75 protein-coding genes and 2 riboswitches are annotated in these 83,162 nt (G+C 64.6%); of the genes, 26 read left to right on the top strand and 49 right to left on the bottom strand.

The window, feature by feature from the left end; translation table 11 throughout:
* Positions 1–106: 106 nt before the first annotated feature.
* The 11 genes from V9L21_RS22540 to V9L21_RS22490 all read right to left on the bottom strand — a co-directional run bounded on the left by V9L21_RS22540 (position 107) and on the right by V9L21_RS22490 (position 12,277).
* A complete protein-coding gene (locus V9L21_RS22540) occupies positions 107–847 on the bottom strand; it encodes an SDR family oxidoreductase (protein ID WP_337315102.1) in 741 nt (246 codons plus the stop codon).
* A gap of 13 nt (positions 848–860) precedes the next feature.
* Positions 861–1,691, bottom strand: coding sequence for an acyl-CoA thioesterase (locus V9L21_RS22535; RefSeq protein ID WP_337315101.1), 831 nt, complete (start codon positions 1,689–1,691; stop codon positions 861–863).
* A 32-nt stretch (positions 1,692–1,723) separates the two neighbouring features.
* Positions 1,724–2,620 carry an alpha/beta hydrolase family protein gene (locus V9L21_RS22530; protein ID WP_337315100.1) on the bottom strand — a complete coding sequence of 299 codons (897 nt, stop codon included), beginning with the start codon at positions 2,618–2,620 and terminating at the stop codon, positions 1,724–1,726.
* 165 nt (positions 2,621–2,785) lie between these two features.
* Positions 2,786–3,982 (bottom strand): acetyl-CoA C-acyltransferase, encoded by a 1,197-nt coding sequence (locus V9L21_RS22525; protein ID WP_337315099.1) that lies wholly within the window; start codon positions 3,980–3,982, stop codon positions 2,786–2,788.
* Positions 3,983–4,014: 32 nt separating this feature from the next.
* Complete coding sequence (locus V9L21_RS22520; RefSeq protein WP_337315098.1) at positions 4,015–4,470, bottom strand: endonuclease domain-containing protein; 456 nt, start codon at positions 4,468–4,470, stop codon at positions 4,015–4,017.
* Between the two features lie 15 nt (positions 4,471–4,485).
* Positions 4,486–6,909: a 3-hydroxyacyl-CoA dehydrogenase/enoyl-CoA hydratase family protein gene (locus tag V9L21_RS22515; protein ID WP_337315097.1), complete on the bottom strand. Its 2,424-nt coding sequence runs from the start codon at positions 6,907–6,909 to the stop codon at positions 4,486–4,488.
* 36 nt (positions 6,910–6,945) lie between these two features.
* Entirely contained in the window at positions 6,946–7,380 is a 435-nt protein-coding gene (locus V9L21_RS22510) for a DUF2147 domain-containing protein (protein ID WP_337315096.1), read from the bottom strand.
* 41 nt (positions 7,381–7,421) lie between these two features.
* Positions 7,422–9,218: an acyl-CoA dehydrogenase C-terminal domain-containing protein gene (locus V9L21_RS22505; protein WP_337315095.1), complete on the bottom strand. Its 1,797-nt coding sequence runs from the start codon at positions 9,216–9,218 to the stop codon at positions 7,422–7,424.
* 67 nt (positions 9,219–9,285) lie between these two features.
* Positions 9,286–9,984, bottom strand: coding sequence for a TetR/AcrR family transcriptional regulator (locus tag V9L21_RS22500; RefSeq protein WP_337297947.1), 699 nt, complete (start codon positions 9,982–9,984; stop codon positions 9,286–9,288).
* A gap of 154 nt (positions 9,985–10,138) precedes the next feature.
* A complete protein-coding gene (locus V9L21_RS22495; protein ID WP_337315094.1) occupies positions 10,139–11,305 on the bottom strand; it encodes a type I restriction endonuclease in 1,167 nt (388 codons plus the stop codon).
* Between the two features lie 213 nt (positions 11,306–11,518).
* Positions 11,519–12,277: an SDR family oxidoreductase gene (locus V9L21_RS22490; RefSeq protein ID WP_337315093.1), complete on the bottom strand. Its 759-nt coding sequence runs from the start codon at positions 12,275–12,277 to the stop codon at positions 11,519–11,521.
* A gap of 146 nt (positions 12,278–12,423) precedes the next feature.
* Here V9L21_RS22490 and V9L21_RS22485 point away from each other — a divergent pair, with 146 nt between their 5' ends.
* Complete coding sequence (locus tag V9L21_RS22485) at positions 12,424–13,308, top strand: LysR family transcriptional regulator (protein WP_337315092.1); 885 nt, start codon at positions 12,424–12,426, stop codon at positions 13,306–13,308.
* A gap of 22 nt (positions 13,309–13,330) precedes the next feature.
* Here the strand turns inward: V9L21_RS22485 and V9L21_RS22480 are convergent, their stop codons facing one another.
* The 17 genes from V9L21_RS22480 to V9L21_RS22400 form a co-directional block, all read right to left on the bottom strand.
* Positions 13,331–14,194 carry an isocitrate lyase/PEP mutase family protein gene (locus V9L21_RS22480; protein WP_337315091.1) on the bottom strand — a complete coding sequence of 288 codons (864 nt, stop codon included), beginning with the start codon at positions 14,192–14,194 and terminating at the stop codon, positions 13,331–13,333.
* Positions 14,191–15,606, bottom strand: coding sequence for an FAD-dependent oxidoreductase (locus tag V9L21_RS22475; RefSeq protein WP_337315090.1), 1,416 nt, complete (start codon positions 15,604–15,606; stop codon positions 14,191–14,193). Before V9L21_RS22475 ends, V9L21_RS22480 begins: the two co-directional genes overlap by 4 nt.
* Complete coding sequence (locus tag V9L21_RS22470; RefSeq protein ID WP_337315089.1) at positions 15,603–16,217, bottom strand: cysteine hydrolase family protein; 615 nt, start codon at positions 16,215–16,217, stop codon at positions 15,603–15,605. Before V9L21_RS22470 ends, V9L21_RS22475 begins: the two co-directional genes overlap by 4 nt.
* Positions 16,214–18,268 (bottom strand): hydantoinase/oxoprolinase family protein, encoded by a 2,055-nt coding sequence (locus tag V9L21_RS22465; protein ID WP_337315088.1) that lies wholly within the window; start codon positions 18,266–18,268, stop codon positions 16,214–16,216. Before V9L21_RS22465 ends, V9L21_RS22470 begins: the two co-directional genes overlap by 4 nt.
* Positions 18,265–19,992, bottom strand: a complete 1,728-nt coding sequence (locus V9L21_RS22460; RefSeq protein WP_337315087.1) for a hydantoinase B/oxoprolinase family protein — start codon at positions 19,990–19,992, stop codon at positions 18,265–18,267. Before V9L21_RS22460 ends, V9L21_RS22465 begins: the two co-directional genes overlap by 4 nt.
* Complete coding sequence (locus tag V9L21_RS22455; RefSeq protein WP_337315086.1) at positions 19,985–20,503, bottom strand: LeuD/DmdB family oxidoreductase small subunit; 519 nt, start codon at positions 20,501–20,503, stop codon at positions 19,985–19,987. Before V9L21_RS22455 ends, V9L21_RS22460 begins: the two co-directional genes overlap by 8 nt.
* Positions 20,500–21,786: a 3-isopropylmalate dehydratase large subunit gene (locus V9L21_RS22450; RefSeq protein ID WP_337315085.1), complete on the bottom strand. Its 1,287-nt coding sequence runs from the start codon at positions 21,784–21,786 to the stop codon at positions 20,500–20,502. Before V9L21_RS22450 ends, V9L21_RS22455 begins: the two co-directional genes overlap by 4 nt.
* Positions 21,783–22,739 (bottom strand): tripartite tricarboxylate transporter substrate binding protein, encoded by a 957-nt coding sequence (locus V9L21_RS22445; protein WP_337315084.1) that lies wholly within the window; start codon positions 22,737–22,739, stop codon positions 21,783–21,785. The genes V9L21_RS22450 and V9L21_RS22445 overlap by 4 nt, the downstream gene beginning before the upstream one ends.
* Before the next feature lie 40 nt (positions 22,740–22,779).
* Complete coding sequence (locus V9L21_RS22440; RefSeq protein WP_337315083.1) at positions 22,780–23,490, bottom strand: ABC transporter ATP-binding protein; 711 nt, start codon at positions 23,488–23,490, stop codon at positions 22,780–22,782.
* 61 nt (positions 23,491–23,551) lie between these two features.
* On the bottom strand, positions 23,552–24,313 hold the full coding sequence (locus tag V9L21_RS22435) for an ABC transporter ATP-binding protein (RefSeq protein ID WP_337315082.1): 762 nt from the start codon (positions 24,311–24,313) through the stop codon (positions 23,552–23,554).
* Entirely contained in the window at positions 24,306–25,286 is a 981-nt protein-coding gene (locus tag V9L21_RS22430; RefSeq protein WP_337315081.1) for a branched-chain amino acid ABC transporter permease, read from the bottom strand. Before V9L21_RS22430 ends, V9L21_RS22435 begins: the two co-directional genes overlap by 8 nt.
* Positions 25,283–26,155: a branched-chain amino acid ABC transporter permease gene (locus tag V9L21_RS22425; RefSeq protein WP_337315080.1), complete on the bottom strand. Its 873-nt coding sequence runs from the start codon at positions 26,153–26,155 to the stop codon at positions 25,283–25,285. Before V9L21_RS22425 ends, V9L21_RS22430 begins: the two co-directional genes overlap by 4 nt.
* A gap of 13 nt (positions 26,156–26,168) precedes the next feature.
* A complete protein-coding gene (locus tag V9L21_RS22420) occupies positions 26,169–27,374 on the bottom strand; it encodes an ABC transporter substrate-binding protein (RefSeq protein ID WP_337315079.1) in 1,206 nt (401 codons plus the stop codon).
* Between the two features lie 20 nt (positions 27,375–27,394).
* Positions 27,395–28,177 carry a GntR family transcriptional regulator gene (locus V9L21_RS22415; protein ID WP_337315078.1) on the bottom strand — a complete coding sequence of 261 codons (783 nt, stop codon included), beginning with the start codon at positions 28,175–28,177 and terminating at the stop codon, positions 27,395–27,397.
* A gap of 133 nt (positions 28,178–28,310) precedes the next feature.
* Positions 28,311–29,159 (bottom strand): fumarylacetoacetate hydrolase family protein, encoded by an 849-nt coding sequence (locus V9L21_RS22410; protein WP_337315077.1) that lies wholly within the window; start codon positions 29,157–29,159, stop codon positions 28,311–28,313.
* 31 nt (positions 29,160–29,190) lie between these two features.
* Positions 29,191–29,937 carry an SDR family NAD(P)-dependent oxidoreductase gene (locus V9L21_RS22405; RefSeq protein WP_337315076.1) on the bottom strand — a complete coding sequence of 249 codons (747 nt, stop codon included), beginning with the start codon at positions 29,935–29,937 and terminating at the stop codon, positions 29,191–29,193.
* Positions 29,934–30,668: an SDR family oxidoreductase gene (locus V9L21_RS22400; protein ID WP_337315075.1), complete on the bottom strand. Its 735-nt coding sequence runs from the start codon at positions 30,666–30,668 to the stop codon at positions 29,934–29,936. The genes V9L21_RS22405 and V9L21_RS22400 overlap by 4 nt, the downstream gene beginning before the upstream one ends.
* Positions 30,669–30,800: 132 nt before the next feature.
* Between V9L21_RS22400 and V9L21_RS22395 the strand changes: the two genes are divergently transcribed.
* From V9L21_RS22395 to V9L21_RS22370, 6 genes are all read left to right on the top strand, one after another.
* Positions 30,801–31,508 carry a FadR/GntR family transcriptional regulator gene (locus V9L21_RS22395; RefSeq protein WP_337315074.1) on the top strand — a complete coding sequence of 236 codons (708 nt, stop codon included), beginning with the start codon at positions 30,801–30,803 and terminating at the stop codon, positions 31,506–31,508.
* A gap of 47 nt (positions 31,509–31,555) precedes the next feature.
* The gene (locus tag V9L21_RS22390) at positions 31,556–32,554 is read left to right on the top strand and encodes a sialic acid TRAP transporter substrate-binding protein SiaP (RefSeq protein WP_157611938.1); all 999 of its coding nucleotides are present in this window, start codon (positions 31,556–31,558) and stop codon (positions 32,552–32,554) included.
* A 136-nt stretch (positions 32,555–32,690) separates the two neighbouring features.
* Positions 32,691–33,251 (top strand): TRAP transporter small permease, encoded by a 561-nt coding sequence (locus tag V9L21_RS22385; RefSeq protein WP_337315073.1) that lies wholly within the window; start codon positions 32,691–32,693, stop codon positions 33,249–33,251.
* A 19-nt stretch (positions 33,252–33,270) separates the two neighbouring features.
* Positions 33,271–34,665 (top strand): TRAP transporter large permease, encoded by a 1,395-nt coding sequence (locus tag V9L21_RS22380; protein ID WP_337315072.1) that lies wholly within the window; start codon positions 33,271–33,273, stop codon positions 34,663–34,665.
* 24 nt (positions 34,666–34,689) lie between these two features.
* The gene (locus tag V9L21_RS22375; RefSeq protein ID WP_337315071.1) at positions 34,690–36,216 is read left to right on the top strand and encodes a UxaA family hydrolase; all 1,527 of its coding nucleotides are present in this window, start codon (positions 34,690–34,692) and stop codon (positions 36,214–36,216) included.
* Between the two features lie 144 nt (positions 36,217–36,360).
* Positions 36,361–37,419, top strand: coding sequence for a malate/lactate/ureidoglycolate dehydrogenase (locus tag V9L21_RS22370; RefSeq protein WP_337315070.1), 1,059 nt, complete (start codon positions 36,361–36,363; stop codon positions 37,417–37,419).
* A 20-nt stretch (positions 37,420–37,439) separates the two neighbouring features.
* On the opposite strand, the gene V9L21_RS22365 is transcribed toward V9L21_RS22370, so the two are convergent.
* The 5 genes from V9L21_RS22365 to slmA all read right to left on the bottom strand — a co-directional run bounded on the left by V9L21_RS22365 (position 37,440) and on the right by slmA (position 42,177).
* Positions 37,440–38,327: a DMT family transporter gene (locus V9L21_RS22365; protein WP_337315069.1), complete on the bottom strand. Its 888-nt coding sequence runs from the start codon at positions 38,325–38,327 to the stop codon at positions 37,440–37,442.
* On the bottom strand, positions 38,320–39,123 hold the full coding sequence (locus V9L21_RS22360; protein ID WP_337315068.1) for a DUF2182 domain-containing protein: 804 nt from the start codon (positions 39,121–39,123) through the stop codon (positions 38,320–38,322). The genes V9L21_RS22365 and V9L21_RS22360 overlap by 8 nt, the downstream gene beginning before the upstream one ends.
* On the bottom strand, positions 39,120–39,722 hold the full coding sequence (locus tag V9L21_RS22355) for a DUF1326 domain-containing protein (RefSeq protein WP_337315067.1): 603 nt from the start codon (positions 39,720–39,722) through the stop codon (positions 39,120–39,122). The genes V9L21_RS22360 and V9L21_RS22355 overlap by 4 nt, the downstream gene beginning before the upstream one ends.
* A 158-nt stretch (positions 39,723–39,880) precedes the next feature.
* Entirely contained in the window at positions 39,881–41,395 is a 1,515-nt protein-coding gene (locus V9L21_RS22350; RefSeq protein ID WP_337315066.1) for a catalase, read from the bottom strand.
* A gap of 128 nt (positions 41,396–41,523) precedes the next feature.
* Positions 41,524–42,177, bottom strand: coding sequence for a nucleoid occlusion factor SlmA (slmA, locus tag V9L21_RS22345; protein ID WP_258503916.1), 654 nt, complete (start codon positions 42,175–42,177; stop codon positions 41,524–41,526).
* A 120-nt stretch (positions 42,178–42,297) separates the two neighbouring features.
* Here slmA and galE (V9L21_RS22340) point away from each other — a divergent pair, with 120 nt between their 5' ends.
* Positions 42,298–43,317 (top strand): UDP-glucose 4-epimerase GalE, encoded by a 1,020-nt coding sequence (gene galE / locus V9L21_RS22340; RefSeq protein WP_337315065.1) that lies wholly within the window; start codon positions 42,298–42,300, stop codon positions 43,315–43,317.
* A 25-nt stretch (positions 43,318–43,342) separates the two neighbouring features.
* Here the strand turns inward: galE (V9L21_RS22340) and argB are convergent, their stop codons facing one another.
* Positions 43,343–44,236 (bottom strand): acetylglutamate kinase, encoded by an 894-nt coding sequence (argB, locus tag V9L21_RS22335; RefSeq protein WP_093021615.1) that lies wholly within the window; start codon positions 44,234–44,236, stop codon positions 43,343–43,345.
* Positions 44,237–44,312: 76 nt separating this feature from the next.
* Positions 44,313–45,410, bottom strand: a complete 1,098-nt coding sequence (locus tag V9L21_RS22330) for a glycosyltransferase family 4 protein (RefSeq protein ID WP_126747620.1) — start codon at positions 45,408–45,410, stop codon at positions 44,313–44,315.
* Positions 45,411–45,455: 45 nt separating this feature from the next.
* On the opposite strand from V9L21_RS22330, the gene V9L21_RS22325 reads away from it, so the two are divergent.
* Complete coding sequence (locus tag V9L21_RS22325) at positions 45,456–46,211, top strand: glycosyltransferase family 2 protein (RefSeq protein ID WP_337315064.1); 756 nt, start codon at positions 45,456–45,458, stop codon at positions 46,209–46,211.
* Between the two features lie 20 nt (positions 46,212–46,231).
* Here the strand turns inward: V9L21_RS22325 and V9L21_RS22320 are convergent, their stop codons facing one another.
* Together V9L21_RS22320 and V9L21_RS22315 are read right to left on the bottom strand one after the other, a co-directional pair.
* Complete coding sequence (locus V9L21_RS22320) at positions 46,232–47,212, bottom strand: glycosyltransferase family 2 protein (protein WP_337315063.1); 981 nt, start codon at positions 47,210–47,212, stop codon at positions 46,232–46,234.
* A 2-nt stretch (positions 47,213–47,214) separates the two neighbouring features.
* Positions 47,215–49,077: a glycosyltransferase family 2 protein gene (locus tag V9L21_RS22315; RefSeq protein ID WP_337315062.1), complete on the bottom strand. Its 1,863-nt coding sequence runs from the start codon at positions 49,075–49,077 to the stop codon at positions 47,215–47,217.
* Positions 49,078–49,292: 215 nt separating this feature from the next.
* Here V9L21_RS22315 and V9L21_RS22310 point away from each other — a divergent pair, with 215 nt between their 5' ends.
* The 3 genes from V9L21_RS22310 to V9L21_RS22300 are packed head-to-tail and all read left to right on the top strand — an operon-like array spanning position 49,293 to position 52,216.
* Positions 49,293–50,711: a mannose-1-phosphate guanylyltransferase/mannose-6-phosphate isomerase gene (locus tag V9L21_RS22310; RefSeq protein ID WP_337315061.1), complete on the top strand. Its 1,419-nt coding sequence runs from the start codon at positions 49,293–49,295 to the stop codon at positions 50,709–50,711.
* A complete protein-coding gene (locus V9L21_RS22305) occupies positions 50,708–51,511 on the top strand; it encodes an ABC transporter permease (RefSeq protein ID WP_337315060.1) in 804 nt (267 codons plus the stop codon). The genes V9L21_RS22310 and V9L21_RS22305 overlap by 4 nt, the downstream gene beginning before the upstream one ends.
* A gap of 3 nt (positions 51,512–51,514) precedes the next feature.
* Complete coding sequence (locus V9L21_RS22300) at positions 51,515–52,216, top strand: ABC transporter ATP-binding protein (protein WP_337315059.1); 702 nt, start codon at positions 51,515–51,517, stop codon at positions 52,214–52,216.
* On the opposite strand, the gene V9L21_RS22295 is transcribed toward V9L21_RS22300, so the two are convergent.
* Complete coding sequence (locus V9L21_RS22295) at positions 52,217–54,253, bottom strand: glycosyltransferase family 4 protein (RefSeq protein WP_337315058.1); 2,037 nt, start codon at positions 54,251–54,253, stop codon at positions 52,217–52,219.
* 846 nt (positions 54,254–55,099) lie between these two features.
* Here V9L21_RS22295 and V9L21_RS22290 point away from each other — a divergent pair.
* From V9L21_RS22290 to V9L21_RS22280, 3 genes are all read left to right on the top strand, one after another.
* A complete protein-coding gene (locus V9L21_RS22290; protein ID WP_337315057.1) occupies positions 55,100–58,306 on the top strand; it encodes a glycosyltransferase in 3,207 nt (1,068 codons plus the stop codon).
* Positions 58,307–58,400: 94 nt separating this feature from the next.
* Positions 58,401–59,438 (top strand): GDP-mannose 4,6-dehydratase, encoded by a 1,038-nt coding sequence (gene gmd / locus V9L21_RS22285; protein WP_337315056.1) that lies wholly within the window; start codon positions 58,401–58,403, stop codon positions 59,436–59,438.
* Complete coding sequence (locus tag V9L21_RS22280; protein WP_337315055.1) at positions 59,435–60,316, top strand: GDP-mannose 4,6-dehydratase; 882 nt, start codon at positions 59,435–59,437, stop codon at positions 60,314–60,316. Before gmd ends, V9L21_RS22280 begins: the two co-directional genes overlap by 4 nt.
* Positions 60,317–60,388: 72 nt before the next feature.
* Here V9L21_RS22280 and V9L21_RS22275 read toward each other — a convergent pair whose 3' ends face one another.
* The 8 genes from V9L21_RS22275 to rfbB all read right to left on the bottom strand — a co-directional run bounded on the left by V9L21_RS22275 (position 60,389) and on the right by rfbB (position 69,598).
* Positions 60,389–61,504, bottom strand: a complete 1,116-nt coding sequence (locus V9L21_RS22275) for a glycosyltransferase family 4 protein (protein ID WP_337315054.1) — start codon at positions 61,502–61,504, stop codon at positions 60,389–60,391.
* The gene (locus tag V9L21_RS22270) at positions 61,482–63,722 is read right to left on the bottom strand and encodes a glycosyltransferase (protein WP_337315053.1); all 2,241 of its coding nucleotides are present in this window, start codon (positions 63,720–63,722) and stop codon (positions 61,482–61,484) included. Before V9L21_RS22270 ends, V9L21_RS22275 begins: the two co-directional genes overlap by 23 nt.
* The gene (locus V9L21_RS22265; protein ID WP_337315052.1) at positions 63,712–64,740 is read right to left on the bottom strand and encodes a class I SAM-dependent methyltransferase; all 1,029 of its coding nucleotides are present in this window, start codon (positions 64,738–64,740) and stop codon (positions 63,712–63,714) included. Before V9L21_RS22265 ends, V9L21_RS22270 begins: the two co-directional genes overlap by 11 nt.
* A gap of 11 nt (positions 64,741–64,751) precedes the next feature.
* Positions 64,752–65,771 (bottom strand): UDP-glucose 4-epimerase GalE, encoded by a 1,020-nt coding sequence (gene galE, locus V9L21_RS22260; protein WP_337315051.1) that lies wholly within the window; start codon positions 65,769–65,771, stop codon positions 64,752–64,754.
* A gap of 391 nt (positions 65,772–66,162) precedes the next feature.
* The gene (rfbC, locus tag V9L21_RS22255; protein ID WP_337315050.1) at positions 66,163–66,711 is read right to left on the bottom strand and encodes a dTDP-4-dehydrorhamnose 3,5-epimerase; all 549 of its coding nucleotides are present in this window, start codon (positions 66,709–66,711) and stop codon (positions 66,163–66,165) included.
* Positions 66,708–67,601 carry a glucose-1-phosphate thymidylyltransferase RfbA gene (gene rfbA, locus V9L21_RS22250; RefSeq protein ID WP_337315049.1) on the bottom strand — a complete coding sequence of 298 codons (894 nt, stop codon included), beginning with the start codon at positions 67,599–67,601 and terminating at the stop codon, positions 66,708–66,710. Before rfbA ends, rfbC begins: the two co-directional genes overlap by 4 nt.
* Positions 67,602–67,628: 27 nt before the next feature.
* Positions 67,629–68,519, bottom strand: coding sequence for a dTDP-4-dehydrorhamnose reductase (gene rfbD, locus V9L21_RS22245; RefSeq protein WP_337315048.1), 891 nt, complete (start codon positions 68,517–68,519; stop codon positions 67,629–67,631).
* Complete coding sequence (gene rfbB, locus V9L21_RS22240) at positions 68,516–69,598, bottom strand: dTDP-glucose 4,6-dehydratase (protein ID WP_337315047.1); 1,083 nt, start codon at positions 69,596–69,598, stop codon at positions 68,516–68,518. The genes rfbD and rfbB overlap by 4 nt, the downstream gene beginning before the upstream one ends.
* Before the next feature lie 116 nt (positions 69,599–69,714).
* Positions 69,715–69,805: riboswitch (glycine riboswitch) on the top strand.
* A 32-nt stretch (positions 69,806–69,837) separates the two neighbouring features.
* Positions 69,838–69,943: riboswitch (glycine riboswitch) on the top strand.
* A gap of 91 nt (positions 69,944–70,034) precedes the next feature.
* Here rfbB and V9L21_RS22235 point away from each other — a divergent pair.
* Positions 70,035–71,336, top strand: coding sequence for a D-amino acid dehydrogenase (locus V9L21_RS22235; protein WP_337315046.1), 1,302 nt, complete (start codon positions 70,035–70,037; stop codon positions 71,334–71,336).
* A 17-nt stretch (positions 71,337–71,353) separates the two neighbouring features.
* On the opposite strand, the gene V9L21_RS22230 is transcribed toward V9L21_RS22235, so the two are convergent.
* The 3 genes from V9L21_RS22230 to V9L21_RS22220 form a co-directional block, all read right to left on the bottom strand.
* Entirely contained in the window at positions 71,354–72,634 is a 1,281-nt protein-coding gene (locus tag V9L21_RS22230) for an FIST signal transduction protein (protein ID WP_337315045.1), read from the bottom strand.
* Positions 72,635–72,677: 43 nt separating this feature from the next.
* On the bottom strand, positions 72,678–73,361 hold the full coding sequence (locus tag V9L21_RS22225; protein ID WP_337315044.1) for a PhaM family polyhydroxyalkanoate granule multifunctional regulatory protein: 684 nt from the start codon (positions 73,359–73,361) through the stop codon (positions 72,678–72,680).
* 97 nt (positions 73,362–73,458) lie between these two features.
* The gene (locus tag V9L21_RS22220) at positions 73,459–74,874 is read right to left on the bottom strand and encodes an aminotransferase-like domain-containing protein (protein ID WP_126747656.1); all 1,416 of its coding nucleotides are present in this window, start codon (positions 74,872–74,874) and stop codon (positions 73,459–73,461) included.
* Between the two features lie 103 nt (positions 74,875–74,977).
* On the opposite strand from V9L21_RS22220, the gene V9L21_RS22215 reads away from it, so the two are divergent.
* The 10 genes from V9L21_RS22215 to V9L21_RS22170 are packed head-to-tail and all read left to right on the top strand — an operon-like array spanning position 74,978 to position 83,039.
* Positions 74,978–75,577: a LysE family translocator gene (locus V9L21_RS22215; protein ID WP_337315043.1), complete on the top strand. Its 600-nt coding sequence runs from the start codon at positions 74,978–74,980 to the stop codon at positions 75,575–75,577.
* Positions 75,574–76,530: a DMT family transporter gene (locus V9L21_RS22210; RefSeq protein WP_337315042.1), complete on the top strand. Its 957-nt coding sequence runs from the start codon at positions 75,574–75,576 to the stop codon at positions 76,528–76,530. The genes V9L21_RS22215 and V9L21_RS22210 overlap by 4 nt, the downstream gene beginning before the upstream one ends.
* A 38-nt stretch (positions 76,531–76,568) precedes the next feature.
* Entirely contained in the window at positions 76,569–77,771 is a 1,203-nt protein-coding gene (locus V9L21_RS22205) for an aminotransferase-like domain-containing protein (protein ID WP_337315041.1), read from the top strand.
* A 33-nt stretch (positions 77,772–77,804) separates the two neighbouring features.
* Positions 77,805–78,431, top strand: a complete 627-nt coding sequence (locus V9L21_RS22200; protein WP_337315040.1) for a DJ-1/PfpI family protein — start codon at positions 77,805–77,807, stop codon at positions 78,429–78,431.
* 25 nt (positions 78,432–78,456) lie between these two features.
* Positions 78,457–79,131 carry a LysE family translocator gene (locus V9L21_RS22195; protein WP_337315039.1) on the top strand — a complete coding sequence of 225 codons (675 nt, stop codon included), beginning with the start codon at positions 78,457–78,459 and terminating at the stop codon, positions 79,129–79,131.
* A gap of 5 nt (positions 79,132–79,136) precedes the next feature.
* A complete protein-coding gene (locus V9L21_RS22190; protein ID WP_337315038.1) occupies positions 79,137–79,778 on the top strand; it encodes a glutathione S-transferase family protein in 642 nt (213 codons plus the stop codon).
* A 4-nt stretch (positions 79,779–79,782) separates the two neighbouring features.
* The gene (locus V9L21_RS22185; RefSeq protein WP_337315037.1) at positions 79,783–80,706 is read left to right on the top strand and encodes a PhzF family phenazine biosynthesis protein; all 924 of its coding nucleotides are present in this window, start codon (positions 79,783–79,785) and stop codon (positions 80,704–80,706) included.
* Between the two features lie 11 nt (positions 80,707–80,717).
* A complete protein-coding gene (locus tag V9L21_RS22180) occupies positions 80,718–81,410 on the top strand; it encodes a VOC family protein (protein ID WP_337315036.1) in 693 nt (230 codons plus the stop codon).
* A 5-nt stretch (positions 81,411–81,415) separates the two neighbouring features.
* A complete protein-coding gene (locus tag V9L21_RS22175) occupies positions 81,416–82,048 on the top strand; it encodes a LysE family translocator (protein ID WP_337315035.1) in 633 nt (210 codons plus the stop codon).
* 10 nt (positions 82,049–82,058) lie between these two features.
* Entirely contained in the window at positions 82,059–83,039 is a 981-nt protein-coding gene (locus tag V9L21_RS22170) for a threonine dehydratase (RefSeq protein WP_337315034.1), read from the top strand.
* Positions 83,040–83,162: the final 123 nt, after the last annotated feature.

The following is an 83,162-nucleotide window of genomic DNA, read 5'->3' as shown; positions in this document are numbered from 1 at the left end:
AATAAAGGAGGAGGCCGCAGGCCGGGGGACATTCGCGGAGAAAGGTACCCCGTCGGCGGGTGCGCGCCCTGAACAACGCTCAGTGCGCACAATCGAAGAAGTCATCTCAGAACTTCTCCGACCACGGCCGCAGATCAAGCTCATGCGTCCACGCATCGCGCGGCTGCGAATGCAGCATCCAATAACTGTCCGCAATGTGCTCAGGGTTCAGGATGCCGTCGCTTTCCTTCAGCGCATAACGCTCTGGAAAATTGGTGCGGATGAACTCGGTGTCGATGGCGCCGTCGACCACCACATGCGCTACGTGAATGCCCTGAGAACCTAGCTCGCGGGCCATCGACTGGGCCAGCGCGCGCAAAGCCATCTTCGCGCCCGAGAAGGCGCCGAAGTTCGCGGCACCACGTAGCGACGCTGTGGCGCCTGTGAAGATGATCGTGCCGCGATGCCCGCCTTTCGGGAGTTCGCGCGCCACCATGCGCTTTGCAACCTCGCGCCCGTTGAGAAAGCCCGAGAAGCAGGCCATCTCCCATACCTTGAAATACTTGCGCGCGGTTTCTGTCAGGATGCTCTCGGGCACATTGGCGCCGATGTTGAACACCATCACCTCGATGGGGCCGATGGTCGACTCGATCTGCTCGACGAGTGCGACCACTTCTTCTTCCTTGCGCGCATCGCAGCTAAACGCATGGGCGCGGCCGCCTTCGGCTTCGATCTGCGCGACGAGCGGCTGCAGCTTGTCGAGGCTGCGGCGCGTTACGCAGGCGGCATAACCCTCGCGGGCGAAGCGGCGGGCAATGGCACCGCCGGTGGCGTCGCCGGCGCCGACGATGAGTGCGGTCTTTTGCATGGGCGTTCTCTCGCTATTCCTTGTAGTAGACGATCTGGTTCGACGTGGCGAGCAGCAAGCCCTTCTCGCTCCACAAGTGCGCCGCCTGGTCGAAGAAGCCGTTGAAGAACTGCTGCCCCACCGCGCGGCCCAGCAAGTAGCCCGAGCCGACCTCGGCCAGTTGATCCGGCCCGGCATGGAAGTAGGTGGTGATCGACACCGTGCCCGCCGGCACATGCTTGGCGCGGCGCAGCCACACGCGCGGATAGAACATGTCGCTCATCGCGGCGAGCGAGCAGAAGTCGAGCGGCCGCTCCTCGGCATCGCGCAGCCAGAGCCGGCTTTCGCTGTGCTGAAGGCTGCCGTCCCACTTCGCGGGAATGCCACCGCTGATTGGACGCATCTCGTAGCGGTCCAGCCATGCCACGCCGGCGGGGCCGATGCTGAAGCGCTTGACCGCCTCGGGCGGCGGCACCTCGGGCATCGGCGTGTCGCTTTCGCCCCAGGTTTCGCGCCGTGCGGCCGTGACCACCGTGGCCGTGGTCGTCATGTTCGGCGAGCCGCCCGCACCCGGCTGGGTGATCTGCACCGTCCAGTGTTGCGTCGACCGGTTGGTGCGCACCGGTGTGGCCTGCACGTCGAATGGGCCGGCTTCGAGCGCCGCCGCAAAGTTGACGGTCAGCGCGAGCGGCGTGCCCAGCAGGTCCGGGTGCCGCAGCACCGACTGCAGCGCAATGGCGGCCGTGGCGCCGCCGAAGGGCCCGACCATGTTCCAGTAGTCGGGGCTGGTGGCGCCGGTGAAATGCCCGGCGCGGATGTCGCTGTGCTCAAGCGCGAGGGCTTTGTCGAAGGGATGCGTGCTCATGGTGATTTGCAGTGTGCCTCCGATGCGTGGCGTTATGCAGTCGTGTGCGGGACGCCGGGTTGCTGCACCGCGGTAAGTGCGGCCAGGCGGTGCAGCTTGTCGATGGTGCTCGGCCAGAGGCTGCTCTTGAACTGTTCGCGGAAGAAGCCGAAGTGGCCGATGCGCCGCGCCTGCACGTCGGCGGGTGCAATGCGCTCGACGGCACGCGGCGCGCCCGCATAGAAACTCACCAGGCTTTCGGTGCCGGCCAGCGTCATGAGTTCATCGTCGGTCATCGACAGTGCAAGCACCGGAAAGCGCACGCGCCCGTAGCTCTGCAAGGCGCTCTCGCCTTCGGCGCCCACGCTGTAGCGCGGATGAAGGCACCAGCGGCGCCATTGCAGGATGACCCCACGCGGCAGGTCGCCCACCTTCTTGAGCTTGCGGCCCGGAAAGTAGCCGCACAGCCGCGTGACCAGCGGCACCAGCACAAACCAGAAATAGAGAATGCTGCGCTTGAGCTTCGGCGCGTTCTCACGCCAGTAGCCGCTGCCAGCAGCAATGCTGACAAGGCCGTCCACCTGCTCCGGCCGCTGCAAGAAGCCCGGCAGCTGCGCGCCGAGGCTGTGGCCGAGAAGATAGAGCGGCTGCTCCGGCATTACAGCCTTTGCGGCGTCGATCACGGCCTCGTAGTCACGCGCCCAGTCGAACAAATCAGCCTCGAAGCCGCGCAGCGAGGCGCCGTTGCGCGAATCGCCCGAGCCGCGGTAGTCGAAGGTCCACACCTGCAGGCCCTGCTGCGCAAGCCATTGTGCGAAGGGTTCATAGAAAGACTGCCGCACACCCATGGCACCGCCGATGACGATGCTGGCACGCGGTTCGCCGGCCGGCTCGTAGCGGCGCACGGCCACCTGCACGCCTTCGCTGACCTGTATCTGCTGCGCCTGCATGAAGTTGTCTCCTTCGTTTTCTTGAACCAAGACCGCAATCTTTCCGGCGTAGCGAGCGGGATGAGATGCAAGGCGCGGGCGGCGGGAAACCGGAGCGACCTTCAGGGTCGTGAGGATTTCCCGACGGGCCCCGCAACGCCGCAGATCGCCCGCGCAGTAGCCGCCCTACACGCGTTCGAAGATGCCGGCTGCGCCCTGCCCCATCCCCACGCACATCGTGACCATGCCGTACTTCAGGTTTTCGCGCCGCAGTGCGTGCACCACGGTAGCCGCGCGAATCGCGCCGGTCGCGCCGAGCGGATGGCCCAGTGCGATTGCGCCGCCCATCGGGTTGACCTTGCTCGGATCGAGCCCCAGCGTGTTGATGACTGCGAGCGATTGCGCCGCGAAGGCTTCGTTGAGTTCGAACCAGTCGATGTCCTCGTGCTTGAGGCCTGCGTAGCGCAGCGCCGCCGGAATCGCCTCGATCGGGCCGATGCCCATGATGTGCGGCGGCACGCCCTTGCTCGCAAAGCTCACAAAGCGGGCAAGCGGTGTGAGGCCGTATTGCTTCACGGCCTTCTCGCTCGCCAGGATGAGCGCGCCAGCGCCGTCCGATGTTTGCGAGCTGTTGCCCGCGGTGACGGTGCCGCGCGCGGCAAACACGGTGCGCAGCTTGGCCAGGCCTTCAAGGCTGGTGTCCGGGCGGGCGCCTTCGTCGAGGTTCACCGTGCGGGTCTTCGCAATCGATTCGCCGGTCTCCAGGTTCGGCGCGCGGTCGGTCACTTCGATGGGCGTGATCTCGTCGGCAAACTTGCCGGCCTTCTGTGCGGCCAGTGCCTTCTGGTGCGAGGCGAGCGCGAACTCGTCCTGCGCGTCGCGGCTCACCTTCCATTGCTGAGCAACCTTCTCGGCCGTGAGGCCCATCCCGTAGGCAATGCCCACGTCGCCTTCACGCTCGAAGATGGAGGGCGAAAGCGACGGCGAGTTGCCCATCATCGGCACCATGCTCATGCTCTCGACACCGGCGGCGATCATCACGTCGGCTTCGCCCACGCGGATGCGGTCCGCGGCCATCTGCACTGCAGAGAGGCCCGAAGCGCAGAAACGGTTCACTGTGATGCCGCCGATGCTGGTGGGAAGGCCCGCCAGCACGGCGCCGATGCGCGCGACATTCAAGCCCTGCTGCGATTCGGGAATCGCGCAGCCGCAGATGATGTCTTCGATGGCCTTGGGGTCGAGGCCGGGTACGGCGGCGAGTGCAGCCTTCAGCGTGGTCGCGAGCAGGTCGTCGGGCCGGTAGTTGCGGAAGTAGCCGCGATGCGACTTGCCGATGGGAGTGCGGGTGGCGGAGACGATGTAGGCGTCTTGGATTTGTTTCATGGCTTCTCTTCAGTCCTTGTGTCTTGTCTTGCTCATTCGCCCGATGCGACGATGGTCGACTGTTGTCTTGCTCCCTCTCCCGCTCGCGGGAGAGGGCTGGGGTGAGGGCTGTCTTCTTGCAGCGCCTGCAGAATCCGCTCTCGAACGGCATCCGTCTGCGTCAGCACTTCGTTGTTCCAGAACCGGAGAACGCGATAGCCCTGGGCTTCCATGAAGCGGGAGCGGTTCTCGTCATAGCTGGCAGCTTCCACATGCTGCCCGCCGTCCAGTTCAACGATCAACTTCGCTTCGAGGCATGCAAAGTCTGCGAAGTACGGGCCGATGGGACGTTGGCGACGGAACTTGTAATTACTGAGGCGGCGATCTCGCAGGTGGTACCAGAGCAGGGACTCGGCGTCCGTCGGGGTTCCTCGAAGGCTGCGTGCCCTCACCCTAGCCCTCTCCCGCTCGCGGGAGAGGGGACCAGACATGCCTGCGTCCTCTTTCATGGTCTGTGGGTCAGATCAGTTCCGCACCGGCTTCCCCGTGCTCAGCATCCCCATGATCCGCTCCTGCGTCTTCGGATGCACGATCAGCGAGCAGAACGCCTTGCGCTCCAGCGCCATCAGGTATTCCTCCGTCACGAGCGAGCCCGCGTCCACGTCGCCGCCGGTCACCACATTCGCGATCAGGCTGGCAATGTGGAAGTCGTGCGCGCTGATGAAGCCGCCGTCGCGCATGTTCACGAGCTGGCCCTTGATCGTCGCGGCGCCGCTGCGGCCTGCCACGCGGAAGGTGCGGCGCAGTGGCGGGCGGTAGCCGGCGTCGGCCATGGCCTTCGCCTGCTGCAGCGCCACGTAAAGCAGCTCGTCCTTGTTCGGCACGATCACGTCGCTGTCGAGCAGGTAACCGAGCTTCTTCGAATCCAAAGCGCCAGTGCCTACCTTGGCCATGGCCGCGGCGGTGAAACCTTCGGTGAGGAACGGCAGGAGGTCAGACCCCGTGGAGGCCGCTGCGTTCTCGGCCGCGCGGCGCGCAATGTAGGTCAGGCCGCCCGCACCGGGAATCAGGCCCACGCCCACTTCGACCAGGCCGATGTAGCTTTCCATCGCCGCCACGCGTTTCGACGAATACACGGCCAGCTCGCAGCCGCCACCCAGCGCCATGCCGCGCACGGCCGACACCACCGGCACGTTGGCGTAGCGGATCTTGAGCATCACGTTCTGCAGCTCCTCCTCCGCGCCTTCGACCGCGCCGATGCCTGCGACCACAAAGGCCGGCAGCATTGCCTGCAGGTCGGCGCCGACAGAGAACATCTCGTCGGGCGACCAGATGACCAGGCCCTTGTATTCGGCCTCGGCCAGGTCGACAGCGGCGCCCAGCGCTTCGGCCACGTCGGGGCTGATGGCGTGCATCTTCGAATGGATGCTGGCGATGAGCACTTCCCCGTCGAGCGTCCACACGCGCACGTCGCCTTCGTCGCTGATCGTGGTGCCTGCGGTGTTGGCGTCGGCCGCGTTGGCGCCGAGCACGCTCTCGGGGAACAGCTGGCGGTCATGCACCGGCAGCTTGCGCTGCGGCACGAACTTGTTCTGCGATGCGCTCCACGAGCCTTCGGGCGTATGCACGCCGCCGGCCTCGGCCACGGGGCCTTCGAACACCCACTTGGGCAGCGGTGCCGTGCTCAGCGCCTTGCCGGTATCGATGTCTTCCTGCACCCATTTGGCAACCTGCGCCCAGCCGGCTTCCTGCCAGAGCTCGAACGGGCCCTGCTTCATGCCGAAGCCCCAGCGCATCGCAAAGTCGATGTCGCGCGCGCTCTCGGCAATGCTGGCCAGGTGCACGGCGGCATAGTGAAAACTGTCGCGCAGAATAGCCCAGAGGAACTGGCCCTGCGGTCCTTCGCTCTCGCGCAGCAGCTTGAGGCGCTCGCCCGCGGGCTTCTTGAGCATGCGGCCGTACACCTCGTCGGCCTTGGCGCCGGCGGGCAGGTACTCGCCGCTCTGGAGGTCGAAGCGCAGGATGTCGCGGCCAACCTTCTTGAAGAAGCCGGCCTTGGTCTTCTGGCCGAGGTTGCCCAGTTCGAGCAGCTTCGCGAGCACCGGCGGCGTCGAGAAGTTGGCGTAGAACGGATCGGTTTCGGCGTTCAGGTTGTCCTGCAGCGTCTTGACGACATGGGCCATCGTGTCGAGGCCCACCACGTCGGCGGTGCGGAAGGTGCCCGAGCTTGCACGGCCCAGCTTCTTGCCGGTGAGGTCGTCCACCACGTCGGGCGTGAGACCGAACTTCTCGACTTCCTTCAGCGTCGCCAGCATGCCGGCGATGCCGACGCGGTTGGCGATGAAGTTGGGCGTGTCGTGCGCCCGCACCACGCCCTTGCCGAGCGTGCTGGTGACGAAGGCCTCGAGGTCGTCGAGCACCTGCGGTTGGGTGGTGGGCGTGTTGATCAGCTCCACCAGGAACATGTAGCGCGGCGGGTTGAAGAAGTGAATGCCGCAGAAGCGCGGCTTCAGGGCTTCGGGCAGCGCCTCGCTGAGCTTCGTGATCGAAAGGCCAGAGGTGTTCGAGGCCAGGATCGAGTGCTCGGCCACGTGCGGCGCGATCTTCTTGTAGAGATCGAGCTTCCAGTCCATGCGCTCGGCAATGGCCTCGATGATGAGGTCGCACTCGCCGAGCTTGGCCAGGTCGTCTTCATAGTTGGCTTGCTCGATGAGCACCGCATCGGCCACGTCGCCGAGCGGCGCGGGCTTGAGCTTCTTGAGGTTGTCGATGGCGCGCGTGACGATGCCGTTCTTCGCTGCACCTTGAGCGACAGCTCCGGTCGCGTCCTTGGCCGCCAGGTCGAACAGCACCACGGGCACGCGCACGTTGACGAGGTGCGCGGCAATCTGCGCACCCATCACGCCGGCGCCGAGCACGGCGACCTTCTTCACTTGAAATCGGGACATGTTGATTGGTATTTCTTGAATTGAAAACGCAGCGGTCTACTGGACACGGTTCCAGGTCTGGGTGCGCCAGAACGGGCCCAGATAGCCGCGCACTTCGAGCTTCTTGCCGCCATCGATGGGCGTGAAGCTCGCGCGGTATTCCTTGCCGTTCTCGGGGTCGAGGATCTTTCCGCCTTCCCAGACGTCCTTGCCTTCAGCCTTCTTGCCGCCGCGGATGATCTCGAGGCCCGCAATGGGCTTGCCCTTGCGGTCGTCGGTGCATTCGTCGCAAATCGCGTCGGGCTTGGTGTCTTTTCTGAGCGACTTCTCAATGCGGCCGATGAGCGCGCCATTGGCTTCGCCGATGCGAATCTCGGCCTTGGCCTCGCCGGTCTTATCGTCGACGTTGCGCCACAAGCCCACCGGAGTGCTCTGCGCCATGGCTGTGGCAGAAATGGCAGCAAGGACGATGGCTGCAAGCGTCGTTTTCATGAGCGGCTCCGATTGAACGATGTCAACGTACAGGGGCGGCCTCAGGCCAGCGCCGCTTCCGTGTCCATCAGCACCTTGCTGCCGGCGCGCGCCGTGCGCATCAGCGTTGCCGTCTCTGGGAACAGCTTGGCAAAGTAGAAGCGTGCCGTCTGCAGCTTGGCCACGTAGAACGGATCGGTGTTGCCGGCGGCAATCTGGCGCAGTGCCACCTGGGCCATGCGTGCGAACAAGTAGCCGAACACGAAGTGGCCGGCCACGCGCAGGTAGTCCACCGCGGCGGCGCCCACTTCATCGGGGTTCTGGAAACCCTTGAAGCCGATCTCAGTCGTGAACTTGGTGAGCTGGTCGCCGAGGCCCGCAATCGGGTTGATGAACTCGGCCATCTTCTCGTTCACGCCTTCTTCTTCGACCAGCTTGGCAACGAGCTTGCCGAACTTCTTGAGCGACGCGCCGTTGTTGCCCAGCACCTTGCGGCCCAGCAGGTCGAGCGACTGGATGGTGTTGGTGCCTTCATAGATCATGTTGATGCGGTTGTCCCGCACGAACTGCTCCATGCCCCATTCCTTGATGAAGCCGTGGCCGCCGAACACCTGCATGCAGGCGTTGGTCGCAATGTGGCCGTTGTCGGTAATGAAGGCCTTGACGATGGGCGTGAGCAGCGCAACCAGTTCGTCCGAGTCCTTGCGCACCTTCTCGTCAGGGTGGTTGTGCGCCTTGTCGAGCAGCAGCGTGCAGAAGATCTGCAGCGCGCGGCCGCCTTCGGCGTAGGCCTTGGCCGTGAGCAGCATCTTGCGCACGTCGGGGTGCACGATGATCGGGTCGGCTTCCTTGTCCTTGGCCTTCACGCCCGAGAGCGAGCGCATCTGCGTGCGGTCTTTCGCATAGGCCAATGCGTTCTGGTAGGCCACTTCGGTGAGGCCCAGCGACTGGTTGCCCACGCCCAGGCGGGCGGCGTTCATCATCACGAACATGGCCTGCAGGCCCTTGTTCGGCTCACCCACCAGCGAACCGGTGGCGCCTTCGATCACGATCTGCGCGGTGGCGTTGCCGTGGATGCCCATCTTGTGCTCGAGGCCGGCGCAAAAGATCGGGTTGCGCTCGCCGAGCGAACCGTCGGCCTTGACCTTGTACTTGGGCACCACGAACAGGCTGATGCCCTTGCTGCCCTTGGGCGCATCGGGCAGGCGGGCCAACACCAGGTGAATGATGTTGTCCGTCATGTCGTGCTCGCCGGCCGAGATGAAGATCTTGCTGCCGGTGATGCGGTAGCTGCCGTCAGGCTGCGGCTCGGCCTTGGTGCGCAATAGGCCCAGGTCGGTGCCGCAGTGCGGCTCGGTCAGGCACATGGTGCCAGTCCACTCGCCGCTCGTGAGCTTGGGCAGGTAGGTCTTCTTCTGCTCTTCGGTGCCGTGGGCCACCAGCGCCTCGTAGGCGCCGTGCGAAAGGCCGGGGTACATGGTCCAGGCCTGGTTCGCGCTGTTGAGCATTTCGAACAGGCACTGGTTCACCACGAACGGCAGGCCCTGGCCGCCGAAGGCCGGGTCGCACGACAGCGCAGGCCAGCCGCCTTCGACGTACTTGGCGTAGGCGTCCTTGAAGCCCTTGGGGGTCTTGACTTCGTGCGTGGTCTTGTCGAGCGTGCAGCCCTCTTCGTCGCCGCTGATGTTGAGCGGAAAGGTCACCTCGGCGGCGAACTTGCCGGCCTCTTCGATCACCGCGTTGATGGTGTCGGCATCGGTCTCGGCATGGGCCGGAAGCGCCTTGAGTTCATCGGCGACATTGAGCACTTCGTGCAAAACGAACTGCATGTCGCGTACGGGCGGGTTGTAGGTAGGCATCCGGGACTCTCCTGGTCGAAACTTGGATAAAAAGAAAAAGGGGAAAACGAGAAAAAGAACGAGCCGCTCAGCGCACGGGCTTGAGCCGGCGGCTGGCGGGTTTTGCCGCTGCGGGTTCCGCAGCAGGCGGCGGTGCATCGGGCGTGGCACTGCGCGCGAGGATGTTGTCGAAGCCGACGTTCGCGCGGCCGATGGAGCCCGGCACCTGCAGAAAACGTGCTTCGTAGTGCAGCGCGAGGATCAGGCCGTGGATTTCGAAGGCAACCTGCCGTTCGTCGGCATCGGCGCGCAGATGGCCCTCGCTCTTCGATTGCACGATGGCGCGCAAAACGGCCGCCTGCCAGATGCTGACCGACTCCACGAGCGCATCGCGCACCGGGCCGGGACGGTCGTCGAATTCGGAAGCGCCGCTGATGTAGATGCAGCCCGAGTCGATTTCGGCCGAGGTGCGCTTCATCCAGTTGGCGAACATGGCGCGCAGGCGCGGCAGGCCGCGCGGTGCCTCGAGTGCCGGAAAGAACACCTCTTGCTCGAAGCGTGCGTGATACTCGCGCACCACCGAGATCTGCAGTTCCTCGCGCGAGCCGAAGTGGGCGAACACGCCCGATTTGCTCATCTTGGTGATTTCGGCCACAGCGCCGATCGACAGGCCCTCGAGCCCGATCTGCGCAGCCAGCGCCAGCGCCGCGTCAACGATGACGGCCTTGGTCTGCTGGCCCTTCTGGGCCGCGCGGACCGGCTTGGCGGGAACGGCATTGACAGACATCGTGGAAGCTCCGAATAAAACGAACGGTCGTTCTATTTTGCAGGGGCTTTCTGCTTTTGGCCGTCAATGTCCTTCAGGTTTTGAAGGTTAATCGGTGTGGGCGGGACAGCCGGTCGCCGGTCGCCGGTCGCTGCCTAAGTGGACCTTAGGCCAGTTAAATCGGCACTGGCTCTGCAGGTTCTTTGCTAGAGCTCGGCTTGATGTAAGCGTTGATGCAATCTTTCAGGCGGTCGCCAAAGTCGAAAAGCTCATCAACGCTGGAAATGGAAATACGCTCCTCTTCCTTGTTCGCGTCAAACAGTCCGACCACCAGTTTGCTCTCGTTGTTGAATCTAAGTCGGCAAATCGGCTTGCGGTTGTTGTCGTCGAAGAGGATGGCGCAGTAGCTGGCCGCGTCACGGATGAAAACCCGGTTCGGCTTTACCAGCGGGCGAAGGATTGCCCGGACAATCTGAAACGCCTCCAACTCAACCTCTGATGGAACAAATGGCTCGTCAACTGCCCGCGCGCCCTCTTCCACTACTGAGATCGCGGGCGCCAACGTGGGCTCAGGCGTCATTGCCCCTTTCAGACGTTCGTTGATCTTGTCGCCGACGAGTTGCTGAAAAGCGCGTTTCGTCACTAAGGTGAACTGGTCCTTAACCGCGTTCTTGAAGTGCTTGCCAGCCAGGAACTCAGCCGATACGAGCCGCACGAATTCCTCAGGAGGGTTAATCATCCACTCGCTCAGCGTGTTCTGAATCGCCCGCGTGTACTTAAGGTGGTTTGCAGTGGTGAGGATGCTCTCAAGATCGAAGATTGTTTTCGCGAATTTCTTCAACTCTTCGACGTCCTGATCACGGAAATCGAGGATGTTGAATTCGAAGAAGGGCTTCTCGTCCATCTTGTTCGGCTTCTCAAGGTCAGTGAAGAAACGATATACAACACCGTTGGTGAGAACTCCAAATCGAGCTTCGGTCACATGGAAGTAGCGGAAGAGTTGACTGGCATGGTTGATATTCAAGTCACCGCCACTCTTCTTGCATTCAAAGAGCATGATGGGTTTGCCGTCCTTCAAGATCGCATAGTCGACCTTCTCGCCTTTCTTGGTTCCGACATCTGCGATCAGTTCCGGCGTGACCTCCAAAGGGTCGAAGACGTTATAGCCGAGCAGTTGGATGAAGGGCATAACCATCGCGTTCTTGGTCGCCTCTTCTGTTTGGAGTAAGTCCTTGGCGACGGCCACTCGAGAAGCGAGCGATCTGACTTGATCAATGAAATCCACTTCCTGCTCCTTGATTTGTTGAGCCTTGTGCGTATGTGCGGCGCAAGGCTTAGGCATTCTCAGCAGAACTAGGTGGTGTTGCAAGGTTTTGTTACATGCAAGCGCGAACCATTGTGAAAGTTTGGGAGCGGTATCGGATCGCGGCTGGGGTGGCAACCTCTCTCACTTGGCCGTCTGCCGCACCCATCGAAATACTGCGGAAGTAAATCTGTAGAGGGTCAGAAAGATGGCGGAGATGAGAACGCCACGAGCGTTCACATCTCCACCCGATCAGAACTCCTGCGCAACCGGCCGCAGCACCACCTCGTTGATGTCCACGTCCGCGGGCTGTTCCACCGCATAGACCACGGCGCGGGCCACGGAGTCGGCCGGGATCTGGTTGGCTTCGTAGAAGGCCTGCACGCCGGCGGCGCTTTCGGCGTCGGTGCTGCCGAACTTAAGCTCCGAATCCACCGCACCCGGCGACACGATGGTCACGCGCACGCCGCTGTTGCCCATTTCCACGCGCAGCCCTTCGGAGATGGCGCGCACGGCGTGCTTGGTTGCGCTGTACACAGTGCCGATGGGCGTGAACACCTTCAGCCCCGCAATGGACGCGACATTGACGATGTGGCCGCTGCCCTGGGCCTGCATGCGCGGAAGCACTGCGGCAATGCCGTAGAGCACGCCCTTGATATTGACGTCGATGGTGCGGTCCCATTCGTCGACCTTGAGCTTGTCGATGGGCGACAGCGGCATCACGCCCGCGTTGTTGACCAGCACGTCGATGCGGCCGAAGGCTTCGACGGTTGCTGCCGCGAGCTTTTCCAGGTCGGCGCGCCGGGCCACGTCGGTGGCGACGGCAATGGCTTCACCGCCGGCTTCGCGGATTTCGGCGACCACCTTGTCGAGCCGATCGGTGCGGCGCGCTGCGAGCACCACCTTGGCGCCGCGCGCGGCCAGGTGGCGGGCAGTCGATTCGCCGAGCCCGCTGCTCGCGCCGGTGACGATGGCAACCTTGCCGCGGATGTTGTCTTGAACGGATGTCATGGAGGTTCCTTTCGGGGGGTGTTGAAGAAAAACAAGAAGTGCATGCAGTGTCGAAAATCCACGCGTTCCCGTAAATGAAACTCTCGCGACTTCAGAATTCCTGAAAATGGAATACTCCGCCTTTTGAGGTTTTTGAAAGCACCACCATGGCCAACCGCCTCGAAGCCCTGCGCGTGTTCTGCACCGCCGCGGACGCCGCCAATTTCCGCGAGGCCGCCGTGCGCCTGTCGGTCTCGCCCCAGGTGGTGACGCGCGCGGTGCGCGAGCTTGAAGAAGAACTGGGCGAGCCGCTGTTCCACCGCAGCACGCGCGGCGTGCAGCTCACCGATTTCGGCCGGCAGCTTGCCGAGCGCGCCCGCGTGGCGGTGGGCGGCGTCGACGAGCTGTTTCACCAGATCGACCGGCGAACGCTGTCCCGCCACGCGGGCACGGTGCGGGTCACGGCACCGCACATGTATGCGCGGCTCATTCCGCAGGCGCTCGCGCCGCTGCTGGCTGCGCACCCGGGGCTGGTGCTCGACCTGCGCCTTTCCGAGCAGCATGCCGATGTGGTGGACGAGCAGATCGACATCGGCATCCGCGTGGGGCCGATGCGCGATGCGCGCTTTGTTGCGCGCACCGTCGGAAAAATGCCGCTGCATGTGGTGGCCGCACCGGCACTCATCGAAAGGGTCGGCACGCCGCAGAACCTGGATGCGCTTTCGGCACTGCCGCTCACCGCACTGATAGACCTGAGCTCAGGCCGTCCCTGGCCGTGGGCGTTCAGCAAGCGGCGGATCGTCACGGTGACGTCACCGGCCTTCGTGACCGACGACATCGATGCCGAATGCGCCGCCGTGCTGGCGGGCGTGGGCTTCGGCCAGCTCATTGCGCCGCTGGCGGAACCATGGCTGCAAACGGGTGCGCTGGTGGCCGTGCTGGAGGCCGATGCACCGGAGCCATGGCCGATCAACGTCTACCGGCCGCAGCGCGCTCCGGTGCCGGCACGCGTGCGGCTGGTGTACGACGAGTTGATTCGGGTGCTGCGCTGAGGGCGCAGCGCCCCGCGGCAGGTCAATCGTATTTTTGGCCGATGCGCATCAGCTCCGGCGTGCCGATCACGTCGTTGAGCGCGTCGAAGTCCAGCATCTGCGGTCGCCACGGCTGTGTGGTGCGGTGCCGGTGCAGGCTCGCGTAGTAGCCCTGCAGGGTGTGTGCCACCGCGCGTGCCGTGCCGCCCGGAAAGATCGCGATGCGAAAGCCATGGGCCTGCAGCGCGTCCGCATCCTGGATCGGCGTCTTGCCGCCTTCGACCATGTTGGCCAGGAGCGGCACGCGGCCGCCGAAGCGCTGGCAGGCCGCGTCCATCTGCTCGGGCGAGCGCAGCGCCTCGATGAAGAGCGCATCCACGCCGCAGGCGAGGTATGCCTCGGCGCGGTCGAGCGCCGCTTCGAGCCCTTCGACTGCGACCGCATCGGTGCGCGCGAGGATCAGCGTGTTGCTCGATGCGCGCGCGTCCAGCGCGGCCTTGAGCTTGCCGACCATCTCGCGCTCGGGCACCACGGCCTTGCCGTCGAGGTGGCCGCAGCGCTTGGGAAAAGTCTGGTCCTCGATCTGCACCATCGCCGCGCCCGCGCGCTCGAAGCCGCGCACGGTGCGCTGCGTGTTCAGCGCATTGCCGAAGCCGGTGTCGGCGTCGACGATCACCGGCAGGCTCACGCGCTCGGTGATGCGCGCAAGCGTGTCGGCCACCTCGGTGAAAGTGGTTAGGCCCACGTCGGAGCGGCCCAGCCGTGTGTAGGCAATGGAGGCGCCCGAGAGGTACAGCGCCTCGAAGCCGGCCTGCTCGGCCACCAATGCGCTCAGCGCGTCGTACACGCCGGGTGCGAGCACGATGTCGTTGCGCGCGAGCCGGGTCTTGAAGGAGGGGTTCGTCATGGGGACGCTTTCGTCGAATGGATCAATGCGGCGGCGGTGCGCGCCGCGATGTAGCCTCCGGCCACGGCGCTCAGCAGGCCGTTGCCGGAGAGATAGCCCCACACCGCGTCGCCCGAGACGCCGCCCGCCGCGCCACCAGCGGCGAGCAAGTTGGCGAACGGCGTGCCGCCCTGCCGCAGCACGCGCATGTCGGGCGCAGTGTCGAGGCCGCCTTGGGTGTGGAACAACGCGCCCGTGACCTTCACTGCGAAGTACGGCGCTTCAAGTGCGCGTGCAAACACGCGGCCGTCGGCGGGTGGCTTGTTGCCGCGCATGGCATCGAGCGTGGCCTGCAGAACGGTTTGCTCGCAGCCGATGCAGTCGGCCAGCGCAGCCGCCGATTCGCAGCGGCGCAGCGCACCCGCAGCTTCCGCATCGCAGAAGTCGGGAAAGCCGCGCGCCAGCGCGAGCAGCGGCGCATCGAACACATTCCACGCAATGCCGCCCGGCTGCGCGAGCACGTGCACCGCGGCCTCCGAGTAGCCCTGCGTCTCGTCATGGAAGCGTCGGCCCTCGCAGTTGACCTGCACGCCGCCTTCCATCATCACGGCCCACGACATCAGCGCCCCTTGCGGCGTGACCCACGAGCCATGGCCCTGGTAGCTGCCCAGGTCGCGCAGCCGCGCGCCGAGCGACTCGCCCCAGAGGATCGCGCTGCCGTCGTTGCCGGTGTGGCCTCCGAAGGTGGCCTCGGCCATCTCGGGCAGCAGCGCGCGCACCATCTGCGCATTGCCGCCGAAGCCGTTGCAGGCGAGCAGCAGCGCGTCGCAGGCCAGCGTTTCGCGGCTGCCGTCGGGCCGGGCGTAATCGACGCCGACCACACGGTCTTCGGCATCGAGCACCAGCGTATCGACCAGCGCCTGCGTCAACACAGGAATGCCTGCTGCCTCCGCGGCAGACTGCAGTGCGGCCATCAATGCGGCACCGGTCTTTTGTGGAAGCGCGTGCATGCGATGCAGGCTGTGCCCCGGATAGAGAAAGCCGTCGAGCAGCATCCACCGCAGCCCGTGCCGCTCCTGCAGCGCATCGAGCGCCGGCCCGATGGACTCTGCATAAGCCGCGACCAGCGCAGGCGCCGCGCGCCCGTGGGCCTTGGCCTGGATGTCGGCGGCGAAGCGCTCGGCGCTGTCGCCCTGCACGCCATGCGAGCGCTGCGTGCGGGTGCCCGGCGCGGGAATGAAGCCCGAGGACAGCGCGGTCGATCCGCTCGGCAGCGCGTCGCGCTCCAGCACCACGCATTCCACGCCCGCATCGGCCAGCATCAGCGCGGCCGTGAGCCCGCAGGCGCCGCCGCCGACGATGGCGACCGGCACATGCGCATCGGTCTCGACCCGTTCCGCGCGGCGGATGAGGCGCGAGGGGCTTGCGGTCATGCGAGCGATGCAGTGAAGGCCGCGCAGTCCGTCACTTCGGCCACGTTGCGCATGTCGGCCAGCGAGGTCTGGTGGCGCTCTTCGCCGAAGGCCGCGCAGCCGTCGGCTAGCACCAGCGTGCGGTAGTCGCGCATGTGCGCGTCGCGCACCGTGCTGGCGACGCCGCCATTGGTGACGATGCCGCAGACCGCGACGATGTCGATACCCGCACGGCGCAGCACCCAGTCGAGCTGCGTGTTGAAGAACGCCGAGTACGCGACCTTGCTGACCGTCACGTCGACGAGCCCGGCCAGCGCATCGACGTTCGCCTGGCCCCAGCTGCCGGGCGCGAAGTCGCCCTTCTTCAGGTATGGCCGCAGCGCCTTCAGGTGCGGCGAGACCATCGGCTCGCCGTTCGCGTCGGGCCACAGCGTGAACTGGCTCGCGACCACGAGGCCGCCCGCAGCCTTGAGCGCGCGCGCCACCTCTGCCACGCGCGCCGGCAGCAGCAGCGCAGGCGGGTTGGTGTCGCCGCCGCGCGCATACGCGCCGTTCACGTCGAGAAAATCGTTCTGCAGGTCGATGATGACCAGCGCCGTCTTCACCGCAATGGGTTTCACCGCTTCGCTCATGACAGCCTCACCAGCAGATTGCCGTGCGCATCGACCTCGGCGTGGAAGCCGGGCTCGAGCCACACGGTGGTGTCGGCCTGCTCCAGGATGGCAGGGCCTTCGATGCGGGCGGCCACCGGCAGTTCGAGCCGCGCATAGCGCACGGCCTCGTGCCACTTGCCGTGGTGGAACACGCGCTGCGTGCCCAGCGGCGCGGTGCTGCCCTCCCCTTCGGGTGCGAGCACCTTCAGGTCGAACTTGGGCCGCACGCCGATGCGCGCATAGCGCAGGTTCATCACGCGCACAGGGATGCCTTCGAGCACGCGACCGAACGCGGCGGTGTAGCTTGCCTCGAACGCGGCGCGGATCGACGCGGCCGTGAGCGGCACCTTGCCTGCATCGGCGAGCACCACCGGCAGCGTGTGCGTCTGGCCCGCGTAGAGCATGTCGAGCGCAATGACTTCGCGCACTTCATCGAAGCGCACGCCGGAGGAGTCGAGGCGCTGCTGGCAACTGGCCGCCAGTTCGTGGATGCGGCGCTGCACGTCGCCCACATCGAGTTCGGTCAACGGCTTGTTGAGCGTCTGCACCGCGTCGTGGCGCATGTCGGCTATTACGCAGCCGAGCGCCGAGGTCACGCCGGGGTAGCGCGGCACGATGCCCGTTGCCACGCCCACCTCGCGCATCATGGCGCACACATGCAGTGCGCCGCCGCCGCCGAAGGGCATGTAGGCAAAACGGCGCGGGTCGTGGCCGCGTTCGATGGAGACGAGGCGAATGGCGCCCGCCATGCGCGCATTGGCCACCGTGAGAATCGCCTCGGCCGCGGCATGCACGTCCAGGCCCAGCGGGCGCGCGACGTGTTCCTCGATGGCCTGGCGCGACTTCTCCGCATCCAGCGCCGCGAGCAAACCGCCGCCCAGCGGCCGGTCCGCCGCGATGCGCCCCAGCAGCACGTTCGCGTCCGTCACCGTCGGGCGCATGTTGCCGCGCCCGTAGCACGCCGGCCCCGGCACGCTGCCGGCCGACTCGGGGCCCACCTGCAGCATGCCGCTCGCATCCACCGAGGCGATGGAGCCGCCGCCCGCGCCGATGGTCTCGATCTGGATCATCGGCGAGCGGATCACCATGCCGAACTCGATGGCAGTCTGCGCGGCCAGTGCGGCCTCGCCGTTTGCGACCAGCGACACGTCGAACGAGGTGCCGCCCATGTCGCCGGTGATCGCGTTCGGAAAGCCCGCCGCGCGCGCGATGGCCGCGCAGGCGATCACGCCGGCCGCGGGGCCGGAGAGCGCCGTGCGCACCGGAAGGTCGCTCGCGGTCTGGCGCGACATCACGCCGCCGTTGCTCTGCACCACCAGCAGTTCGCCCGCGAAGCCCTGGCCGCGCAGGTCGGACTCGAGCCGGCCGAGGTAGCTTCCCACCACGGGCTGCAGTGCGGCGTTGAGCGTGGCGGTCGAGCAGCGCTCGAACTCGCGGATCTCTGGCAGCACTTCGCTCGCAGAAGTGACGTGCGGATTGGGCCAGAACTCGCGCACCGCAGCGACGGCGAGGCGCTCGTTCTCGGGGTTCGCGTAGGTGTTGATGAAGAATACGCACACGGCCTCGCAGCCGGCTTCGAGCAGCGAACGCGCTTCGGCGCGCACCTGTTCGAGGTCGACCGCGGTGTGAAGCGTGCCATCGGCCAGCACGCGCTCGTCCACCTCGCGGCGCAGGTCGCGCGGCACCACGGGCGTGAAGCTGCCGCGCAGGCCCCAGGTCTCGGGGCGGTCGCGGCGGCGCATCTCCAGCACGTCGCGAAAACCCCGCGTGGTGATGATGCCGGTGCGCGCCACCTTGCGTTCGAGCAGCGCATTGGTGCCGACCGTGGTGCCGTGCACGATGGTGGCGATGGCCGCGGCCGAATCGGCCACCCGCGCCACGCCGTTCATGAAGCCGCGCGCTTCCTCGCCGCGCGTGGACGGCACCTTGACGATGCGCGCCGTGCCGTTGGCCTCGTCGAGCACGAAGAGGTCGGTGAAAGTGCCGCCGACATCGACGCCGACGACAAGGGATTTACCAGTGGAAGTCATTCGAACGCTTTCTTGTCGCTGCTGCCGGCATTGGTTCCGGCGTGAATGCCGGTGGTCACATAGCCCATCGCGCTGTCGGCTTGGCGCTGCGGTGCGGTCCGCTCGGCCGCATGGCCCCAGCCGCCGCCGCCGGGCGTTTCGAGCCGCACGCGCTCGCCGCGCGCAAGCTGGATGCCGCGCATCTTCGAGATCATCGGCGGCGTGTGCCACCTGCCTTCGTTCTCGTAGCTGAACCTGTTGACCGCGCCTTCGCCGCCGCCCGCAATGCCCTTGGGCGGCGAGGTGCCGCGCTCACCGAAGACGAACACTTCGGCGTCCTTCTCCAGCAGTTCGATCTCGTAGACGGCGCCCAGGCCGCCGCGGTGCCGGCCGTCGCCGCCCGAATCGGCGCGCAGCGACCACTCGGTGAAGCGCACCGGATAGGCGGCTTCGAGAATTTCGAGCGGCGGAATCGTCGCGGTCGAGATCGGTGCATTGCCGTGCGAGAGCCCGTCGCCGCCCGAGTGCCCGCCATGGCCGCCGCCGAAGAAGCTGAACATCACCCAGCGCTGGCCTTCGCGGCCCTTGTCGCTGCGGTGGCCCGCAATCGACAGCGCGTTGATCGTGCCGTAGGCCTGCGCCACGGCGCGCGTGGGGTCGGCCTGCGCGGCGGCGCTGAAGATCACGTCGATCATCCGCAGGATGGTTTCGGTGTAGCCGCCGACGGGGCGCGGGCGCTCGCAGCTGATCACCAGCTTGTCGGGAATGTTGAAGTCGACCGCGTCGAGCACGCCGGCATTGGCGGGCACGTCGGGGAACAGGTGCTTCAGCGCGACGTAGCAGGCCGCCACCGCGGTGGCGCGCGAAATGTTCACCGGCCCCGCGCATTGCGGCGAGGTGCGCGAAAAGTCGAGCAGCAGCCGGTCGCCAGCCACCGTCATGTCCAGCGCGATGGTGAGCGGCTCATTCGTGATGCCGTCGTTGTCCAGCACGTCCTCGAAGCTGTAGCGCCCGTCGGGCAGCGACGCGATGTGCGAGCGCATGAGGCGCAGCGCGCGGCCGCGCAGCTCACCCAGCGCGTTCAGCACCAGGTCGTCACCGTATTCGTCGAGCAGGCCGTTCAGCCGCTTCTCGCCGAGCTCCAACGCCGCGAGCTGGCCGTTCAGGTCGCCCCAGAGGCTGTCGGGCAGGCGCGTGTTGGCCTGCAAGATGGCGAGCACATCCGCATCGAGCACACCGCCGCGCACGATGCGCACCGGCGGAATCTGCACCGCCTCCTGCCAGCACTCGGTGGCGGCCGGGTTGTAGTTGCCGGGCACCGCGCCGCCCACGTCGTGCCAGTGCGCAGCCGAAGCCATGTGGCAGTAGAGCTTGCCGTTGCGAAAGAAGGGCTTGACCAGCTTGAAGTCATTGGCGTGCGTGCCGCCGTCGTACGCGTCGTTGCTGATCCAGATGTCGCCGTCTCGCATGCCGCCGCGGGGTTCGGCCGCCTTCACGGTGGCGCGCACTGCGAAAGCCATGGCCCCCACGAACACCGGCAGGCCCGACTTGCCCTGCACCAGCGTGTCGCCGCTCGCCGCGTCGTACAGGCCGTGGCAGGCGTCGTGCGCCTCGGCAATGATGGGGTTGAACGCGCTGCGGTAGAGCGTGGCGTCCATTTCGTCGGCCACCTGTTCGAGGCGGCCGCGCAGCACGGCGAGCGTGACCGGGTCCAGGGTGCCCGTGGAGGAAGAAGGTTCAGACATTGCTTGCTTTCTGGATGGGCGTGGCGCCGGCGCGCTGGCGCAGTTGATTCATCAGTCCGCCGGCGCGAACCATGTCCATGAGAAATCCGGGCACGGGCTCGCATGCCAGCCGCGTACCTTGGGACGAAACGACGGCAGGAGCGGCGATGTCGAGCGCGATGCGTTCCCCGTCGCCCAGCGATTCGGCTTCGGCGCAAGTCAGCAGCAGCAGGCCGACGTTGAATGCATTGCGAAAGTAGAGCCCGCTGTAAGACGGCGCTATCACCGCCGCAACGCCGAGTTGCACGAGCACGGCCGCAGCCTGCTCGCGCGAGGAGCCGATGCCGAAGTTGGGGCCGGCCACGATCACGTCCCCCGGTTGCACTTCGCTCGCGAACTCGGGGCGAATGGCTTCGAGGCAGTGCTTCGCGATGATGTCGATGCCGTGCTTCATCGCATGGCCGGGTGCGAGCGCGTCGGTATCGATGTCGGCGCCCAGGCGCCAGACACGGTGCAATGTTTCGGTGGTCATACGAGCACCTCGCGCGGATCGGTCACGCAGCCGCGCAATGCAGCCGCCGCCACCGTGTAGGGCGAGCCCAGATAGACCTGCGCGCTCGGCGAGCCCATGCGGCCCTTGAAGTTGCGCGCCGTGGTGGAGATGACGGTGACGTCGTCGCCCATCGGGTCGCCGTAGCCGGAGCATGCACCGCACGCGGTCGGGAACAGCTCGGCGCCCGCGTCCATCAGCACCTGCAGCACGCCCTCGTCGCGCGCCGCCTCCTGGTCGCGAATACTCGCGGGCGCCACGATCAGGCGGATGCCGCTCGCCACCTTGTGGCCGCGCAGCACTTGCGCTGCAGCGCGCAGGTCGTCGAGCTTGGCGCCGGTGCAGGCGCCTATGTAGGCCACATCGACCGGCGTGCCCGCGTAATGGCTCACGCCGTGCGCGTTGGCCGGGCTGTGCGGCGCGGCGACATACGGTTCGAGCGTAGAGCCATCGAAGCGATGGTCGGTGAGCGCGGCGCCTTCGTCGGTGAACCAGGGCACCATGTCGACAGGTGGCGCGCCGGCCCCGGCCAGGAACTCGGCGGTGGTCGCGTCGGGCGCGATCAGCCCGGCCTGCGCGCCCAGCTCGGCGCTCATGTTCGAGAGCGTCATGCGCTCCTGCATCGACAGCGCCGCGACCGCGGGCCCCGCGAACTCGACCGCCTGGTAGCGCCCGCCGTTCATGCCGAAGCGGCCGATCATGTGCAGCATCATGTCCTTGGCGGTCACGCCCGCCGGGAGCGCGCCGTCCCACCACATGCGGATGGTTTCGGGCACGCGCAGCCAGATCTCGCCGGTCACCATCACGCCCAGCATCTCGGTGCTTCCGATGCCGAACATGTAGGCGCCGAACGCACCGCCCGTGGGCGAGTGCGAATCACCGCCCACGCACAGCATGCCGGGACGGATGTGGCCGTGCTGCGGCACCACCACGTGGCAGATGCCCTGGCTGTCGTACACGTGCGGCAGCTGCTGGTCGCGCGCCCAGTCGCGCGCGATGCGCACAATGCGGCGCGAGTCGTCGTCTCTCTCGGGCACATAGTGGTCCATGACCAGCACCACGCGCGAGCGGTCCCAGATCTGCGCGCCCAGTTCCTCGAGCATGGGTTTGAGGCGCCGCGGGCCCGAGGAGTCGTGGAACATCGCCAGGTCGACGCCGCAGGTCACGATCTCGCCCACGGACACCCGCTCGCGTCCGCTTGCGCGTGCGATGAGCTTCTGCGCCAGCGTCTGGGCCGGCGCGCGGGTTGGAGCCGTCGATGTCATTCCGGCTTGGCTCCCGAGAACTTGACGACCTGCGCCCAGCGCGTGATCTCGCTCTGCACGAAGGCGGAGAACTGTTCGGTCGAGTTGCCGACGGGAATGGCGCCTTCGGTCTCCAGGCGCTGGCGCATGTCGGCTTGCTGCAGCGCGTGGCGTGCGGCATCGCCGATCTGCTTCACACGATCCGCGGGCATGTGGGCCGGGCCGAAGAGCCCGAACCACGCGCTCGACTCGTAGCCCGGCAGCGCCTCGGCAATCGCCGGCACGTTGGGAAAAGCGGGCAGCCGCTTGGCCGTGGTCACGCCCAGCGCCTTGAGCTTGCCGGCCTGGATGTGCGCCTTCACGTTGCCCACGGCCGCGAACATCAGCTGCACCTGGCCCGCGAGCACGTCCTGTACGGCGGGCGAAGTGCCCTTGTAGGGAATGTTGACGATGTCCACGCCCGACTGCATCTTGAAGGCTTCCCCCGCCATGTGCAGCGAGGAGCCCACTGCGCCGATCGCGAAGTTCAGCTGCCCCGGCTTGGACTTGGCGAGCGCGATGAGTTCGCGCACGTCCTTGGCGGGCATCGAGGGATGCGCGACGAGGATCGAGGGCGAGGTCGCCACGCAGGTGAGCGCGGTGAAATCCTTCACCGGATCGAAGGGCAGCGTCGGGTAGAGCGTGGCGTTGATCGCGTGGCTGGTGAAGCTCATCAAGAGCGTGTTGCCGTCGGGCGCCGCCTTGGCCACCGCATCGGCGGCGATGTTGCCGCCCGCGCCGGGCCGGTTCTCGACGATGAGCGTGCGGCCGAGCGCCGGGCCCATGCTCACGGCAAGCGAGCGCGCAAGCGTGTCGGTCGAGCCGCCCGCGGGCGCGCCCACGAGAATGCGCACCGGCGCATTGCCGATCTGCGCAAAGGCGCCGCCGGCCCATGCCGCGGCCAGCGACGAGAGGAGGATGTCGCGTCTTTTCATGTGTTGTGTCTCCGAGGAATCGGGATGTTTTTCTGAGGGCTTAGAGCCCCAGGTAGGCGCGCCGCAGTTCGTCGCTGCCGAGCAATTCGCGGGGCAAGCCCGAGAAGCGCACGCTGCCGTTCTCCAGCACGTAGGCGCGGTCGGCGATCTCCAGCGACTGGCCCACGTTCTGCTCGACCAGCATCACCGCGAGGCCGCCGTCGCGCAGCTCGCGGATCAGAGAGAACATTTCTTCGACCAGCAAGGGCGACAGGCCGAGCGAGGGTTCGTCCAGGATCAGCAGAATCGGCTCGGCCATGAGGCCGCGAGCGATGGCCAGCATCTGCTGCTCGCCGCCGCTCATCGTGCCGGCGTGCTGCGCCATGCGCTCGCGCAGCCGCGGGAAGATGTGGAACATCTTCTCGACATTGGCCGCGCGCCGCTCGCGGGCGCGGGTGAAGGAGCCGAGCTCCAGGTTCTCCAGCACGCTCAGGTTGGGAAACACCTTGCGGCCTTCGGGCACCTGGATGAGGCCGGCCTTGACCACGTCGCGGTAGTGCGCCCCGCTCAGGTCCTTGCCGTCGAAGCGCACCGTGCCGGCCCAGGCGGGGCACAGGCCGCAGACCATCTTGTTGAGCGTGGACTTGCCCGCGCCGTTGCTGCCGAGCAGGGCGACCATCTCGCCCGCGTTTACCTCCAGGTCGACGCCGCGCAGCACCTCGACGCGGCCGTAGCCGCCGCGCAGGCCTTGAATCTCGAGCAGCGCGCTCATTCGAATACCTCCGTGCTTCGCACTGCGGTGCGAGCTTGCTTGGGAGCGGCCCGGCGCGCGCTCATGCCTCAACTCCCGATGCGGCCTTGCGCAACCGCGCCGCGGTGCCATGGCCCAGATAGGCTTCGACGACCTTGTCGTCGGAGGTCACTTGCGCCGGGCTGCCCTCGGCGATCAACTGGCCCTGCGCGAGCACCCACACGTGTTCGGCCAGGTGCATCACGGCCTGCATGACGTGCTCGATCATCAGCACCGTGACGCCGCTGTCGGCGATGCCGCGCACCACCGGCATCATCTCGGCGATCTCCTGCGGGTTGAGGCCGGCGAGCACTTCGTCAAGCAGAAGGAGGCGCGGCCTGGTGGCAAGCGCGCGCGCCAGTTCGAGCCGCTTGCGGCCGGCCACGGTGAGGTCGGATGCGGGCTTGTCCAACTGCGGCGCAAGGCCCACGCGCAGCGCGACGGCCTCGGCGTTCTGCAGCGCCTCGGCACGGCCGCGCACATGCAGGTGCGCACCCACGGCGATGTTCTCGCGCACCGTCTGCGCCGCAAAGGGCTTGACGATCTGGAAGGTGCGGGTCATGCCCAGCGCGGCATTGCGGTGCGGCTCGCGGCCGGTGATGTCCTCGCCCGCGAAGCGCACGGTGCCGGTGTCGGGCTTCAGGAAGCCCGACATCAGCGCGAACAGCGTGGTCTTGCCCGCGCCGTTCGGTCCGATCAGCGCGCTCAGGCTGCCTTCGCGCACCGAAAGGCTCACGTTCTGCACGGCCTTGAGGCCGCCGAAGGAGCGCGACAGGCCGTCGATGGCCAGCAGGGCGTCAGTCATGGCGGCCTCCCTTCGAATTCCACAGCTGCCGCACCGACAGCCCGATGCCAGCGATGCCGCGCGGCACGAAGATGACGATAAGCATCAGCACCGTGCCGTAGATCACCATGTTGATGCCCGGCAGTTCGCCGAAGAGATTGCGCGTGAGGTCCGACAGCACATGCAGCACGACCGCACCGAGCACCGGGCCCCACATCGTGCCCATGCCGCCGACGATGGCCGCGACCAGCGCCTCGATCGACACGGCCGGCCCGTAGGCGATGCCCGCGTCGATGTACTGGAACACCTGCACGTAGAAGGCGCCCGCCGCGCCCATGAACGCCGCGGATACTCCGATGGCCCCGAGCTTGACGCGGAACGGATCGACGCCGACGGCGCGCGCCGCGTCCTCGTTGTCGCGCACCGCCTGCAGGTAGGCACCGAAGCGCCCGTTGCGCAGCCACCAGGTAACCAGCAGCGCCGCGACGACCATTGCAAGCACCACCCACAGGTAACCCGCACGCGAGGAGAACTGCAGGTTGGCCACCGATTCGCGCAGCGGCACCATGAGCCCGACGCCGCCGCCCGTGAAATCGACCGACAGCGCGAGGATGCGGAACACCTCTGCGAACGCCAGCGTGACCAGCGCGAAGTACGAGCCCTTGAGGCCGTAGCGGAAGGTGAGCGCGCCCATGAAGAGCCCGACGAGTGCCGCGCCGACGATGGCGAGCGCCAGCGCGACCCAGGCGTTGATGCCGCCCTGCAATTGCGCGATTGCCTGGATGTACGCCCCGGTGCCGAAGAACAGCGCATGCCCGAACGAGAACTGCCCGCCGAAACCGCCGAGGATGTTCCAGGCCTGCGCGATGAGCGTGGCGTAGAGCGCCATCATCACGAAGTTGAGCGTGACGCCCGACTTGGTGACAAACGGCACGCAAGCGACCAGCACCGCGAAAAGCGCAATGCCCGCGAGTTGTTTGTGCGCGCTGCTCATGCCTTGGCTCCAAACATGCCCTGCGGCCGGAACAGCACCACGCCGATGAAGATCGCGAAGATGCCGATCTGCCCGAGCGATTCACCGAGGTAGAGGCCACCGAGCGACTCGACAATGCCGACAAGGAAGCCGCCGATCAACGCCCCCACGAAGCTGCCCATGCCACCGAGCACGACGATGGTGAACGCCACCAGCACGAATCCGCCGCCCACCTGCGGGTTGACGTAGTACGCCGGCAGCAGAAAGCAAGCGGCAGCGCCCAGGCAGGCGAGGCCGATGCCGAAGCTCATCGCGTAGACATGGTCCACGTCGATGCCCATGAGCTTGGCGCCCTCCTTCTCCTTGGCAACCGCCCGGATGGCACGGCCGAGATCGGTACGGCCCATGATCCAGAACAGAATGCCCGAGACCACGAGCGCACCCGCGAAGGCCACGAGCTTGGGCACCGCGATCATCGCGGGGCCGATGGCGACGGTGCTGAGCGAATAGGCGGTGTCGATGTTGCGCGTGTCCGATTTGAAGAACAGCAGCGCAAGGTTCTCCATGACGATGGCGATGCCCAGCGTCGCGAGCAGGATGTTCTCGTCCTTGCCGTGGCCCGCGCGGTTGATGACCACGCGCTGCAGCGCATAGCCGAGCACGAACATGCCCGCTACGACGATCGGCAGCGCGAGGTACGGATCGATTCCCAGCCGCTCCTTGAGGAAGTACACCGCGTACAACGCCAGCATCAGGCTGGCGCCGTGCGCGAAGTTGATGATGTGCAGGACGCCGTAGATCAGCGTGAGCCCCAGCGCGATCAGTGCATACACCGCGCCCGTCGTCAGCCCGTTCAGGACCGACGGAAAAAGAATGCTGAAATCGAACATCCTGCCTTCCGCTTCAGATCGTGCGCAGCGGGAACACCGGGTCCACCTCGCGGTAGTCGCGCGGGATGATGACCTTGATGTCGTTCTTCACCACCTGCGTCATGAGCGGCTGCGCGCCCTCGTTCTGGCCGTTGAGGAACTTTGTCGGACCGTAGGGCATGAAGTGGTTCGAGAAGGTGCTCTTCTCGAGCGCATCGACGATGGCCGCGCGCTCGGCGGACTTGGCGCGCTCCAGCGCATCGGCCAGGAGCCACATCGACGCGTAGGTCATGAAGATTTCGTAGCTGAAGAACTGGCCCTTGGCCTCCACGCGCTTGCGCAGCTCCTGCGCGCGCTTGTCCTTGGGGTTGAACCAGTGGTTGCAGTCGATGATGCCGTTGGCTGCGTCCGGAAATTCCTTCACGAACTTGTAGCTTGACGCCGCGCCGCCCAGCACCGAGAAGATCGCCTTGGGCACCACCTTCTGCTGCTGCATGGTGCGCACCAGCAGTGCGTACTCGTTGTAGTAGTTGGCCGGGATCACGATGTCGGGGTTGATCGACTTCATGCGCAGCACGATGTTGTTGAAGTCGCGCGTGGGGTTGGCATGCTTCACCACCTCCTTCACCTCGAAGCCGTAGCCCGGCAGTTCGCGCGAGAGCAGCTGTGCAGTGCCGGCGCCGAAGAGCGACTCCTCGTGGATGATCATCACCGTCTTGGCCGGGTTGCCAGCGGCCTTGTTGAGCACCAGCAGGTTGGCCATGGCCACCTCGGTCGACTTCTTGTAGCCCGGGCCGAAGCGGAAGGTGTTCTTCAGGCCGCGCTCCACGATCTGGTCGGCCACGCCCACGTCCACCACGTGCGGCAGGTTGTACTTGGCCGCGGCCTGCGTTGTCGCCAGGCAGATGGCCGAGGCGTAGGCGCCCACGATGGCGGACACGCCGGCCTCGTTCATCTTCTCGACCTCGGCAGCCCCCGCCTGCGGCTGCGACTGCGCATCGCCCAGCAGGGCTTCGAGCTTCGCGCCGCCGAGCGACTTGATGCCGCCCGCCGCGTTGATGTCCTCGATGGCCATCAGCGCACCCAGGCGGCACTGCTGCCCCGAGTAGGCGAGCGCACCGGTCACCGGATGCAGCACGCCGACCTTGACGGTCTTGGGCTGCGCGCCGGCCACGAGCGGGAAGGCGACGGCGGTCGCCAGGGCGGCGGACTGCGACACGAAACTGCGGCGGTTCTGCATGGTGGGCTTTCCTTTTCTCTTCAGTTGAACTTGGCTGACACGTCTTTGCTGACCCACACCTTCGCGTCGATGCTGCCCACGCGGGAGAGCTGCATTTCGTAGGTGTAGCGGTCGGGGCGGTAGAGGCCGTGCAGCCACTGCACGGGCCGCTCGTCTTCGTCGTAGATGAGGCGGCGCACCGCGAGCAGGGCCGAGCCGACCGACACGTCGAGATGCTGCGCAAGCACGTTGTCTGCCAGGCGCGCGGAAATGGTCTGGTGCGCGCGGCCCACCTTGACGCCCGACTCCTCCAGCAGCACGAGGATCGGCTTCTTCGACAGCTCGCGGCGGCCGAAGCGGCGCGCGATGGTGTCGGGCACGTAGGTGGTGATGTGGGAGAGCGGGCCCTCCTTGGTGGAGCGCACGCGCACCGCCTTTTGCACGGCATCGCCCAGCTGCAGCTGCAGCGCCTCGGCCACTTGCGTAGAGGCCGTGATGGTTGCGACCTCGATCACCTTCACGGAGGTGTGCAGGCCCATGGTGACCAGGTTCTCGAGCAGGCCGCGCAGGTTGGCGCGCTCCAGGTTCTTTGCGCCGGACGACTCGCCCGCCCCTGGCGGCGGCAGAGCGCGCGTGCGGCGGCCGGGGTTGCGTGCGATCAGCCCTTCGGACGAGAGCTGTTCGAGCGCGCGGCGCACCGTGACGCGCGCCACGCCGAACTGCGCCATGAGCGCGAGTTCGCCCGGCAACCCCTCCGCAAAACGCCCTTCGTGCAGCTGCTCACGCAGGACCAGATAGATCTGGTGGTACTTCGGCAAAGGCATTTGCGACATGCCTTTGATGTTTTTGCAGTTTCAATGTTCTGTCAATGGGACATTTAAAACGGCAACTGAGCAAAGAGAAACGGCGCGCCGGGACATCGCCCGCCGCGCCGTTTGTGGCTTCTCTCTTTACTGCTTACAGCTTGAACGGAATCACTTCCTGGCGCTGCTCGCCCAGCCCTTCGATGCCCAGCGTCATCACGTCGCCCTTCTTCAGGTAGAGCGGCGGCTTCATGCCCAGGCCCACGCCGGGCGGCGTGCCGGTGGTGATGACGTCGCCGGGCAGGAGCGTCATGAACTGGCTCAGGTAGCTCACGATCTTGGCAATGCTGAAGATCATGGTCTTGGTGCTGCCGGTCTGCATGCGCTTGCCGTTGAGGTCGAGCCACATCGACAGCTTTTGCGGGTTGGGCACTTCGTCGCGCGTTACCAGCCACGGGCCGATGGGGCCGAAGGTGTCGCAGCCCTTGCCCTTGTCCCAGGTGCCGCCGCGCTCGATCTGGAACTCGCGCTCGCTCACGTCGTTGATGGTGCAGTAGCCGGCCACGAAGTTGAGCGCGTCCTTTTGCGAGACGTAGCGGGCGCGCGTGCCGATGACCACGCCAAGCTCCACTTCCCAGTCGCTCTTGACCGAGTTCTTGGGCAGCATGACCGGATCGTTCGGGCCCTGGATGCAGCTGGTCGCCTTCATGAAGACCACCGGTTCCGCGGGAATCGGCAGTCCCGACTCGGCCGCATGGTCGGCGTAGTTCAGGCCGATGGCAATGAACTTGCCGACGTTGGCCACGGGGCTGCCGAAACGCGGCTTGCCCTTGACCAGCGGCAGCTTGTCGATCTTCTGCTTGCGCAGCTTGGCAATCGCGGCGTCGCCGAGTTGCTCAGGCCCGATGTCCTTGACCACCGAGCTCAGGTCGCGCAGGCGGCCTTCGTCGTCGATGAGGCCGGGCTTTTCCTTGCCGGGGTTGCCATAGCGAACGAGTTTCATGTTGTCCTTTCTTGGGGGGGAGACTGATTGATCAGTAAGTGGAGCGGCCGCCGGAGAGGTCGAACACGGCGCCGGTGGAAAACGAGCAATCTTCGGTGCAGAGCCAGCCGACCATCGCGGCCACCTCTTGCACCGTGCCGAAGCGGCCCATCGGAATTTTCGAGAGCATGAACGCGATGTGCTCCGGTGTCATCTGGTCGAAGATGGCGGTCTTTACGGCCGCAGGCGTTACGCAGTTGACGCGAATACCGGTGTCGGCCAGCTCCTTGCCCAGCGACTTGGTGAGCGCAATGACGGCGGCCTTGCTCGCACTGTAGGCGCTGGCGTTGGGGTTGCCCTCCTTGCCCGCCACCGAGGCGATGTTGACGATGCGGCCATAGCCCTGCTTGCGCATTTGCGCGACCGCTTCGCGGCAGCAGAGAAAGACGCCGTTGATGTTGACCTCCATCACCTGCCGCCAATCGTCCACCGGATAGTCCCAGAGCTTGGTGTTGGGGCCGGTAATGCCAGCGCTGTTGACCAGCGCATCGATGCGCGGCGATTGCGCCAGCGTGGCCGCGACGGCGGCTGCCACCGAAGGCTGCTGCGCCACGTCGACCTGCAGTGCGAACGCCTTGGACCCGAGCGCAGCAGCAGCCTTGTGCGCCGCGGCCTCGTCGCGGTCCCACAGCGTGACGCTGCCGCCCGATGCGATCAGCCGCTCGGCAATGCCGTAGCCCAGCCCAGCCGCGCCGCCGGTCACCACGGCATGGCGGCCGGCGAAGTCGAGCTGGTTCATATGGTGATGCCGCCGTCTACCGTGAAGGCCTGGCCTGTTGCAAACACCGATTCGTCGCTGGCCAGGAACACCACCACGGGTGCAATTTCTTCGGCTTGCGCGAGCCGCCCCATGGGCTGGCGGGCAATGAAGGCCTTGCGGGCGGCGTCCGGGTCTTCATTGGCGTTGATGCGTTCGCCGAGCGACGGTGTATCGACCGTGCCGGGGCACACCGCATTGCAGCGGATGCCGCGCGCCACGAAGTCGGCCGCCACGCTCTTGGTGAGGCCGAGCACTGCGGCCTTGGTGGTGCCATAGACGAAACGGTTGGGCAACCCCTTCATGCTGGAGCACACGCTCGCCATGTTGATGATGCTGCCCCGCCCCGCGGCCAGCATGCCGGGCAGCGCGGCCTGGATCGTCCAGAACTGCGCGCGCACGTTCAGGTTGAACGCGAACTCCAGGTCCTTGTCGGTGGCGTCGAGCGCGGTGCCGTTGTGCACCACGCCCGCGCAGTTGAACAGCACGTCGAGCGCGGGAAGACTCTTGAAGAAGGCGCCGATGGCGTCCTTGTCGAGCACGTCGAGCCTGGCCGTGCGAACGTTGGCTACGCCGGCGTAGCGCTCGAGCAGCTTTTCGTTCACGTCGGTTGCCCAGACCTGTGCGCCTTCGGCGGCCATGGCGAGCACGCTCGCGTGGCCAATGCCTTGTCCGGCTGCCGTCACGAGCACGGTCTTGCCCTTGAGTCTCATGCATGTCTCCTAGAAAGATGGGAACCGGCCGTTCAGGGTTTGGCCTGATGGCAATGGCGCGGTGCGGATCGTATTCTGAATTGGCCTTACCACTTGTCCAATTCAGGACAACCCTTAACAACAAGCCCCCTCGTGCCGCTACAGACCGTCGAACCCCAGCGCTTGTACCGCCAGATTGCCGACCAGCTCCGCGGGCTGATCGGCCAGGGCGAGTTCGCGGTCGGCGCGCGGCTGCCGGCCGAACGCGACCTGGCCAAGCAGCTCGGCGTAAGCCGGCCTTCGGTGCGCGAGGCGCTGATTGCGCTCGAAGTCGAAGGCTGGGTCGAGGTTCGTACGGGCTCGGGCGTGTATGTGCTCGACCGCTCGCACCGCGCAAGCAAGCCGGTGGCGCCCACCGAATGGGGGCCGCTGGAGCTGATTCGCGCGCGCCGTGTGATCGAAGGCGAAACCGCCGCCATTGCGGCCACCATCGGCAAGCGCAAGGACATCGACGCCATGAGCCGCGCCATCGAGCTGATGCGCGAGCTTGCCGACCGCGAAGTGCTGCCGCTGGACGGCGACCGCGCGTTCCACGTGGCCATCGTTTCGGCCAGCGGCAATGCGGTGCTGGTGGAAACGGTGCAGAGCTTCTGGGACTCGCGCAACGGGCCGATCTTCACGCGCCTGGGTGGCTACTTCGAGACGGTGCCGTCGTGGCGCTCGGCCATTGCAGAGCACGAGGCCATTCGCGACGCGGTGGCCGCGCATGACGCCGAGGGCGCGCGCGCCGCAATGCACATCCACATGGACAACTCGCACCAGAGATTCAGCGCGAGCTGGCGCCGCGCAAAAACTTCCTGAATCGCCAGCAGCATTTTTCTTTCAGCCACTACAACGGAGACAAACCGATGAACAGCAGCAAACGCAACACCCTGAAAGCCATCGCCGCCTGCACCCTGGCAGCCACCGCGCTGGGCACCGCCGGCATGGCCGGTGCGCAAACCAAGCTCAAGTGGGCGCACGTGTACGAAACCTCGGAGCCGTTCCACAAGTACTCCGTGTGGGCTGCCGAAGAGATCAAGAAGCGCACCAACGGCAAGTACGACATCCAGGTGTTCCCGGCATCCAGCCTGGGCAAGGAAGCGGACATCAACCAGGGCATGACGCTCGGCACGGTCGACATCGTGCTCACGGGCGCGAGCTTTGCGGGCAACACCTACAAGCCGCTGGCCGTGACCTACTTTCCGTTCATCTTCCGCGACGCGGAGCATCTGCTGAAGTACGCGAAGAGCGATGTGTTCAAGGAGCTTGCCAAGGGCTACGACGACAAGAGCGGCAACCACATCACGGCGCTCAACTACTACGGCGCGCGCCATGTCACTTCGAGCGCGGCCAAGCCGGTGACCAAGCCGGAGGACATGAAGGGCCTGAAAATCCGCGTGCCCGACGCGCCGGCCTACCTGGCCTTCCCCAAGGCGCTGGGTGCCAACGCCACGCCCATTGCCTTTGCCGAGGTCTACCTCGCGCTGCAGAACAACACAGTCGATGCGCAGGAAAACCCGCTGCCGACCATCGAGGCCAAGAAGTTCTTCGAGGTGCAGAAGAACATCTCGCTCACGGGCCACATCGTCGACTCACTGCTGACGGTGACCTCCGGCCAGCTGTGGGGCAAGCTTTCGGCCGACGAGAAGAAGATTTTCACCGAGGTGATGCAAGAGGCCGCTGAAAAGACCGGCCGCGACATCATCGCTTCGGAAGCCCGCCTGGTCGAAGAGTTCAAGAAGAAGGGCAACAACGTGATCACGGTGGACAAGGCCGCGTTCCGCGAAGCCGTGCTGAAGAACACCAAGCCCACTGACCACGGCTATCGCCAGCAGGATTACGACCGCATCACAGCAATCAAGTAACCCCCCGAAGCGGCTCACTTCGTGTAGCCGCCTCCCCCTCGAGGGGGCGACACCAGCGGCCCGGCAAAGCCGGTTCCGCGGTGTCTCCCGAAGGGGCTTCGCTTTGCTTGCCGCTGGAGCCGACCAGGAGATTGCATTGACTGACGACAAGAAAATCATTGATGACGAGGGCCACTTCCACGCGGAAGACGAGGTCGTCGACCTTTCCCACACCATCGCCGAAGGCTGGATCTCGCTCGCGATCTTCTGGATGCTCGGGCTCACGGTGTTCTACCAGTTCGTCACGCGCTATGTGATGAACGATTCGGCCGCGTGGACCGAGGAAGTGGCACGCTACATGCTGATTGCGGTGGTCTTCATCGGCGCCGCAATCGGCGTCGCAAAGAACAACCAGATCCAGGTCGATTTCTTCTACCGCCACATGCCCGCGGCCATGGGCCGATGGATGTCTCGCGCGGTCGACGTGCTGCGCACCGCCTTCTTCATTGCGGCCGTGGTCATGACGGTGCAGATGATGCTGAAGATCGGCAACACCACGCGCATGACGATCGTCGATGCGCCGATGAACATCGTCTACGGCCTGTGCCTGTTCGGCTTCATCGCGATGACCTGGCGCTCCATCCAGGTGGCGCGCACTCACTGGAAGCGCGGCTACAGCGTGCTCGAACGACCCGAATCCACCCTGGCCGACCGCTGATCCCGACGAGAACAACTGCATGCTGAAAATATTCTTCCTGGTCTTCATGGCGGGCGGCATTCCGGTGGCCGTGGCCATGGCCGGCGCCTCGCTGGCCTACATCCTCGTGAGCGGCAGCCTGCCGCCGTTCGTCGTCATCCACCGCATGGTGAGCGGCATCGACAGCTTTCCGCTGCTGGCGGTGCCCTTCTTCATCCTGGCCGGCAACCTGATGAACAACGCGGGCATCACCACCCGCATCTACAACTTCGCGCTGGCGCTGGTGGGTTGGCTCAAGGGGGGCCTCGGCCATGTGAACGTGCTGGGCTCGGTGATCTTCGCGGGCATGAGCGGCACCGCCATTGCCGATGCCGCGGGCCTGGGCACGATCGAGATCAAGGCGATGAAGGAGCACGGCTATTCGACCGAATTCGCGGTGGGCGTGACCGCGGCTTCGGCCACGCTGGGCCCGATCATTCCCCCGAGCCTGCCATTCGTGATCTACGGGATGATGGCCAACGTGTCGGTGGGGGCGCTGTTCCTTGCGGGCATCCTGCCGGGCGTACTGCTGGCCATATTGATGATGCTGACGGTGGCTTACTTTGCCCACCGCAACGGCTGGGGCGGCGACGTCAAGTTCTCGAGCACGCGCTTCTTCAAGGCGATGTGCGAGCTGGCTGTGGTGGTCGGCTGGCCGCTCCTCATCTGGCTCCTGGTTTCGAAGCTGGGCACGCCGCCGCAGCTCACCGTGTTTGCGGGCCTGGCGTCGCTCTTCGTGCTCGACAGGATCTTCAAGTTCGAAGCGCTGCTGCCCATCATGACCCCGGTGCTGCTGATCGGCGGCATGAGCACGGGCCTTTTCACGCCCACAGAGGGCGCAATTGCCGCCTGCGTATGGGCCATGATCCTGGGCTTTGCCTGGTACAAGACGCTCTCGTGGAAGATGTTCGTCAAGGTGTGCCTCGACACCATCGAGACCACATCGACCGTGCTGTTCATCGTGGCGGCTGCCTCCATCTTCGGCTGGATGCTCACCGCTACCGGCGTGACCACCGACATCGCCAGCTGGGTGCTGGGCTTCACCAAGGAAGCCTGGGTGTTTCTGCTGCTGGCCAACCTGCTGATGCTGTTCGTGGGCTGCTTCCTGGAGCCCACCGCCGCCATCACCATTCTGGTTCCCATCCTGCTGCCGATTGCCACGCAGCTGGGCGTCGACCCAATCCACTTCGGCCTGGTGATGGTGCTGAACCTGATGATTGGCCTGCTGCATCCGCCGATGGGCATGGTGCTGTTCGTGCTGGCGCGCGTGGCGGGGCTGAGCTTCGAGCGCACGACGATGGCGATCTTGCCGTGGCTCATTCCGCTGCTGCTGGCCTTGGTCGTGATTACCTATGTGCCTTCATTGGTACTGTGGTTGCCCAAAATGTTCTTCTAGTCACCACACAACACGAGTTCCACGATGAATCCCTTCATTCGCCTGCATCCGGCCGACGATGTCGTGATCGCGCGCAGCCAGCTGGTCGGCGGCGCCAAGGTCGAAGACTTCGCCGTGCGCGGCCTCATTCCCGCCGGCCACAAGGTGGCGACGCACGCCATTGCCGCGGGTGAACCGGTGCGCCGCTACAACCAGATCATCGGCTTTGCGAGCAAGCCCATTGCGGCCGGCGAGCATGTGCACACGCACAACCTCGACATGGGCCGGGACAAGGGCGACTTCGAGCGCGACTACGCCTTTGGCGCCGACGTGAAGCCGCCCACCGCAAAGCGCGAGGCCACCTTCATGGGCATCAAGCGGGCGGACGGCCGCGTGGCCACGCGCAACTACATCGGCGTGCTGACGAGCGTGAACTGCTCGGCCACCGCGGCGCGCGCCATTGCGGACCACTTTTCGCGCAAAACCAATCCGGCTGCGCTGGCGGACTACCCAAACGTCGACGGCATCGTGGCGCTCACGCACGGCACGGGCTGCGGCATGGACACGCAAGGCATGGGCATGCAGATTCTGGAGCGCACGCTCACGGGCTATGCCACGCACCCCAACTTTGCGGGCGTGCTGGTGGTGGGCCTGGGCTGCGAGGCGAACCAGATCAACGCCTGGCTCGCAACGGGCCACCTGGCCGAGGGCGAGAACTTTCGCACCTTCAACATCCAGGACACCGGCGGCACGCGCAAGACGGTGGAGAAAGGCATTGCGCTCATCAACGAGATGCTGCCGCGCGCCAACGCGGTGAAGCGCGAACCGTGCAGCGCGGCGCACATCACCATCGGCCTGCAGTGCGGCGGCTCCGACGGCTATTCGGGCATCAGCGCCAACCCGGCGCTAGGTGCGGCGGTCGACCTGCTGGTGGCGCATGGCGGCACGGCCATCTTGAGTGAAACGCCCGAGGTCTATGGCGCCGAGCACCTGCTCACGCGCCGCGCGGTGCGGCGCGAGGTCGGCCAGAAGCTGGTGGACCGCATCAAGTGGTGGGAGCACTACACCGAGATCAACGAAGGCGAGATGAACAACAACCCCTCGCCGGGCAACAAGGCGGGCGGTCTCACGACGATTCTCGAGAAGTCGCTAGGTGCGGTGGCCAAGGGCGGCACCAGCAACCTCGAGGCGGTGTACGAATATGCCGAGCCGGTGACGGCGCACGGCTTCGTCTACATGGACACGCCGGGCTACGACCCGGTAAGCGCCACGGGCCAAGTGGCCGGCGGCGCGAACATCATCTGCTTCACGACCGGGCGCGGCTCGGCCTACGGCTGCGCACCCTCTCCTTCGCTCAAGCTCGCGACCAACTCGGCGCTGTGGCAGCGGCAGGAAGAGGACATGGACATCAACTGCGGCGAGATCGTGGACGGCAGCAGTTCGATCCAGGAGATGGGCCAGCGCATCTTCGAGTTGGTGCTGGCGACCGCGTCCGGCGAACCGTCGAAGAGCGAGAAACATGGCTACGGCCAGAACGAATTCGTGCCGTGGCAAGTCGGCGCAGTCATGTAGCTCGCCCCCAGGCTACGCGCACTTCGTGTCGCTTCTCCCTCCCCCTACCGGGGGCAACACCAGCGGCCCGGCAAAGCCGGTTCCGCGGTGTTTCACGAACGGGCCTTGCTGCGCGGCCCTTGATCAAACCCATGGAGTCAACTGATGCCCAAGACCCTTCCCGCCGCTACGTTGCGATCGCAATGCGCGCAAATCCTGACTGCCGCCGGCAGCACGCCGGCCGAAGCCGAACAGGTGGCGGCCAACCTGGTGCTCGCCAACCTGAGCGGCCATGATTCGCATGGCGTGGGCATGCTGCCGCGCTATGTCGATGCGGTGGCCGAAGGCGGGCTTGTGCCCAATGCCTCGGTCAAGGTCAATGCCGACATCGGCACGCTGCTCGCGCTCGACGGCCAGCATGGCTACGGGCAGATCGTGGGCGTGCAGGCAATGGAACTCGGCATCGCGCGGGCAAGGCAGCACGGTAGCTGCATCTTCACGCTCGCGAATGCGCACCACCTGGGCCGCATCGGGCACTTTGCCGAAATGGCAACGGCTGAAGGCCTGGTGTCGATGCACTTCGTCAACGTGCTCTCGCGGCCCGTGGTGGCGCCATGGGGCGGCGGCGACGGGCGCTTTGGTACCAACCCGTGCTGCATCGGCATTCCGCTGGCAGGGGCCGAGCCCTTTCTGCTCGACTTTGCGACCAGCCGCGTGGCACAGGGAAAGATGCGCGTTGCGCACAACAAGGGCGAGCAGGTGCCCGACGGCTACCTGATCGACGAGCGCGGCGCGCCGACCAATGACCCGGGCGTGGTGGTGGTGCCGCAATCGAACGGGCTCTTCGGCGCGCTCATGACTTTCGGCGAGCACAAGGGCTACGGCATGGCCATGGCCTGCGAGTTGCTGGGCGGTGCGCTCACCGGCGGCGGCACCTGGCACCGCCCGGCCGATACGGCGCGCACGGTGCTCAACGGCATGCTGACCATCCTGATCGATCCCGCGAAGCTGGGAACGCAGGAAAGCTTCGCGCAGGAAGCGACAGCCTTCGTCGACTGGCTGCGCCAGAGCCCACCGGGCGCAGGCTTCGACCAGGTGCAGATCGCGGGCGAACCCGAGCGCGCCGCACGTGCGGCGCGCGAGCGCAGCGGCATCTGGCTGGACGATGCAACGTGGGGAGAAATCGTCGCGGCCGGTTCCAAGGTAGGCGTAGCAATCGCGTAGAAACCCGCGCTCCCGCTCATCTAGCGGCGTGCGTTGCGCGACTTCTGGCTCAGCACGATGGCAATGCCACCCAGGATGGCCACCGACGCGGCCGCCAGCCGCGGCGTGATTGCTTCCGAGAGCAGCAGCACCCCGCCGAACGCAGCCAGGAGCGGCACCGAAAGCTGCACGGTGGCAGCCTGCATGGCCGAAAGACGGGCCAGCGCTGCATACCAGACCACATAGCCGAGGCCCGACGTCAGCGCGCCGGAGGCCACGGCCAACGCGATGCCGGTTGCGTCCGCATGGGCTCGCGCCACGAAAACGACGCTGAGCGCCAAGGCCAGCGGCACCGCCCGCAAGAAGTTGCGCGAGGTGGCGGCCAAGGGGTTGGGCACGCCACGGCCGCGGAGCGAATACACGCCCCACGCCACGCCGGCGACGGCCATCAGCACGGCGCCCAGGAGCGGCGGTGCGGCAACACCGGGCAACACCAGGTAGACCAGCCCGCCCGCCGCCAGCACGAAGCCGAGCCAAGCGACGGGTCCGAAGCGCTCGCCCGCGCCAAGGCCGGCGCCCAGCATGGTGAGCTGAACCGCGCCGAACAGGATCAGCGCGCCCGTGCCCGCGGAAAGGCTGAGGTAAGCAAAAGAAAAGAAAGCCACATAGGCAAACAACATGGCGGCAGCGAGCCAGTCGGCTCGGGCGGCCGAAGGCGGCCGCGACCTCAGCTGCACGACAAGCAGGAGCGTGATTGCACCGGAAACCAGTCGGATGCTGCCGAAGCTGGCCGGATCGATACCCTGCCGCTGCAGCGCGAGCCTGCACAACAGCGAGTTGGCCGCGAACGCGAGCATGGCCACCGCCGTCAGGGCGATGGTCTGCAGGGCGGACGGGCCGCGGCGTGCCTCGGACACAACTTCAGACATGGCTCGCCACCATGAAGACAGCCCATCCCAGTAGCGCGAACCCGAGCGGCGCGCTCAGCCGATGGCCCCAGGAAACGTTCTTCTCCAGTGCCATGACCACGGCCAGCAGCAGCATCCACCCAAGGCTGCCGGTGCCGAGCGCGAACATCAACAGCATGAGCGCCCAGCAGCAGCCGACGCAGAAGAGGCCGTGGTGCATGCCCAGGGCGAATGCCTGGCGGGTTTGCGCATGGCCGCGCCAGTGCTCGATGACGAAGCTCAGAGGCGTTCGGCACTTCTCCAGGCACTGGTGCTTGAGGCGGCTGAACTGGAAGGCGCCGGCCAGCGCAATGGTCGCGGCACCGATGACCCAGCCGTGCCAGGCCAACGTGGGCGCGCTGGCCAGCAGTGCCAGCACCGCGCTGTGGAGCCCGTGCGCCAGCAGGCCGAAGGCGCCCCACACCGCCATGTAGCCGAGCCCCAGCATGGTGAGCAGGCGTGCGTGGTCGGCCCGCCCGGCGGTCAGCCGGTCGAAGGCGTTGAACAGCGGCAGCGTGGTCGGCAGCATCATGGCGGCCGTCATGAGGACCCACGCCGCAGCGTAGAGCACGGCAGGCACGACCACGCCGCCGGCCGGGACGACCTGGCACAGGAAGGCGGCCGGGCCGGAGACAGTCCAGTCGCCATGTTCGAGATAGCGTCCGTAAGGGCTGCGTGCCCAGGCCCACAACACCAGCCACGCGAGCGTGGCGAGCGCGGCAAGAACCGGCAGGAACACGCGGCGGTGCCGGACGGCATTGGCCGGCGTGGCGCTCATGAGTCGAAGACGAAGGTGCTCTGCAGCGCGTTGTGGTTCTTGATGTCGAGGTCGATGCCGAGGGCGGGGTTCTTCGATCGGTAGGTGGGCGCCTTGCCGACGAACACCGGCGCGCCCGGCACCGTGGAAAACACGGTGTCGGACAGCGTGGTCTGGCCGCCGGTGGCGCCGCGGTAGGGCTCGAGTTCGGCGTAGTAGTCGGTGCCGATCTCCAGCTCGCCCTTGCCTTCGTTCACCGTAAAGCGAATGGGCGCCCGCTCGACCGACACGACCTCGCCGATGAGCTTGGCCAGGTCGGCGATCGGCCCGCCGGCTTGCCCGGTGTAAACCTTGAGCAGCGCTTCTTCCTGCTCCTTGGAGGCGTTGTCGTCGACGAAGATGGCCGCCGTCCAGTTGCCTTGGAGGATGTTTCCGGGCACGTGGGCCACGGCTGCGATGGTGTTGCCGCCGACGTCGATGCCGTCGATGGTTCCCTTGTCGATGCGCCACGCGACGATGGTGTCGCAGGTGCCGTTGTCGGGGTCCTCGCCGATCCAGCAGGGACACAGGACATTGCAGTTGCAAACCTCGAGCAGGCGACCTTCCAGGTGATAGCTCATACGAACCTCCGTTCAGAAGCTACGCGAACACAGGCTTGTCGCCGCGACTCAGCGGCAAGGGGGCGCTGATCGTACGCCTCGCAACCAGGCAAGTCGAGTGCGCCATCCGGACCCATGCGGCGCCGTGGGTACCCTGGGTACCCATGGGCTGCGGCGGATCAGCTCCGGCTTGCGTCGTGCGCCGGCTTGCCGACCTGGACGCTCACTTCCTCGCCCTTGATCTTCGCCTGCACGGCCTTCACGGCTTTTTCGAGCCGCGCGCCGTAGTCGGCATCGGCTTGGCGGAAGTAGCCGATCGAGCGGTCGATGATGTCCTGCCGCGTCACGGCGCCCAGCCCGCCCGCGATGCTGTTCACCAGCCGCTCCTTGGCTGCTTCGTCCATCAGGCGATAAAGGTCGCCGGCCTGAACGAAGTCGGTGTCCTCGGGGTGTTGCTGCCACTGGTGGCTGCCGGTCCAGCCGTGGATCTCGAGCGGCGCATACACCGGCTCGTTGGTCTGCTTGGGCGCGTTGCTGAAGCTGTTGGGCTCGTAGTTGGGCCCGCGGCCGCCGTTGCCGTCGCTGCGCATCGCGCCGTCGCGGCCGTAGTTTTGCGCCGTGGTGGCGTGCGGACGGTTCACCGGCAGTTGCGTGTGGTTGATGCCCAGGCGGTAGCGCTGCGTGTCGCCGTAGCTGAACAGGCGGCCTTGCAGCATCTTGTCGGGCGACGGGCCGATGCCGGGCACGAAGTTGGCGGGGTTGAATGCAGCCTGCTCGATCTCGGCAAAGTAGTTGTCGGGGTTGCGGTTGAGCGTGAGGATGCCGATGTCGATCTTCGGATAGTCCTTGTGCGACCAGACCTTGGTCAGGTCGAAGGGGTTGAAGCGGTAGGTCTGCGCTTCGGCCACGGGCATGATCTGCACCTGCACCTTCCAGGTCGGGAACTCGCCGCGCTCGATGGAGTGCAGCAGGTCGAGGTGGTGGTGGTTCGGGTTTTCGCCCCCCACGCGCTGCGCCTCTTCGGCCACGAAGGTCTCGATGCCCTGGTTGGTCTTGAAGTGGTACTTGACCCAGAAGGCCTCGCCCTTGGCGTTTACCCACTGGAAGGTGTGCGAGCCAAAGCCATCCATGTGACGGTAGCTCTTCGGAATGCCGCGGTCGCCGAAGAGCCAGGTGAACTGGTGGGTGGCTTCGGGCGAATGCGAGAAGAAGTCCCACGCGTTGTTGGGCTCCTGCACGTGGCTGTAGGGGTCGCGCTTCTGCGAATGGATGAAGTCCGGAAACTTGAGCGGATCGCGAATGAAGAAGACCGGCGTGTTATTGCCGACGAGATCGTAGTTGCCTTCTTCGGTATAGAACTTGAGCGCAAAGCCCCGCGGGTCGCGCACGGTGTCGGCCGAGCCGAGTTCGAGCGCCACGGTCGAGAAACGAGCCAGCACTTCGGTCTTCTTGCCCACCTGGCCGAGGAATTTGGCTTTCGTCCATTTCGACACGTCGGCCGTGACTTCGAAAGTGCCGAAGGCGCCCGATCCACGCGCATGCACCACGCGCTCCGGAATGCGCTCGCGGTCGAAGCGCGCAAGCTTCTCGATGAGGTTGTGGTCCTGCATCAGCACAGGGCCGTTGACGCCAGCCGTTTGCGACTGCTGGTTGTTCTCGACGGGCGCGCCGTTTTCGGTAGTGAGCTCGGTCATTTATGGGCTTTCCTCGTGTGTTGTGGAGCCCATGTATTCTGTCAATGAATATGACGGCGTCACGTCATATTCAACTATCGCCTCGATAGGAGGCGATCCCCGCGACCGGCGGCGCGCCCGCGCTGCCGCTAGACGATCAGCGCGATCGTGGCTTCGAGATGTTCCGAAGGCGCACGGCGGAAGCCCGAGCGCGTGAAGCGCTGCAACTGACCCACCACAAAGGCCGTGAGCGCGGCGGCGCGCACCTGCGCGTCGACCGTGGGGGTCGCAGAACCGTCAGCGGCGGCCGTGCCGCGCAGCACTTGGCGCAGCGTGGCTTCGATCTTGTCGAAGAACTGGTTCATGCGCTGCTGGAGCCGCTCGTTCTCGAACACCAGTGCGTCGCCCACCATGACGCGCGTCATGCCCGGGTTGCGCTCGGCAAACTGCACCAGCAGCGTGAGGATTCTGGCGGCCTGCTGCGCGCCGGTGGCACCTTCGCGCTCGAGGATCTGGTTGACCAGGGTGAAGACGCTCTGCTCGATGAAGTCGATGAGGCCTTCGAACATCTGAGCCTTGCTCGCGAAGTGGCGGTAAAGCGCAGCCTCGCTCACGTCCAGCCGGGCTGCCAGTGCCGCGGTGGTCACCCGCTCGGCGCCGGGTTGTTCCAGCATGGCGGCCAGCGCCTGCAGAATCTGCACGCGCCTTTCCCCTGGCTTGGGGCGCTTTCGCACGGGGGCGGCGGCTGCCAGCGGCTCTGTTGGAGTTTCTACGCCGGGATAGCTTGTCTCTTCGTTCTGCATGGGAGCGCGTGCAAAGATGTAATCAATTGATTCTCGCACAGGGCCGCGCAGTGAGCGCGTGCAAACGGGGCGGGAAAGCTCGTACAGAATCAACTTCCCTGACAAAGTAAAGAGTTTTTCATGGCCAACAGCGTACTGGTGACCGGAGGGGCGGGTTTCATTGGCAGCCACACCTGCGTGGCGTTGGCCGCAGCCGGCTATGTGCCGGTGATCCTGGACAACCTGGGCAACAGCGACGTGCGGGTGCTGGAACGCTTGCGCCAGATCACGGGCAGCGCGCCACGGCTCGTCGAAGGCGACGTGCGCGACAGGGGCCTGCTCGACCGCGTGCTGGGGAGTGAACGTTTCTCGGCCGTGATCCACTTTGCCGGCCTCAAGGCCGTCGGCGACTCGGTGGCCGACCCGCTGGCCTACTACGACAACAACGTGCACGGCAGCTTTGTGCTTGCTTCGGCCATGCAGCAGGCGGGCGTGCGGACCTTGATTTTTTCGTCGTCGGCCACGGTGTACGGCGAACCCGACCATTCACCCATTCCGGAAGACGCGCCCTGCAGGCCGGCCAGCCCCTACGGGCGATCGAAGCACATGGTCGAAGAAGCACTCACCGATTTGCACCGCGCCGAACCGGAATGGCGCATCGCGCTGCTGCGCTACTTCAACCCCGTCGGCGCGCATGAAAGCGGGCTCATCGGAGAACATCCGCAAGGCAAGCCGAACAACCTGATGCCCTTCGTGTGCCAGGTGGCCGTGGGGCAGCGGGACAAGCTGGTGATCCACGGCAACGACTACCCCACGCCCGACGGCACCGGCGTGCGCGACTACGTGCACGTGATGGACCTGGCCGAAGGACACGTCGCGGCCCTGCGGCATGCGGAGGCCCATCCAGGCCTTGTCACGCTGAACCTCGGCACCGGCCAGGGCGCTTCAGTGCTGGAGGTCGTGCATGCCTTCGAACGCGCGAGCGGGCGAACGATTCCTTGCGAGATCGGCCCGCGCCGGGCTGGCGATGTGCCCGCGTACTGGGGCGACCCCTCGCTTGCGCAGGCCACGCTGGGGTGGCGTGCGCATCGCGGGCTGGACCAGATGTGTGCGGACAGCTGGCGCTGGCAGCAGGGCAATCCGAACGGGTACGAGGGCTGAGCCCGCCCCGCAGAGTTTGATTGGCTCAGCGCGCGCGAATCATCGTGCCGTAGGCCTGGTCGGTCAGGATTTCGAGCAGCATGGCGTGCGGCACCCGCCCGTCGATGATGTGCACCGCATTCACGCCGCTCTTGGCTGCATCGAGCGCGCCTTCGATCTTGGGCAGCATGCCGCCGGAGATGGTGCCGTCGGCAAACAGGTCGTCGATTTCGCGTGCGCTCAGGTTGGTGAGCAGCTTGCCGTCCTTGTCGAGCACGCCGGGCGTGTTGGTCAGGAGCATGAGCTTTTCGGCCTTGAGCACGGTGGCGAGCTTGCCTGCGACGACGTCGGCATTGATGTTGTAGCTCTCGTTCTCCTCACCGAAGCCGATGGGGCTGACCACGGGAATGAACGCGTCGTCCTGCAGCGCCTTCACCACGCTGGGGTCGATGGAGACGATGTCGCCGACCTGGCCCACGTCGTGATGCAGGTTGGGGTCGGTGCGGTCGGCCATCTTGAGCTTTTGCGCACGGATCATGCCGCCGTCGCGGCCGGTCAGGCCCACGGCCTTGCCGCCGGCCTGGTTGATGAGGCCCACGATGTCCTGCTGCACTTCGCCGGCCAGCACCCATTCGACCACTTCCATGGTCTCGGCGTCGGTCACGCGCATGCCCTGGATGAAGCTGCCCTTCTTGCCCAGCCGGTTGAGCGCCGCCTCGATCTGCGGGCCGCCGCCATGCACCACCACCGGGTTCATGCCGACCAGCTTGAGCAGCACCACGTCTTCCGCAAAGTCGGCCTGCAGGGCCGGATCGGTCATGGCATTGCCACCGTACTTGATGACGATGGTCTTGCCGTGAAACTTGCGGATGTACGGCAGCGCCTGGGCCAATATCTCGGCCTTGTCGCGCGGGGGAATGTTGAGGACGGGGTCGGTCATGGGCGGGCAGGCTCCAAAACGGTGAGGACGATGGATAGAGGAAATTGTCGCAACAAGCGCGCAGTCTTGGGTGCCGTCACGGGCGCAGCCAGCGCGGCACCTTGAATCGCACGATCATCAGGTACGCACCCACATAAGTCGTGACGAACAGCAGGCAAAAGAGCATCAGGACGATGGTGTTGTTCCAGAACAGCACGGCCGGCACCACTGACAGGGCCGCAAACATCCACAGGTAGGGCGAGGTCCTGTTGTTGCGGGCGAGCAGTTGCCGAGCCTCGTCATCCGCGAACGCCACCCGCACGATGCGGCGAAAAATGAGCTGGTGAAAGTGCAGCGCGTCGGCGGTGCCGGGCGACTGCCCGCGCGCGAGCTTGCGGTAGATGGAAAACAGCGTCTCCCAGACCGGGTAGATCAGCAACAGCATCGGAAACCACGGCGAGACGACACGGTGCCGCTGCACGAGCGTGACGCAGGCTACGGCGATCACCATGCCCCACACATAGGCGCCGCCGTCGCCGGCGAAGATCTTGCCGCGCGGGTAGTTCCAGATCAAAAAGCCGACGGTGGCGCCGACCAGGCAGACCATCATCGCCGCGAGTTGGCGGTCGCCCACCTGGAGCGCCACGTGCGAAATGGCAAGGCAGACCAGCACGGCCACGGTGCCGGCCAACCCGTTGTAGCCGTCGATGATGTTGAAGGCGTGCGGCAGCCCGCCGATGGCGAGCGCCGCGAACAGCACGGCGCCATAGGGAACCAGCGCCAGCCAGCCGTCGACAGCCTCGATGCCGGTGCGCGACAGGCTGAGCCCGAGCATCCAGCAGGCCAGCAAGGCGGAGCCGATGGTGAGCCCCAGCCGGTAGCGCACCCTCACGTTCTGCGTCACGTCCTCGACGATCCCGGCGATGACGGCCGGCGCAATGCACAGCAGCGTGAGCATCGATGTCTTGACCGGCCACGACACGTTGAACGGATCGGTTCCGGTGATGCCGGCTGCCAGCCAGGCCACGCCCATCCCGAACATGATTCCGGCGCCGCCAAGGCGCGGCACATGGCCCTTGTGGAAGCGCTGGGGCATGTCCGTGCCGTAGAGCCGCGCATGCCGTCGCGCCCTGCGCATGAACAGCTGCACCGCGAAGGCAGAGGCAAAAAAACTGATGACGATCAGAGCAATCATGTGTGGGTGTTGGGGAACTCTAGAATTCCCGAGCGAAATTAGACCATGCCAGCGCCCTCCCCCTCCCTTCCCCCCATCACCGTTTCGATCGTCAGCCACGGTCAGCTTGCGCTGATAAGGCCGCTGCTCGAGCAGTTGGACCGCTTCAGCGGTGCATCGACCGCCAAGGTGGTGCTCACGCTGAACATCCCCGAACCCGATGTGCTGGCGGGCCAGGAATGGCGCTTTCCGGTCGAGCGCATCGACAACGCCCAGCCCAAGGGCTTTGGCGCCAACCACAACCAGGCTTTCCAGCACTGCGAAACGCCGTGGTTCCTGGTGCTCAACCCGGACATCCGCTTTGACGGCGACGTGCTGGCGCCGCTGATTGCACAGGCCGCACCCGACGCCGGCCTGCTGACGCCGCGCATCCTGGAGCCGGGCAAGAGCACCCCCGAGCAGCATCGCGAGATCATCACGCCGCTCGAAATCGTGACCCGCCGGAAGCCGGGCTATGAGCGCCCGGCCGTGCCCGCCTGGATTCCGGGCCTGTTCATGCTGTTTCGAAGCGACGCCTACCGCCAGATCGGCGGCTTCGACGAGCGCTTTTTCATGTACGGCGAAGACTTCGACATTTGCGCCCGGACTCAACTCGCGGGCTGGAAGCTGCAGGTGGGAGAAGACCTGCTGGCGCGCCACGAGGCCCAGCGCGCCAGCCGCAGCAGCAAGAAGCACCTGTACTGGCACGTGACCAGCTTGCTGAAGGTGTGGACTTCGGGAGCGTTCTGGCGGTTCAGGCGGCTCAAGGCGAGCATCCGCTAAGCACGGTTTCGCGTGCCGAGCTACCCGCGCTCGAGCAGGTCCTGCGCCACCGCGTGCCAGCCGCGCCCGAAGCGGTCATAGCGGCCACGAGCGGCCTCCAGCATCACCGGACCGAGGCGCGCAAGCCTCGAGCGGGGCAACTCGGCCCTGAAGCGCTGGTGCGCCACCTTGGCACGCTGGGCCTCGAGGTACTTCGGTTGCACCTTCGCGCCGAGGGAACTCAACCGGTCCAGCAGCGCCTCCGCCCTGCGCAGCCGCGCCCAGTGCTTGTCTCCGCGCTCGACAAAGGCCTTGCCGATCTTTTCAGCAAGCGTCGGCCGGCGCGCGCCGATCTGGTTGCTTGCATGCTGCCGGTAGTCGATGAGCGGCTCCGCCAGCACGTCGACACGGCCCGTGGCCGCAGCCACCGCGCCAAGCCATTCGTCGTGCACCCAGCCCTCGGGGAACGGCAAGGCGAATTCAAGCAGTTCCTTGCGAAACATGGTGGTGGCACCGGTGACCAGATTGCGCCGCAACAGCACATCGAAGGCATTTCCGTTTGCAATGGCAGCCAGTTCGGCGGGTCGTACCTCTAGCGCGTGAAAGAGCGAAGTGCCCAGCGGCGCGAGCTCGGCGTCGACCAGGCGGGCATCGGTGTGCAGCAGCAGCAGCTCGGGCGCCGCCTCGAAGCGAGCCGCCATGCGGGCCAGCCGGCCCGGGTGCCACACGTCGTCCTGGTCGCTGAGCGCGATGAGTTCGTGGGTGCATGCCCGCACTGCCTGCTCGAAATTGCGGGTGACGCCCAATGCCGGTGAGTTCCGGAAAACGACGAGCTCGACGCCTTCGGCAACGCCGCAATCTGCCAGAGTGCTGCGCACCGTCGCAATGGTCTCATCCGTCGAACCGTCGTCTGAAAGCACGATCTGGCTCGGCGGCCGGTCTTGCGTGCAGATGCTGCGCACTTGCGCCGCCACGAAGCGCGCGCCATTGCGCGTGCAAAGCGCGACTGAAATACCCTGCATCTTCAAACCGGCGCCAGGCGCGGCGGCCAGGCGTAGCTGAAGTCTTCGCGCGCGAGCATGAGGTTCGGGCTGTAGGCGGGGTCGTTCTTCAGCAACTCGCCCCAGCGTTGCTGCATGTAGGCGGCCTCTTCATGGAACTGCTCTTTTTTCTGCTGCGAAACATTCTTGGAGCGGGTGGCGGACTCGTGGTGGAACAGTTCCGCATACGGCGTCCACACGTTGCGTAGGCGCGCCTCGCGCAATCGCAGGCAAAAATCGATGTCGTTGAACGACTCCTTGAGGTGCACCTCGTCAAGGCCGCCAACCTTCAGGTAGTGGCTTTTCTGAATCACCAGGCAAGCGGCCGTAACGGCCGAGAGCGACTGGATAAGCGCCGCGCGCCCTGCATAGCCCTCTCTGCCGGCCGGCATGCCGCGATGCGAATGCGCGGCAATGCCTCCTATGCCCAGGATCACACCGGCATGCTGGAGTGTCTTGCCTGGATACCAGAGCCTCGCACCTACCGCACCTACCCCTGGCTGCAACGCAAGACTCACCATCTCGCTCAACCAATCAGGCGAAATGACTTCGATGTCGTTGTTGACCAGCGCAAGCACCTCGCCTTGCGCAATGGCAGCCGCGCCGTTATTGAGCGCCGAATAGTTGAAATCCCGGTCGTCGCGCAGCACGCGGATGTTCGGGTTCTCTGCCGCAACGCTCTTGAACCAAGCCAGCGCGGCGGCGTCGTCCGAGCCGTTGTCAACGATGATGATTTCATACTGCGAATAACTCGTCTTCTGCAAGATGGAGTCGACGCACTGGCGAGTCAACTGCAGCGCGTTGCGCGTGGGAATAATTACAGAAACCAATGGCAAGACGTTGGGCAAGGCGTAACGTACGCGATAGCCGAAATCCAGGTGCTCGGCAGCGGCGCGCACACCGGTGCGCACGAAATGTTCGTTCAGCGCCCGCTCGCCCGCAATGGCCGCATAGGGCTTGGCCGTCATCGAGCGGGCCGTGCTTTCGGCGTGCACGCGCCAGTGATAAAGCACGCGAGGAATGTGCTGAATCTGCCCCGGCTCTACACGCTCCATGCAGCGCAGCACCAGGTCCCAGTCCTGCGAACCTTCGAGCCCCACGCGAAAACCGCCGACCGAACGCATGAGGTCGGTGGAAAGCACGCCAAGGTGGCTGAACATGTTCTGCGACCGAAACAGATCGACGTTCCAGTCCGACTTGAAATACGGTCCGAAGCGATGACCGCCTTCGTCGATCTTGTCTTCGTCCGAATAGATCAGTTGCACGCCGGGGTGCTCAGCAATGCAATCGGCGACCCAGAACAACGCATGCGCAGGGAGCAGATCGTCATGGTCCATGAGCGCCACCCAAGGCCCTGCGGCCAGCTCCAGCGCGCTGTTCGACGCGGCGGAGATATGGCCGTTTTCAGAACGGAACACCACCTTGATGCGCGGGTCTGTTTCGCTGTACGACTTGAGAATCTGCCGTACTTCGGCCGAGGGAGAGGCGTCGTCGGCAATGCACAGTTCCCAATGCGGGTAAATTTGCCCACGCACCGATTCGATGGCTTCGCGCAGCCATGCGGGGTTGGGGTTGTAGGTGGGCATCAGCACGGAGATGAGCGGCCGGTCTTTCATCGCCGCCACGCGCTGCGCAATCTTCTCGTGCAGCTCGGGCGTGAGCGTGTCGTAGCGCCGCACCCACTTCGAATAGTCGTTGTAGCCGCCGATCCGCCGCCCCAACTCCCAGCGGATGCCCGGCCAGCCCGACTTCTTGAACATTCGCCATGCCCGCTGCACGCGCCCCATCATTCCGGGGCCTTGCCAAAGTCCGGCCAGGCCGAGGATGAATCGATAAACAGATTTCATAGAAATTGCGCGCCCGCCGAGACGGATAGAGCGGAGCTTGTGAGGAAATACCTGAAATAGGCGGGACGATGCCCAAACATCGCGTCGCCGCGCCTTGCGGCAGGATTATCTTCGCAACCGGCCGCAACAAACGACGGCGCCCGCCGCCACACCCCTCGAAGGGCGGGCGAGGGGCTGCCCGTAAAATTGCCGTGTTAAAAAGCTAAAGGAAAACAATGAGACTACTCTCAGTGGTGCTCTCGGGAGGCGCCGGCTCCAGACTCTGGCCCGCTTCGCGTCAGGCTTTTCCCAAGCCATTCATGAAGATCGGCGACTCCACACTGCTTCAGCAGGCCGTCGAGCGCGGACAGGCTTGCGGAACCGGCGACCTCATGGTCGTGACCAACAAGGACCATTTGTTCCTCACGAAGGACGTCCTTGGGCAGATGAGCGACCCGCCGGCCACGACGTTTCTCCTTGAGCCCAAGGGGCGTAACACCGGCCCGGCCATCGCGCTCGCGGCCCTTCAATGTGCGCGCCAGTTCAGCGGCGACACGGTGATGCTCGTCCTTTCCGCGGACCACCTCGTGCCTGACGTGCATGCTTTCGTGGCCAGCGCAACAGAAGCCTTCCGCCTGGCCCAGGAAGGCAAGCTCGTCGTGTTTGGCGTAAGCCCGACAAGCCCCGATACCGGCTTTGGCTACATCGAGGTCGAGCACGTGTCCCGGGAGAGCCAGGGGGTCAAGCGTTTCGTCGAGAAACCCGACCTTGAGACGGCACAGAAATATCTGGCCACTGGGCGGTACTACTGGAACAGCGGCATGTTCGCGTTCACGGCGGACACCATCATTGCGGCGCTCGAGACGCACGCCCCTGACGTGATCAGGGCGGCAAGGCACGCGCTCGAAACTGCCAAGACCTCCGGCACTTCAGTCAACTTCGATCTGCACGCGTTCGGCCTGCAGCCGGACATCAGCATCGACTACGCGGTGCTGGAGCGCGCCTCGAATGTCCATGTGGTGCCGGCAAAGTTCAGCTGGAGCGACGTGGGGTCGTGGCCTGCGGTGTCCAATGCGCTGATAGCCGACGCCAGCGGCAACACGCTTCCGGATGACGTGGTGGCCCTCGACACGACCGGCACGCATGTACAGGTCGACAGTTATGGGCCGAAGGTCGTCGCCACCATTGGCGTCCACGACCTCGTGATCGTTGATACACCCGACGCACTCCTTGTCCTTCACAAGGACAGCGCACAAAAGGTCAAGGAGGTCGTCGACGTGCTTAGGGCCCGCAAGCACCAAACCGTGCACCTGCCGCCGGTGGTCCACCGTCCCTGGGGCACGTACGCCTCACTCAAGGAGGAAGAGGGTTATAAGGTCAAGCGAATCACCGTCAGGCCGGGCGAAGCGCTATCGCTGCAATATCATCACCAGCGCGCAGAGCATTGGGTGGTGGTACAGGGCCGCGGCATCGTTCAAATCGGAGAAACCGAGCATGAAACGCTTCCTGGTCAGTACCGCTACATTCCCTTGAAAGAGAAACACCGCCTGACCAATATTGGCGACGAAGAGCTGGTGCTCATCGAAGTCCAATGCGGCGGATACCTTGGCGAAGACGACATCGTCCGCCTTGCAGACACTTACGGGCGTACATGAGTCAAGTTCATTCGAATCTCCACCGAAGCGCCTGGTCCGACTGGTGGCAAGGCACTCGTCGTACCGACATCTGGTGGACCCTCGCTTGGTTCGACATCGTGCTGCGCTATCGGCGCTCGATGCTAGGACCTTTGTGGCTCACGTTGAGCATGGGCGCAATGATCGGAGGCATGGGTCCGCTGTACAGCTCGCTTTTTGGCACTGAGCTTTCCAAGTTCTTTCCCCATCTCGCACTCGGCATCATCTTCTGGGGCTTCTTCTCCAGCATGGTCGCGGATGCCTGCAATGCCTTCGTCGGCTCGTCGAACTACCTCAAGCAGGGCTATTTTCCGATCAGCCTTTTCGTCTGGCGCAGCATCGCCCGCAATCTGATCCAGTTTGCACACCAGATCGTGCTGTATATCCCCGTCGCATTGTGGGCGGGGATCTCGCTGTCGTGGTCGGTGCTGCTCATCGTGCCGGCGTTCGTCATCCTCATCGTCAATGCGCACGCCATTGGCCTGCTACTGGGTCTGATCTGCACGCGCTATCGCGACGTGACCCAGATCGTGACCAGCGTGATGCAGATGCTGATGTTCCTGACACCCGTCTTCTGGTTGCCAGAAAGCCTTCCAGGACGCGCCCAGTACATCCTGTGGAATCCGTTCGCCCAGATGCTCGACCTGCTGCGCACGCCGCTGATGGGTGGCGTTGCCGAGGTGCACAGCTGGCTGGGCATCCTGGGCTGGACGGTTGCCTGCCTCGCGGCCTCCACGGTCCTCTTCTCCAAATACCGTCGCCGCGTCGTCTACTGGCTCTGATACATGGCATTCATCTCTCTCAAAAACGTCGCCGTCAACTTTCCGATCTACGGAGCCGGCGCAGCGTCGCTCAAGAAGACACTGGCAGCCTCCGTCACGGGCGGTCGCTTCGGCAAGGAAACCGGGGTCACGGTGGTCCAGGCACTCAGCGGCATCAACATCGAGCTCAAGAGTGGCGACCGGCTGGGACTGGTTGGCCACAACGGTGCCGGCAAGTCCACACTGCTGCGCACCCTTGCCGGTGTGTACGAGCCATCGTCAGGCGAGTTCGTGCGCCAAGGCACCGTAGCCAGCCTGATCGATCCGTCACTGGGTATCGAGATGGATGCAACCGGCGTCGAAAACATCATGTTGCGCGGCCTCGTCATGGGCATGAGCAAAAAGCAGCTCGACAGGCTGACACCCGAGATCTGCGAATTCAGCGGCTTAGGCGAATATGTCAACATGCCCGTGCGCACCTATTCGACCGGCATGATGATGCGGTTGGCCTTTTCCATTTCCACCAGCGTTGAAGCCGATATCCTTCTCATGGATGAATGGCTGTCCGTGGGCGACGCGGAGTTCACGGAAAAAGCAGAGAAGCGCATGCGGGATGTGGTGGCCAAGTCCGGCATCCTGGTCCTGGCTTCTCATTCGCCGGACCTGATCGCCAAGGAGTGCAACCGCGTGATTCACTTGGAACACGGGCGAATAGTCGAGCGCTGATCACGGCGCCTTGTCTGCAGGGACGCTGCGGCGCAGCAGTGCACTGATCTCTTCGAGACGCTGCGCCATCCGGCGTCCCGCGCTTTCTAGCGACAGGTTGTACTCGGCGCTGAGCTTGCCGCGCGCGCCGACCTCGCGCGCCCATTCAGGCTCCTCGTACAGCCGCCGCAGAAGCCGCGCCGCATGCTCGACGGACGGTTCTGCCCACTCCAGATCGGCGTCATAGGGTGGAATCGGGCGACCAACCTTCACCCGCTCGAACGGGACGAGAAGACTGTTCTCGTCGTTCATGAAGTCCATGTTTCCCGAGAAACCCGTTGCGATCACGGGTTTGCCCATCAGCATCGCCTCGGCCATCGTCAGGCCCAGGCCTTCGCTGCGATGGAGCGAGACATACGCATCGCACGCGTGCATGAGCGACAGCACCTCGTCCGAACTCAGCACCTGATCGATAATCATGATGGACGGCATGTCGGCCGCGGCTTCGCAAAGCTCCTGGAACTGCTCGGGATGTCGATCGCCAAACGAGGTTTTCAGCACGAGCCTGACGGGCTCGTCGGCACCGAACGCCATCTTGAAGGCACGGATGAGGCCCAGCGGGTTCTTGCGCTCCATCACGCTCATCATGTGGAAGGTAAACAGGAACGTGAAGCGGTCGTCCTCCAGATTGAAGTACGCGCGATCGCGAACCTGGAAGGGCGCCAGAGTCACGCCGGGAAAAAGCGTGCGCACCGGAACGGACAGGCGCTCGCGCAGTCCTCGCGCGATGAACTCGGTCGCAGTCCAGACCTCATCGACCTGCTCGGCATGGGCTGCCCAGGCTTCGGGCACCGAGTCGAACTCCCAGTACCAGTAGGCGATGCGATAGGTGCGCGGTGAACGCTGCGCCAGGTCCGCCCTGGCGTAGGCATCGGCGAAGAAAGGCTCCGGCTGCGCGTGGATGATCGTGATATCGCCGGACTCCAGGCCATCGAAATGAATGTGACGAGGATCGTCCCTTGAATCCGTTCTGAGGTCGCGAAGAGAAGTCCTTAGGCCCGCCAGCTCCATGGCTTCGGTCATGGCCTCCACGGAAACGCGCAAACCGGAGGGATAGCAATAGTGGCCGATGACATTGACCGTACCCCGCAGCAGATCGGGAATCAGCGACTCCTTGTCCAAGCTGGCGCACCATGCCTGTACTTCTGGTTCGAGTTGCGCATTCTCGCCGGAGGCAAGCCATTCGAGCAGGGCTGATGCGGATGCCGCGTCCGACAGCGCCCGGGGATGCAGCGATTGCCACGCGGCGTGCGCCCAGTAGGCCGAGCGTATCTGCAGCGCCGGCTCGAGCAAGCCGCCTCCCGAGGGCAAAGACGCCAGCGCGCCGCGGGCACCGTAGGCCTCGTCGATCCAGCGCGAGAAACGAGCCCAGCCAAAGACTGTCAATCCATCAGGAAAGCGTTGTTGCCAGTCCGGGGTGAACAGGAATGCACGACGCAGTTCAAGGCACGGATTCTCCTCGGCCTGCAGGAACAGCCACCAGACCTCTTCGAGCTCCAGTTCGTTGGTATGCAGCCCATGCTGCATGAACCACCGAAAAAGGCTGCGCCTGCCCGATGGCAACAAACCATGCGGCAAGGCAGCGCGGATTTCTTCGCTGGTCAGGAAGGTTTGCCTGGCTCTTTCGGCAAAGTCCCCGGATAAAAGTGAAACCAGATGCTGCGCGCCCTCGGGGGTCAGTTGCAGATTCGCCTGTCCGTCGGCACTGGCCACCCAATCCGCCAATCCACCGCCGCCGAGTGCGGAAAACGCCGCGGGAAACCGCGCGCGGAGATCCTTGCGCTCGCGAAGCATGTCCACGAGAAACCGTGCAGCTTCACGTCGACCTGTGATGGAATCGGCCCCCGTCGGCGACCAAAGAACCTGCTCCGGAGGCAAACCCGCCGCCTCGATCACGTCCGACACGTCCTGCATATCGAGGGCCGGGCGCCCCTCTCTCGACGCTCCTTGCCGAAGGGACTCCAGCCGCAAACGCTCTTGATCGATCAGTTCGGCCAACGCCTGCGCTTTCTCTTCTCGGGCAGATCTTTCGCGCAAGAACTGAAGCCGCTCACGCATGCGCCAAGGCGTGATCAGCCAAAACGCCGCCTTGGGTACCCGGCGCGCTACTCGGCGCAGTGAATCAAGCCCTTGCATCACAAAAAGACACTTTCCAGGGCAAACGAGACTTTCATCATGAGCGTTCTTATCGGTGTGGCGCCATCATGCCAAGAAACGGTCGTACTACTTCGTAAAATGGAAGACATCGGGCGAGAACGTGCAGCCCATGGGAGAAAAACCCTCAGCGCAAGCAGCACATGACTCAAAACAACAACTCCCCCATCCTTGCTTTGTGCATCCGAGATCTTGAAAACGCCGTGCTCGCGCAAGCATTGGAGCATGCCCCTCGTCGCGCCTGTATCGGCACCGACGTACTACGGTCTTCCCGGATTGCCTTGATCGGCAAGGCCGCGCGCCTGTACGGCCGACGGAGCGCTCATGGCCGACATGCACGGTGTGGGAGCGCCGGATGAAGCAGGAGCCATCCGGCACACAACCTCCCGCACAGACCCCGGCGCGCCGATTGCTCTCCGCCTTCAGGGACGGACGGGTATTCAGCGGCATCAAACGGCGTCTGAAGCCGGTCATCCAGTGCGTGGCCGCAACGGCTCACCGTCACCCATTGTTGAACCGGGGTGCTCGACTCGTCTTGAGAAGCATGCCATCGCTGGAGCGGCGCGTGCATGCGGTACTTCATGGTGCGCGAATTGCTCCTGAGGAGCGGGACTTTCAAACCTTATCGCCCGATGCAGCCATCGTCGCCCGGCAGCTGCGGCAAAGCCGGCGTGGAACGGAAAGCCTCTGATGCGGATCGTGATCGACCTCCAGGGCGCGCAATCCGTGGGTAGCCGAACCCGCGGAATCGGACGTTATTCGTCCTCCCTGGCCCGGGCCATGGCCGCTCGCGCAGGCGAGCACGAGATCGTACTGGCACTGAATGGATATTTTGCCGATGCGGTCGACGATATCAGGACCACATTTGACGGCGTGGTGGATCCCGGGAATCTTCGCGTCTGGTATCCGGCACCCGGCCTCACCAATACAAGCGGGCAAGGCGCACAAGGCAAGCTCTACGAGGCCTTCCTGTGGAGCCTGCAACCCGACGCGGTACACGTCTCGAGCCTTTTCGAAGGATTGGGCGACCCATCGGTCACCAGCATCGGCGAGTTTGCAGCCATGCCCACGGCAGTCACGCTGTACGACCTGATCCCGCTGATCAATCCCCATCCATATCTTGACAACGCAAGAGTCCGTTCATGGTACATGGGCAAGGTCGCGGCGCTGCAACGCGCCAACATGTGGCTGGCCATCTCGGAGTCTTCGCGCCAGGAAGGCATCACCCATCTGGGGCTCGACGTCGATCGCTGCATCAACATTTCCACCGCGGCCTATGGCCATTTCAGGAAGCTTACCGTTTCCGCGGAGCGCCTGCAGGAACTGCGCGAGCGCTACGGCCTTCGCAAGGCTTTCATCATGTACACCGGCGGAATTGACCACCGGAAAAACCTCGAGGGGTTGATCGAGGCGTTCGCGCTTCTTCCAGGCGACCTGCGGCACGGCCACCAGTTGGCCATCGTGTGTTCCGCGCGGGACAGCGATCGCAACAGACTGCTGCAGCTTGCGCGAGACCTCAGGCTGTCCGACGGGGACGTGGCAATGACCGGATTCGTACCCGAAGCGGATCTGGTCGATCTCTACAACTGCTGCAGGCTCTTCGTTTTCCCGTCCTGGCACGAAGGATTCGGGTTGCCCGCGCTCGAAGCCATGCAGTGCGGAGCGGCCGTCATCGGAGCCAATACGTCGAGTCTCCCGGAGGTCATCGGCCGCGAGGACGCGCTGTTCGATCCGCGCAGCGCCTCGTCGATCGCAGAGAAGATTGCACGGGCACTGACGGACCAAGCCTTCCACGACGATCTGGCCAGGCACGGCCTGGTTCAGGCACGGAAGTTCTCATGGGAGGAATCGGCCCGGCGCGCTCTGGCGGGATTGGAAGCCTTGCATGCGCCTGCTGCGCCGCGGATTGCGCAGCAACAGCCACCGCCCCGCCGGCTGCCGCGGCCCAGGCTGGCCTACGTGTCGCCACTGCCGCCCGAACGAAGCGGCATTGCAGACTACAGCGCGTTGCTTCTGCCCGAACTGTCACGCTACTACGAGATCGACCTGATCGCAAAGCTTCCAGATATCGACGAGCCGTCGATTGCAGGGAAATTTGCGCTGCGAAGCGTCGATTGGTTCCGGCAGAACTCCGGCGCATTCGATCGCGTGCTGTACCACTTCGGCAACTCGCACTTCCACGAGCACATGTTCGAGCTGATTGCCGAGATTCCCGGCACCGTGGTGCTGCACGATTTTTTTCTGGGCAACATACAGGCCTATCGCGAATTCGTAAGCGGACATGCGAACCGTTGGACGCGTGCGCTCTACGACTCGCACGGATACCCTGCTGTCGCGGAACATTTCAGCGCGCAAGACCCGGAAGCCGCCTCCTTCAAGTACCCCTGCAACTTGGACGTGCTGCGGCACGCGCAAGGCGTGATTGTCCACTCGCCCCACTCGATGCAGCTGGCCCAAGAATGGATCGGGAATGCCGCTGCTGCGGACTGGGCATTGATCCCTCTTCTTCGCACGTTGCCGACTGCAGACAGCGGCAGGCGTGCCGAAGCACGCGCAGCATTGGGACTGGAGGAGAGCGACATCCTCGTCTGTTCCTTTGGCATGCTCAACCCTACCAAACTCAACCATCGCCTGCTGCAGTCATGGCAGGCTTCATCCTTGGCCGGCGATCTCCGATGCAAGCTGGTATTCGTGGGAGACAACGAAAAGGGCGCCTACGGCGCCCGGCTTGAGTTGGACGTCGCTGCAACGCAGGGGCAGGCCGGCATCACCGGCTGGGTGGACAAGGAACTCTTCCATTGCTACCTGAGCGCCTGTGATATCGCTGTCCAGTTAAGGACGCTTTCGCGCGGCGAAACGTCGGCTGCGGTGCTCGACGCGATGGGCCACGCGGCTGCGACCATTACGAACGCCAACGGCTCGATGGCCTTCCTGCCCCGTGAGGCGGTGTGGATGCTGCCCGATGACTTCACCGACGCACAACTGATCGAAGCTCTCGAGCAACTGAGAAATTCGCCCTCCATACGGCGCGGATACGCAGCGACGGCGCGTGAACTGGTTCGAGACACACATTCGCCGCAGCGGTGTGCACGCGAGTACGCGGATGCCATCGAGCGTTTTGCGGTCAAGGCTACACACGGACGCGGCGGGCTGATCCGGGCGATTGGGACACGTGATCGCCTGGATGCGGCTGCATTGGGCGAGATGGCACAGAGCATCGCCGCCACGCTGCCGCTGCCTGCCGCTCGGCAATTGCTCGTCGATGTCTCGGCGGCCATGAAGGAGAGTCGAAACGACAACCAGCAGATCGCCGACAGATCCCTGCTACGCGCACTTTTCGCGACGCCGCGCAAGGGCTGCCGGGTCGAACCCATTCATACCGCGCCCGGGATGCCAGGCTACAAGTACGCGCGGCAGTTCGCCCTCGAGGTCCTGGACTGTCCACCCGCAAGCCTTGCGGACGCCTGGATCGACGCACGGCCCGGCGACGTCTTTCTCGGCTTGGAGTTCCCGCTGCCAGTCGCCCGTGAGCAGAGGGAATTCCTCCGGCGCTTGCGCCATCTGGGCGTGCGCGTCGAATTCATGATCCACGAGTTGCCCAAAGGTCCCGGGCTCGGCGACGGCCTCTCGGGCGATCAGTTGCAATGGCTGAAAACCTTGGGCGAGAGCGACGGCGCCATCTGCACTACGCAGGCCGTGGCCGACGAGCTTGCCGGGTGGTTCGACAGGCATGAGGGTGCGCGCAAGATGGGGCGATTCAGGATCCGCGCGTGCCAACCTGGCGCCGGGCATCCCATCGAGACGGCAGTCCGCGCCCTGTGCACTGCGAATCGAACCTCGCCAGAACACCGATCCGAAAGCTCTGGTCCTGGCGGAAGCGGCGGGTCTGGCGCATGACGCAAAATACGCGGTTCACGATCGAGACACCTCCGCCTGTCTCTACCAGCACCCTGTCCCCCTCACTCATCAAGAAACCCGGAGAGAAATTACTATGAAGAAGCGCGCTGTTGTTACCGGCATCACAGGGCAGGACGGCGCCTATTTGGCCGAGTTGCTGCTGTCCAAGGGCTATATCGTCTACGGCACCTACCGCCGTACCAGTTCGGTCAACTTCTGGCGTATCGAGGAACTCGGGATCCAGGACAATCCGGATCTTCATCTAGTCGAATACGATCTGACCGACTTGGGCAGTTCGCTGACCTTGATCAACGATGCTAAGCCCGACGAGGTCTACAACCTCGCTGCGCAAAGCTTCGTCGGCGTGAGCTTCAACCAGCCCGCTGCGACGGCACAGATCACCGGCGTCGGAGCACTGCATCTGCTCGAGGCCATCCGCTTGACCAATACCAAAATCCGCTTCTATCAAGCCTCGACATCCGAGATGTTCGGCAAGGTGCAAGCCATCCCCCAGATCGAGGAAACGCCGTTCTATCCGCGCAGTCCCTATGGCGTGGCCAAACTCTACGCGCATTGGATCACGATCAACTACCGTGAGAGCTACGACATCTTTGGCTGCAGCGGAATCCTGTTCAATCACGAGAGCCCGCTGCGTGGCCGCGAGTTCGTGACCCGCAAGATCACCGACTCGGTCGCCAAGATCAAGCTCGGTCAACTGGACACACTGGAACTGGGCAACCTCGACGCCAAGCGCGATTGGGGTTTTGCCAAGGAGTACGTGGAAGGCATGTGGCGCATGCTTCAGGCGGACGAGCCCGACACCTTCGTGCTGGCCACCAACCGTACCGAGACGGTGCGCGATTTCGTCCAGATGGCGTTCAAGGGCGCAGGCATCGCCGTGGAGTTCAAGGGAACGGCCGAGGACGAAGTCGCCATCGATACCGCCTCGGGCAAGACGGTGATGCGGATCAATCCCAAGTTCTACCGCCCGGCCGAGGTGGAATTGCTGATCGGCAATCCCGCCAAGGCAAAGGCGAAGCTGGGTTGGGAACCCACGACAACGCTCGAGCAACTCTGCCAGATGATGGTCGAGGCCGATCTGCGCCGTAACACGCAAGGCTTCTCGTTTTGAAGATCCTGCTGACCGGGGCCGACGGCTTTACCGGCCGCCCCTTCGCACAACAGGCCAGCGCTGCAGGTCATGAGGTCGTCGCCCTGCGCACCGACCTCACGCAACGGGAAGCCCTGCGGCAAGAAGTGCTCGATCAGCAGCCGGATGCCGTGGTTCACCTGGCGGCGATCAGCTTCGTCGGACATGCTGCGGAGCAGGATTTCTATGCCGTCAACGTGATAGGCACCACGAACCTGCTCGATGCGCTCGTGCAACTGCCTGCTCGTCCGAGAAAAGTGTTGCTGGCCAGCAGCGCGAACGTCTACGGCAACACAGCGCAATCGCCTATCGCGGAAACACAGCCGCCTTCACCGGTCAATCACTACGCGATGAGCAAGCTCGCAATGGAGTACATGGCCCGTACCTATGCGGACCGGCTCGATCTCGTGATCACGCGCCCCTTCAACTACACCGGCCCCGGTCAGGATTCGAACTTCCTGATTCCCAAGCTCGCGAAGCACTTCGCCGCGCGCGCCTCTTCCGTTTCGTTGGGCAACCTGCATGTCGAGCGCGAGTTCAACGACATCCAGATGGTCTGCGATGCCTATCTGCTCCTGCTTGCACGTGGCAAGCCCGGGGAGACCTACAACGTCTGCTCAGGCGAGCCCTATACGTTGCAGCATGTTATCGATACCTTCGAACAGTTGACCAACCATGCCATGGAGGTGAAGGTCGATCCTCGCTTCGTACGACCCAATGAGGTGCATCGGTTGTGCGGCAATCCAGACAAGTTGCAGGAGCTCGCATCCAGGCATGACATGCCGTTGCAAGCGCCTTTGCTCAAAGACACCTTGCAACGCATGTTGGCTGCGGCCACGCCCGCACATCCAGCCAGCTAGGCAGCAACGACCGAAGCCCCACGCCCCGGCTTCGATTTGCGTCCAGGCGCCGACGTGCGGCGAGAGACGCCACTAGAAGTTGGGAGCCTGCTCCTCGATGAATCGGAGATAGCGCGTCCTGATGACTGCAGGCGAGAAATTTTGCGTGTAGCTCACCGCTTCGGCAGCCTTGTCGGCGTACATTCCGCCCTCCGCCCCCCACTGCGAAGAGCGGACAGTTGCACCGACCCGCGAAATGGCTTCCGCCAGCAGCTCGAGATCGCCCGTAGGCACCAATGTGGCCAAGCCACCCGAAATCGCCGGCGTATTGCTGTTTTCGTAAGCAATCACGCAACATCCACTCGCGAACGCCTCCAAGATGGGCACACAAAACCCTTCGTGGTAGGTCGGCAGGACGAAGAGATCGGCGTCGGAAAGAATCCGGCACTTATCTTCTTCCGAGGCATTTGCATGAAATTTTGTGGAAAACCTTGCCCCATATTTCTGCTGCAAAGCGCTCAGCCGCTCATTGACGTCGGCGACGACGCGAGTGTCCGAGAAATTGACGTTACCCACCATGTCCAGGCGCACCTGCCACGCCGCGTGACGATCCAGAACCTTCGAAACGGCCATGAGCAGGTCGACGGGCCCCTTGGACTTGACCAACCGGCCCAGGAATACCAGCCTCAGGATGCCATCGTCGAAGCTCGGCTTTTTGGCGGGCGGGCGCAAGTTGTTGTGCACGCTCAGCGGAAGCACCGTGGTGGGAACTTGGATCTCCGCATCCAGAAGAATCTGCCGGTTCGTTTCGCTGTCGCAAACCACATGATCGGCAAAAGCAATGTTGCTGACCTGCTCGAACGAGCGCTCTATTACTGCGTGAGCGGACGAAGGCAAAAACGCCTTCGGCGTGATGTTATGGAAGACTACGATTCTCTTTGCGCCAGCCCGGACCACGGGTAGGAGGTTGAAAAGCGGATAGTAAATACCAAAATGAAAAAGAACGAGATCGCACGCCTGAAAAAACGGGTCGAACGCAATATCGGATTCTCTTTCCACATACACAAAAGGCAATTCTTGATAATCGCAGGCATACGCATAAAACCGAATATCGTGCCCGGCCTCGCGCACCCAATTTATTTCATCCCGTATTGCATTGGATATTGCATCGTGCCGCTTGCAGACGCTATTGATGTAAGCGATCTTCAAATTTCTTCTCTCCCTTTGTTTTTTCGAAAACCTGAATCAATCCCTTGGCCATCTTCTCGGACTGAAACTTGGACAGATACCGTTCCCGGGCAGCCCTACCAAGCCTCGAGCGATATTCCGGGTCGTCGACGAGGCGCACAAGACACTGGAAAAGCGACTCTTGGTCGCCTGGCGTTGCCAGCAATCCGGTCTCCTCGCCCTGTATGACTTCCTTCATGCCGCCGATGTCGCCGCCAACCACCGGCTTGCCAAACATCATGCCCTCCAAGTGGACCAGACCGAACGATTCAAACCGGGATGGTGCGACGATGATGTCCGCCCCCGCATAGAAGGCGCGCAGGCGGGCATCGGAAACGCTCCCGTGGAATACTATGCGTCCACTTTCGCGAATTGGGGGATTTGCAGCTTCGAATACCGCGCGCAGGGTCGTGCCATCCGCTTGGGGGATGCCGTCTTCTCCCACGATGTCGATATGAAGTAGCGGGTATTTCTCGAGTAGCCGGGGAGCGATGGCGAGAAAAACGTCCGCCCCCTTGCGCAACTCCATTCTTCCTACGAAACACATGCGCACAACACCGGCCGGCATGGGCTGAAGACTCTCGTTGTTCTCCTGAGACCAATCCTGCAGGCCCAGATGAAGCACATTCAACTTCTTCGGATCGAACTCGAACGCATAGGCCTCCTGGATTTCTTCCACGATCACCTGGCTGATGGCGTGAATGCCGTCGCTCTCCTTCATCATCCGCCGCTCCAAAGCAAGCATGGGCGTCACGAATGAATTCATGAAATCCTCGTCCTTTCTCTTCTCCGGATTGGAGGCGAGATAGAACGCCAGAGTGGTCTGAAGGCTGGTGACCAAGGGGAATTCCTTGCTCACCAGGAACGCGACGCCTTCGACGTCCCAGATCGGCGCATAGACCGCTTCGATGGAACGGCGACTGGCGATCTCCCGGGCTTCTTCCAGCATCGTCTGGGAGTAGTTCCAGATATGCCGCGGCACCGCCAGTCCGGATGGTGCTTCGAATTCCCTGGGGCTGATCCGGTGCACCCAGACCTTCTCTTCGAAATCGACGCGGTCGTGCTCGCTTCCGGTCGTCAGCACATGCACCTGGTGCCCGAGCTTCGCGAGATCCACAGCCAGCTGATGGACATAGCGCCCAATGCCGCCGGTGTTCCCCGGGGGATAGGTTTTGCTCACCAGAACGAAGCAGCGTTGGGCTCGTGCTTCGAGCCAAGGTATGAATCGAGTCAGCCCCGGCGCCCCCTTCATCGGCTCGGGACCAGGAATCCTTCTGGCGCCGTTCAATCCGCGCGTCAGGCCGTCCTGGAGCGCACGATCAACTTCTTCCTCGAACCGTTCGGCATACTCGGCTCCGAGCTTGCCCTCTCCGATCGCCCATTTCACGCCAGCCCTGAATTCCTCGATCAAGGTGTTCACTGCCGCGACGATCTCGCCCACGCCGACGTGATCGCGAGCATGGCGCAAGGCGAAATAAGCCTTGTTCTTGACCACCGAGTACCAGCTCGTCAGCACCCGCGATTCGTTGCGGATGTGACTGGGCATGTATTTGTGATGGATGAAGCCCTTGTCCAGTTGGGCGACCTTCAGGCCTGCATCGACGAAGCGAAGAATGATGTCGCTTTCGTCGAGGAAGTACTCGTACTCCTCATCGAAACCACCGACTTCAACGATCGCCGACCGCCTGAACACGCTGTTGGCCATCACGTGCGGGTAGTTGAAGCTTCCAGGGAAGTTGAATTCCGGCGTCGCACGGGTCCAAGAGGTATCGGCCCCGCCAAAGCGATCCAGCGTGCCGAACTTCCACTGATAAGTCTTTCCAGTGTGATCGTGGAGAAAGCCTCCGGCCACCGCAACTTCCGGATCCTGGAACGCGGGCATCACATCGTTGAGCCATTCAGGCTCGGGAATGGAGTCGTCGTCCAGGAACGCAACAAACTCACCAGAACAGATTTCGATCGAGATGTTTCTCGATTGAGAGAGGTTTCTTTCGGGGCAAACGCCGTACTTGATGGCGTCGCCATAGGACTCGCACAATTCGTGGGTTCCGTCCCTGGTCGGCCCCGCAACCACGACGACCTCGAAATTCGGGTACCGAAGATAGCGCAGGCTTTCCAAACAGATCGCTAAGCTCTTGGCGCGGCCGTCCGTATTGATGATCACCGACACCGAGGGGAAATAAGCGTCTTTATTGACCATTCAACTGGCTCCCTTGACCACGCCGTGCGGTGATTTCAAATTCCTTGCACCCACCGTTCTCGCGGTTTTCGGCAATCACCTCGACATCGATGAATCCGGCCTCCAGCAGAAGCTGGCGCATGGACTCCGAAGTGAACATATTGAAATGGAAATCCCCGTTGTAGTCCTGTCCACCGAATGTCACTTGGCGGAAGTTGTCGAAGGTGTATTCGTTGGACGCGTACGCGCGAACCATGCCCGCAGCATCCGGAACGATGGCCTTGAAGGTACCGCCAACCCTCAGCAGGGAGAACCAGTACGGCAGCAGGACACGCCGCAGCTTCTCCTGGGGAAAATGCTCGAGTAGATGTGCGGAAAATACTTCGCTGAGCTCGCCCGGTGCGAAAGGCAGCTGTCCGACCTCAGCCACGATATCGACGCCGGGCAGGTCACGACTGTCGACATTCAGATAGCCGGCAAGAGGAACATGCCCGCAGCCCAAGTTCACGCGTAGCGCTTGCGCTGCCTTTGCCGCGGAAACCTTTTCTTCTGCGACAACCCGGGGTTGAATTTCGTCGCTGGATTCCACCCGCTGATCAGCGGTTGAGCTGCCCGCGCCATAGCGCATCTCGAACATTAGTTCGCTGCGCACGAACTCCGTGCGTTGGAGGAGATACTGAATCGATTCGGTCATCCCCTCGATCTGCGCCCTAGCCTCCGACATTGACTGCGAAACCGTGTCCAAACGGCCATCCGTGGCCCTGACATCCTGCTCCAGCGCCTTCGAGGCGCGCGTGATATTACGCAACGCGACGGGCACCGACCTGGTCAGGTTGTCCTTTGCGGTCACGCTCGTCAATTGACGATGATTGATCTCTGAGATCGCCTGGAGAATTCCGGGAAGCTGCTGGGTTTCGAAAATCAGCTTGCGGTGATTTGCTTCGGGCAAACGTATGACCGCGATTCCGATGCGTACAAATCGACCAAGCACTGGCCAGCCGGCCATCTTTCGTGCAATTTTTCTAAGTTGTGCTTTCATCAATCATTCACTCAGATAACAAAACCGTTAGGATTCTTGGACTGCCACCGCCACGCGTCCACGCACATTTCATCTAGAGAGCGACGTGCCTCCCAGCCCAGCTTTTCCTTAGCATAAGAAGGATCAGCCCAGCACTCAGCGACGTCACCCGGGCGTCTACCAACAATCTTGTAATTGATGGATTTGCCACAGGCCTTTTCAAATGCCTCGATCATTTGCAACACGCTGACGCCTGAGCCTGTTCCCAGATTTGCCGTCAACAAACCTTCATTGGTACGAAGGTAGTTCAGGGCTGCGAGGTGGCCGTTTGCGAGATCGACGACATGAATGAAATCTCTGACTCCAGTGCCGTCAAGGGTGGGGTAGTCACCTCCAAAAACACTCAGGCATTCCCGCTTGCCGATGGCGACTTGGGCAATGTAGGGCAAGAGGTTATTGGGAATGCCGTTGGGGTTTTCGCCGATTTCACCGCTTGCATGCGCACCCACAGGATTGAAATAACGAAGGCGAGCAATTCGCCAACCAGCCTCTGAATTACATAGATCTTCGAGAATTTCCTCAACCATCAACTTAGAACGTCCGTAGGGGTTGGTCGCGGAACGAGGAAAATCCTCACGCACCGGCATGGAAGCGGGGTCGCCGTACACCGTTGCAGAGGAAGAAAACACGAAAGACCTCACATCGCATTGTCGCATGACCTTCAAGAGCTGGATGGTTCCTGCGACATTGTTCTCGTAATAAGAAATCGGATCCGCCACAGATTCGCCGACCGCCTTCAGCCCTGCAAAATGAATGACCGATCCGATTTCGTTTTCCCGGAAGATCTTGAGTAGTTGGTTTGAACTTCGAATATCGCCTTCATAAAAATTTACGCGCTTACCGGCAATTCTCTCTACCCGTGTCAATGCCATACGAGTGCTATTGCAGAAGTTATCCAGTACGACGACATCTGCATTCGTTTTCAGCAACTCGACCACCGTATGTGAACCGATATAGCCTGCGCCCCCCGTAACCAAAATCTTATGCGACATAGATCTCGTATTTCATCTAATTTTGATTACCAAGAAAAACTTTTATTTTGCATTTTAGTCGCTGTGGGTCCAGCCGCCCCCAGCACGCCACTCGGTACCCCGCCATGCTGGCAGTTTCACCATGATCGTGGCGACAAACCAACGTACAAAGGCCACTTCATGACTCCGGCTTGCCTCAATCCCGACCTAGCTCTGCGTCCCCACGCGTAACAAAATCAGGCGTGACGACGGGTGTGCTCGCCACGAACCGGGAAGAGAATTCCGCTCCCCGAAGCTCCCGGGAAGTCCCCTAGGACTTCGCGACGGCAACTCCGCCGCATGAGCGGCCCCTGTGACAAGGAAATTTTCGTACGCTGCCAGCCAAGAGCACAGCAGGTGACGGCATGCCCAGTCAGTCGAATATTTCGGCACGGGCAAGGCTCGCGCCTGCTTGATCCTTGGCAGACAGTTGAGGATGCAAGCCCAAGTTAGGCCAAGCGATTGCCAGGTCAGGATCGTCCCATTGGATGCAGCGCTCATATGCCGGCGCGTAGAAATCCGTCGTCTTATACAAGAATTCCGCCTCATCGCTCAACACGAGAAAGGCATGCGCAAACCCAACCGGTACCCAGAGCTGACGATGATTCTCTTCGCTTAACTCGGCACCGACCCATTTGCCAAAAGTCGGCGAAGACCTCCGGATATCGACAGCCACATCGAACACCGCCCCCCTTACAACACGCACAAGCTTTCCCTGGGGCTGCTGGATCTGGTAGTGCAGCCCCCGCAGCACGCCCTTGGCAGAGCGCGAATGATTGTCCTGGACAAAATCAACGTGCTTGCCGATCGCCTCATCGAAGGCCTTTTGGTTAAAGCTCTCAAAGAAGAAGCCTCTTGCATCGCCGAATACCTTTGGCTCGAGGACGAGAACATCAGGGATCAAGGTCGGCGTGACCTTCATGAGCGTACCTCGTCATTCAGCAAATGTTTCAGATATCTGCCGTAGCCGCTCTTCTCCAGCGGCATCGCGAGCTTTTGGAGTTGCTCGGTCGTAATGAATTTGTTGCGCCACGCGATCTCCTCCGGACAGGCAATCTTCAGTCCTTGCCGATGCTCCAGAGTTGCAATGAACTGCCCCGCCTCCAGCAAGCTCTCGTGCGTGCCGGTATCCAGCCACGCGTACCCACGCTGCATGATCTGCACGTTCAACTGATTGAGGTCGAGATACGCTTGGTTGACAGCGGTGATTTCCAACTCGCCGCGCGCGCTGGGCTTAACTGCCTTGGCGATGTCAACAACCTGATTGTCGTAAAAATACAAGCCCGTCACCGCATAGCTGCTCTTCGGCTTCAACGGCTTTTCTTCGATGCTGCTGGCCTTGCCCTTGGCATCGAACGCCACCACGCCGTAGCGCTCGGGGTCTTGCACGTGGTACGCGAATACCGTCGCACCCGACTGCTTCGCGTCGGCATCGGCGAGCAGATGCACGAGGTCATGCCCATAGAAGATGTTGTCCCCCAACACCAGCGCGCTGGGGCTGTTACCCACGAACTTGTCCCCGATGATGAACGCCTGCGCGAGCCCATCCGGACTCGGTTGCACCGCGTACTGCAGGTTCATGCCCCACTGGCTGCCATCCCCCAGCAGTTGCTGGAACCGCGGCGTGTCCTGCGGCGTGCTGATGATCAGGATGTCGCGCATGCCACCCAGCATCAACGTGCTGAGCGGGTAATAAATCATCGGCTTGTCGTACACCGGTAGCAGCTGTTTGCTTATCGCCAGCGTTGCTGGGTGCAGCCGGGTGCCCGAGCCACCGGCGAGGATGATGCCTTTACGTTGCGTCGTGGTCATGCGTTTCTTCTCGTGTGAATTCACTCTTCAGAGCGTCTCGCGCAGCATGCGCGCAACGCCTTCTTGCCAGGGCGGCAGGCGCAGACCAAATATGGTCTGCAGCTTGGCGGTATCGAGACGCGAGTTGTGAGGCCGCTTCGCTGGCGTCGGGAAGGCGCTCGTAGGCACGGCTTCAACTTGCTCGGGGCCGGCCTTGAGGTCTACACCGGCCTGCCGCGCTTGCTCCAGCACGAAGCGCGCATAGCCGCACCAGGTGGTTTCGCCGCCGGCAACCACGTTGTACAGGCCCGCCTTGGAAGGGTCTTGCAAGGTGGCGCGGATCGCATGCGCCGTGACATCGGCCAGCAGCTCGGCACCGGTCGGAGCCCCGTATTGGTCGTCGATGACGGTCAGTTTGTCGCGCTCCTTGGCAAGCCGCAGCATGGTCTTGGCGAAGTTGCCGCCGCGCGCGGCAAACACCCAGCTGGTGCGAAAGATCAGGTGCTTGGCGCAGTGCTTGGCCACCAACTGTTCGCCCTCGAGCTTGGTGCGGCCATACACACTGAGTGGGCCGGTGGCATCGTCTTCCTGCCAGGGCTTGCTGCCGCTGCCGTCGAACACGTAGTCGGTCGAGTAATGCACCATGAGTGCACCGATCTGCCCGGCGGCTTCGGCCACCACGCCGGGCGAGGTGGCATTGAGCTTGCGCGCAAGGTCGGGCTCGCTCTCGGCTTTGTCGACGGCCGTGTGGGCCGCGGCGTTGACGATCACGTCAGGCCGCACCTTGAGTACGGTCTCGGCCAACTGCTCCGGACGGCTGAAGTCGGCGTTGAAATCGGTGCTGTCGAAATCGAGCGCCACCAGTTCGCCCAGCGGCGCAAGGCTGCGCTGCAGCTCCCAGCCGACCTGCCCGCCCTTGCCGAGTAGCAGCAACTTCATGCCGCAGCCTTGGCCGCGGGTGCGGCGTCGTATTGCTTCTCGACCCACTCGCGGTACGCGCCGCTTTGCACGTTGCGTACCCATTCGCCGTGTGCAAGGTACCACTCGACGGTCTTGCGAATGCCGGTGTCGAAGGTTTCAGCGGGCTTCCAGCCCAACTCGCGCTCGAGCTTGCGTGCATCGATGGCGTAGCGCCGGTCGTGGCCGGGGCGGTCGGTAACGTAGCTGATCTGTTCCTTGTACGGCTTGCCGTCAGCGCGCGGGCGCAGTTCGTCGAGCAGCGCGCACACGGTGTTCACGATCTCGATGTTGGGCTTCTCGTTCCAGCCGCCGACGTTGTAGGTCTCGCCGAGCTTGCCGGCCTCGAGCACGCGGCGGATGGCACTGCAGTGGTCCTTCACGTAGAGCCAATCGCGCACCTGCATGCCGTCGCCGTACACGGGCAGGGGTTTGCCGGCCAGGGCGTTGACGATCATCAGCGGGATGAGCTTCTCGGGAAAGTGGAACGGACCGTAGTTATTGGAGCAGTTGGTGGTAACCACCGGCAGGCCGTAGGTGTGGTGCCAGGCGCGCACAAGATGGTCGCTGGCGGCCTTGCTGGCCGAGTAGGGGCTGTTGGGCTCGTACTTGTTCTCTTCGGTAAAGGCAGGGTCCGTCTTGGAGAGCGAGCCGTAGACCTCGTCGGTCGACACATGCAGGAAGCGGAAAGCAGACTTTTGCTCCGCCGGCAGTGCGCTCCAGTAGCCGCGCACCGACTCGAGCAGGCGAAAGGTGCCGAGCACGTTGGTCTGCACGAAGTCTTCCGGCCCGTGAATGGAGCGGTCGACGTGCGATTCCGCGGCAAAGTTCACGATGGCACGCGGCTTGTGCTCGGCCAAAAGGTGATCGACCAGAGCGCTGTCGCCGATGTCGCCCTGCACGAAAATGTGGTTCGGCTTGCCCTTGAGCGATGCAAGCGTCTCGAGGTTGCCCGCATAGGTCAGCTTGTCGAGATTGACGACAGACTCATCGCTCTGCGCGATCCAGTCGAGTACGAAATTGGCGCCAATGAAGCCCGCGCCGCCGGTTACCAGGATCATGAGGTCCCCTGTTGTTGTCGAACGATCGCCCTCTGGCGAATGAACGGGCGATTATCCCATTGGCCCTCCGCCGGGCCGGAGCAAGGGTTGGCGCCTCCGCAAGCTCCGCCTACAATCGCGCCACTGCAGGAGAGCGGGCAACCCCGGTTGCCCTACCGAAGGCGCAAACTCCCATAAACGCTCAGGTCGGCCCGACGAAGTTCTCGAAATTTCGGCAAGGGGCCTGTACTGCACCAACTGACACGCCGTCTGGAGAGCCATCACCTCGCGTGATGCACCGAAGGAGCAAACCCGTTGCGGGCGCAACGGGTGAATCTCTCAGGTACCGAGGACAGGGGGAGCGGCAACTTGGACGGCGGTCGTCCGGTTGCTTGCTATTTATTCAATAGCAGACCTCGCCCGCCGTTCAAGCGCTTCAACCTCAAAGGTACTTGAAATGCGCGTGATCGTTCTTGGCGCCGGCTTGCTCGGCGTGACCTCGGCCTACTACCTCCAGCAGCTCGGCCATGAAGTGACCGTCATCGACCGGCAGGCCACCCCGGCCGCTGAAACCAGCTTTGCCAACGGCGGGCAGATCTCCGTCAGCCACGCCGAACCCTGGGCCAATCCGAGTGCACCGCTCAAGGTGCTGCAATGGCTGGGCAAGGAAGACGCCCCGCTGCTCTTTCGCATTCGCGCCGACATGCGCCAATGGCTCTGGGGCCTGCAATTCCTGCGCGAATGCACCCCCGCCCGCACGAAGCACAACATCGAGCAGATCGTGCGGCTGGGCACCTACAGCCGCGATGTGCTGCAGCAGTTGCGGCGCGACACCGGCATCGCCTACGACCAACGCACGCAAGGCATCCTGCACTTTTATACGACGCAGAAAGAGTTCGACAGCGCCCTTGCGCCCGCCGAGCAGATGCGCGCGCTCGGATGCGAACGGCAAGTCATCTCCGCGGACGAGGCGGTAAAGATCGAGCCCGCCCTTGCGCACATCCGCCCGCAACTGGCCGGTGCCACCTACACGGCAGAAGACGAATCCGGCGACGCCAACCTCTTCGCCCGCGAAATGGCACGCCTCGCGGCAGCGGCGGGCGTGAAGTTCCTCATGAGCCACACGGTGACTGCGCTGCGCGAAGCGGGCGGCAACATCGACCACGTGGAAGCTACCGACAGCGAAGGGCGCTTTCAACGCATCCGCGGCGACGCCTTCGTGCTTGCAATGGGCGCGTTGAGTCCGCTGTATGCCGCGCCGCTGGGCATGCGCCTGCCCATCTATCCGGCCAAAGGCTATTCGGTCACGCTGCCGGTCAAAGACGCGACGAGGGCGCACCAGGTCTCGCTGACCGACGACGAATTCAAGCTCGTGTTCTCGCACTACACCTCAGCCTCCGGAGACCGCCTGCGCATTGCCGGCACAGCCGAGCTCAACGGCTATGACCGCGACTTGAACCGCGTGCGCTGCGAAGCGATCGTGCGGCGCGTTGAACAGCTCTTTCCCGGCGCCGGCGACACCACGCAGGCGCAGTTCTGGACCGGCCTGCGCCCCGCAACGCCGAGCAACGTCCCTCTGGTCGGCAAGACGAAGCTGCCGAACCTGTACCTGAATACCGGGCACGGCACGCTCGGCTGGACGCATGCGTGCGGCTCGGGCAAGTCGGTGGCGCGGATCGTGAGCGGGCTTGCACCCGAAGTCGATTTTGCGTTTGCCGGCATGCCTGCACCAGCAGCGCGCGTGCTCCAGCCGGCCTGATCTGGCCGTGGCGGCGGTCAGTCGTTGCCGGTAAACACCGTCAACACCCCCGTATATCCATACAGGTGGTGCCGGGCAATCTCCCCCGCCGCAAAGAAGCCAACGAGCGGCACGTCGCCCAGCGCGTGCCGCACGATCTGCAGTTCGGCGCCCGGTGCGCCGAAATGCGGCCCGCCGCGTCCTGAGCAACTCACGTACACGGCGCCGGCAATGCGGCGCGCCGGATGCGGCGCTGCTTCGGCTTCTCCGGCCGCCACGGCGCGCGCGGTGGCCAGGGTCTGCTCTTCGGGCTCCAGCTCCTCGCGGATTTCCGCGCAGATGCGCATCAGGTCGGCGCGCGCGGCCTGTGCATTGCGCCGGCAGAAGGTCAGGCGCATGCCGGCCTCGGCCACGTCGGCAATGGCGATGCCGCGGCGCGTGGGGTCCAGGCCGATGATGTGGCGCACCAGCACGTCGGCGCCCAGGTCGCCGGTACGGCGAATGCCGTCGCTGCCCGCATCTCCCAGGCCCACCAGGGTGGCGCGCACGGCGTCGATGGCTTCCTGTGGGCGCTCCAGCGTCACCTGCAGGTCGGCCAGCAGCACGTCGAGCGCGGGTTCGCCGTCGAGCTTGAGCAGCAGGTTGCCATCGGCTTCGGTGATCTCGCGCTCGCGTCCCGCGCCGGAGCGCAGCGGCTGGCAGCCTTGCGTGACGCGCGACACCAGCCGCACGCCTTCGCCGAACACCACGCCCGACAAGCCTCCCGAGAACACGCCGCCCGCCGCACCGTGGCCGCGGATGTTGCCGTTGCCGCCGACCGCAAACTGCAAGGCGCCTGCACGGCCCGACGAGAGGCCGCCGAACAGGTAGCCGGTGTCGGTGCGGCCCGCCATCTCGCCGATCAATTCGGTGAGATCGGGGGTGGCCGGGTCGGCATGCACGAGCGCGGTATGCGCCTCGAAGCCGCTCATTTCCGAGTTGCCCAGCGGCGCCACGCCGGAGAACACACGGTATTGGTCGCTCGGCAGCGCGCAGAGCATCAGGCTCAGGCCGGGCTCATCGAAGTATTCGGCATTGTTGGCCGATACGCCGATGCCGACGGTGCCGGACCAGTCGGTCACCTCCGGAAGCTCGGCGCTCAGGTGGTCGAGGATGTCTTGCGCATCGGACGCATAGTGGTCGGTGATGTAGAGCAGCCCGAGCGTCGGTGCCGACGCGTAGTCGGGCAGCGCCATTTGGGCGCGCAACTGGGCCAGCACAAGGCCGGCCGCCATGCGCCATTGCGGATGGGTGGCGTGACCGGAGGGAAACAACTTCATGATGCGTGCCAACCCGTTCTCTTCAAGGTGTGTATGTATGACGTCAGCGCCGTCCGGTCGTTCGCTTTCGCGCCGCGGTCGGTGCCTTCTTTTTGGCAGCGGTTGCTGTCGCCTTCCTTGCGGCCGGCTTTGGAGCCGCGGGAGCGGCGGCCGATGCAGGCACCTTGAGCTGGGCCGCGTCGTGCAGCGCCGATGTGGCGATCTGCTGGAACTGCTCGGTCAATGAACCCCACCATTGCATCGGATCGATCACGCCACCGTCGCTGCCCGATGCGGAGGCAGCCGACGCCGGCTTGCTGCGCGCTTTTTTGGCGGGTGCCGGCGCTTCCTCCGCGGCCTCGACTTCCGGCTCAGGCGCGACCGATGCGGCAGCCGGTGCGGCCGCCGGAGCCGCCTGCTTGGTGAACGCGCTTGCGATATCTTCCATCCGCACGTTCATGCCGCGCAAGGTCGAAAGTGTCATCTTTTGCACCTCGAGCGCCTGGATGGTGGCCTTGAGAGCATGGCCGTTCTGTTCGAGCCAGTACTGCACGGTCTTGAGCTCCTGGATGCGCTTGTCTACCTCTTCCACGCTGAGTGTGGGCGCCACCCAGCTCGCAAGGCTCGGCAAACCGGGCACTGCGCTTGTGGCAGCTCCCGCTCCGGCGGCACCGCCTGCGAGGTTCTTCAGAAAGTCGAATCCGGGGACAAATTGACTGAAGTCAAAAGGCTGGCTGGCGTTGCTCATGCAGGGGTCTCCGGGTTGGGTTTTCTTGTGATGCCAGCTTACTCCAACGCACCGGCAATTTGGGCCTGCGGCCCTCGCGTTTACCTGCCCGGAACTGTCAAAGCTCTGCGCGAACCTTGCTGAACACTTTCCAGAATGCGGCGTCCTGCGAAGTCGCGAAGTTGATGCGCATCATCGTGCTCGGCGGCCTGCGCGCATGGAAGAGCGAACCCGGCGCAAGCAGGTAGCCCTGGTCGAGCATGCGCTGCGTGAGCGCGTCGGTGTCCACGCCGGTATCGACCCAGCCAAACAGCCCCGCGGGCTCCGAGGCGAAGGTGCAGCCGTGCGCCATGGCCAGCTTGACTGCGCGGCTGCGCGCGCCGTCGAGCCGGATGCGTATGCGATCGGCGTGCCGGCGCAGTTGCCCCTGGTCGATGCACCACGACAGCGCCCGCTCGAACAGCGTGGGCGTGGTCAGCGTGGCCAGCAGCTTGGTTTCGAGCAGCCGCTCCTTCAGCTCCGGCGAGGCGGCCAGAAAACCGATGCGCCAGTTGGGCGCAAGGATCTTCGCGAACCCGCTCACATAGATAGTGCGCTGCAGCCCGTCGAGCGCGCTGAGACGCGTGGCGTGCTCGGGCGCGAGATGGCTGTAGGTGTCGTCCTCGACGATGTGAAAGTCGTGCTCGTTGGCCAGCTTCAGCACACGGTGCGCGCTGCCCGGCGTGAGGCTGTAGCCGGTGGGGTTGTGCAACACGCTCACGCTCACGAAGAGCTTGGGGCTGTGCAGTGCGCAGTACTGCGCCATCACTTCCAGGTCGGGTCCGTCGGCGCGGCGCGGTACCGGCAGGATGCGCATGCCCAGCGCCTCGAGCCGCGCGAATTCGAGCGCCCACCCAGGCTCCTCCACCATGACCGGATCGCCCGCGCGCAACAGCGTGCGGCTCACGATGTCCAGCGCGTGCGTGGCGCCGACCGTCGTCACGATCTGGTCGGGCGCGGCCGGTACGTTGATGCCTACGAGCTTGTTCGACAGGCTGCGGCGCAGCGCGGCGTCGCCGGAGGGTTCGCCGTACTGGAGCGACAGCTCCTGCAGCGCGGCTGTATTGGTCATGCGGCGCACCGCGGTCGGCATGAAGGTCGACGACATCCAGTCCGGCGGAAACACCCCCATGCCCGGCTGCGGCTTGTCGCTCGGCCGATGAAACATGCTGCGGATGAGCGAACTCGCGTCGGCCGGTACACGCGACGCCATCATCTGCGCGACCATGGGCGCCGCATTGGCCGGGCGGCCCTCCGGCGCGGGCGCCGCATCGCGCACGTAGAAACCCCGCTGCCGGCGCGCCTCGACCAGGCCCTGCGCCAGCAGCTGGTCGTAGGCGGCCACCACCGTATAAGGGCTCACACCCTGCTGGCGCGCGCATTCGCGTACCGAGGGCAGGCGCGCGCCGGGCGGCAGCAGCCGGGTGCGGATGCGCTCTGCCAGCCGGTCGGCCAATTGCCCTGTGAGCGACTGGGTGGAGGTTCGTGTCAGCATCGGCCTTGCGCTTCTGTGTCGAGTGGCAGGCCAATACAGTTTTCGAATATGTTCGATCAACTGTATTGGAACTGTAATGGTCCCAAAGTTTAGAGTGTATGCAATGAACTGGCAAGAATTCACCGCGCTGCTGGTGCTGGCCACGGCGATGAGCTTCTCGCCCGGTCCCAACACCACGCTCTCCACCGCCCTGGCCGCCAACGGCGGCCTGCCGCGCGCCATGCGCTTCGTGGTCGCGGTTCCCGTGGGCTGGACGTTGCTGCTCGTGCTGTGCGCGGCCGGCATCGGCGCGCTGGTGGTGGCCGTGCCTTCGCTGCGCCTGGCGATCAAGGCGCTCGGCGTGGGCTACCTGCTGTGGCTCGCCTACAAGCTGAGCGGCAGCGCCACGCTCGGCCGTGCGGACAGCGCCAGCCTCCACATCGGCTTCGGACAGGGCGTGATGCTGCAGTTCGTCAACATCAAGGCGTGGCTGCTCGCGCTCACGCTGGTGGCCGGCTGGATTGCGGGGCAGCCCAATGCGCTCGGCCGCTTCGCCATCGTCGCGCCGGTGATGCTGGTCTACGCCTTCATCAGCAACTTCACCTATGCGCTGGTCGGCGCGCTGCTGCGCGAATGGCTGTCCAAAGGCAAGCGCCTGCTGTGGTTCAACCGCGCGATGGGGCTGGTGCTGGTGCTCACGGCCTGGTGGATGCTGAGCGTATGAGCGGCCGACTCACGATCAAGGACGAAACCCTCGGCATGTGGCTGGGCGTGATCGGCGTGGCGCTTTTTGCGGTCACGCTGCCGATGACGCGGCTGGCCACCGGCACGCAAGACGCGCCGCAGCTTTCGCCCTGGTTCGTCACGCTGGGCCGCGCCGCACTGGCCGGCGTTCTCTCGACGATCTTCCTGCTCGCCACGCGATCGCCCCGGCCTGCGCGGCACCAGTGGAAGCCGCTCGGCATGGCGGTGCTCGGCAATGTGATCGGCTACCCGCTGCTGCTGGGCTATGCCCTGCGCGTGGTCACGGCCAGCCATGCAGCCGTGGTCACCGCACTGCTGCCGCTGGTGACCGCCGCGGTCGCAGCCCTGGTGCTGCACCAGCGCGCGCGGCTCGGCTTCTGGCTCTGCGCCATTGCAGGCAGCGTGCTGGTCGTGCTGTTCTCGCTGCTGCGCGCAAGCCAGAACGGCCACGGCTTCGGTTTCGAATGGGCCGACCTGCTGCTGGTCGGCGCAGTCATCGCGGCTTCGTTCGGCTACATCTACGGCGCGCAGGTCACGCCGTCGCTCGGCGCGGAGCGCGTAATCTGCTGGGTGTGTGTGATGGCGTTGCCGGTCACCCTGCCGGCCACGTTTGCCTTGTGGCCGCACGAGCCCATCGCCACCACGGCCTGGGCGGGCTTCGTCTATGTCGGCGTGTTCTCGATGTGGATCGGCTTCTTCGCCTGGTACCGCGGCCTTGCAATGGGCGGTGCGCTGCGCGTGAGCCAGACCCAGCTGCTGCAGCCGTTTTTGTCCATACTCGCCTCCATTCCGTTGCTGGGCGAGCCGCTCGATGTAGTGACCCTCGGCTTTGCCGGCGCAGTGGTCTTCACCGTGGTGCTCGGCAAGCGCCTCTCCCAGCCGCAGCCCGCTCCTGCCGTTTCGCCGCGCCCGGCGCGCGCCGAACAATCCTGACAATCGCCTCTCACCCCACCCGCCTGAAAGAAGAACCCATGAACTGGAAACTCGCCGCCCGCGCCGCCAAGATGAACCCGTCGGTGCTGCGCGAAATCCTCAAGGTCACCGAGCGCCCCGGCATCATCAGCCTGGCCGGCGGCCTGCCCTCGCCCAAGACCTTCCCCATCCAGGCCTTTGCCGACGCCTGCGCCGAGCTGCTGCACAAGGACGGCCAGGCGGCCCTGCAATACGCCGCGAGCGAAGGCTACGCGCCGCTTCGCCAGGCGGTGGCCGACATGCTGCCGTGGAACGTCGATCCCGCGCAGGTGCTCATCACCACCGGTTCGCAGCAGGGGCTGGATCTCGTTGCCAAGGTGCTGCTCGACCCCGGCAGCAAGGTGCTGGTCGAAACGCCCACCTACCTTGGCGCGCTGCAGGCCTTCGGTCCCATGGAGCCTGAACCTGTGAGCGTGGCAAGCGATGACGACGGCGTGATCGTCGAAGACCTGGTGGCCAAGGCGAAGGATGCCCGCTTCATCTACCTGCTGCCCAACTTCCAGAACCCCACCGGCCGCACCATGACCGAAGAGCGCCGCGCCGACGTCTCCGCCGCGGCCGCTGCTGCGGGCCTGCCAATCGTGGAGGACAACCCCTACGGCGAACTGTGGTTCGACGAAGCGCCGCCGCTGCCGCTGACCGCGCGCAATCCTGAAGGCTGCATCTACCTGGGCTCGTTCTCGAAGGTGCTCGCGCCCGGCCTGCGCCTGGGCTTCCTGGTCGCGCCAAAGGCCATCTATCCCAAGCTGCTGCAGGCCAAGCAGGCGGTCGACCTGCACACGCCCATCTTCACGCAGCGCATGGTTTCGGCGGTGATGAAAGACAACTTCCTCGACAGCCATGTGCCCACGATCCGCGCGCTCTACAAGCGCCAGCGCGACGCGATGATCGCCGCGCTCACGCGCGAGATGGCCGGGCTGGACGTGAAGTTCAACGCGCCCAAGGGCGGCATGTTCCTGTGGGCGCGCATGCCCGAAGGCATCGACACGGTGGCACTGCTGCCCAAGGCGGTGAAGCGCAACGTGGCCTTCGTTCCCGGCGCACCGTTCTATGCGGGCCAGGGCGATCTGCGCACGCTGCGCTTGTCGTTCGTCACGGCCAGCGTCGAAGAAATCGATGTCGCCATCGCCGCGCTGGCCCTGACGCTGCGCGAAGAACTGGCGCTAGTGGCTGAACGCAAGCTCGCGCCCGAACCCGTCTGAGCCGCCATACACGCCATACAGAGAGGTACCACCATGCACATCGCCATACTGACCTTCGACGGCTTCAACGAACTCGATTCGCTGGTTGCGCTCGGCGTGCTCAACCGCATCAAGAAGCCGGGCTGGCGCGTGACGCTGTCCGCGCCCAGCGCCACGGTCACCTCGATGAACGGCGTGACCGTGCATGCGAGCTCCACGCTCGAGGCCGCCACCGAGGCCGAGGCAGTGCTCGTCGGCAGCGGCATCCGCACGCGGGAGATTGCGGCCGATCCCGCCATCATGGGTGTGCTGCGCCGGCTCGACGGCAAGCGGCAGCTGATCGGCGCGCAATGCTCGGGCACCCTGCTGCTCGCCAAGCTGGGCCTGCTGGGCGCAGTGCCGGCGTGCACCGACCTCACGACCAAGCCGTGGGTGCAGGAGGCCGGCGTCGAGGTGCTCAACCAGCCTTTCTTCGCGAGCGGCAACGGGGCCACCGCCGGCGGCTGCCTGTCGGCGCCCTACCTCGCGGCCTGGCTCATCGCGCGCAGCGAAGGCGTCGAGGCAGCAAGGAGTGCGTTGCACTATGTCGCGCCGGTGGGCGAAAAGGACGACTACGTGGCGCGTGCCATGCGCAACATCGAGCCTTACCTCCCGCAGGTTGCGGCAACAGCGGCCGCCTGAAGGAAGAAGCATTGCAGGTCACGCCATGATCAGCCTCGCCACGCTCGCGCTCTTCCTCCTGGCCGTGCTCGCACTGTTCCTGTCGCCCGGGCCGAACATGGCCTTCGTGCTCTCGCACGGCGTGGCGCACGGGCCGCGCGGCGGGTTTGCGGCGGCGCTCGGCATTTCGTCGGCCGACCTGGTGCATACACTCTTTGCCGCCACCGGCGTCACCGCGCTGGTCGCAGCATGGCCTCCTTCCTTCGACCTGCTGCGCTACGCGGGCGCGCTGTACCTGCTGTGGCTGGCGGTGCAGTCGCTGCGCAGCAGCAACGTCGGGTTACCGGGCGGCACGCGCGCGCAGCCCTCCGCTTTCGCGCGCATCGTGCGCATGGCCTTTTTCAACAACCTGGTCAATCCGAAGGCGTTGCTGTTCTTCATGGTGTTCCTGCCGCAGTTCGTCGACCCGGCGCGCGGCAGCGTGCCCTTGCAACTGCTGCAGCTCGGCGTCATGCTCTCGGCTGCCGCGCTCGCATTCAACACGCTGCTCGGCGCATGCAGCGGGCAAGCAGGCCGCTGGCTGCAGCGCCGTCCGGGGGCTGAAAGATTCCAGCGCGGCCTGCTGGCGCTGGTGATGGTCGGCCTGGCAATTCGCCTGCTGCTGCTCGACCGTCCTTCCATGCCTTCTGCCCTGTCCGCCACACCTGCTCAAGGAAGCTGAACACCATGCTCAACATCTGGGGCCGCATCAGTTCGATCAACGTGCGCAAAGTCGTCTGGTGCGCGCAGGAACTCGGGCTCGACTTTCAACGCACAGAAGCCGGCGGCCGTTTCGGCGTGGTGCAAACGCCCGAATACCTGGCGCTCAACCCGAACGCGATGGTGCCCACCATCGACGACGGCGAAGGCAGCGAACGCGTCACGCTCTGGGAATCGAACGTGATCGTGCGCTACCTGTGCGCCAAGCATTCGCACGGCAAGTTCTACCCGAGCGACCTGCCCGCGCGCTTCGACGCCGAGCGCTGGATGGACTGGCAGCAGACCACGCTCAACCGCGCGAGCCGCGATGCCTTCGTGCAATGGGTGCGCACGGTGCCGGCCGAACGCGAACCTGCGCTCATCGCGGCTTCGGTTCATGCGAGCGAAGCGCTGTTCGCAATGCTCGACGCGCACCTTGCACGCCAGCCCTTCATAGCGGGCGACCGCTTCACCATGGCCGACATTCCCATCGGCTGCGAGGCGCACCGCTGGTTCGGCCTGCCGCCGGCCGAATACCAGCGCCCCAGCTGGCCGAACCTCGAACGCTGGTACAGCGAACTCCTCTCCCGTCCGGGCACGCGCGGCGTGCTCGATCTCCCGCTCGAATGACATCATGAAACCCCGCCCGTTCAAACAAGTCGACGTCTTCACCGCAACGCCCTACCTCGGCAATCCGCTTGCCGTGGTGCTCGACGGATCCGGTCTCGACGACGCCGCCATGCAGCGCTTTGCGCAGTGGACCAACCTGTCGGAAACCACCTTCCTGCTGCCGCCGACCGAGCCCACGGCCGACTACCGCGTGCGCATCTTCACGCCGGGCGGCGAGCTGCCGTTCGCGGGCCACCCGACCATCGGCAGCTGCCATGCCTGGCTGCAGGCCGGCGGCAAGCCCAAGGCGGCGGGCCGCGTCGTGCAGCAGTGCGCAGCAGGCCTGGTGCCGCTGCGCTTGGAAGGCGAGCGCCTGGCTTTCTCGGCTCCGCCGCTCAAGCGCAGCGCGCCCAGCCCCACGCTGCTGGCCAAGGTGGCGGGCGCACTGGGCCTGAAGGCGCAGCAAATCGTCGCGGCCCAGGTGCTGGACAACGGCCCGGTCTGGTTCGGCCTGCTGCTCAGCGATGCGGACACCGTGCTGCGGCTCGTGCCCGACCATCGCATGCTCAAGGAGCTGGGCGTCAAGGCCGGCGTGGCGGGCGTGCCTGCGGCAGAGGGTTCGTCGATGCTCATCGGCCGCTCGAACCGCGAGGCGCGTGCCTTCGGCGGCAAGGCCTCGGCCGCAGAAGGAGGCGACCAGAAGATCGACCTGGAGGTGCGCGCCTTCGCCGCGCCCATCGGCGTCGAGGAAGACCCCGTCACCGGCAGCCTCAACGCCGGCCTTGCCGAATGGCTGATTGCCGACGGCCACATGCCCGCCCGCTACGTGGCCGCACAGGGCCAGTGCCTCGGACGCGCGGGGCGCGTGTACATCGAGCGCGACAGCGACGGCATGGTGTGGGTCGGCGGCGACGCCGTGACCTGCATCGACGGCCAGGTCACGCTGTAAAGGTAGGCACCATGTCCGCTCAACTCGACCACCTGGTGATCGCCGCCGCCTCGCTGGCCGAAGGCGTGGCGTGGTGCGAAGCCATCCTGGGCGTGACGCCCGGGCCCGGCGGCTCGCATCCGCTGATGGGCACGCACAACCGGCTGCTGAACATCGCAAGCGACGCGTTTCCCCAGGCCTACCTGGAAATCATCGCCATCGAACCGGGCAAGCGGCCCTCGCGCCCGGGCACGCGCCGCTGGTTCGACCTGGACGATGCGGTGCTGCAGGCGGGCCTCGTGCGGCGCGGACCGCGGCTGGTTCACTTCGTTGCACGGGTGCCCAATGCGCACGCGACGCTGCAGGCGCTGGCGCACGACGAGCGCGCGCACATCGATCGCGGCCAACTGCTCGAAGCCTCGCGCGACACGCCCGCCGGCCGGCTCGAATGGCAGATCACCGTGCGCGACGACGGCCAGCGGCTCTTCTATGGCGCGCTGCCCACGCTGATCCAGTGGGGCCCCGTGCATCCCACCGATGCCATGCCGACTTCGGGCCTGGCGCTGCGATCGCTGCAGGCCACCCACCCACGCGCGGCCGACCTGGCCGCGGCGCTGTCCACCATCGGCATGGCCGGCATGGCCGTGCAGCCCGGCGCGCCCAACCTCGTGGCCGTGCTCGACACGCCGCGCGGCCCGGTCACGCTCCAATCCGAAGGACTCTGACCGTCATGCTGACCTTGACCGAAATCGCCTGGTTCGCGCTCGCCGCCATCCTGCTCGCGCTCACGCCGGGGCCGAACATGATCTATTGCGTGTCGCGCACGCTCATTCAGGGCCGACGCGCCGGGCTCATTTCGCTCGGCGGGGTGCTGATGGCGTTTCTGGTGCACCTGTTTGCCGCCGCGCTCGGGCTCACCGCGCTGCTGCTGGCCGTGCCGCTCGCGTTCGACGCCATTCGCCTTGCCGGCGCGGCCTATCTGCTGTGGCTTGCATGGCAGGCGGTCAAGCCCGGCGGCAATGCGCCGTTCGAGGCACGCGCGCTGCCGGCCGACCGGCCCGGCAAGTTGTTCCGCATGGGCTTTCTCACCAACCTGCTGAACCCCAAGGTCGCGATGTTCTACCTGTCGTTCTTTCCGCAGTTCATTCATCCGGAGCGCGGCTCGGTGCTGCTGCAGAGCATGCAGCTGGGCGTCGCGCAAATCGCCAGCAGCGCGGCAGTCAACACCATCATGATCCTGGGTGCTGCGAGCATCACGGCCGTGCTGTCGCAAAGCGCAGGCTGGCTGCGCGCGCAGCGCTACATCATGGGCAGCGTGCTGGCCGCGCTGGCGGTGCGAGTCGCGCTGACGGAACGCAAATAAAAGGCCGCTCGTGAGATTCACCCGCGAAGAAATCGAAGCCGCCCAGCGCACCGTCGCCGCCGCCATGCCGCCCACGCCGCAGTACGCGTGGCCGCTGCTCGCGCAACGTCTCGGCGCCACCGTGTGGGCCAAGCACGAAAACCATACGCCAGCCGGCGCCTTCAAGATTCGCGGCGGGCTGACCTACTTCGAAACCCTGGCGCGCGAGCAACCCGGCGTGCGCCATGCCATCAGCGCCACGCGCGGGAACCACGGCCAGTCGGTCGGCTTTGCCGCCCGGCGCCACGGCCTCGCAGCCACCATCGTGGTGCCGCACGGCAACTCGCTCGAGAAAAACGCCGCAATGCGCGCGCTGGGCGTACAGCTGGTCGAGCATGGCGAAGACTTTCAGGCCGCCGCGGAGCATGCCGCCATGCTCGCCGAGCGAGACGGCATGCATCGGGTCCCTTCGTTCCACCGCGAGCTGGTGCGAGGCGTGTCTACAGCGTATGTCGAATTCTTCAGCGCACTGAAGAGCGCACCGCCCGACGTGCTCTTCGTGCCAATCGGCCTCGGTTCCGGCTTTGCCGCGGCGGCCGCGGCGCGGGCGCATTGCGGCGTGTCGACCAGGCTCATCGGCGTGGTCTCAGCCCATGCCACGGCCTACCGCGACTCCTTCCGCGCGGGGAAGCCCATCGAATCGCCCGTCAGCACTCGGCTCGCCGACGGCATGGCCTGCCGCACACCGGTGGCCGAGTCGGTGGAGGTGATCCTGAGCGAGGCCGACGACGTAATCACCGTCACCGACGACGAGGTTGCCGAGGCCATGCGCATTCTCTTCAGCGACACGCACAATGTCGCAGAGGGTGCGGGCGCTGCGGCGCTCGCGGGGGCGTTGCAGCAGCAGGAGCGCTGGCGCGGCAAGACGGTCGGCATCAGCGTGAGCGGTGGCAATGTCGATTCGGAGATGTTCGCGGAGGTGCTGGGGCGGGGTGGCTTGCGGCGGGCCTAGAGATTCTTGGCGCTGCTGTTGTTCAGGGCGCTGTTGTTCAGGGCGCGTGCACAGGCCACCGGGTACTCCCCTCCGCGAATGTCCCCCGGGGCTGCGCCCCTCCTCCTTTATTTCGCTGCGCGG

This window comes from Variovorax sp. CCNWLW235 (assembly GCF_037204085.1).
Lineage (GTDB): Bacteria > Pseudomonadota > Gammaproteobacteria > Burkholderiales > Burkholderiaceae_C > Variovorax.
Note: the sequence above shows the minus strand (reverse complement) of the source record. Positions and strands in the feature narration are given on the sequence as shown.

Excerpts from the sequence above, each read along its gene's own strand:
- V9L21_RS22205 (WP_337315041.1), top strand. The coding sequence starts at position 76,569 with ATGAACTGGAAACTCGCCGCCCGCGCCGCCAAGATGAACCCGTCGGTG.
- V9L21_RS22460 (WP_337315087.1), bottom strand. The coding sequence starts at position 19,992 with ATGTCTGAACCTTCTTCCTCCACGGGCACCCTGGACCCGGTCACGCTC.
- V9L21_RS22180 (WP_337315036.1), top strand. The coding sequence starts at position 80,718 with ATGTCCGCTCAACTCGACCACCTGGTGATCGCCGCCGCCTCGCTGGCC.
- V9L21_RS22430 (WP_337315081.1), bottom strand. The coding sequence starts at position 25,286 with ATGAGCAGCGCGCACAAACAACTCGCGGGCATTGCGCTTTTCGCGGTG.
- V9L21_RS22495 (WP_337315094.1), bottom strand. The coding sequence starts at position 11,305 with ATGCCTAAGCCTTGCGCCGCACATACGCACAAGGCTCAACAAATCAAG.
- V9L21_RS22215 (WP_337315043.1), top strand. The coding sequence starts at position 74,978 with ATGAACTGGCAAGAATTCACCGCGCTGCTGGTGCTGGCCACGGCGATG.
- V9L21_RS22415 (WP_337315078.1), bottom strand. The coding sequence starts at position 28,177 with ATGCCTTTGCCGAAGTACCACCAGATCTATCTGGTCCTGCGTGAGCAG.
- V9L21_RS22390 (WP_157611938.1), top strand. The coding sequence starts at position 31,556 with ATGAACAGCAGCAAACGCAACACCCTGAAAGCCATCGCCGCCTGCACC.
- V9L21_RS22425 (WP_337315080.1), bottom strand. The coding sequence starts at position 26,155 with ATGTTCGATTTCAGCATTCTTTTTCCGTCGGTCCTGAACGGGCTGACG.
- V9L21_RS22355 (WP_337315067.1), bottom strand. The coding sequence starts at position 39,722 with ATGAGCTATCACCTGGAAGGTCGCCTGCTCGAGGTTTGCAACTGCAAT.
- V9L21_RS22435 (WP_337315082.1), bottom strand. The coding sequence starts at position 24,313 with ATGACTGACGCCCTGCTGGCCATCGACGGCCTGTCGCGCTCCTTCGGC.
- V9L21_RS22510 (WP_337315096.1), bottom strand. The coding sequence starts at position 7,380 with ATGAAAACGACGCTTGCAGCCATCGTCCTTGCTGCCATTTCTGCCACA.
- V9L21_RS22190 (WP_337315038.1), top strand. The coding sequence starts at position 79,137 with ATGCTCAACATCTGGGGCCGCATCAGTTCGATCAACGTGCGCAAAGTC.
- V9L21_RS22365 (WP_337315069.1), bottom strand. The coding sequence starts at position 38,327 with ATGTCTGAAGTTGTGTCCGAGGCACGCCGCGGCCCGTCCGCCCTGCAG.
- galE (WP_337315065.1), top strand. The coding sequence starts at position 42,298 with ATGGCCAACAGCGTACTGGTGACCGGAGGGGCGGGTTTCATTGGCAGC.
- V9L21_RS22265 (WP_337315052.1), bottom strand. The coding sequence starts at position 64,740 with ATGAAAGCACAACTTAGAAAAATTGCACGAAAGATGGCCGGCTGGCCA.
- V9L21_RS22270 (WP_337315053.1), bottom strand. The coding sequence starts at position 63,722 with ATGGTCAATAAAGACGCTTATTTCCCCTCGGTGTCGGTGATCATCAAT.
- V9L21_RS22475 (WP_337315090.1), bottom strand. The coding sequence starts at position 15,606 with ATGACCGCAAGCCCCTCGCGCCTCATCCGCCGCGCGGAACGGGTCGAG.
- V9L21_RS22330 (WP_126747620.1), bottom strand. The coding sequence starts at position 45,410 with ATGATTGCTCTGATCGTCATCAGTTTTTTTGCCTCTGCCTTCGCGGTG.
- V9L21_RS22540 (WP_337315102.1), bottom strand. The coding sequence starts at position 847 with ATGCAAAAGACCGCACTCATCGTCGGCGCCGGCGACGCCACCGGCGGT.
- V9L21_RS22175 (WP_337315035.1), top strand. The coding sequence starts at position 81,416 with ATGCTGACCTTGACCGAAATCGCCTGGTTCGCGCTCGCCGCCATCCTG.
- V9L21_RS22470 (WP_337315089.1), bottom strand. The coding sequence starts at position 16,217 with ATGAGCGAAGCGGTGAAACCCATTGCGGTGAAGACGGCGCTGGTCATC.
- V9L21_RS22490 (WP_337315093.1), bottom strand. The coding sequence starts at position 12,277 with ATGACATCCGTTCAAGACAACATCCGCGGCAAGGTTGCCATCGTCACC.
- gmd (WP_337315056.1), top strand. The coding sequence starts at position 58,401 with ATGAAGAAGCGCGCTGTTGTTACCGGCATCACAGGGCAGGACGGCGCC.
- V9L21_RS22300 (WP_337315059.1), top strand. The coding sequence starts at position 51,515 with ATGGCATTCATCTCTCTCAAAAACGTCGCCGTCAACTTTCCGATCTAC.
- V9L21_RS22230 (WP_337315045.1), bottom strand. The coding sequence starts at position 72,634 with ATGAAGTTGTTTCCCTCCGGTCACGCCACCCATCCGCAATGGCGCATG.
- V9L21_RS22375 (WP_337315071.1), top strand. The coding sequence starts at position 34,690 with ATGAATCCCTTCATTCGCCTGCATCCGGCCGACGATGTCGTGATCGCG.
- V9L21_RS22370 (WP_337315070.1), top strand. The coding sequence starts at position 36,361 with ATGCCCAAGACCCTTCCCGCCGCTACGTTGCGATCGCAATGCGCGCAA.
- V9L21_RS22525 (WP_337315099.1), bottom strand. The coding sequence starts at position 3,982 with ATGAAACAAATCCAAGACGCCTACATCGTCTCCGCCACCCGCACTCCC.
- V9L21_RS22185 (WP_337315037.1), top strand. The coding sequence starts at position 79,783 with ATGAAACCCCGCCCGTTCAAACAAGTCGACGTCTTCACCGCAACGCCC.
- V9L21_RS22535 (WP_337315101.1), bottom strand. The coding sequence starts at position 1,691 with ATGAGCACGCATCCCTTCGACAAAGCCCTCGCGCTTGAGCACAGCGAC.
- V9L21_RS22310 (WP_337315061.1), top strand. The coding sequence starts at position 49,293 with ATGAGACTACTCTCAGTGGTGCTCTCGGGAGGCGCCGGCTCCAGACTC.
- V9L21_RS22485 (WP_337315092.1), top strand. The coding sequence starts at position 12,424 with ATGGCCAACCGCCTCGAAGCCCTGCGCGTGTTCTGCACCGCCGCGGAC.
- V9L21_RS22320 (WP_337315063.1), bottom strand. The coding sequence starts at position 47,212 with ATGCAGGGTATTTCAGTCGCGCTTTGCACGCGCAATGGCGCGCGCTTC.
- V9L21_RS22455 (WP_337315086.1), bottom strand. The coding sequence starts at position 20,503 with ATGACCACCGAAACATTGCACCGTGTCTGGCGCCTGGGCGCCGACATC.
- V9L21_RS22400 (WP_337315075.1), bottom strand. The coding sequence starts at position 30,668 with ATGAGACTCAAGGGCAAGACCGTGCTCGTGACGGCAGCCGGACAAGGC.
- V9L21_RS22505 (WP_337315095.1), bottom strand. The coding sequence starts at position 9,218 with ATGCCTACCTACAACCCGCCCGTACGCGACATGCAGTTCGTTTTGCAC.
- V9L21_RS22220 (WP_126747656.1), bottom strand. The coding sequence starts at position 74,874 with ATGCTGACACGAACCTCCACCCAGTCGCTCACAGGGCAATTGGCCGAC.
- slmA (WP_258503916.1), bottom strand. The coding sequence starts at position 42,177 with ATGCAGAACGAAGAGACAAGCTATCCCGGCGTAGAAACTCCAACAGAG.
- V9L21_RS22500 (WP_337297947.1), bottom strand. The coding sequence starts at position 9,984 with ATGTCTGTCAATGCCGTTCCCGCCAAGCCGGTCCGCGCGGCCCAGAAG.
- V9L21_RS22210 (WP_337315042.1), top strand. The coding sequence starts at position 75,574 with ATGAGCGGCCGACTCACGATCAAGGACGAAACCCTCGGCATGTGGCTG.
- V9L21_RS22290 (WP_337315057.1), top strand. The coding sequence starts at position 55,100 with ATGCGGATCGTGATCGACCTCCAGGGCGCGCAATCCGTGGGTAGCCGA.
- V9L21_RS22235 (WP_337315046.1), top strand. The coding sequence starts at position 70,035 with ATGCGCGTGATCGTTCTTGGCGCCGGCTTGCTCGGCGTGACCTCGGCC.
- V9L21_RS22315 (WP_337315062.1), bottom strand. The coding sequence starts at position 49,077 with ATGAAATCTGTTTATCGATTCATCCTCGGCCTGGCCGGACTTTGGCAA.
- V9L21_RS22465 (WP_337315088.1), bottom strand. The coding sequence starts at position 18,268 with ATGACTTCCACTGGTAAATCCCTTGTCGTCGGCGTCGATGTCGGCGGC.
- V9L21_RS22405 (WP_337315076.1), bottom strand. The coding sequence starts at position 29,937 with ATGAACCAGCTCGACTTCGCCGGCCGCCATGCCGTGGTGACCGGCGGC.
- V9L21_RS22520 (WP_337315098.1), bottom strand. The coding sequence starts at position 4,470 with ATGAAAGAGGACGCAGGCATGTCTGGTCCCCTCTCCCGCGAGCGGGAG.
- V9L21_RS22225 (WP_337315044.1), bottom strand. The coding sequence starts at position 73,361 with ATGAGCAACGCCAGCCAGCCTTTTGACTTCAGTCAATTTGTCCCCGGA.
- rfbA (WP_337315049.1), bottom strand. The coding sequence starts at position 67,601 with ATGACCACGACGCAACGTAAAGGCATCATCCTCGCCGGTGGCTCGGGC.
- V9L21_RS22195 (WP_337315039.1), top strand. The coding sequence starts at position 78,457 with ATGATCAGCCTCGCCACGCTCGCGCTCTTCCTCCTGGCCGTGCTCGCA.
- argB (WP_093021615.1), bottom strand. The coding sequence starts at position 44,236 with ATGACCGACCCCGTCCTCAACATTCCCCCGCGCGACAAGGCCGAGATA.
- V9L21_RS22440 (WP_337315083.1), bottom strand. The coding sequence starts at position 23,490 with ATGAGCGCGCTGCTCGAGATTCAAGGCCTGCGCGGCGGCTACGGCCGC.
- V9L21_RS22380 (WP_337315072.1), top strand. The coding sequence starts at position 33,271 with ATGCTGAAAATATTCTTCCTGGTCTTCATGGCGGGCGGCATTCCGGTG.
- V9L21_RS22420 (WP_337315079.1), bottom strand. The coding sequence starts at position 27,374 with ATGCAGAACCGCCGCAGTTTCGTGTCGCAGTCCGCCGCCCTGGCGACC.
- V9L21_RS22305 (WP_337315060.1), top strand. The coding sequence starts at position 50,708 with ATGAGTCAAGTTCATTCGAATCTCCACCGAAGCGCCTGGTCCGACTGG.
- V9L21_RS22325 (WP_337315064.1), top strand. The coding sequence starts at position 45,456 with ATGCCAGCGCCCTCCCCCTCCCTTCCCCCCATCACCGTTTCGATCGTC.
- rfbB (WP_337315047.1), bottom strand. The coding sequence starts at position 69,598 with ATGATCCTGGTAACCGGCGGCGCGGGCTTCATTGGCGCCAATTTCGTA.
- V9L21_RS22360 (WP_337315068.1), bottom strand. The coding sequence starts at position 39,123 with ATGAGCGCCACGCCGGCCAATGCCGTCCGGCACCGCCGCGTGTTCCTG.
- V9L21_RS22530 (WP_337315100.1), bottom strand. The coding sequence starts at position 2,620 with ATGCAGGCGCAGCAGATACAGGTCAGCGAAGGCGTGCAGGTGGCCGTG.
- galE (WP_337315051.1), bottom strand. The coding sequence starts at position 65,771 with ATGTCGCATAAGATTTTGGTTACGGGGGGCGCAGGCTATATCGGTTCA.
- V9L21_RS22450 (WP_337315085.1), bottom strand. The coding sequence starts at position 21,786 with ATGACATCGACGGCTCCAACCCGCGCGCCGGCCCAGACGCTGGCGCAG.
- V9L21_RS22410 (WP_337315077.1), bottom strand. The coding sequence starts at position 29,159 with ATGAAACTCGTTCGCTATGGCAACCCCGGCAAGGAAAAGCCCGGCCTC.
- rfbC (WP_337315050.1), bottom strand. The coding sequence starts at position 66,711 with ATGAAGGTCACGCCGACCTTGATCCCTGATGTTCTCGTCCTCGAGCCA.
- V9L21_RS22445 (WP_337315084.1), bottom strand. The coding sequence starts at position 22,739 with ATGAAAAGACGCGACATCCTCCTCTCGTCGCTGGCCGCGGCATGGGCC.
- V9L21_RS22350 (WP_337315066.1), bottom strand. The coding sequence starts at position 41,395 with ATGACCGAGCTCACTACCGAAAACGGCGCGCCCGTCGAGAACAACCAG.
- V9L21_RS22200 (WP_337315040.1), top strand. The coding sequence starts at position 77,805 with ATGCACATCGCCATACTGACCTTCGACGGCTTCAACGAACTCGATTCG.
- V9L21_RS22515 (WP_337315097.1), bottom strand. The coding sequence starts at position 6,909 with ATGTCCCGATTTCAAGTGAAGAAGGTCGCCGTGCTCGGCGCCGGCGTG.
- rfbD (WP_337315048.1), bottom strand. The coding sequence starts at position 68,519 with ATGAAGTTGCTGCTACTCGGCAAGGGCGGGCAGGTCGGCTGGGAGCTG.
- V9L21_RS22480 (WP_337315091.1), bottom strand. The coding sequence starts at position 14,194 with ATGACGAACCCCTCCTTCAAGACCCGGCTCGCGCGCAACGACATCGTG.